Consider the following 110,198-nt stretch of genomic DNA (forward strand, 5'->3'; position numbering starts at 1 on the left):
GGGGCCCGGTATTATTTCAAGAAAAAAGAGCGGCACGCCGCTCTATAGCTCTTCCTCGAGCAAAGTATTGAACGTTTCTTCGACGATATTCCATTCTTCCTCGTCGTCGATCGTGTACAGCTTCAGATCGTCTCCATCCTCTTCATACCGAAAAGCGTAGACTTCGTCTGCCTCTTCGCTGTTCTCGTCCGTCGGCACGACCATCATGTACTTCGCGTCGGAGTCGTCCACCTCGAATGTCATGATGATCTCGAACTCTTCCTCATTCCCATGCTCATCTGGGATATAGATCAGCTCTGGGCTTTCCTCCGGCTTCTGCTGTCCATTCATATGCGCACCTCATTTCGGTTTGGTATCCAGGTAGCTTTGCAAAATGACGGCTGCCGCCATTTTGTCGACAACCTGTTTTCGTTTTTTTCGACTGATGTCCGCAGCTATGAGTGTCCGTTCCACCATCGCCGTGGAGAGCCTTTCGTCCCACAGCGTTACAGGCAGGCCGAGCGCATGCTTAAGCTCCTCGGCGAACGCCATGCATATCTCAGCACGCGGTCCAATGGAACCATTCATATTTTTGGGAAGTCCCAGCACAATTTCGGTTACCTCATGCTGCTCCACGATTTCCCGCAGCCGCTCCAGATCCTGCTCGGAAGCAGTCCGATTCAGCACTTCCACTCCTTGCGCGGTCCAGCCGAACGCATCGCTGACAGCAACGCCTATCTTACGATCACCATAATCGAGACCCAATATTCTCATTATTCGCTCCTGTTCCGTTGAAAGGCCGATGGGCAAGCCCATCGGCCTATGACGGGCCTATCGCTTCTCATGCAGATAGGAACGCACCAATTCCTCAATCAATTCATCGCGCTCATGCTTACCGATCAGGCTTCGGGCATTGTTGTGCCGCGGAATGTATGCAGGGTCCCCGGAAAGCAAATAACCTACGATCTGGTTGATCGGATTATAGCCCTTCTCTTGCAAAGCATCGTAAACCGCCAAGAGAACCTCGTTGGGCGAGGTCGTGACCTCTTCCGCTCTGCCGCTATACTTCATTGTCTTGTCCATGGAACTCATAGCCAGTACCTCCCGTCCACATTCCGAATAGGCGCTTCGATGCAGCTGTCACCTTCTTGATCTTTCCATTAAGTATAGCATGAACGCGGTGAGATTTCTAATGCTTTGCAGCTGCGGCCTGTTCTTGCACCAAAATGTCCGCCTGCTTCAGCGCTTCGGCCAATCGTGACGCATCCTTGCCGCCTGCCTGAGCCATATCGGGACGGCCGCCCCCTCCGCCTCCGCAAATGGAAGCGACAGCTTTCACCAGCTTGCCCGCATGGAAGCCTTGCTTGGTTAAGTCCTCTGTAACGGCCGCTACCAAGTTGACCTTATCGCCGCTTGCCGCGCCCAACACGATGACGACCGAGCCGAGCTTTTGCTTCATCTCGTCGGCAAGATTGCGCAAACCGTCCATATCCGCTCCATCAATGGAAGCAGCGAGCAGCTTCACGCCCGCGACTTCGCGAACATGATCGGCAAGCGATCCCGCCTCCGCTTTGCTTAGTTTGGCGCGCAGCGATTCGTTCTCGCGCTGCAGCTCGCGAATTTGCTGCTGCAGGCCTTCTACACGCTTCGGCACGTCGGAACGCTGCGCCTTCAACAGACCGGCCGTCTGTTCAAGCATTTCCAGCTGCTCCTCCATATAGCGGAAGGCATGACGGCCAGTCACCGCCTCGATTCGTCTTACGCCCGAGCCGATACCCGATTCGCTTACGATCTTGAACAGCCCGATTTGAGATGTCGCGCCAACGTGGCAGCCGCCGCACAGCTCGATGCTGTAATCTGCAATTTGCACAACCCGGACAATATCGCCGTACTTCTCGCCGAACAAAGCCATCGCGCCCATTGCTTTCGCTTCATCGATAGGTTTGTGGTCAATCTGCACCTGGACATTGTTCCAAATCTGCTCATTGACCATCCGCTCGATTTGCTGCAGCTCCTCCGGCGTCACGGACCCAAAATGCGAAAAGTCAAAGCGCAATCGCTCCGGCGCCACCAGCGAGCCGGCTTGGTTCGCATGAGTGCCCAGCACCTGCTTCAGCGCCTTGTGGAGAAGATGAGTAGCGGTATGGTTTTTGATAATATCTTCACGCATTGCCTTGTCCAACAGCGCTTCAATCCGATCACCCTTCTGCAGTGCGCCGGCAGTCACCTTGACCACATGCACGTGCTGGCCGTGAGGAGCCTTCACCATATCCTCCACTGCCGCTCGAGCCCGATCATTAGAGAAAATGCCCTTATCGCTCACCTGACCGCCGCTCTCCGCATAGAACGGAGTGCGGTCCAGAATCACCTGGCATTCCGCGCCTTCTTCCACGCGATCCACAAACTGACCGTTTTGGATGATCGCTTGCACCGTTGCCTCGATACCCCAATCATTATACCCGACAAACTCGCTTTTATCCGTATACTCGGCCAGCGGTCCGCCCTGTACGCTCATGCTGGCCGATTCCTGCCGCGCCGCTCTGGCTCGTTCGCGCTGGCGGTTCATCGCCGCTTCGAAGCCTTCGCGGTCGATCAGGAGGCCATGCTCGGCAGCATAGTCTTCAGTCAGATCGAGCGGGAAACCATACGTGTCATAAAGCTTGAAGGCGTCTTCTCCACCGATTCGGTCGCCGCCCACATTCTTCACTTGCTCCACGACTTGACCGAGAATCGCGAGTCCTTCCGACAGCGTCTCGTGGAAGCGTTCTTCCTCCGTACGGATAACCTTGACGATAAACGCACGCTGTTCCGCCAAGGTTGTATAATGCGCGCCCATGATGTCTTCCACAGTCGGAACAAGCTTATATAGGAACGGCTCTTGGATACCCAGCACAATCCCGTAACGCACAGCCCGACGCAGCAATCTGCGGATGACATAGCCGCGGCCTTCGTTGGAAGGAAGCACCCCGTCCCCAACGGAAAAAGCTACCGTTCGAATGTGATCGGCGATCACCTTGAATGCAACGTCCTGCTCGCTGTTCTCGCCATAGCGCTTCCCGGCAATTCTCCCCGTCTCCTGCATGATCGGCAGAAACAAATCGGTGTCAAAATTGGAGTCTACGCCTTGCAAAATGGAAGTGAAGCGCTCCAGTCCTGCGCCGGTATCAATATTTTTGTTCGGCAGCGGCGTGTAAGAGCCGTCCTTGTTATGATTGTATTGCGAAAATACGAGATTCCAGATTTCCAGAAACCGCTCATTCTCGCCGCCTGGCCAGCATTCCGGATCGGACAAGTCGCCATAAGCATCCCCGCGGTCATAGAAAATCTCCGTACAAGGGCCGCATGGGCCTTCTCCGATGTCCCAGAAATTTTCCTCAAGCTTGTAGATGCGTTCTGCCGGCAAGCCGATTTTTTCGTTCCATAATTGGAACGCCTCCTCATCCTCGGGATGGATGGTGACAGAGAGCTTGTCCGGATCGAAGCCGATCCATTGCTTGTCGGTCAAGAATTCCCACGCCCAGGCAATAGCCTCTTCCTTGAAATAGTCGCCGATGGAGAAGTTCCCCAGCATTTCAAAAAAGGTATGATGGCGGCGCGTCTTCCCCACATTCTCGATATCATTGGTACGAATGCACTTCTGCGCATTCGCTATTCTCGGATTATCCGGTATGACCCGGCCGTCGAAATACGGTTTTAGCGGCGCCATCCCGGCATTGATCCACAGCAGTGACGGATCGTTGTGCGGCACAAGGGATGCGCTGGGTTCAATTTTATGACCTTTGCTAGCAAAAAAATCGAGCCATTTTTGTCGAATTTCACTGGATTTCATCTTTATGCCTCCGCATGGTATATTTAAAAAATCCCACGAAAGTGAAGCAAAAGCTTCGAAGCTTATTCCTGTTACTTTCGCGGGGCCCGGATACTTCAAACCCACGAAAATGAAGCAAAAGCTTCTGACTTTCGCGGAGACCGGGGGTTTGCATCGAAGAATCTATAAATTCTATAATGTAAAAAAGTCCCTGCCTGCAGGGACGATTCTAGAATCATCGGGTGGAAAAAGTCCTAGCCAAAATTATACCTTTGGCTACCTGCGGTGTCAATAAGCGCCATGCCGCGCCTGGCTTGCAGCTTGGCCGCTTCCACCCGGATGAAGCGAAGGAGCTGAGCCGGAAGTGACCCCGATACTTATTCGTCCCTATACCCTCGAAGATTATGACAAGCTGCTTGATGTCCAGCGGGAAGCCTTCCCTCCCCCGTTCCCGGAGGAGCTGTGGTGGAGCCGTGAGCAGATCGCCGCTCATGTGGAAACCTTTCCGGAAGGGGCCATGCTTGCTGAAGCGGACGGCATTGTAGTCGGTTCCGCCACATCGTTGATCGTCCAGCACCGCCATGAGCCTCACACATGGGCCGAGGTTGCGGACAACGGATATATTCGCAACAGTCACCAGCCGAACGGTGACAGCCTCTATGGGATCGATGTTTGCGTCAGGCCGTCTTGGCGCGGGCAAGGCGTTGCGCAGAAGCTCTATGAAGCCCGCAAGGAGCTGGTTGTGAAGCTGGGGCTGAAGCGCTACTTGGCAGGCTGCCGCATTCCCGGCTACCATCAGTTTGCGCAGCAAATGGATGCCAACGAATATGTAGAGGCCGTTGCAGCCGGCAAACTGCGTGACACAGTACTGAGCTTCATGCTGAAGCAGGGACTGCACCCTGTAGCCGTCCTGGATAACTACCTCGACGATGAGGAATCGATGAACAAAGCAGTATTGGTCGAATGGACCAATCCCGCATTCGGTTAGGCAGTCCGATTCCGCGAATAATAGCTAGTCACATGCTGGATGATGACCTTCATCACGGCGAACAGCGGCACGGCCAGGATCAGTCCCGGGATTCCGGCCAGTTCGCCGCCCACGAGCACGGCAAAGATAATCAGCAGCGGATGCATATGCAGCGTCCGTCCCACCACTTGCGGAGAAACCACATTGCCTTCCAGCACTTGTACGATCAGGTTGACCGCAATGACCATCAGCACCAGCTTGAATGAAACGGTAGAGGCCATCACAATCGCGGGCGCCGCACCGAAGAAAGGGCCCAGGTACGGGATTATATTGAAAACAGCCACAATGCTGGCAAGGAGCAGCGGATAGGGGGCGTCGATAATCATATACCCCACATACGCCAAGGCTCCCACAATCACGCAAACCAGCAATTGACCACGGATATAATTGCCAAGCGCGTTATCGATATCCTTCAACAAGGTGACGATTTCCTTTCGCTTGCTCTTGGGTACGAAAGTCAGCGCAGAGCGCTCAATCAATTGAAAGTCCTTCATCATGTAGAAAGCCAGGAACGGAACGATAAACGCGAGAAACAACGTATTGATCGTACTGCCGATTCGATTGATAAACCCTGAGATGCTCTGGCTGACCGCTCTCTCCATCCCTGCCAGCGACTGCTGGATGCCATCCCGGACACTGTCGGGGAGCGCCTTGCTCTCATGTATGCCGTTCACCAAATTCTGTGCCCGCATGGTCAGCTCGGGCATATGCTCATTGAGCTCGCGCAGCTGCTCCATAAACATCGGCGTCATGTTCATGAACAGCACCGTCAGCGAAACAATAAAGCTAGCATATATAAGCAGCACCGCTACTGTTCGGGGCACCTTTCTGCTGTGCAGGACGTTCACAATCGGATTCAACACATATGAAATGATCATTGCAATCAAAAAAGGAGCCAGTACCGCTTTCGCCACTCCGTAAATCCATGACAGGATCGGGGATACATGCTGAAGCATGATTATAATCGCCAATCCGAACAGCACGTACGCCATGATCCGCAGCGTGCGGTTATGCCAAAAACGTTCCATAGGCCGGACCTCCTTGCTCCTTACCAGTATATGTCCAACCTATAGAATTTAATCGCAAAACTCGTCTCTGCCCTGCAAAGGCTCCTGAACAAAATAAAGCTGTCCGCGCCCTTAAGGCGCAAACAGCCCTCTCCTGTTATTGCGATGCATGTACTTCCTGACCAGCGATTTCATCCTCGAAGAATAAATCGTCCAGGGAACTAAGCGTACCGTCTTCCTCGACTTGATAGACGGACATCTTCTCTCCGTTTACCGTCAATTCAATAAAGCAACCCCAGCAGTAAAACTGGTGGGAACCGATTTTTCCAATGTCTTTCGAATTGCAATTCGGACATCTCACCTTCATCACCCTATCCATCAATTTATATATTATCCTTGTAACCAATCCGGCAACGACATAAACGTAGCCAGCCTATTTTTTTGTTCTACTGTTACATACGCAGACGATTGACGCACGTTGCAACGATTTCAGCTGCATTGTGAACATCCTGTGAACGTTGTGAATATCCAAAGCTGAACCGCACAGCGGAAACGAGCCGCTCCTCAGACACGTTCATCGCCTGCAGCACATGGGATGGCCGAATCGCTCCTGCTGTGCAGGCGGAGCCGCCAGATGCCGCAACGCCGGCCAAGTCCAGATTCATGAGCAGACTTTCGGTCTTGGCGCCCGGAAAGCTGACATTCAAGATGTGCGGCAGGCTATTTGCCAGCGTGCCGTTGACATAACAGTCTCCGCCTGCAAGCGCTGCCTGCAAGCTTGTCCAAAACGTCATTTTCAAATCGCGAAGATGCGTAATGTTCTCCTCCAGTCGGCGCAAGGCCAATTCCGCAGCCTTGGCAAAGCCGACAATAGCCGCCACGCTTTCCGTACCCGGCCTGAGCTTGCGCTCCTGCGAGCCCCCGAACACCAGCGGCTCGATCCGCGCGGAACGCTTGGCAACCAGAGCGCCTATCCCTTTCGGGCCGTTGATCTTGTGGGCGGATAGGGTGACGAGATCAGCCGGAAATTCGGACAGATTCAGTCTTACTTTGCCGAGAGCCTGGACGGCATCGACATGGAACGGCACACCGCGGGCGCGCAAATTCTGGCCAATCGCTTCAACAGGCTGCAGCATGCCGGTCTCATTATTGCCAAGCATGACGCTGACCAATGCCGTGTCCGCACGCACTGCACGGATGACATCCTCTGCATCGATGCGGCCATCAGCCCGAACAGGCACATAGGTTACCTCGAATCCCTCGCGCTCCAGTTGGGCGAACGCCTGCAGCACAGCGCTGTGCTCAATCTGTGTCGTGATGACATGCTTCCCCCGCTCCGACGCGCGGACGGTGCCCAAAATCGCCAAATTGTCACTTTCCGTGCCGCTGCCCGTGAAGACAAGCTCGTTCGGCTTGCAGCGAAGCAAGTCAGCCAGAAGGTCCCGGCTTTCATTGACGGCATTGCGCGCAGTTCTTCCATATGCATGCAGACTGGATGCGTTGCCGAAATGCTTCGTCCAATAGGGCAGCATCGCTTCCAAAACTTCGGGATGTACAGGCGTTGTTGCTGCGTAATCCAAGTAAATGCCTTCCATGTCAACCACCTGTCTCAAATGTAGAACATGTAATTCTCATATTTCCCTTCGTCCTGGTAATTCACCAGATGAGCCAAAGTAGTGGAATCCAGCACATCGGCAATGCTGTTGCGGATGCGCAGCCACAAATCCCGCTTGGCGGGATCGTCCTCTTCCTCGAAATCGACAGGACTGATTGGCCCTTCCAGAACGCGAATGATATCTCCCGCTGTAATCTTGTCTGCTTCCTTGGACAGGACGTACCCGCCATAAGCGCCGCGGATGCTCCTTACAAGTCCGGAATTTCGCAGCGGCGCTACCAGCTGCTCCAGGTAATGCTCAGAAAGCTGATGCTTCTCGGCTATGCTCTTTAAGGAGGTAGGCCCCTCTCCGAAATTTGCTGCCAATTCCATCATGATCGTCAGGCCATAACGGCCTTTCGTTGATATCTTCAAGGTTACACCTCATTACGCAATAGATTGTCCAACAATCGATAAAAGAATGTCCATAAATCTCCATTATCTCCATGTCGTATCTATGTTATCACATGTCCAAGAAGTGTGGATATAAAAATCCTCTTTTTTTATAAAAAAATCTGAGCTTATGGTACAATAACAGGGGAAAGGAGCGAGGAAAATGACAGGAAACAAATCCAACCGTTCACATAGAGTTGTTGTCGGCATGTCCGGCGGCGTCGATTCGTCCGTCACCGCCCTGCTGCTCAAGCAGCAAGGCTACGAGGTAATCGGCGTCTTTATGAAAAACTGGGACGACACAGACGAATTCGGCTACTGCACTGCCGAGGAGGATGCAGAGGATGTGCGCCGCGTATGCGCGCAAATCGACATTCCTTATTACACGGTCAACTTCGAGAAGGAATATTACGAAAAAGTGTTCGAGTACTTTCTCGAAGAATACCGCCGCGGCAGAACACCGAATCCGGACGTCATGTGCAACCGCGAGATCAAGTTCGGAGACTTCTTGAAGAAGGCGAAGGAGCTCGGCGCGGATTATTTGGCAACAGGCCATTATGCGAGAGTCGAGGATCAGGATGGCGGCCGAGTGCTGCTGCGCGGCGTGGACGCGGGCAAAGACCAAACGTACTTCCTGAGCGCGCTTAACCAGGAACAACTGGCTATGGCCATGTTCCCGATCGGACATTTGCCGAAAGCCGAGGTTCGGCGCATCGCCGAAGAGGCGGGACTGGCCACCGCCCGCAAGAAGGACAGCACCGGCGTCTGCTTTATTGGCGAGCGGAATTTCAAGGAGTTCCTCAGTCAGTATTTGCCCGCCAGACCCGGGGATATGGTCACGCCGGAAGGCGAGGTCAAAGGCCGCCACGACGGGCTGATGTATTATACGTTGGGACAGCGGCAAGGGCTTGGAATCGGCGGATCAGGCAACGGCAAGCCCTGGTTTGTCGCAGACAAGGATCTCGGCAACAATCGTCTCATCGTCGTGCAAGGCGATGACCATCCCGTCCTGTTCTCCTATGCGTTGGATGCCGACGGGGTAAACTGGATTGCCGGGCATGCGCCCGCGGAGCAATTTCGATGCACGGCGAAATTCCGGTATCGTCAACCAGATCAAGACGTCACCGTGCAGCTGTCAGACAACGGGAAATACCGGGTCACCTTCGCCAAGCCGCAGAAGGCCATTACTCCGGGACAGGCTGTTGTGTTCTACGACGGGGAACGGTGCCTCGGCGGCGGCACAATCGAAACGGTGCTGAAACATCAGCCTGCGCTTCATTCCTGAGAGACGAAGGAACGTTCACCAAAAACCTGTCGGTGGAAACGATTAGCAACAGACATGTACAAGGGGTCGCATGTGAATCATCGAAGCTTGTACGAAACATCACATAAAGCCTCATGATCAATGGCTTTGACATCGATATCTAAACGAAAAAGCGTATAAAATCATCGGTTTGTTGAGGAAATCGGCCAATCATGAACGAAAAAACGTATAAAATCATCGGTTTGTTGAGGAAATCGGCCAATCATGAACGAAAAAACGTATAAAAGTTGAAAATACGCACGATGTTAGACTGACTTTGAGTGATATATCGTACAAATTAGCAAGAGGACTATCACACAAAGAGCTATCCCATCAGCCTGAATTACAGGCTTCCGGGATAGCTCTATTTTGCTTGCAGCGCCAGCAGCAATGTTGCGGACATTCATTTTTTGCCTATCTTAGTGACCTGTCACTTCTATTATTGGGTCCAGCTTCTCCTTGCTCATCAAGAAGGCAGCAACCAGCGCCAGCATAGCTGGAATCAATCCTCATGCCAACCAAAATCATGTACAGCGTATTGAGAAACCGCGGTGAATCCATCGACAGTGTAGACAGAAGCGTCATGCCAGCCAAAATACGTGTGTTCGTACATTGTCGATGCAGTTTGAATCATACGGGGGCGTATAGAACCACACCTCCCTATTCCTCGTTTTATCCGCCTTCGGTGAATCCGCGAGGAAACCAGAATCCCTCATAAGATCTTGGCTCCGGAATTGTCACGCCAAGCTGTTCGGCAGCGGATCGCGGCCAGAACGGGTCTCTTAGCATTGCGCGCCCGACGGCAATCAAATCGGCGCTTCCTTCGCCCAAAATCTCCTCAGCTTGCACTCCTGTTAAAATAAGCCCAACGGCTGCAGTAAGCATTCCGCACTGGCGGCGAATTGCATCTGAGCATTGCGAGGACTTCCTCGCCTTCTGCCGGGAGATTCCCGACGTTGTCGAGGTTCATCGTATTAGCGGGGAATACAACTACCTGATTAAAGTTGTTACCGATACGATGCAAACCTTGGAAGCATTTATTAACAGCAGCGGCAAATACGGAAATTCCACAACATTGATCGTCATGTCCACACCCATTGAGAATAAAGATATTCTTCCAACAATGGATTAAAAGTAGCAGAAGCCTTCATCTCAGTTACTGAAATGAAGGCTCTTCTCGTACATGTAAGGCTTGCCTCTCTTATCTATCGTACATGGCAAATGAAGACCAATCCTCCTTTAACAAACACAATCGATTAACTCCGTGGCAAAAGTGACCTCCAGTACATGTATTAGTAAATCGCAACCTGGTTGCGGGCGTTATGATTACTTTCATTTTTATGGGAACGTTCGGCGCGCTGCCGTACTTCCTTACGATCCTTTTCCAGAACGTACATGGATACAGCGAGCAGACGTTGGTCGTTTCATTAATAGGACTTACCGTATTATTGAAATCACGTCCCGATCGGGCATTTATCCGAAATAGTATTGAGACAACGCTTTCGTTGCTTGAATAAGTTTGAAACGAGGTTTTCTTGTGAAAAACGAAAGAAGGGTCCAATATGAGGCCAATGGGCGAATTTGGGTATTATCCGTGTTCGTATTGGCTATCTGCGCCTCCTTTCTTGTGGGCTGATAGGATAGGAATTGTGAATCCATACGTCCAATTTACACGCTGCAAGGCTTTGCATCAAACAAACGACACCCCGTGCCCTTCACAAAAAGAGCTATCCCACCAGTCTGAATTACTTTTGGGATAGCTCTATTTTGCTTGCTGCGCAGGCCAGTGTCATTTCCCTTGGCCGCGGCGCCTCTCCTGGTTTTGCCGAATCTTCTCTTCCGTGCCCTGGGAGGTCGCCTCGTAAAAGTGCATCGTGCGAATCGCATCCGGCAAATACTGCTGGTCAACGTAATGGCCCGGATAATCATGCGGATACTTGTATCCTGCATGGCCCAGCTTCTCGGCTCCCTTGTAGTGCGTGTCCCGCAAATGCAGCGGAACCTCAGCCGAACGAAGCTCTTCTATGGCGGCCGTTGCCCGGCCAATCGCATTCGTGACAGCATTCGACTTCGGGCTTTCGACAGCAAATAGTATTGCCTGGGAAATGTTCAACCGTCCTTCCGGCCACCCTAACGCTTCGTACGCATGCAGCGCCGAGACAGCTTGTACCAAAGCCTGAGGGTTGGCCAGGCCGATATCCTCGCTTGCCGCGGCGATCAAACGACGAATGAACACTCTCGGGTCCATCCCCAATTTTTCGACAGCGTACAGAAACCAGAACAAAGCGGCATCGCTTGATCCTCGTATACTTTTGTGAAATGCCGAGAGCACGTCGTATTGCGTCGATTCATCCGCGCGCACTGTCGGCTTGCGTATCGATTCCTCCGCTACTGCCAGCGATACCCGAATCACTCCATCTTCCCCCGGAGCCGTCGTCGACACGGCGAGCTCAAGCGCATTGAGCGCTCTGCGAATGTCGCCGTTGGCCATATCAGCCAAGTGCTGAAGCGCCTGCTCCTCCACTTCAATCGGCAGCTCGCCCAAGCCTCGTTCCTTGTTAAGCAGAGCTCGCCGCATAGCCTCCAGAGCATGCTCGCGGCCTAGCGGCTCCAATTGAAACAACGTTGATCGGGACAACAGCGCTCCGTTCACGTAATGAAACGGATTTTCTGTCGTTGCGCCGATGAAAATAATCGTTCCCTGTTCCACAGCAGGCAGCAAAGCATCCTGCCTCGCACTGTTGAAACGATGCACCTCATCGAGGAAAAGAATCGTCTTCTTATCATAGAAGGTGCGATTTTGCTTCGCCTGCTCGATCACCTCTCGCACGTCCTTAACCGAAGCGTCCACCGCATTCAAGCGAACGAAGTCCCCTTTGGTACGCTTCGCGATAATATGCGCTAGGGTCGTCTTCCCGCAGCCCGGAGGGCCGTATAACAAGATTGAGGAAACCTGGTCTGCCTCTATGGCTCTCCGCAACAGCTTGCCCTCGCCTACGATATGCTCTTGTCCGATATAGTCTTCAATCCGTTCAGGTCGCATCCGATCTGCCAGCAGCTTCGGTGCCGACTGGCGAGCCTCGTTGTATGAAAACAAATCCACGGCCAGTTCTCCTTTGCACGCATGTTTGCTGCATCCATTATACTATACGAACATATGTTAGTCATTTCAAACCGTGTTTCTTGCCTGCTTGCGTTCTGTCCTCGCCATGCAGCGAGCGGCGAAGCCTTCTCCTAATATATGCGGAAAATGCGCAAGAAAGGCCGCCTGCGCAGTGGACGCAAGCAGCCTTTCCTGCCTTCGTTACTTCCTTGCCAGCAAATCCTTCACAACCTCGCTAACCATGATCAGCCCTGCCACCGGCGGCACGAACGAGTTGCTTGCCGGTGGCTGCTGCGCCTTGCGAATTTCCGGTGCATTCTCCGGCACGATGCGCTGGGTCACATCCACACGCGGCTTCAACGGCTCCTCATCGGAGAAGACGACCTTGACTCCTTTGTGGATTCCCGCCTTTCTGAGTCTCTGCCGGACAACCCGCGCCACCGGGTCTGTGTGGGTTTTGGAAATATCCGTCACCTGGAACCGGGTCGGGTCCATCTTGTTGGCCGCTCCCATGCTGGAGATGATCGGAATATTCCGGCTCAAACATTCCTTGATCAGATGAATCTTGTACGAAATCGTATCGGAAGCGTCGACTACGTAATCGAGCGGATAGGCAAAGATCTGCTCGTAGGTTTCCTCCGTGTAAAACATCTTGAGCGCAATGCAATCGCATGCCGGGTCAATCAGCTTGATCCGGTCGCGCATCAATTCAGCCTTCGGCTGTCCTACCGTTGTGGTCAGCGCATGTATTTGGCGATTGACGTTCGTAATGTCCACAACGTCCTTGTCGATCAATACGATGCGGCCAATGCCAGTCCGTGCCAGCGCTTCAGCCGCTATGCCGCCTACACCGCCGATTCCCAGCACCGCAACGGTGCTGGCCTTCATCTTCGCCAGCCCTTCCGGTCCGATGGCCAGCTCTGTTCTGGAATACTGGTGCAGCATCTGATACGGCCTCCTTCCTCTTGCTGCTCTATGCGAGCGAAGCCGGCTTGCCGGATTCGCATAAAACCGATCTTACGATTTCGGCTCGGCGGGCTTCTGAACCGCTACCCGCACCGACAGCTCTTCCAGCTGCTTGGCCGATACTTCGGATGGCGCATCAACCATTAAGTCGGATGCGCTTTGCGTTTTCGGGAATGCGATCGTCTCGCGCAAGTTGGTGCGTCCGGCCAGCAGCATGATCAGGCGGTCGAAGCCGAAAGCCATGCCCCCATGCGGAGGCGTGCCGTATTCGAATGCGTTCAACAGGAAGCCGAACTGCTCATGCGCCTCCTCCATCGTAAAGCCAAGCGCCTTGAACATCTTCTCCTGCACTTCCCGCTGATAGATCCGCATGGAACCGCCGCCTACCTCGTAGCCGTTCAAGACCAGATCATATGCCTGTGCCCGGATCTTGCCGGGATCGGTATCGAACAGCGCCACGTCTTCCTCGCGCGGGCGGGTGAACGGATGATGCTCGGCCACATAGCGCTTCGCTTCCTCGTCATACCCCAACAGCGGGAAGTCTACCACCCAGGCGAATTTGTAGACCGAGTCGTCAATCAATCCGAGCTCGCGCCCGATTTTCAGCCTTAAGTTGCCCAGGACATCTGCTACGACCTTCGGCTTGTCGGCAGAGAACAAGATGAGATCGCCCTCTTCGGCGCCAACGCGGTCCTTCACTGCCTGCAGCTCCTCTTCGGTGAAGAACTTCACAATCGGGCCGCGCATTTCCCCTTCCTTCACCTGAATCCAGGCAAGACCTTTCGCCCCGTAGCGGGCTGCGAACGGCAGCAGATCGTCAATTTCCTTGCGGCTCCACGTCCCGCACCCTTTGGCATTCAGCGCCTTCACCTGGCCGCCGTTTGCGATTACGTTCGCAAACACCTTTACGCCAGAGTTCGCCAGCAGATCCGACAATTCCACCAGCTCCAAGCCGAAGCGCAGATCCGGCTTATCCGATCCGTATTTGTCGATCGCGTCCTTGTAAGTGAGCTTCTGGAACGGTCTCGGTATATCCACGCCGATAGTTTCCTTGAACAAGCGCACCATCAGCTCCTCCATCAGCTCATGCAGCTGCTCCTGAGAAAGGAAGGAGGTCTCGATGTCGACCTGTGTGAACTCCGGCTGGCGATCGGCGCGCAGATCCTCGTCACGGAAGCAGCGGGCAATCTGATAGTAGCGTTCAATCCCGCCGACCATCAGCAGCTGCTTGAAAATCTGAGGAGACTGCGGCAAGGCGAAAAATTCGCCCGGATGCACCCGGCTCGGAACCAAATAATCGCGCGCGCCTTCCGGCGTGCTCTTCGTCAAGATCGGCGTCTCCACATCGATAAAGCCGTGCTCATCCAGGTAATCGCGGAAGATCTTCGCCGCTTTGGAACGCAGCATCAGCGTCTGCTGCATCTCCGGTCTGCGCAGATCCAGATAGCGATACTTCAAGCGGATGGACTCATCGATGTCAATGCCGTCCTCAATGAAGAACGGAGGCGTCTTGGCACTGCTCAGCACTTCAATGTCGGTCACACGCATTTCAATTTCGCCAGTGGGCAAATTCGGATTGTACGTGTCCGGCGAGCGTTCAATAACAGTGCCTTTGACAGCCAACACATATTCGCTCCGCACTTTGTCGGCAATTGCATGCGCTTCTCCCGAAAATTCCGGGTTAAATACAATTTGCATAATACCGCTTCGGTCCCGAAGGTCTATGAACAGGACTCCGCCCAAATCGCGTCTGCGCTGGACCCAACCGTTCAGAGTGACCGTTTCGCCCACATGGGCTTTCGTCAATGTACCGCATTCGTGTGTTCGTAACATCATTGTTCTGGCTTCCCCTTTCATTGAACCACTAATTGGATTGTTTCACGTAACTGCCAAGCTGATCAATCGGAATAGAGACTTGCTCGCCGTTCTCCAGATGCTTCACGGTAATTTCTCCCCGCTCGAGCTCATCGTCGCCGAGGATCGCGGCGTAGCGGGCGTGCAGACGATCGGCCGATTTAAGCTGAGCTTTCATCTTGCGCGACAAGTAGTCCTTCTCCGCCCGCAAGCCCTGGCCCCGCAAACGGTACAAGAGCGGCACAGCATATTTGGAAGCTTGCTCGCCCATGGCCACGACATACACATCCAGAGGCTCGCCCGCTGGAACTGAAACCCCTTGCTGCTCCATAATCAGCAGAACCCGTTCAATGCCGATGCCGAACCCGATACCCGGCTGGTCTGGTCCTCCGATTTGGCCTACGAGACCGTTATAGCGGCCGCCTCCGCCAATCGTGTCGATCGCGCCAATCCCCTCCGCCTTGAATTCGAATGCGGTATGCGTGTAATAATCCAGCCCCCGCACCAGCTTCGGATTGACCGTATAGGGAATGTCCATCGCTTCCAGATGCTCCTTTACCTCTGCGAAGTGCGACGCGCTTTCCTCATCCAGGCTGTCCAGAATCGAGGGCGCATCATCGAACCGGTGAGCATCCGTCTTGCAATCCAGAATGCGCAGCGGATTTTTGTCGAAGCGCGATTGGCAGTCCTTGCACAGCGAATCCAGCATAGGGCGCAAATATTCCTGCAGGGTGACTCTGTAGCCGGCGCGGCTCTCCGGATTGCCGACAGAATTCAACTCGACACGCACGCCCTGCAAGCCCAATTCCTGATAGAAGCGATAGCCGAGCGCCACGACCTCCGCGTCGATGGACGGTTCCTGCGAGCCGAAAGCCTCGACGCCGAATTGGTGAAACTGCCGGTAGCGCCCTGCTTGCGGCTGTTCGTACCGAAACATCGGCCCCATATAGTACAGCTTTGTCACATCCGGATCTCCATACAGCTTGTTCTCCACGAATGCACGCACTACGCCCGCTGTCCCCTCCGGCCGCAAGGTCATACTGCGTTTGCCTTTGTCCTCGAATGTATACATTTCTTTGGATACGACATCCGTAGTCTCCCCTACACCGCGTTGAAACAACTCTGTTTGCTCAAACAGGGGAGTCCGAATTTCCTTATACCCAAAACGGTCGCACAAACTGCGGGCCGTCGCTTCAAAGCGCTGCCACTTCTCCACAACCCCTGGAAGCAAATCCTGCGTGCCCTTCGGTTTTTGAAAGCTCATTGTCATTCCTCCTATCCTTGACACGGCGCAGCATCGTTGCGGCATTTCACCGGTGTAATAAAAAATCCCCCGCCCCTGTTACATGTGTAGTCAGGGACGAGAGATCGATACACGATTCACCCGCGGTGCCACCCGCAATTTGAAATCCTTGCCGCACAACCTCATGCACGGCGGAATTTCACGCTCTAGCGGTTAACGCCCGCCTACGTACGCAGCTACTACGGAATATAGAAACCGATTCGCCGCGTCTCCTCCGGGAAGTCTTTCGTTCGGCCATCATCGGGAAGCTTGCAGCCTGGGCTCTCCCTCTCTGGACATGTGGGTCCGAAGTACTCTGTCCCTTCACAGGATTGTTTCATTCCATTCTTGTATTTCGCATTAAGTCTGATTTTAACTTGGCAAAAATCGCTTGTCAAGCGATGACTGGCAGCAGCGCTGCAAAGAAAAAAGCCTGCAGCAATGTCCCTGCAGGCGTCCATATAGGTATATATTATTAAAAAAGGGGGTCAAGTGTTATTATAGCTCGCCTATATTAAAGGACGATGAATGGAGCATTACAGGTTGATGACAATTTCGTAAGCGCTTTACCTCGGGCATGTTCTGCCCCTTATCGCTGTGTTCGCATCGGCCGCGGTCTCGGCGATTCCGGCTCCCTGATGGGAATCCCTGCCCAATCTGCTCCGGCTTCTGTACTTGCTTGAAGCTCCTCCATATCCAACGATTCCCGAATGGTGTTGTGCAGCAGCTGATGCTGTGCTTTTCCTGCTGTTCGTTGTCTTCGCGATTGTCGCATGCTTAGCACCTCTGGTTTCCTTTTTCCTTGCTAGTTTGTCCAGATGCGTATCTTTTAGCCGCGACTCTCCCGCTGCATGAAGGCATAAAAAAACCGGCTAACGGCTTTCCAGCAAAAGCGTTACCGGTCCCCAATTGTTCAAGGCCACGTCCATCATCGCACCGAACCGGCCTGTCTCCACATGCAAGCCGTGATCTCGGAGCAGCCCGTTGAAAGTTTCATACAGCGGTTCAGCATGCTCCGGAGGGGCCGCCTGCATGAAATTCGGGCGACGTCCCTTGCGGCAATCTCCGTACAACGTAAACTGAGAAACAGAGAGCACCTGACCGCCCGTATCCAGCACAGATTGATTCATCTTGCCTGCGTCATCCTCGAAGATGCGCAGATGCGCTATTTTATCCGCCAAATACCGGGCATCCTCTATCGAATCGGAATGAGTGACGCCGACAAGCAGCACCAAACCGAAGGGGATTTGCCCGACTATGGATCCGTCTACACTTACTTTGGCTTCTTTTGCCCGCTGCACAACAATGCGCATATGGATCGCCTCCTTCCAGCATGGACTCCTCGCTCTTCGGCCTTGTTCGTTATTGCATGATGCGCTGGACCGAATATACATCCTTTACCCGCTTGATTCTTTCCACGACAGATTGCAGGTGATCCAGATTGCGAATCAGGATGGTCATATGAATCAGCGCCATCTTATTCTTGTCCGAGCGGCCGGAAACCGCCGACATGACAGTTTTGCTTTCGGATACCGCCTGCAGCACCTCATTGAGCAGACCGCGGCGGTCGTGCCCGGTGATTTCAATTTCTACGTTATAATTGGCTTCTGCCTGTTCGGCCCATTCTACCTCGATCAGGCGCTCGCCTTCCTCCGGCTGATCCATGCGGAGATTGTTGCAATCTGCCCGATGAACAGACACGCCTCTCCCTCTGGTAATATAACCGACGATCTCGTCACCGGGCACGGGATTGCAGCATCGCGCGAATCGAACAAGCAAGTTCTCGACGCCCTTAACCTTCACGCCGTGCGTCGGCCTGCTCTTGCGAGGCTGCGGCGGACGCATGTCCTTCACCTCCGAGGTGAGCTCCAGCGCCTCGGCCTTGGCCTCCTCGTGCTCCCGCCGGATTTTCTCCGTCAAGCGGGTGCATATTTGCGCAGCGGTAATGCCGCCGAACCCGACTGCAGACTGCATATCGTCAATATCTTGAAAGTTAAATTTGCGGGCAACCTCCAGCATATTTTCCTCAGTCATCACGGAGGACGGCTCAATGCCCAATCGCTTGATCTCCCGTTCAATCGCCTCGCGTCCCTTGATGACGTTCTCTTCCCGCTTCTCCTTCTTGAACCACTGCTTGATCTTGTTGCGCGCATGCGAGGACTGCACGATCTTCACCCAATCCTGACTGGGACCGTAGGAGTGCTTGGAAGTCAAGATTTCCACGATGTCCCCGGTCTTCAACTGGTGATCGAGCGGAACGATGCGTCCATTCACCTTGGCGCCGATCGTGCGGTTGCCGACCTCAGTATGGATCCGGTAAGCGAAATCGAGCGGCACCGATCCGGCCGGCAGCTCAATAACCTCTCCTTTCGGCGTAAAGACAAACACCAGATCAGAGAAAAAGTCCATCTTCAGCGATTCTATAAATTCTGCGGCATCGTGCGTTTCCTGCTGGAGCTCCATAATCTCGCGGAAGAAATTGATCTTCTCGCCGAGGCTATCGGCAGAAGCCTGCGAATTCTCCTTGTAGGACCAGTGTGCCGCGACCCCGTATTCTGAAGTGCGATGCATGTCCCATGTCCGGATTTGCACCTCAAGCGGCTCGCCATTCGGTCCGATAACCGTCGTATGCAATGACTGGTACATGTTGGGCTTCGGCATCGCGATGTAGTCTTTGAACCGGCCCGGCATCGGCTTCCACAGCGTATGGATGATCCCCAAGGTCGCATAGCAATCCTTGATGTTGTCGACAATAATGCGAATGGCTAGCAAATCGTAGATTTCGTTGAACTGCTTGCTCTGGGTTGTCATTTTTTTGTAAATGCTATAAATATGCTTGGGCCTTCCGGAAATATCGCCCTTGATGTTCATCTCGTTCAGCTTCTGCTCAATCGTCTCGATCGTGTCCTGGATATAGAGCTCGCGTTCCGCCCGCTTTTTCTGCATCAGGTTGACGATGCGGTAGTATTGCTGCGGGTTGAGGTAACGAAGCGCAATATCCTCCATCTCCCATTTGATCGCGGAAATTCCGAGACGATGCGCAATCGGACAGAATATTTCCAGCGTCTCGTCAGCGATGCGCTGCTGCTTCTCCTGCGACTGGAATTTCAGTGTGCGCATATTGTGAAGCCGATCTGCCAGCTTGATCAAGATAACGCGGATGTCTTGGGCCATAGCCACGAACATCTTCCGATAATTTTCGTTTTGCTGCTCTTCCTTGGATTTGAACTTGATCTTCTCCAGCTTGGTCAGTCCGTCTACGAGCATGGCGCAGGTTTCGCCAAACTCCCGGCGGACCGTATCCAAAGAAACCGTCGTATCCTCTACTACGTCATGAAGCAAGGCGGCAATGATGCTGGTGACGTCCATTTGCATATTGACGATGACCTCGGCAACGGCAAGCGGGTGCAAAATATACGGTTCCCCGGATTTGCGCACTTGACCGTGATGAGCCTGTTCCGCGAATTCATAGGCGGCTCGGATACGTTCCAGGTCCTGTGGTTTCATATATGCAGATGCTTTCTCGATCAAATGCTCGATGCCCATGTCGCAGTCCTTTCTGCTATTACGATTTACCTACCATTATGCCTGTCGAAAGCCGCCTGCGTCAACTGGTAACCTGATCAATCACAGCGCTGCTGCCAGCCAGCTGCCCAAAGCGCCAGTCAGCATTTCCCCGGTACCCGTCCCCTCCCGATTCGATGAAGCTGTTTCAAAAGTTGCCTAAGGAAGTAGTGACGTTTCCACGTGTTTCATGTTAAAATCACCTGGATGTAAGTATATACAATATTCGACAATAAGGAGGTATGATTATGCAGCGTATCATTCAGGTGGATGAGCGTCCTCCCTTGCTGCAAAGCCTGCCGCTAAGTTTCCAGCATCTGTTCGCCATGTTCGGCTCTACCGTGCTGGTTCCTGCTTTGTTCGGAGTAAATGCGGCGACTATCTTGCTAATGAACGGAATCGGCACCTTGCTCTATTTGTTCATCTGCAAAGGGCAAATTCCGGCTTACCTCGGCTCAAGCTTCGCCTTTATCTCGCCGGTGTTTGTCGTCCTGGCCGGAGATGCTGCCGCCAATTATGCCTATGCGCTCGGCGGTTTCGTCATTGTAGGCCTGATCTTCACACTGGTCGCAGTCATGATCAAATACATAGGCACAGCCTGGATCGATGTTGTCTTCCCGCCCGCAGCCATGGGCGCCATTGTTGCCATCATCGGCCTTGAGCTCGTTCCGGTTGCCGCGGAGATGGCCGGCTGGATCGCACCGGCGGATGCAGAGGCGTGGACACCCGATCCGAAGTCGCTTACTGTATCCATCGTCACCTTGCTTACCATTATCGCGGGCTCGGTAGTGTTCCGCGGGTTTCTGAAGATTATTCCGATTCTGGTCGGGTTTATCGTCGGCTACTTGCTCGCGTGGGCACTCGGCATCGTATCCTTCGAAACAGTCAAGGAAGCGGAATTTGTCGCTGTGCCTACTTTTACCACGCCCAAATTCGCGTGGACCCACATCGCCGTCATTCTTCCGGCCGCCCTTGTCGTCATTGCCGAGCATATCGGTCATCTGATCGTGACGAGCAACATTGTAGGCAAAGACCTGTCCAGGGAGCCCGGCCTCCATCGCTCTATGCTGGGCAACGGCATTTCAACCACATTGTCCGGCTTCGTCGGTTCAACGCCGAATACGACCTATGGCGAGAATATCGGCGTCTTGGCCATAACCCGCGTCTACTCTGTCTGGGTCATCGGGGGAGCAGCGGTTATTGCCATTATCCTGTCGTTCTTCGGCAAGCTGGCTGCCATTATCAATACAATCCCCGGGCCGGTCATTGGCGGAGTCTCCCTAATGCTTTTCGGTGTCATCGCCGCAGCCGGCATTCGCATGCTGGTGGAAACAAAGGTGGATTATTCGAAAGCAAGCAACCTGATCCTGACGACAGTCGTGCTCGTCATCGGCATCAGCGGCACCACTCTTAAGTGGGGCAGCTTCGAGCTGAAGGGGATGGCGCTTGCTACAATTGCTGCAATTATACTCAGCTTGTTCTTCAAGCTGCTGGAAGTCATGAAGCTAACGAACGAGGAAGCGGAAAAGTAGTGGAGAAACCTGGCAATATCGGTGCGCCTGCTCCTTCTCAACTGGTTTAAGGAACTGAACTGCACACGGCTTCCCCTATTCAACTGTTGGATTAAACTGAAATCATGCGATGAAACACGCCCTTACCCATCCTGCGATGGGTAGGGGCGTTTTTTATTTGGAAGGAGGAATGGGGATGAATGGATGGGAGCAAGCTCATGAAGCTTTTCTTCAGCAAAGAATTATATATGACGAGGTGACGAGAAGTGCTGAAACTCATCTCTCACCCGCTGCAGCAGCGTTCGGTCCTCAAGCAAATCGCAGCCCGTCCAGGCTAAGGCCTTGGCGCCCAGGATCATCGCATCCATGCCCCGCTCGCTGCCCGCCGCAGCGCGAAACTCCGGAGTATGAAGAGCAAACGGGCAATCGGCGATTTGAATGTAAGGATGTATTGCAGCTGTCCGGTAGCTGACATTGCCCAGATCGATGGAGCCGCCTGGCTGCCCTTCCTTCACGTCATCCGGCTTCACACCCAGTTGGATCAAATTGTCCGTGAATTGCTGGGACAACACTGAATTCGTGCGCATGTCATCATAGCTCAGCTCGTAGTTGGACACTTGAATGCGGCATCCGGCAGATAGAGCCGCAGCATCGGCGCAGCGCTTTACTTTGTCGACCATGTCCTGCAGTGTCCTTTTGTTTGCTGCGCGGACATAAAACTTGGCTTGCGCGAAGTCCGGGATAATATTAGGCGCTTCCCCGCCGTTGCTGATAATCCCATGTACTCGCACCCCGTCAGGCAGCTGTTGGCGCAGCGCGTTCACGCCGTTAAACAACTGGATGACTGCATCCAAGGCATTGATGCCGTCCTCCGGGTTGGCCGCAGCATGAGCCGCCTTGCCGAAGTAATCGAATTGAAGCGCCTCCATCGCCATGGAGCTTCCGCTTCTTTCATAGTGGGACAGCGGGTGAACCATCATCACGGCGTCTACCTGGTCGAACAAGCCTTGTTCGGCCATCGTAACCTTGGCGCCATTCGTCTCCTCTGCCGGCGTCCCGAACACGACCGCTTTCCCGCCATACGCATCTATAGCCTCACGCAGCGCGATAGCAGCAGCTGCACTGGCAACGCCAATCAAGTTGTGGCCGCATGCATGGCCTAGTCCCGGAAGCGCATCATACTCCGACAAATATCCGAGTACCGGACCTTCCTTGCCGGAATCGTATACAGCTGTAAATGCCGTCTCCATTCCCGCTGTCCCTTGGTTGACGGCAAAGCCAAACTTGGCAAGCAGGTCAGTCAGGAGAGAGGATGCATAAAATTCTCGATGACCAAGCTCCGGATTCTCCCATATTGCCTTGCTGACTGCCGCAAATTCACTCCGATGCTCATCCAAAAACCGGGCTGTCGCCGCTTTCAACATCGTCCGTCTCCTTCTCCTTTCAAATGCAAGCAAGGAGGCCGTGAGCCACAGCGTGTGACCAGCCTCCTTGCACCATCCTTGTCAAATCCTCGCCAATCTTCGGATCAATCACCGCAAAAGCATTAGGCATATACTGCGAAGCGGCGCTTCGCTTTTGTGGGCAATTTTAGTATTGCATTAACGTAATAATATCTACCCCCGGCATTTTGCTTCTGCCGTTCAAATAAGTCAACTCAATCATAAACGCGGCACCTACAACCTCTCCGCCCAGCTGGCCAACCAGATCCAGACATGTCGCAATCGTCCCGCCCGTTGCGAGCAAATCGTCCGCAATCAGCACGCGCTGGCCAGGAGATATCGCATCCTTGTGCATCGCCAGCTTGTCCTTGCCGTATTCCAGCTCGTAGCTCGCTTCAATCGACTCCCAAGGCAGCTTCCCGCTTTTGCGAATCGGAACGAAGGCCACACCTAGCGCATAAGCGAGCGGCGCGCCAACGACAAAGCCCCTCGCCTCAGGTCCGGCAATGACATCAATATTCAACGACTTGACCTGTTCGGCGATGGCATCGATCGATGCCCGGTAAGCCTCTCCGTTTTTCAATAAGGTCGTGATGTCCTTGAAGCGAATACCCGGCTGGGGGAAATCCTCGATAACCCGAATATGTTCTTTGAAATTCATACTGCATCCTCCGTCACTGATGGTTTATTGCTGTATGGTTCGTCTGAATGACCAACAGCATGTCCAAGCGAACCAAGCAGCCATTCACTTACTTGCTCCGAAGTCGAGCTCACCAGGCGCTCTGTCGTGCGGGCCAAAGCTTTGCGTTTGCGATAGGCGGCCGATTCGGCAAGATCTTTTTTCGCAGGCTTTTCTACCACTTGCAAACTGGATGAACCGATGCGCGCAATAAAGCCCAATTCCTCAAAAACCTCAATTGCAAACCGAACAATTTCCTGGGAAATTCCGCATTTCCTTGCCAATGTCGCTTGCCAGGATTTCTGAGCCGCCAACGGCCATTGCGATTGGCCGCGGAGCAGTGCATAAATCTGCTTGAAATGCTCGCGGTTCGGCATATGCCAGGCAGCATGATCAGGCTCGCCAAACAGCGCATACATGCGCTCCACTTGCTCGCACCTTGAAAGCAGCGCTTGCAAGTCCTCCAGGCGGTTAGGCAGGCCGACCAGCACCAGGTCAGTCCAAGCTTGCTCATGCACCGAACCAAGCTCTGCCGGGTTCGCGGATGCGGCTGCGAGTTGCCCGCCCGCTGTCAGCCAAACAGCAGACGCGCCGCGTGCCTCTGCCTGTTCGCGCCAATAGACTGTTTCCTCCTGATTTGCATGCCCGAGCAGAACAATTCCCGTGCGTGTGTGGAGCTCGCGCGCCAAGCGGCTGACACGGGGGGAATCGCAGCGATCTCCACGCCAATCGAATATTTGGACATGCGGTACCAGCATATCCTGCACCATGAGCTGCGGCTTGCGATTGCCGTTCCATTCGTTCACTGTGATTTCAGCCAGTACATCCAGCGTTGCAGTTGGTGAAATACGCCACGCCGATTCGCCGGCGCCGAAGGCGATCGCCTCCGCGCGGGCAGATGCCGAACGAAGCTTGAGCCGCAGATGACTGCCATCCTTGCCGAGTTGACGCATCTCTTCTACCGCTACCTGCCTCAGCACAAAGCGCGGAAGGGGATTGCTCATGCCGAACGGAGCGAGGCGTTCCAGCTCCGCGGCAGTCTCCAATGTAATGTCGTCCAGGACGCATTCCCCGTCAGCATGGAGCATTGGCTGCAGATTTTCCTCGCGAAGCTGCTCGGCAGCCAAGCGCTCCAAAGCCTCTGCAAAAGCCGGAACCTGCTCCGCTTGAAGCGTCATGCCAGCTGCTGCCTGGTGTCCGCCATAATGCTCCAGCAGATGGCTGCAAGCCGTAAGCGCCGCGTACAGGTCAAAGCCGTCTATCGACCGCGCAGAGCCCTTGGCTTTCCCTGTATTCCGGTCTATGCACAGCACAACCGAGGGCCGGTAATAGCAATCCGTCAATTTCGAGGAGACGATTCCGGCTACGCCAATGTTCCAGCCTTCCTTCGCAACGACTATGCTTCGCTTCTCCGATGTCTGCCCTTGGCTTTCCACTATCGCTTTCGCTTCTTCCAGCATCTCTTGAACAAGCTGCTGCCGTTCGGCGTTGCATGCGTCCAGGTCATGGGCAAGCTGTTCCGCGGCTTGCTCGGATTGCGTCGTCAGCAGCTCCACTGCCGGCAGCGCACTGTCCAGACGCCCGCCCGCATTGATCCGCGGACCCAGCGAAAAGCCGATATGCGTCGAAGTCAAGCGCTTGCCGGACAAGCCGGACACGGCGGCAAGAGCGCGAACGCCCGGCAGCGGATCAGTTTCCATCGCGGCAAGGCCGGCCTTGACAATCGTCCGATTCTCGCCGGTCAGCGGCATTAAATCCGCTACCGTCCCTATCGCCGCAACCTGCAGCCACTGCGGTCGAGTTTCCCCGGTCAGAGCCTGGGCCAGCTTCAGCGCCACCCCTACGCCTGCGAGACCCTTGAATGGATAAGGGCAATCCGGCCGCTTCGGGTTAAGAAGGGCCAGAGCTTCGGGCAGTTGGTCAGGCGGTTCGTGATGGTCCGTGACGATAACGTCCAAGCCCAGCTCGTTCGCATAGGCAATCGGCTCTACAGCGCTGATTCCATTATCGACCGTAATGAGCAGATCCGTTCGCTTCTCCTTGGCCTCGTCCAGCGCATGCACATTCAGGCCGTACCCCTCGGTTTGGCGGTGAGGTATGTAATAATCGAAGTCGGCGCCCAGTTCCTTCAGCACATACACCATAAGCGAGGTCGAGCTGACGCCGTCCGCATCGTAATCCCCGTAGACGAGAATCCGTTCCCCCCGCGCAATGGCGGAGCGGATGCGTTCAACCGCCACCTGCATGTCTCGCATGGCGAAAGGATCCTCATAGCAGTCGCCCGAATCGGCAAGAAAGGCATGAACCTCTGCGGCAGTTCGGATGCCGCGAAGCAAGAAACAACGGGCCAACAGCCGGGATATGCCTGCTTCCTCTGCCAGCCTGTCGGCTTCCGCCTGCGCGGTTGTCTGTATGTTCCATCTTGCCTTTGCATGAAGCACCGGGCATACTCCCCCTTCCAGCCATTTTCATTTTTGCATAAAGACAGGGCTGTCCCTGCCCGCCAAGCATTCGGCTCAGGGTCAACCCCTCGGTTGTTTTAGTGAATAATCGTCGGTTGATCATTTCGGTCGGTATCCACTGTGCTTTTGTACGGATACCCCGGATCATACGGATTGACGTGGACGAACACATCGCTCACATGCGAAAATCTGGACAGCAGATAGTGCTTGACCATTTTCGCGATATCATGCCCTTCCATGACAGTGATCTTCGGATTCACGCTGATCTTTGTGTCCACAATCACATAATGTCCGTGCTCGCGCGCGCGCAGCTCGTTAACCGCGATAACGCCTTTCACGCGTTCTACCGCTTCCGTCAATTCTTTGGCTTCATCCTCGTGCAGAACGTGGTCCATCGTGGAATGAATCGATTCCATAATCAGGCGATAACCCATGCGCAGAACCAATAGCGACACGATCAAGCCCGCGACCGGGTCCAAATAATACATCCAGGAATAGCCCAAGTATACGCCGAGCAAAGCCCCGCCTACCCCTACAAGCGCGGCGACCGAAGAGAACACGTCTGAGCGATGCTCCCAAGCGTTCGCGATCAATGCTTGGCTGGACAGCTTCTTGCCCAAGCGATACTTGTATTGAAACATCGCTTCCTTCGCCACGATGGAAAATACAATTACCGCGATCGCCCATCCATAATAGGCAGAAGGTTCCTCGACGCCGTAGTAAATAGCTTTCGTCGCCGATATGCCCACTTCTAACCCGACAAGCAGCAAGAGTACCGAGACAATAATCGCTGCAATCGACTCTGCTTTGCCATGTCCATATGGGTGATCCGCGTCAGGCGGCTTCTTGGCTGCCTTCAAACCGATCAACACAGCAGCAGAGCCGGCGACATCGGAAGCCGAGTGCGCCGCATCTGCGATCAGCGCTTTACTGTTCGACACAAAGCCTACCCCGCCCTTAAGCGCGGCCAGCGCAAGATTGCCGACGATTCCGATCCAAGCGGCAAACTCTGCTTTGGAGAAGCGTTGATCTGTCATGAGGTCACTCCTTGTTCAGAATGTCTGATTTGACTCCTATGCTGATTTCGGATCAGCAGAACCTGGCTTCAAAGATTTGGCCTTTATCTCCAGCCAAACCTGACTTGCGATAAAGACGGAGGAGTAAGCCCCGGCTGTCAAGCCAATGACCATCGCAAGCGAGAACATGCGCAACGATTCACTGCCAAAGATGAACAGCGCCAGAGCGGCAAACAACACCGTTGCGGCCGTATTGATCGAGCGAGTAAGCGTCTGCCACAAGCTTTCATTCACAAGCTCTGCCAAATCGTCAAACCGTCTAATATTCGCTGTCTTTAGATTTTCTCGTATGCGGTCGAACGTCACAATCGTATCGTTAATCGCATAGCCGATAATCGTTAATATGGCTGCAACAAAAGTCAGGTTCACTTCCAATCTGAAAATAGAAAAGATGCTGACCACCACAAAAGCGCCATGCAGCAGCGCAATGAGCGCGGATAGGGCAAAGCGCCATTCAAAGCGTATGCTAACGTAAAGGGCGATCCCCAGACTAGCCATAGCCACAGCGAAGATGGCCTTGCGCCCCAGTTCTTTCGCCATGCCGGCATCAACTGTATTTTCTTCATACGCGACCTGCTCGCCATACTTCGATTCAAATACGCCGATCAAGCCGGTTCGTTCATCTTCAGCCAATACCTTGTCAAAGCGAACGCTGACGCGGTCGTTATCACCGCCGATTGTCAGCTCTGGCGGGAGCTCCAAGCCAGCCTCCAGAAAGGCGGCTTCCGCCTCTTCTTTCGTAATCGTTGTTCCTACCGAAATATCCATTCGCGTGCCGGATGTGAAGTCCACGCCATAATTGAGACCGAACGCTAACAACGCAACAATCCCGGCTATTGTTATAATCGCAGAGATAAGGAAGGGCTTGCGTCGAATGCGAACAAAGTCGAACTTTACTTTATAACTCACTGATTTCCTCCTCCTTAACCCCGAAGTATGCCGGCTTGGTAACCAGGCGGCCGCGAACCAACAGATGCAGCAGCCATCTGGACAGCAGCACATTCGTCACCATGCTGACCAGAATGCTGAAGATCAGCGTCAGGGCAAAGCCCTGCACCATCCCGGTGCCGATAAAGTACAGCACGACCGCAGCAAGAATCGTGGTAATGTTCGCATCCAGAATAGTCCGCAGCGAGTTGCGAAAACCGGACCTTAAGGAGGAGAACAGCGATTTGCCGCTGCGAATTTCCTCCTTGATCCGTTCATTGGTTAGAATGTTGGCGTCTACCGCCATGCCGATGCCAAGCACGAGCGCGGCGATGCCCGGCAGCGTCAGCGTCGCCTTCATCCAATACAACACCAAAAGCAGCAGCCAGGTATATGTGATCAAAGTAATGCTCGCCACTACTCCCGGCAAGCGATAGAACACCAGCATAAAGAGAAGAATGATGACCGAACCGATCGTCGCAGCAGTCAAGGTCTGCTCCAACGACAACTGGCCAAGCGTAGCGCCAACGCTCTGGGTATACAGCTCAGTCAGCCGCACAGGCAGCGCTCCCAGGTTAATCGTCTGCGCCAGCTGCCTTGCCTCTTCAATCGTATTGCTGCCTGTAATTGTAGCATTACCGTCGCGCATTACCCCTTGCACAACAGGTGCGGATTGAAGCTGGTCATCCATGTAGATGGCCAATGGCTGATGAAGCAGTCTTTGCGTGATTTCCGCAAACTTCTGCGGGTCCTTCACTTGAATGGCTACAATTGGCTGGTTCGTGTCAGCGTGGAACTCCACCTTCGCGCCGCCTTCCACGAAATCGCTGCCGTCCATTTCGATCTTGCAATAATCCGTCGGCGATTCGCAGCCTTGGCTGCTGCGGAAGGTAAGCTCCGCAGGCTCCCTCAGAATGCGGCGAACCTCCTCTTGATTCTCCACGCCGGCCAGCTTGACGCGTATGCGGTTGTCTCCTTCCGGCGTTACCTCCGGCTCTGCCACCTTGCTCGCATTGGCGCGCGATTCAATGCTGCGCGCCGCTTGGCGAAGCACTTCCCGGGTCAGCGTCCCGTTCTCGTTAATCGGCTCCGCTTCGTATAAAATTTCAAACCCGCCCTTCAGATCAAGGCCCAGTTTGATATTGTCCATAATATGCGGACTTGTGGCTGCTATCGTTGCAAACAGAGCAACCACAATAACAAAAAATGCGGCGATTCGCTTGAAATCCATTACTATAAACGAGCTCCCTTCCCAACAATCCTTTTTTTTCAATAGCCCTATTATAAACTAGTGCAAAAATACAAGTCAAAAAACCCTGTCCGCCAGCAACAGGACAGGGAGCCCAAACAAAGCCTAGAATTCAATTCCTTTATAAGCGTTCAACGTCATCTGATTCATAAACTTGGTAATCTTCAGCGTCAAAATATCATTGACTATCCGATGCAGCCGGGGCATGCCGGTCTTGATGTACGGCTCGCTGACACACTGCCACACATCTGCACCTGTCACTTGCTCATAACCGAGCAGGCGGAATTCTTCTGCCTTGCTGATGCAGAGCTCTTCAATAACCCTGCTCATATAGGCCTCGTCCCATTCCTCATCATTCCGGGCCTGATCCTCTTCGTAATCATCCTCTTCAACAGGAATCTGTTCTTCTGCCATGCTTCCTAACCCCCGTTCAACAGCCTTGCTCCTGTGTCTTAACAGTATTCGCGATCAACGCCGAAAATCCTGCCTCGATCGTGCAAAGCCTTAGTCTAAATCTGACGTGGACTTGCATATTCATAGGGAGAGAAAGGGGCGGACAAAGTGAACAAGCTTTCCGTAACACATAAACAAACCTTTATACAGGGAACGATGATCTTATTGGGTGCTGGCGTCTTGAACCGCTTGCTGGGCTTTGTGCCGCGCATTCTGCTTCCCCGCTATATCGGCAAGGAAGCCTTGGGCCTGTATCAGATGGCGTATCCCCCATTTATTGTGCTGGTTACCCTGATTACAGGCGGCATTCCACTCGCCGTGTCCAAATTTGTCGCGGAAGCAGAAGCGCAGGGCAATGAAGACGCGGTCCGGCGCATTCTTATCACGGCTCTGTGCTTGACTGTTCCGCTCAGCATCGGCTTTGCGCTCATTTGCCTCTGGATCGCCCCTTGGCTGTCTACCAGAATCTTTACCGACAGCAGGGTGCTCTATGCGTTCTTGGTCATGAGCCCCATCATCATTCTGGTCAGCGTATCCTCTGTCTTTCGCGGCTATTTCCAAGGCCGTCACAATATGATTCCAACCGCGGCTTCGCAAATCGTGGAAACCATCGCGCGAAGTGTAGCGACATTGGCCATGTCTGTCGCCATGCTGCCATACGGAGTAGAATATGCGGCTGCTGGCGCAATGGCAGGCGTCCTTCTGGGTGAAATGCTGGGCTTGGCTGTTTTGCTTTGGCAGTATGCGCGCACACGCAAGCAAAAGCTGCCGAAAGCTCAGGCAGCTATTGGAACAGGCGGCAGCTTGAGACTCCATCTGCGGACAATGAAAAAGCTCCTGACTGTATCCATTCCCGTGACCGGGAGCAAGCTGGTCGGTTCCTTCTCCTACTTCTTCGAATCCGTAGTCATTGTTCGCAGCCTTGCAGCTGCGGGCGTCGCAGCGGCCGTCACCACAGCTCAATACGGCATGCTCTCAGGCATGGTGATCCCCATCCTGCTGCTGCCCGGCGCCTTGACCTATTCCCTGGCCGTTTCCCTCGTCCCTTCGTTGTCGGAAGCCGCCTCGCGCAAGAACATGCGGCTGATCCATATGCGGCTGCACCAGTCCCTTCGATTGGCGCTTGTGACCGGCGCTCCTTTCGCTGTATTCATGTATGTGCTGGCAGCGCCGATCTGCTACTTCCTGTATCGGGATCTGGAAGCTGGCGAAATGCTGCGCTTGATCGCACCCGCCGCCATTTTCATGTATTTCCAGGCGCCGCTGCAAGCTGCCCTGCAAGCGCTGGACAAACCAGGCGCCGCCTTGTTGAACACCTTGGCCGGCTCGATCGTCAAGCTGCTGCTCATTTATTTGCTTGCAGCCAAGACGAATCTGGGCATATCGGGCGCGGTCATCGCGATAGGCATCAACATCGTATTGGTGACGCTGCTGCATTGGCAAAGTGTAGTCCGGGCAACCGGCGTTCGTCTCCCGGCCGCAGACTTTCTGAAAGTCGCAGCAGCGGCTGTCGGCATGGGCATCATCTGTTATGTCATCATGTATAAGCCTTTGCCGTTTGTCCCTTCCCAAGATTTGGCCCGCTTTTTGTTCGCCGGCATAACGGGCATGACTCTCTATGTCGCCGCTCTCTTTCCGTTGGGGCTTGTCGACAAGCAGGATTTGACCCGCATTCCTTGGATCGGCCGCAAGCTGGCACGCTATTTCTGAGATTTGTCCATCTTGTTGACGAACAGCTTGCCCTTATGGTCAATTGTGCAGAGAAAGACATCCTTAAAATCCCGAACCTCGTAGCGCTGCAGTTCATTTTTGAGCCAAAAGCGGGTCTTCCCGATGGCTTCCAGATTATCATCGCGCACCTTGCCATCCATGATGAGCGGAACCGGAAGACCCTCGTAGCGTATTTTGCCGTTAGCCGAGCCCGTTTTCGGAAATTCGCTTTTCTGGACGACGTTCAATTTTCCTGACGTCTCCAAGATGGCGAACTCCACGTCTGCCACGTTCGTCACATTCCGTTCTCTTAGCTGCAGCATCAGATCGTCAAGGTTGTAACGCTGCTTCCTCATCTCTTGACGGTCCAGCTTGCCATTGCGGATCAAGTAGCTTGGCCGACCGTCAAAAAGAAGACGCAGCTTGCGGCTTTTGAGAGTAATCCACGATATGATAATTTGGATCGAGACCAGCGTGGCGATCGGGAGCAAGCCTTTGACCATCTCATTATTTGGATTTTCCACTACAATCGCAGCCATTTCGGCGATCGTAATCGATATGACCAGATCAAACACCGACAATTTGCCAATTTCTCTCTTGCCCATAAGCCTCAACACCAAAAACAAGACAAAGTAAATGAGCACTGTGCGAAACAGAATCGCAGACCATTCCATTGTCGTACCGTCCCCTTCCTTGCTCCTAGTGTCACCCGGTGTGCGGCTAGTTCATGCTTGGAAGTTTTGTACTAAAAAGCTGACCGGCTCCATACATATGGGATAAGCACATCACTCGTGAAAGGCGGTATGCCAAGGATGAATCCGTTGAACAAAATGCGATCCATTCGCGTGACTTCACCACTCCCGGCCGGGTTGCTTTATGCCTTCGCCACTATGATTTTGTGCACGCTGCTCGTGTCGCTGCTGCTTGTGTTTACCAGCATGCGCGAGCAAAGCCTGTCGCTGTATGTTTATCTCATACACGGCGCAGCCCTGTTGTGCGGGGGCTTGACTGCGGGCAAGCGTTCCGGCTTCAAAGGCTGGTACTTCGGCGGCGTTACCGGACTGCTCTATGCCCTGCTCATCGTCCTCGTCAGCTTTCTGGGCTTTGATGCGGGATGGAGCATACATACCGGCATATTGGCCGTTATGTCCTTCCTGATTGGTGCAGTTGGCGGCATGATTGGCGTGAATCTGAGAAAATAGTACATTTATAACTGTTTCTACTCCCCTATGCGTGATATAATACGTATCCGTTATAGTTCGCATTATAGGGGGAAAGCACCTTGACGCTGTTTCATTCCATGCCCCATGTCATGGCCTATATGATCGTCACCATGGCCGTCTTAACCGGCTTTGTTACACGCAAGCAGCCGTTAGGCGCAGCGGCCACGTTCATCAGACAGTTGTGGACATCGAGAAAGCACCTTTATCATTTCATTGCAGTACTCTGCATCCTGCTCATCAACAAGCTGGAGCTGCAGGTGGAGAACCATCTCGGAAAGCAGCCTGATTTCACCGCATCCTTCTACAAGCTGGAAGGGAATTTTGTTTATTTGGTGCAATCCATCTTCGAGCATCCATGGCTGACGGCCTATACATCGTTTTTCTATGTAGTTGTCTTCTCTGCCATCTTGATGGCGTCAATGGTCATCTATTCGTTCCAGCGAAATGACACGTTGTTTTATGCGCTTTGCTATGCGATCATGCTTAACTATATGATTGCGATCCCGTTCTACTTGTTTTTTCCTGTGAAGGAAGTCTGGGCATTTCCACCGATTGAAGTGCGCTTCTTGATGATCGATGTGTTCCCGACCTTTGAAACCACTTATCGGAACCTGTCCGGACTGGACAATTGCTTTCCGAGCCTGCACACTTCATTGTCTGTTACGCTGGCCATACTGGCGACGCGATCGGGCAGCAGAAGGTGGAAATGGTTTACCATTTGGTCGGCGATTACGGTTATTTTTTCCATCTTCTGCCTAGGCATTCACTGGTTCACCGACATGATAGGCGGCCTCTTGCTCGGTTGGTTCGCCGCTACCTTCGCCCTACGTCTGGCGGAGCGCGATGTTATCTGGAGTTTGCTTCCTGCTTCAATCCGGCTCAAGAGCAAGAAATCGCTGCCCATGCAGGAGCATATGTAAGCAGCGCCCTGAAGAAAAAAAAGCTCCGTTCGCCATCATGCTTCTGGCGAACGGAGCTTTTTGCGTCCCAATCGGAATTAGGACTCGCTGCTTTCTTCCTTGCTCTTAACAGAATTGATCGCGCTTCGATCTATCGTCAGCTTCGTTGCGTCATTCACCCGAATCACTGCCGTATCGTCGGTCAATTCCACGATGGTGGCATGGATGCCGCCAATCGTTACGATTTTGTCCCCCTTGGACAAGTTCAACAACATCATGTTGCGTTGTTTTTGCCGCTTCTGCTGCGGGCGGATGAGCAAAAAGTAGAAGATCGCAAACATCAGCACGAGCGGCCATAACAAGTTGAACAACGATGCGCCGGCACTTACTGGTTCGGCGGCTAGAAACATAGACATATGTATGCTTCCTCCTTTATATAGTGTAAAATCATGAACCCCCAACGGCCAAGTCAATCTCAGAAGCCTCTGTCGTCCTTGTCCAGACCATACGCCTGGAAGAAGCTGTCGCGGAAATCCAACAGACGGTCTTCCTGAATGGCCTGACGCACATTACGCATCAGCTCCAGCAAAAAATGCAGGTTGTGCCAGGTCGTCAAGCGAAGGCCGAGAATCTCGTCGCACTTGAAAAGATGACGAATATAAGCCCTCGAAAACGTTCGGCATGTATAACAGGAGCATGCCGGATCAAGCGGTCCAAAATCCTTCGCGTACTTCGCATTGCGCACGACCAGCCGCCCTTGGCTCGTCATGGTTGTCCCATTGCGAGCGATGCGGGTTGGCAGCACGCAGTCGAACATATCGATCCCGCGTATCGCTCCCTCTACCAGCGCATCCGGCGAACCGACCCCCATCAAGTACCTGGGCTTGCCTGCTGGCAGATGCGGCACGGTATAATCCAGCACCTCGTACATCAGATGCTTGGGTTCCCCGACACTTAATCCTCCAATAGCATACCCCGGGAAATCCATGGAAGTCAACTCCCGCGCGCTTTGCTCGCGAAGATCGCGATACATGCCTCCTTGTACGATGGCAAACAGCGCCTGATCTTCCGGACGCTTGTGATGCTGCAGGCAGCGTTCGGCCCAACGGGAAGTTCGTTCGGTTGATTGTTTGACATAATCGTATTCAGCCGGATACGGCGGGCATTCGTCGAAGGCCATCATGATATCCGATCCCAGCGCATTTTGGATATCGGTAGCGGTTTCGGGAGACAAGAATAGCTTGTCGCCATTCAGATGAGAGCGAAACTCCACGCCTTCTTCACTGATTTTGCGCATCTCGCTCAAGCTGAACACTTGAAAACCCCCGCTGTCGGTCAAGATCGGCCGGTCCCAGCTCATGAACTTGTGCAGCCCCCCGGCCTCCCGGATCAATTCATGCCCGGGACGCAGGAACAAATGATACGTGTTACTCAAAATAATATGCGCGTCCAGCTCCTTTAATTCGTCCGGACTCATAGCTTTTACAGTAGCAAGCGTGCCGACCGGCATGAAGGCCGGGGTTTCGATAACCCCATGCGGCGTATGTACCCTCCCTAACCGGGCGCCCGATTGCTTGCAAGTTTTGATCGCTTCATATCGTATGGCTGACATAGTAAGCTCCTTTTAGTAAATCAGCATGGCATCGCCAAAGCTAAAGAAGCGGTACCGCTCCTGAACCGCCTCGCGATAAGCGCGCAGGACATTCTCCCGTCCAGCCATGGCGCTGATCAGCATCAATAACGTTGATTTCGGCAGATGGAAGTTCGTTAACAGCACGTCAACGAGCCGAAAAGGATAACCGGGATAAATAAAGATGCTCGTCCATCCCGAGCACGCCTTATAATCGCCCTCAGGAAACCGGTTGGCCAATGTTTCCAAGGTACGGGCTGAAGTCGTGCCTACTGCGGCCACCCGACTTCCGCGACGCTTAGCCTCGCGAAGGACAGAAGCCGTCTGTTCCGAAATGGCGTAATATTCCGCATGCATGTCATGATCCTCTACTCGCTCGGCCGAAACGGGCCGAAACGTGCCAAGACCTACATGCAGGGTAACATAGGATAAAATTATACCCTTTTCCTCCAGCTTCCGCAAATAGTCCTTGGTGAAATGAAGACCTGCCGTTGGCGCAGCGGCCGAGCCCTCCTCTTCGGCGTATACCGTCTGATAGCGGTCCCGGTCTGCAAGACTTTCCCGAATATACGGAGGAAGTGGCATTTGGCCAAGCCGATCCAGCAGCTCATTGAAGATGCCCTGGTAAGCAAAGCGCACGATTCGCGCTCCCATCTCGCCCTCTTCATCCACGGTTGCTGTAAGAAGCGGTTCGTCGCCTTCTTCCTTCATCCCAAAGCCAATTACGGTTCCTCGCTTCAGTCTTTTGGCCGGCTTCGCCAGCGTTTCCCAACGGTCCTCGCCTAACGACTTCAGAAGCAGCAGTTCCACATGCGCGCCCGTATCCATCTTCACGCCTTGCAGACGAGCAGGAAGCACCTTGGTATTGTTCAGCACCAGCACATCGCCGGGATTCAAATAGTGAACCAGTTGCTCAAATTGCTCATGGCGGTATTCACCAGTTTGTTTGTTCAGGGCAAGCAGCCGCGAAGCAGTGCGCTCCGCAAGCGGCGTCTGCGCGATTAGCTCCTCGGGCAAATCAAAGTCAAATAAGTCCACATTCATATGCTTTTGTTCATCCTTTGGCAATGTTTACATGCTGATAATAGTATTGGAGAATGTCCCGGTAACCATACCCGTTTTCAGCCAAATCCTTGGCTCCCCATTGGGACATGCCAAGCCCGTGACCAAAGCCTGATCCGATAAATACAAAGTGAGGCTTCACCGTTGCCACACGTGCTTCGGCATCCGCATTCACGAGAAGAAAGCTTTCCTGATTAAGCGGAGCAGCCGCTGAGCCTGTACCGGTCAAAACATACATGGACCCGGCGTTTTCTGGCTTCTTCGTCACTTTGCCGGAAGACCCCAGGATAGTCAGGTCTGCGGTTTGCTCGATTTCAAAACGTGTGCTGTTCAAGCCGCCGAGCGCGTTACGGTACTGGTCGGGATAGGAGACAGCGATGGTTTGCCCATTAGCCTGAACCTCTATTGCCCGGCCTGACGGACCGCGCTTCGTCACTTCAAGCGCTGTCAACGGCCCCTGGATCGCGCTGTTGGTTCGCGTCTGGATGATTCGCAGCAGCTCGTCCGCCGCAAAGGGCCCGTGCATCCAACTATATGCCCCGGACTCCATGACCTGATCTATCCGAATCAGTCTGTCTCCCTGATTGACCTGCGCAATCGGCGCACTGCTCACATTGTCGACCTTGGGCGCAGGCCGCACATTGACACCGCTGCCTGTCACGGTCACGTAAGGAAACCCGCCTTCTGTGCTGCTCCCGCTATCCGTTGTATAATCCGTGCGAATAAAGCCGACTTGTCCGTCCGGCAAGATTACTCTGTCCCACATATGCTTCCCGGCCTGGGCGTTCTCATCTGGACTGGGCACTTGCTTGACATAAGGGACAGGGTTCAACCACACCTCGGACGGATGCGCGGTAAATCCGCCCGCATTGGAAGAGTAGAATGGCTCAATCACCTTGCCTGATTGATCCAGCAGCACTTCTCCTTGTGTGGCCTGAACAGCCTGAGAAACTATGGCCGATTCCGCGCCAACTCCTGTATACGCTTGATCGAAAGTCGTATCCGATATATGCGCGATGCCGTATTTCATCCCTACCAACAGGGCGAAGGTTCTGGCGGCAACCGCTTGCGCCTTAAGAGCTTCGAGCGGGAATCCCGCTCCCATCTCGGTGCCGACGACAGATGCCAAATACTGCTCGAACGGCACATCGTTGATCACCGCAAGCTGGTTCGCATATTGCGAAATCTCGATTGCCCCGCGATACGATCGCCCGAAGCGCTCATCCACCTGTATGGTCCCGCCCTGGGCAGCCGAAATGCGCAGCCGCTGATTGTCCGCGTTGATCGCATACGACGGGATGGCATTTCCACTTCCTGCCGTTACATCCATGCGGCGAAGCAGATAAGCAGACTGGGCATCCGCTTGCTGCAGCTGGATATTCGGCATCAACTTCGCCGCCTGCTCGCGAATGGCTGTGAGATCCGCTGCAGCGGCTGCATTCCCCACAAAGACTGTATAGACAACGCCGTTATCGCCGCGCTTCATGGCTACTTCGGCATCTATGCCTGCTTGGGCAATGACAGCTGCATGCTGCTCCGCCTCACTCAAGGCCGCGAATGATCCGGTTTGCCAATGCAGAGGACCTGCCAGCACGGGTGCGGCGCCGTTCAAGCCTCTTACATCAGCCAAAGCCTGCCTTGCTTGATCGGCATTGGAGGAAAATCCCGCCACGACACGGTACAGCGTCTTCCCCGCCCGAGCGTGCCGCCAGATCATCGCATCGGCGCGCTGGGAAAGAACCCGATTGCGCATTGCCTCCGCTGCCGCATAATCTGTTGTCTCCAACACCTGCACGTAAAATTGGTCCAGCATGACCTTGACAGGAGATTGGACCGTCATCCATGCATCCTGGGACTGACCGCCGCCATGCGAGAGAACAAGCGGCTCGGAACCTTGCAGCGTAACGGCCGGCACGGAGCCCCGCGCAGCGATGAACAATGTAACCTTAATGCGGTCCAGGCCGGGCACATTCGCCATGGCGACAGGAGCGGACCAAGCGGCATTCACAAGCAATCCCAATGCAAGCACAACGGCAACCACGGACCGGATGCGGGCAAGCGCAGAAAGGCGCTTGATTGACTGTATCATGAAATTTTCATCCTTTCTGAATATCGGTCATGTAGAAGCTTCTGACGGCGGAGTAAATCCGAGATGACGGTAGGCCAGATCGGTCGCCATCCTGCCGCGCGGCGTTCGCTGCAGAAATCCGATCTGCAGCAAATACGGCTCGTAAACATCCTCTATCGTCTGGCTTTCCTCGCCAATCATGGCTGCGATCGTATCCAAGCCGACCGGACCGCCGCGAAAGCTTTTGATAATCGCTTCCAGCAGCTTGTGGTCAATCTGGTCCAATCCAAGCGGGTCAACCTGAATCAGGCGCATGGCTTCCATCGCCAGACTTTCTGTGATTACGCCATCACCTCTGACTTGCGCAAAGTCCCTGACCCGTTTCAACAGCCGGTTCGCAATCCGCGGCGTGCCCCGAGAACGCGAGCCGATCTCGGCGGCTGCCTCTCCCATGATCTGCACTTGCAAAATATCGGCAGCCCGGCTAACGATAAAGCTCAGCTCATCAACCGTGTAATACTCCAATCGGCTGACAACGCCGAATCGGTCGCGCAGCGGTGACGAAAGCAGTCCGGCTCTCGTCGTGGCGCCAATCAGGGTGAAGGGCGGCAGGTCAAGGCGCACACTTCTCGCGCTAGGCCCCTTGCCGATGATAATATCCAATGCGAAATCTTCCATCGCCGGGTACAGCACTTCTTCCACACTTCGGTTCAATCTATGAATCTCGTCGATAAACAGCACATCATTTTCTTGCAAATTTGTTAGAATTGCTGCCAAATCCCCGGGACGTTCAATCGCAGGTCCGCTCGTTGTGCGAATATTGACACCCAGTTCATTGGCGATAATGTTCGAGAGCGTCGTCTTGCCCAATCCCGGCGGCCCGTACAGCAAGACGTGATCCAACGCTTCGTTCCGCATCTTGGCCGCTTCAATGTATACTTTCAAGTTTTCCTTCGCCTGCGATTGGCCGATATACTCCGCCAGATAGCGCGGACGCAGACTGAGCTCGACCGTATGATCTTCCATCATCAGGTTGGCTGACACCAGACGTTCCTCCATTGTCCTCCCCCTTTTCTATCCGCGGAACAGCAGCTGCAGCGCGGAGCGCATCAGCTTGTCAGATGGCGCATCCTCCGCTTCCTTCTCCAGCACATCCGGCCGTACCTGATCAATTTCCGATTCCGAATATCCGAGCGCCTTCAAGGCCTCGGCGGCTTCCAGCCATGCGTCTGAGGACGGGACGCCGCCTGGGACCCGCTTGGCGCCGGCCGCAGCCGCTTCGCCACCGCCTATCGCGCTCTCCCACTGCTTCAGCTTGTCCTTCAGGTCCAGTACAAGACGCTGAGCGGTCTTGCGACCGATTCCCGGCAGCTTAGTCAAGTAAGCGACATCCTCCCGCTGAATCGCGCCCACTACTGCTTCGGGCCGTGCCCCGGCAAGCATGCCTAGCGCCACACGAGGTCCGATACCGCTCACATCCAGCAGCTTCCGAAAGAGCGCCTGCTCCTCTCTCGTTCGAAACCCGTACAGCAAGATCGCATCCTCCCGAACATGATGGTGCGTATAAATCGTTGCTTCCCCGTCCTGCTCCATCCATTCGTAGGGGTTCGGACAAAACACCTGGTACCCTACTCCGTTGACATCCATGACTATGTAATCACTTTCGGTATGCGCAATGTGCCCCCGCAAAAAATCGATCATTAGGTTGTACGCTCCTTCTAGCGCGAAAGTTTTTCATTCAAAGTAAAGGAATGCGCATGGCAAATCGCTACGGCAAGCGCATCCGCCACATCATCCGGTTTCGGCACAGCCTGCAGGCGCAAAAACATCCGCACCATCTCCTGAACCTGGCGCTTCTCTGCTTGTCCATATCCCACAATCGCCTGCTTCACTTGCAGCGGCGTATACTCCCCAATGGTCAGCCCTTTCTGCACAGCAGCCAGCATGATGACGCCGCGAGCCTGTCCGACCGTAATGGCTGTAGTGACATTTCGGTTGAAAAACAGTTTTTCGATGCCAACGGCGTCAGGCTGATAGCGGTCAATGAGCTCCAGCAGCGTCTCGTAAATGCTCTTCAGCCGTTCGGCTGTATCCGTCCCCGCCTCTGTCTGAATAGAACCGTATTGAACCGGAACAAGCTGGTGCCCCTTTTTATCAACGATGCCAAATCCGACAATCGCAATGCCGGGATCGATTCCCATGATGCGCACTATTTCTCTCCCCATTCCTGCCAACTGCGAACATATGTTGGTTTTCATTATAACAGAATACACCCGCTTTGAATATGTGCCAATGGCATCTATTCGCAAGCGGGTGCAGGGGGGCGGAAAGCAGACGTCGCTTATTTCGCGTCCGCGCGAGATGGAGCTTCCAATCTTTTTTTCAATTCATCCTGCGTGCTGCCTTCCCACAGCGGAACGCCGGAACGATAGGCCGCGCGGCAGATCAAATGGCCGCCTACCGGCGCTGTCACGAAGACAAACACAATGCCCAAGATCAGCTTGGCGCTAATATGACCCTCGATCAGCCAGAAGTATAAGAAGGCTCCGCTTAGCACACATATCACACCGAGTGTCGCCGTTTTCGTCGCCGCATGCGAGCGCGTGTATACGTCAGGCAGGCGAATTAGACCGAACGTGCCGAACATCGCAAACAATGCGCCAGCAATAGCCAGCAATCCAACCAACCACTCACTTGCCACGTCGATTCCGGTCAATGACGACACCCCTTTCGATAAATTTGGAATAGGCAATCGTGCCGATAAAGGCCAAAATCCCGATCAGCAAGATGATGTCCATGAATGATTGGCTGCGCAAAAGCACGGACAGCATAGCCGTGATCGAAATCAGACTGATGCCCATCGAATCGAGGGCAACGACCCGGTCCGATACAGAAGGGCCCTTGATCACACGGTACATGCAGCCCAACGCAGCCAGTGACTGGATGAACAGCGCAATCAGCAGCAAAGTATCCAGCATGTTAGCGGGTCACCTCCATGATCGCCTCTTCGAACGTCTCTTTCATCTGCCTGACCACTTCCTCGGTATCCGGAATGTCCATCGAGTGTATGTAGAGCACATCCCCTTCCGGCGAAACCTCGAGCGCCAAAGTGCCGGGGGTCAGCGTAATCAGACAGGCGAAGGTTGTAATTTCCCAATCGCTCTTCAAGCGAGTCGGCACGGCAATTATGCCTGGCCGTATATTCAGCTTGGGTCGAAGCACTTCCCTGATGACAAACCAGCTGGACAGAACAAGCTCCTTGATAAAAAGCAAGATTAGCTTGACAATCGCATAGGCACGGCGAAAGTACAGCTCGTTAGGCAAAAAGCGCCGCAGGGTAAACAGCAATCCCAGGCCGACCAGGTAGCCAAGCACGAACGTGCCAAAGTCCCATGCATTATGAAAAAACATCCAGACAAACGCGATCAGCATATTCATCAACAGCTGTATGGCCATAGCCTATTCCCCCAATACCGCGGCGATATAAACAGACGGGTCCGCCATCGTTTGCGCCGCTTGTTCCACGAATCCGGCCAGTCCTTCCGCCCCAAGCCCCAGCGCAGCCGAAACAGCCAACAGCAGGCCGCAGGGAAGCAGCAGGGCGCGGACGGTTCTTGGCTCTCCTCCGGTTGGAGCGCCTTCGGGACGTATCTTCCAGAAGCCTTCCATGAACCATCGAATGATGGAATAGAGAAGCAGCAGGCTGGACAGCAATCCGATCCCGACGAGAACATACAATCCGGAGCGCAGGCCTCCCTCCAGAATGAGGAGCTTGCCGACGAATCCGCTCAGCGGCGGAACCCCGGCTACCGCAAACGCCGTGACGAAGAGCATCCAGCCAAGCAACGGGTAAGACTTGATCCATTCCCCGGTGCTCCGCAAATGTCCGGTGCCTGCCGCCAGCAGAAACGCTCCGCCAAGCAGGAAGAGCAGCGCCTTGATTACAATATCATGCATCAAGTAGTAGACAACGCCCTGCAACGATCCTTCCGTGAATGCGGCCAGACCTAGGATGATAAAGCCGACGGAAGCCACGACGTTGTAAACCAGAATGCCTTTGACGTCCTTGGCGCCAACGGCTCCAATAGTGCCGAGCACAATCGTCGCCCCTGCCATCCATGCAAGCAATTCGTGGGTAAAGCCCGGATCGTGATAAAAAATCAACGTGAATGTACGAATGAGCGCATAGATGCCGACCTTGGTCAGCAGCGCCGCGAAAATGGCTGATATGGCAGCAGGCGGCGCGCTGTACGAGCCCGGAAGCCAGAAGAACAGGAACAGGCCTGCCTTCAAGCCAAATACAAAGAGAAACATCAGCGCGATAATATTCATGAGGCCGTCCTGCCCCATCTCTGCGACACGCACAGACAAATCCGCCATGTTCAAGGTTCCGACCATGCCGTACAGCAAGCCGACGGATACGACAAAAAATACAGACGACAGCATGTTGACAAGCACGTACTTGATCGACTCGCGAAGCTGCTGCTTGGTCGCGCCAAGCACAATCAGCACATAGGACGAGATCAGCATGACCTCGAAAAAGACGAACAGATTAAAGATATCGCCTGTCAGAAACGAGCCGCAAACCCCTGCTATGAGGAATTGGTAGAACGAGTGAAAATAAAAGCGTTCCCGCTTTTCTCCGATCGTCCTGCAGGCGAACAGCAAACAAATGACCGCCGTCAAGTTGGCAGCGACAACCAGCAAACCAGCCAGCATGTCCGCTACCAGTACGATTCCGAACGGCGCTGACCAACCGCCGAGCTCCAGCACCTGAATGCCCTGGGAATGAATGCGGCTCAACAGGTAAGCGGCCACTCCCGTATTGACGATCAGGCTGACAACACCGACTGCTCTCAGCCATGCCAGTGATCGGACCAGAATGAGCGCAATCCCGGTCAACACGGGAATCAGGACGGGCAATACCACTACATTATTCATCTTCCTGTCTCCTTAGTTGTTCCATATCATCAGTCCCCAATTGTTTATAGGTCCGGTAAGCCAGCACCAGAATGAATGAAGTGACCCCAAAGCTGATCACGATTGAGGTCAAAATGAGCGCCTGCGGAAGCGGATCGGCATAAGCTGCTGCTTCCTCGCCCAGAAGCGGCGGCGCGCCGCGCTTCAAGCCGGCCGTGGTCATCAGCAGCAAATGGGCGCCATGACTGAGCAGCAGCGTACCCAATACGATGCGCAGCAAGCGTCTGGTGAGGATCAAATAGGTTCCGACCATAAACAGAACGCCGATTAAAATCGCCATCAACAATTCCATTAGGATTGATCCTCCCCGATTGCCAGAATGATGGTCATGGTTATGCCGACTACCGTCAAATAAACGCCGAGATCAAACAAGACCGCAGTCGCCAGCTCCGTCTTCTCGCCGAACAGCGGCAAGTCGAAATAGTCAAAGGTATGGGAGAGAAACGGAGCCCCGAACAAGAAGGAACCGAGACCGGTAGCCACAGCGATCAGCAGACCGACGGCCGTCATCGTAATGTAGTTGACAGGTATCGCCTTCTTCATGCTTTCCAGATCAAATGCCAGATACATCAACACGAGCGCCGATGCGGTCACCAGGCCGCCGATGAAGCCTCCGCCCGGATTGTTGTGTCCGGCGAAGAACAAATACAAGGAAAACGCCAAGATGATGAAAGTGATTACCTTCGTCGCCGTTCTCAATATGACGTCATTGATGTTCACGGTAATCCCCTCCCAATCGAAGCTTGATAAGCGCGTATATCCCGATCGCGGCGATGCCAAGCACCAATATCTCGAGCATCGTATCGAAGCCCCTGAAGTCGACCAGGATGACATTGACGACGTTGTCTCCGCCAGCCTCATCATGAGCGTTGGCAATAAAGTAATCCGAGATGCTGTCGAACGGCCGAACCCCTTGCACAGCCAAGGTCAGGATCGTTATGATGGCCCCTACGCCAATTGCTATAAGGAAGTTGACCGATTGGAAGCGAACCCGGTTCATATCGCGGCGCAGCTTCGGCAAATGATAGAAGCAAAGCAGGAACAGCGCAACCGAAACGGTTTCGACAACCAGCTGGGTAAGCGCCAGGTCCGGCGCCCGCAAAATGACGAAGTACAAGGATACCATATACCCGACTGCGCCAGCCGCCAATATGGCGGACATGCGGGAGGACACGAGCACGATTGCCGCAGCCGCACCGGCTAGAATCAGCCCGAGCAGCCACTCGTAAGCCGCAAGCGGCGCATAGCCCGAAGCCTGCAGCGTAGGCTGAATGAAAGCCAGACTTCCCCCGATAACGAGGATGAAGAACAGGAAAATGTAAATCAGATAGGTTCGCAACGAGCCGCTCATGTACGCTTCCGTACCTTTGGACGAACCGCGTTGCAGTCCTAACAGCATCCCGTCATACAGACGGTTCAGCGTCAAGCGCTGAGGCAAATGATCGTAAAGCGATACCCAGCGGCGAAGGGTCAGGACGAGAAGCAGTCCGACGGCAACCACGCCCATCGTCATGAACAACTCTGCCGTCCAGCCGTGCCAGAATGAAATATGCGTTTCAAAGTGATCACCCGGCGCCAGCAGATTCGGCAGTATCGCCGAGACAGCCGGTTCCAGCAAGGAATGGGCAATCAGGTTCGGATAAAATCCGACCAGCAGCACAAGCGAAGCAAGCACAATTGGCGGAATGAGCATGCCAATCGGCGCTTCATGCGGCTTCTTCTCCAGCTTTTCCGGCTGAAGCTTGCCAAGGAATGTGCGCATCACCAGCATCAGACTGTATACAAACGTAAAGACGCTGGCGACGACTGCAATAATCGGAAACAGGATGCCCCATGTTTCCAGAGCGAACACATCGGCCTCCAGCACTTTCAGCATGCCGGTAAAGAACATTTCCTTACTCAAAAAGCCGTTGAACGGCGGCAGCCCGGCCATGGAAAGTCCGCCGACAACCGCTATCGTAAAGGTTATCGGCATCAAGGACATCAACCCGCCAAGCTTGCGAATATCGCGCGTGCCGGTTTCATGGTCAACGATGCCGGCAACCATGAAGAGCGCGCCCTTGAAGGTGGCGTGATTGAAGAGATGGAAGACAGCAGCCAGCACAGCCGCATAGAACAGTCTCTCATCGGCTGCATCATACAGCACTGCCAACGACCCGACTCCAAGCAAGCTCATGATCAGACCGAGCTGGCTGACAGTGGAGAAGGCCAGAATCGACTTCAGATCCGTCTGTTTGACCGCCGAGAACGATCCCCACAGCAGCGTGAACAGACCGAATCCGGCTACCAGCCAGAACCATTCCGCCTGTCCTGCAAATATTGGCGTCATGCGGGCTACCAGGTACAGGCCCGCCTTGACCATTGTGGCAGAATGAAGATAAGCGCTGACCGGCGTAGGAGCTTCCATCGCATCTGGAAGCCAGATATGAAACGGGAACTGCGCCGACTTCGTAAAAGCGCCGAGCAATACAAGCACAAGGGCCGGTATAAACAGCGGGTCGCCGGCTATGTGAGGCGCTTGCTCCACAAGCCCGCGGATGCTGAACGTTCCGCCCATCACATAGAGCAGAATGAACCCGGCAAACATGGCCATGCCGCCAAATACGGTAATCAGCATGGACTTCTGCGCACCGTACCGCGACTTTTCACGCTGCGTCCAATAGGCGATCAACAAAAATGACGCAAGGCTGGTGGTCTCCCAGAACATATACAGCAGCATCAAGTTGTCGGAAAGGACTACGCCCAGCATGGCGCCCATAAAGAGCAGCAAATACACATAGAATGCCTGCAGCCGCTCTTTGTGCTTATCCAAATAATAAATCGAATACAAGACGACCAATGTGCCGATACCCGTAATCAGCAAGGCAAACAACATACTCAAGCCATCCAGATAGACGTCAAAGTAAATGCCGTAAGACGGAATCCAAGGCATTGACGCCTCCACGCTCACGTGGCTGGAAACCTTGCCGATTTGCGAGAGCAGGCTAATCAGCAGCGCGATTGGCAGCGGAAGAACCGCCCATCCAATATGCAATTTGGGAAAAGCCTTATGTATGACCGGTATGAACACCGTCGCCAAAAATGGCGCGAGAACAATCAAATGCAACCACGACACAGTCGATACCCTCCAGTTAAAGTTTGGCTGTACCTCATTATATATGATGTCGAAACCAGATGCACATACTCAAGGAAAGCTACCCCGCTCCATCGCGAAAATCGCGCCGTCGTCTTGTGGCCGTGCTTGGCCGATTTATGAAAATCTTTACTCCCATGCATAATCTCCTCCCTTCTTGCGCATGCTTAGGAACAAATATAACCCACGATCAAAAAAAAGGAGACAGCCCCACCATGCTGAAACGGTCCAAAATTGTAACCGGTCTCGGCATTTTCTTGATTCTGTGGTTGACCGCCTGGTATCTACACGGCATGCTCGCGGAGCATCACTATCCGCCTCCACACTCCGATGAAACGCGCTCGCTGCAAGTGGAGGCCGACAACGCCTCATTCGGCCCTCGCGAATATATCCGTATCCGCAAAGCTGAATGGAATCAAGAGGAGCAACTTGAGACCTTGCCCAAGCCGTAGCGAGCGTTCCCTTCGCTCATCGCTGCATAGAAAAGAGATAGCCAATCAACAGGCTATCTCTTTTCTTTACGCAACTGCTATAGGGCCGGTTTCAAAACTTTTTCCGCATCCTCCACCGCATAATCGCTGAAAGTGGAAAGCACGCTGTTGTATTCAGCAAAGTCATTGACCTTGATACCGGCATATAACTGTTTCACCGTTTCGCTGGGCAGGCTGCTTTCCAGGTATTCCACATTCAATTGGAAAAAGGTTTGAAGCACTTTGTCCTCTTCCGGCCTGCCATCAAATAAGGACAAATGCCCGCCTTGGTCCACGCCGAAATAAGCGTTCGATTTGCAATAGGGGGACAAGTCGTCGATCTGCTGCACGAAGCGAATCTCGCTGCCGGATCTTGTAAGCTGCCAGTCTGGATGCTCGGCGGCGAATTGCTCCACCTGGACTGCGCTCATCTGCCCGAGCGACTGTCGATCCTCGCCGCAAACATACTGATTTTCCAGCCAGACATCATACACAGATTCCTCCAAATTCGATGCACCGGGGTCCCACACCTGCACGGCATCCTGATTGCTCCGATTGTCGGCAATCCCCAGAATCGCAATGACGGTTACGAATAAGACGGCCAACGTCAGCCAGCTTTTTTTTCTGCGCAATCTTTTTTTGATGTGCCTCCATAGACGGGAAACATTCACTGCAATCCCCTTCTTATCCTGCTTTTTTTACAGTATGGGCAAGGGGACGGCAGAATATGCGCGACTGGTTACAAATTAATCCACGGTGTATTTTTTGATTTTGCTGCTGTTTTACCTGCGCGGCTATGCGTCCGCGCCTTCCGCTTTAATTTTTTGGCGCGTTGCTGCTTCGGAGCCGCAGCTTCCGCAGTCTGCGCTTCCCGATCCTGTTCTGTCCCTTCTTCCGCTCTATAGTCTTGGTCCTGGCTATCGCCATTGGCGAATGCTTCCTCCCCGTTGCGCGTATACGGCGCATAGGACGCAAAGGGAGAATAAGACGTATACGGTGAATAGGCAGGCGGAGAGTAGGCAGATGGCGTTTGCTCATAAGCTGTACCGTACGCATACGGCGTCATATACGTCATAGGAGGATAGTAGCTGCCAGCGGGCTGCATCCAATAAGGGGACGCTTGGTACGAATACGGCGGTGCCGCAATTGGATAAGGAACAGCCATTGTCTCTGCGTAGCTGCTTGGGGACGTACCCATGCAGGAATGGCACTGGCGGCTCTCCTCATTTTGTGCTTGCTTCTGGCCTAATCCAGGATAGTGCGGCTCCATGCCAGCCCATTCATAGGGAACGCCCCAAGGCTGTTCAGCCATGCCCGGGATTTCGGGCAATTCATGAAAGGAACCGGCTTCGTACGCCGGAACATTCCCTTGATGAAAGGGATGTTTGGCATGACCCGCATCGGCTGCGTCCTGTTGCGCGTTGTTCTTGTCATTCTGCTGTTCATTCATTGGCGCCTCCGCTTCCTCGGCCTCATCATCTTCCACTTGATCCACTGGCTGTTCCGCGTCCAGCACCTCATATTCATAATCCAGCTCCGACTTCGAATCTCTGGCCCCCGGACCATACATTTGCGAGACAGTGGCATGAGGGGGGGCAGACGGCACCTTGAGCTTCGTTCCCGGCTGCAGGCGCGCCGGATCAACAAGCTGGGGGTTTGCCGTATAAATCGTTGCTGCATCCACCCCATATTTGGCGGCCAGCCCGTTTAAGGTATCTCCTTTTTTCACGATATGGATTTTCACTTTGGAACCTCCTCCGAAAAATCTATTACAGTCTATGCGCCAATTGGGCATTTGACATCATAAATTTTCAAACGTGCAGCCTGACGACCTCCGTCCGTGCAGTTCAAAGCAGAAAAGAGAGATGCTAACGTGACGCATTCCTCATGTTCACGAAAAAAAAGCCCGGTTCATGCGCCGCACGCACAACCAGACTTTTGTGTCCAAATAAGCCCCTATTCGTTTAGTCAAAAACCTTTACGCCGTCCTGATCCACGATTCCCCGGAATTCTTGCAGCAATCGAGTCGTAACCGGACCCGCCTTGCCTTCGCCAATGATGCGGCCGTCAACCTCGCGCACCGCAATGACTTCTGCCGCTGTGCCGGTCAGGAACACCTCATCGGCAATATAGACATCATGCAGGGCAAACGGCTCTTCCTTCACTTTATAGCCGACCCTTTCGCAAATTTCCATAATCGCCGCGCGCGTAATGCCTTCCAGTGCGCCAACATAGCTTGGCGGTGTGGTAAGCACGCCATTTTTTACAATGAAGATGTTGTCGCCGGAGCCTTCTGCCACATATCCCTGCGAGTTGAGCATCAGCGCTTCCCCGACACCGGCCAGGTTCGCCTGAATCTTGACCAGAATATTGTTCAGATAGTTCAGCGATTTGATCTTCGGATTCAAGGCATCCGGCACGTTGCGTCTTGTGGAGACGGATACGATCTTCAAGCCGTTCACATACGCCTCTTCCGGGTAGATGGCAAGCTGCTCCACTATAATGATGACGTTCGCTTTGGGCGCGCGACGCGGATCCAGACCCAGATCGCCAGGGCCACGCGAAACAACCAGCCGGATCTATCCATCTCGCAGGCCGTTGCGGCGCACCGACTCTATAAGCGCATGCTGCATCTCATCGTAGGAAAGCGGAATTTTCAAGTCAATCGACTTGGCCGAGTCATACAGCCGATCCAAGTGTTCCTTGCATTTGAAAATGTTGCCGTTATAAATCCGAATGCCTTCGAAGATGCCGTCCCCATACAAAAAGCCGTGATCATATACCGAGACTTTGGCGTCTTCCTTTGCGACAAATTCCCCATTAAGGTAAATCCATTGCGCCATCTAACCTTGCACCTCCGTATTTACGCTTTCGTAAGAATAACATTGATAAGAGCCGAGAATCCTTACCTGACAGCCAATCGCCTCTACTTCCTGCAGGGCGGCAGGCAACAAGACTGAATCCATGGTCTCTTCAATATCGATATAGAAAAATAACTGCCAAGCTTCTTCTTCGTCGGCCTCGATTCGATCTTGGACAAATTGATGCGCCTCCATGCAAAAGCGGATAGCACCTGGTGGAGCGCGCCAGGATAGTCCTCAGGCAGCGTCACCAAAATTGTCGTTTTGGCTTGTCCGGCCGACGGATGATGGAACGCCCGATTGCCGACAAGGATGAACCGGGTAAAGTTGTTATGGTGGTCTGTTATATTATGCGCCAGCACCTGCAGCCCATAACGCTCTGCCGCAAGCTGAGTGCCGATCGCGGCCAGTTGTTCCGTATGCTTTTGCTGTACCGTTCGCACACCTTCAGCCGTGCTTGCAACATGCTCAAACTCCACATCGGGCAGCTCCCGCTTGAGAAATTCTCTGCACTGCGCGATGGCGACAGGAATGGACACGATTTTGCGAACATGGCCTACCCCGCTTCCATGCGGGTTGGGGAATCCGATCAAATGCTGGACAGAAGGGTACACCCATTCGGCTTGGATGGGCAATTCATTCTCATGCACGAGAAAATCAAGATGAGGATTGACGGAGCCGTCAATCGTATTCTCAATCGGAATCACGCTCAAGTCGGTATCGCCGCGCACCGTCGCAAGAAAGACATCCGCGATGGTCGGGTAGGGAGAAAATGACGCACCTTGCCCTGCAAAAATACAATTCGCCGCCTCGTGGGATACGGTGCCCTCCGGTCCAAGATACGCGATCCGCATCATGTGCTGACTTCTCCTTTAATGTTTTCGATTAATGTACACTTTCCGTCATAATGTGTCAATACTTGAGCGCCCTCCGTACAAGGCTCAAGCCAAATCGCTTCAGCCTCAATGCCATTGGCGCGGAACGTCTCCAGCATGAAGCGCTCCAGTCTGTCGTGAGCCTCTGCGGTACGATCCACCAAAGCTAGCAGGGTCGGACCAGCGCCGCTTAGGGCTGCGCCCAGTGCGCCGTACGCGGGAGCCTGCTCCAATATTTCCGGCATTCCGGGAATCAGCTGCATCCGGTACGGCTGGTGCAGCGAATCCTTCATCGCATGGCTAAGCACATCCAGGCGTCCTGTGCTCAGTGCAGCTACCAGCAGGGAGCTTCTGCTAATATTGGAGACTGCCTCTTTCATCTCTACGGCGGCCGGCAGCACGCTTCGCGCTTTGGCCGTAGACAGATGGAACTTCGGAATGACGGCCAAGCCTTTCAGCCGCGGATCCGGCTCTATGCGTATGGCCTCAGCCCGTTCCCCGTCCCAGCTGGCCACGACTATTCCGCCAAACAGAGCCGCTCCTACATTATCCGGGTGCTTTTCCAGGCGAGTCGCCATCTGGAACAGCTCATCGTCGCAGAAGGGGCGTCCTGCCAGCTCGTTGGCCGCCACCAGCGCGCCCACTATCGCAGCGGCACTGCTGCCCAGACCTCTCGTCAGCGGAATTTCGCTGTATATGCCGATGCGCAATGGCCGGCTTGGCTCGCCCGCAGCAGCAAGCAAATTTTGGGCAACCTCATACATCAGGTTGCTTTCATTAGCCGGCACACCCTCCAGATGATCGCCGTATAGTTCGACTTCTGGCGCTGCAGCCCAGGACATCTCTACCCAGGCGTACAGATTCAATGCCATGCCCAATGTGTCAAAGCCGGGTCCCAGGTTTGCGGTGCTGGCCGGAACCCGTACATACACTCGTTGTTCATTGCTCATTGCTGTCCTCCACGGTTAGGAAATAGTTCAATACGGGCTGCCGCCTCAGCCTTCCACCCGGTATACGCTCTTGATCAGCTGAACAACATCCAGCTGTTCCAGCTCCGCCAATACCCGATTCATGCCAGCACGGCTGGCATCATGCGTGATGATGATAATTTCCGCAAGCGGATTATGCTCATTCGGCTGCTGCAGAACCGATTCCAGGCTGACGTCATGCTTGGCGAACACTTGCGTAATTTGCGAAAGCACCCCAGCCCGATCAGCCACATGCAGCAGCAAAAAGTTTTTGCTGACGACCTGCTCGTCGCTCATCAGTTTTTTCTCATTGTAGGGAGCAAGACTCGTCTTGCCGCTGACGCCGAGCATGATGTTGCGGGCGATGGCGACAAGATCCGAAACGACCGAGGTTGCAGTGGGCATTTCACCCGCGCCGGGTCCGTAGAACATCGTTTCGCCAACGGCTTCTCCATACACATACACTGCGTTGAACACGCCGTTTACAGATGCAAGCGGATGCGTCTGTTTGACCATGGTCGGCTGCACGCTAAGGCTGATCGCGTCATTCTTTCGCTCTGCAATGCCAAGCAGCTTGATTTCATAGCCCAGTCTCTGCCCATATAAAATGTCTTCTTTGCTTACTTGGCTGATGCCCTTGACCGAAACATCCTCCATGGCCACATGAGTATGAAAGCCGAGCGTCCCCAGAATGGCCATTTTGTATGCCGCGTCCATCCCTTCGACATCCGAGGTAGGGTCTGCCTCCGCATAGCCAAGCTGCTGCGCTTCCCTGAGCACTTCCTCGTAAGAAGCGCCTTCCTGACTCATCTTGGACAAAATGTAGTTGGTCGTCCCATTGACGATGCCCATGATTTTGGTAATGCGATCCGAAGAGAATCCATTCACCAAGGTGCGCAGGATCGGTATCCCCCCGGCGACACTTGCCTCATAGAGCACATCGCACTGCTTCTCAGCGGCCTGAGCCAATATTTCGGCGCCGTGCTGCGCCATCAAGTCCTTGTTCGCCGTCACGACATGCTTCCCGCGCGCAATCGCCTGGAGCATCAGCTCTTTCGCCTGCGCTATGCCGCCCATAACCTCAATGACAATATCGATATCGGGATTGTCTATAATGTCGGCCGGATCCTCCGTCAACTTGGCTGTTGGCAGAGGAATGGACCTTTGCTTGCGCTTATCCTTGACCAGAATCTGTTCAATCTCAATCGGACAGCCTACCTTGCGCTGCAAATCTTCCTGATGCCCTTCAACGATCCGAACGACGCCGGTACCGACTGTGCCTAAACCGAGAAGCCCAACTTTGATCGATTTCATCGCTTCTCCTCCCATCCTTTACGTCCCGGTCTAGCCATAGACCTTATTATTGTACACCCCGGGAAATGGCAAGCGCAACGCGAAATGCGCGCTCCGGCTTGCCACCGCCTGTCCTGTCTACCCGTGTCCGATCCAATCCGCCTGCTTGACTCCGTCCAGTCGCCTGAGCTCCTCCAGCAGGCGTCCAAGCGATTCCTTCATGCCAGACGTGTCGATTGTGACGACTACATTGGCCATGCCCTGCAGCGGTATCGTCTGGTGAATGGTCAGCACATTGCCCTGCCATGCCGCAATCATCAGCAGTACGTTCGACAATACGCCCGACCGGTGATGGAGTTCCATGGATACTGTCGCCAGGCGGCTCTGCTCATGCCGGTTCAGCTCATGGACGCCATCCTTGTACTTGTAGAAGGCGCTGCGGCTCAAGCCCGCCCGCTCCACTGCCTCGTAGACGGTCTTCGCTTCGCCGGTCGCCAGCAGCTGCTTGGCGCGGACTGTCTTCAGCACGCCTTCGGGAAGCATATCCTCACGAACCAAGTAGTATGTTCCGCCAGCGGATGATTCCTGAATGGACAACGCAATCAGTCCTCTCTTGGTGGACATTTGTTCACCTATAGTGGACATTATAATCGAATCCGGATGGACTGGCAATAGGCTGATGCCAAACAGAATCGAACCGCTCCCGGGAAAATAAAAAAACATGGCCGCTCCACACTGGGAGAGCAGCCATGTCGGGCTGTTCCATACCGCTAGTTGCTGATTCATTGCCGTTCTGCCGCTATTTCCATAAGCGCGTCATCCTCCGCCTCATCATCCAATCGCTCGATCTGCACGGCACATATCTTAAATTCGGGCATGCGGCTGATCGGATCGAGCGCCGGCACAGTCAACAGATTGACCGATTGCTCATCCCCCCAGTGAAATGGAAGGAATACCGTGCTTGGATGAATGCCTTCGCTTACCTTGAACGCTACCGTCATCGTCCCTCGCCGACTTGTCAACCGCAGACGGCTGTTCAGCTTCAGCTTCAGCCGTTCCGCTACTGAAGGATGAATCTCGGCGACGGGCTGCGGCGCCTTCTTGTTCAGCGGATCGGTGCGTCTCGTTTGCGCCCCGCTCAAATAATGGTTCGCCAGACGCCCTGTCGTCAATACATAGGGATAGCGGCGATCCGCCGGCTCGGCTGGCAGCTGCGGAACAATGCCATGGAGACGAGCTTTCCCGTCAGGGTGGGCAAAGGTGTCGGTGAACATCATGGGCGTACCGCTGTGCGACTCCTCCGGACACGGCCAGAACACGCCATGATTCTCCTTCAGCTTCGCATAGGTGATGCCCTGATAATCGGCCTTGCCGCCGGCCGATGCGCGTCTTAGCTCGGTGAAGATATCCTCTGCCTTGCTGTATGGGAAGTAAGCGCCTTTGCCGAGCAGTTCCGCCAACTTGCATAGGATTTGAAAGTCTTCTGGATTCCCCCGGAGCGGCTCCATTGCACGCTCCCGGTAAAAAACCCGACCTTCCAGATTGGTCAGCGTCCCCTCTGCTTCCATGAACGACGATCCCGGGACTAGCCAGTGCGCCAGCCTCGCTGTCTCTGTCTCGAACAGATCGATCACAACCAACAGCTTCAGCTTGCGCAGCGCCCGCTTGACCAGCGTGCTGTTCGGGCTCGATACAACCGGATTGGAACCCAGAACTAGCAGCCCTTTGATTTCCCCTCTGTCTATTTTTTCAAACAATTCATAAGCCGAAACACCCGGCCCCGGAAGCGAATCTGCTTGAATTCCCCATACAGCGCTGACATGCTCTCTGGCGGCCGGATCCTGGATGCTGCGATATCCCGGCAGCTGATCCGCCTTTTGTCCATGCTCCCTGCCCCCCTGACCGTTCGCTTGTCCGGTGATGGCCCCATATCCGCAGCCGCTTCTGCCAATTTTCCCTGTAACTAGCGACAGGTTGATATAGTTCAGCGTATTGTCCACGCCATTCGTCTGCTGCTCGATTCCCCTGGCCGTCATCACGATGCCTGTTGCCGCCGCGGCGAACTTTCTCGCCACTGTACGCACCACAGCCGCCATGACGCCCGTCCACGCTTCCACACGATCCGGCGTATAATCCTGTACAGCCTCCTTCAGTTCATCGAAACCTTCCACACGCGTTTGGATAAAGGGAAGATTGACCAAGTTCTCCTCTATCATCACATGCAGGAGCCCATTAACAAATACAGAGTCAAAACCAGGCTGCAGCCGGATGTGTACATCCGCGAGCTTCGATGTCGGCGTATTCCGCGGGTCCACGGTTACGATAAATGCGCCGCGTTTCTTCGCAGCGAGCAAATAAGGCATCATCGTCGGCTGGCATTCCGCAATGTTCGTTCCGGCCAGGATGAGACAATCGGCTCGTTCGATTTCCTCCAGCGGCATCGTCATGCCTCGGTCGATTCCAAAAGCCTTATTGCCTGCCGCTGCCGCAGAAGACATGCAATAGCGGCCGTTGTAGTCAATATAGGGAGTTTGCAGCGCAACACGGGCAAACTTCCCCAGCAGGTAGCAGAGCTCATTGGTCAACGATCCGCCGCCAAATACAGCCATGCTGTCCATTCCATATTTCGCTTGCAGCTCGCCAATTTCCCCGGCAATCTGTTCTAACGAAGCATCCCATCCCGCTTCCTCCCACTTGCTGCGGCCATCGCCTGCAAGCAGTCGCCTCCTCGGAGTCAGAACCCGGGATTCATGGAATACGTGAAGCGGCGCATGAAAGCCCTTCTGGCACAGCCTCCCGGTCGATACCGGGAAGTCCTTCCTCGGTTTGGCTGTCCACTCCCCGTCTCCAACCTCAATCTCCAACCCGCACTGCATACTGCAAAAACAGCAATGACTTAACGCCATAAGTTTCCCCTCCCCACTTACTTCCCCGCTTGCTTGGCAGCGGCGCGTTCCGCCTGGCGCGGCGTCTCGGACACCGGCTGTTCCAGCGGGCTGCGGCTCTGCTCTGTCCATTTGCGAAGCAGCTTCAACGGCTCTTTTCTGCGCAGCAGCGACTTCGCCAACTGGAATCCATCCTCATAGGAACTGACGCGGTCATACCAGAAAAAACGCAGACCCGCATTGAACACGACATGATCCTCTATAAAATGCGTCTCGTCCGTGTCCTCCCCTTCCAGGAACGACCGCAACAGCCTCACCTGCTCTTCTGCCGAATATTTGCCCACGGGCTCCCCTTGAAAACCAAACATGCGCGGATCGATATAAGAGGCTTCGTCTCCATGTGCGGTCACCTTTCGAATGGCGCTTCGCCGATCGAGCGGCAAGTCCTCCGACCCCTCAATTCCTTGCACAATGTAAGCTTTGATGAAGCCTGCACGCGACAGTACGTGAATCAGATGGTCCATTGCCGTCTGGTGGTTGACGCCAATCATCATAAAATTGGAATGAACCGGATTGACGACCTTCTCGACTGTATTAATAACAGTCCGCAGTCCCATTTCTTCGCGCAGCGCGCGCACCCGCGCAATAGGCGGACAGATGCGCTCAGTCTGGACAAATCCAATATGAAGGGTGCTGAATATGGACTCCCACGTTCTCGTGTCCAGATGGATATTAACGCCAAGCTTGCCCAACACCTCCATAATGGCTGTGCCCCGCTTGGGAGGGAGCGATTTGCCTCCATGCAGGACATGCGGAATGCCAACAGATGCCAGCAGCAGGCTGACCGGAATTGTAAACGGGATTGTATATCTGCCGTCATATGGCCCAGCGCAATTGATCGAATTCGGAAACTTTCTGAAAGGAATGGCATACTCGCGAAAGACGTCAACCAGCGCCATAATTTCGTCGTCCGACTCGCCCTTCATCCGCAGCGCCATCAAAAAGGCAGCAATCTGCACATCGCTGGCATGATTGGTGGCAATTAGCCTGGCGACTTGGACGGCCTCGTCATATGCCAAATCTCTCGAGCCTCTCTTCCCCGTCCCTACCGCTTTAATCCACGGATGCATGAATGGAGGATGCTGCTCACAGGAACCTTGCTTCATCATCAACCCTCCGATCTGGATAGTGTTAGGTTTAGTAACATTATTCCAATGTGGATCGAAATATTTTAAGATTTTCTCTATTTTATGTTATATATCCTTACAACAATAATATCGGTCATTTTGTTTGTAAGCAAGCAAAAAATAAAAAGAAACTCAATTTCTTTCTGTACAGGACAAAAGATATACGGAAATTAAAAGGTGGGACGAGAAAAAACCCGAACATTGATGTGAATAAACACAATCAACATTCGGGTTTATTTTTGAACACTTATTGTAATTCAGGTTAGCTTCCTTCACACAAAACCGATGATTAGTCTTTCTCTACAAATTCAAATTCATACTCGCCAATGCGGATCGTATCTCCATCCTCTGCGCCTTGCTCGCGCAAAGCCTGCTCTACACCGGATTTCCGCAAGATACGGGAAAGGCGGACGAACGCATCATAGGACTGGAGCTGCGTTCGCTTCATTAGCCGTTCCAATGCCGCCCCTTCTACGACGTATACTTCGTTATCCCGCTTAATCACGAAATCCTCCAGCTCATCCGTCTTCTCCAGCCGGTATACTTTGCGTTCTTCCAATTCTCCCACTTCTTCCACTGCGGGTGCGACCGGAATAGTATCAAGCAGGTCTGCTGCCTTGTAAATCATGTCCTGCACCCCTTGCCGGGTCGCAGCAGAGATTGGGATAATTTCCGGCACTTCTCCATCCTGGGCCAATTCCTCTCGGAAACGCTCCAAATTCGCTTCGGCGTCCGGGATATCCATCTTGTTCGCCACGATGATTTGCGGCCTTTCGGCCAGCTTCGCATTATAGAGTTCGAGCTCGCGATTAATCTGCCTGTAATCCTGAACCGGGTCCCGGCCTTCTGTCGCCGCCATATCGATAACATGAAGAATCACGCGCGTCCGCTCTACATGACGGAGAAATTCATGTCCGAGCCCGACTCCTTCATGCGCGCCTTCTATCAGACCCGGCAAGTCTGCCATCACGAAGCTTCTGTCATCCCCAACTGATACCACTCCCAGATTCGGGGTGATGGTGGTGAAGTGATAGGCGCCGGTCTTGGGCTTTGCCGCAGATACAACCGAGAGCAGAGTGGATTTTCCCACGCTGGGGAATCCCACCAATCCGACATCTGCCATCACCTTAAGCTCCAGTTCTACGTAGCGCTCCTGACCTTCCTCGCCATTCTCGGCAATGTATGGCGCCGGGTTGCTGGGCGTTGCGAACCGAACGTTGCCGCGTCCGCCGCGTCCGCCGCGCGCTATGACAGCTTCCTGACCGTGCTGGACCAAATCCACAATGACTTCGCCCGTATCGGAGTCCGTGACCGTGGTGCCTGGCGGCACGCGCAGAATGAGATCTTCGGCATTTGCGCCGTGCTGGTTTTTGGGCTTCCCTTTTTCTCCTCGCGCTGCCTTAAAGTGTTTCTGGTATTTAAAATCCATCAGTGTCCGCAAGCCTTCATCTACTCGGAATATGATGTCCCCGCCGTTCCCGCCATCACCGCCCGCAGGACCGCCTTCCGCTACATACTTTTCCCTTCTGAAGGCGACCAGTCCGTCGCCGCCGTCGCCGCCCTTCAGATATATCTTCGCTTTATCCACAAACATTATTTTCACCTCATAGCACTGCCTGATCGATTCTATGCAGTCAATGGAACTCTCATGGTCACTGTCAGCCAGCCCTCATGCTCATCCCACTGCAGACTCGTCCCTAGCCGCTTATCGTGCTGATCGAGGAAGCCTCCCGCCAAGCGGTGCAGCGCCTCAGTCTCATATTCGCCCTCATATTCATATACCGCGAATAATTCCGCATTTTCCACGTATACCGCAACAGTCAATTGATTGGATGCATGGCCCTCGACCGCAATTTGCTCGAACATGTCCGTCAGACCCATGATGCGAGAAGCCACATAGCCACTGTCCAAAGGAAGCTTGTGCAGCTGAACGTCCTCATCCGATTCGACCGTAAGCTGCAGCTTTCGGCTCAACGCGCCAAGGGTATACATATGTATAATTAAATCCGGTATGCCCCAACGGAACATATGGCTTTCCTGCGTCGCCCTATCCTTTAGGATTTCCACAAAGTCCTTTAATTTATCATATTTCTTCAATTGCAAATAACCCATCAGCAGCTGTATGTCATTCATATAATCATGCCGCCGCATGCTTACCGCCTGTACGAAAGTTTCTTTCAACGCTTGTTCCTTGGATTGACCTTCGGATTCTTGATGATCCTGGCTCAACTTGCTTGTCTCAGGCTTCCGCTCAGGGTAAAAAGCCAGCACGAAGCATCCGATGGCTGCAGCGGACAGGACAGCGCTCAACACGATGGAATCTGCTGTCCACGACCCTATCCACATCATTGTTCCTGCGGCTCCTGTAAGCAAGCCCCGCAAAGCCTTCCGCCTCATCTCGATGCCTCACGCCCCTTCCTCGCGCCACGATTGTAAAGCCTATCAGAATTTTTTTTAATTCCAATATGTAAAAAAATCCTGGCGAGAATCAACCACCAGGATTTCTTTTGTCCCGTTCATGCAGTTTACGCTTCCACTGCTGCCTCAACAGGATATACGCTCACTTTTTTGCGATCGCGTCCCCAACGTTCGAACTTCACAGTGCCTTCAACCTTGGCGAACAATGTGTCGTCCGATCCGATGCCTACATTCGTGCCCGGATGAATCTTCGTTCCACGTTGGCGAACGAGAATGTTGCCGGCCTTCACCAGCTGACCGTCTGCACGCTTGGCGCCCAGACGCTTCGCGATGCTGTCCCGTCCGTTCTTCGTGGAACCGACACCCTTCTTCGAAGCGAATAACTGCAGATCAAGTTTAAGCATAGGGATCTCCTCCTTTATTTGGTTTATTCTAGCCCTTCACGGGATATGCGGACAAAATCACCGTAGCTGTCTGCGATGGTGAGCAGCATTTGCTCCATCGTCTCCAGAATGGTTTGAACCTTCTCTGCTGCAGCGGAATTCCGGCATGCGGCCGGCAGCTGCATTTCAAGAAAGCCCGGCTCCATCTCGGTTGCCGGTACAACACCAGTCAGCGCTTCAACAGCATTGACCGCGCCAACGGCAACGGCGGAAACCCCTGCGCAGACGATGTCTTTCCCCGGATCATCATAATAGGCATGACCGCTCACGCGAAAGCCTGTAATGACAGCATCAGCCTGGCGGAAAATGCGCACGTTGATCACGGCAATTTACCCTTTAAGCCTGAATTTTTTCAATTACCACTTTCGTGTAAGGCTGACGATGGCCTTGCTTACGACGGTAATTTTTCTTGGCTTTATACTTATACACGATGATCTTCCTGTTTTTTCCTTGCTTCTCGACTTTAGCGGAAACACTCGCTCCTGCAACAAGCGGAGTACCTGCTACCAGGCCTTCCCCCTTGGATACCGCGAGCACACGGTCAAAGGTTACCGAATCCCCTTCGGAAGCTTCCAATTTTTCGATAAACAGCACATCGCCTTCTTGCACTCTGTACTGCTTGCCGCCAGTTTCAATAATTGCGTACATGGTCTGCACCTCCTCATGTCTCAGACTCGCCCGACAAATCAGGTGAAACGCCCATCCGTTCAGACACGGCGTTCGCTTGTCAAACCCGATCGGTGCGGTTACAGCATGTGCGTGGCACACACTCAATGATTGATGATACCATATCTTTCGATTCTAGGCAACCACATGTTCATAGAGACAGCTTCAGATCCATCCGGTACCTTGACATTGCGGGCATTTCCGTTCGAGCGGCTCGGCGTGCTCGCGCACTTTTTTGCGTGTCAGCTCCAGAAGCCCGAGCTTCGTCCATCCGACAACGGTCACTTTCGTGCGGTCTTTCTTCAGATAATGCTCCAGCGCAATGCGAACCGCTTCCTTATGCGTTTCATTCAGCATATCGATAAAATCGACGATCACGATCCCGCCGATATCGCGCAGCCGCAGTACGCGCGCGATCGTTTCTGCCGCTTCCATGTTCGTCGCATAGACGGTTTCTTCCAGGTCCGTCGTCCCGGTGAATTTCCCCGTATTCACATCGATAACTGTCAATGCCTCGGTATGATCAATCATTAAGTATCCGCCATTATCCAGCCAAATCTTCGGCTTGAAGATGCGGTCCATTTCCTTTTGTGCGCCAAACCTGTCAAACAGATGGCCGCCATTGTCCAAGCGAACCCTTGCCACGCATTCCTGAGCAATATCCGCTACCTGCGTGCAGAGTTCCTGGTACAGCATTTCATTTCCGGCAATGATTTCTTCCACATCGCTTGTCAGCAGATCCCGCATCCATTTTCTCAGCACATTGCGCTCGCTGTACAGCTCGCGGGGCGCTTTGGCCTGCTTCGCATGCACGATGATCTCTCGCCAGGTACCCCTTAATCTCTGCAAATCACGAAGAAGCGCAGACTCATTCTCTCCCTCCGCGACCGTGCGAACAATGAGTCCTTCCTCCGATTCCAGCAGCTGTTCGGCCAGTTCCTTCAGCCTCAATCTTTCCGCCTCATCCTCAATCTTCCTGGACACGCCGACATAATCCGCTTCCGGCATATAGACAAGCCAGCGTCCCGGGAGCGCGATATGCGTCGTTACCCGCGCACCCTTCGTGCCAATCGCCTCTTTGGATACCTGGACTACCAATTCCTGCCCTTCCTGTACAAGCTCCTGGATAGACGGCTTCTCCTTCGGCTGTTTTTCCAAATGAGCCGGCAGCAAATCATCCCTGTATAGAAAAGCATTCCTCGAATGTCCTATGTCGACAAATGCCGCCTGCATGCCCGGCAGCACATTGACCACCCGTCCTTTATACACGCTGCCAACCCCGTACTCTTTGGCTCCGCTCTCCGTAAACACCTCTGCTAAGCGGTTCTGTTCCAGAAGCGCCAATCTGACGACATTGCCCCCGCCTTCGACCAAGATCTGTTTCATTCTCTACACCTCTTGTCCCCAGCCTTTCTTTACATTTTACATGAAAAGGCTGGAGACTGCACTTCTTCCGTTATTTCGGTTGAAATAATGGCGAATCAATGCCTGTTCACGTATGATCCGCCTTATCCCCCCATGCTCGTCAGCGATGTAAATCAAATGCTGCCTGTCCCTCATCAGCATGCGCACAATTTCCCCGACGGTTTGCTCTCTATGCACGATGATAGGCAGAGCCATTCCACTTGCCCGATCAAACTGCTCGCGCTTCATGAGAAAGCGGACAAAGTGATATGGCAGCCCGCGTTTGTGCTCCCAATTTGCATAGCACAGAAACAGCCCGATGGCGATCGCATTCAAGTGGACGTTGTGCGCGAAGGAATAACTTAATGCGCCTGTCAAAAACAAGACACTGGTCGCCAGGCTTGCCCATGCAGTCGCTTGCAGAGCTCGATAGTAGCTTAGATAACAGCTGATCAGCGCCTGCACGATTTTCCCTCCATCCAATGGCAAAATCGGCAGCAGGTTGAACATCCCGATCATCAGGTTCGCTTCAATGAAATATTGGCTCCATTCCACCGACCACCATCCGCACTCCCGCATCAGCCAGGCGAAGCCAATCAGCCACACATGCTGAAGCGGTCCGGCAGCGGCGACCGCCAATTCCTCCAGAACAGGCACTGCGCCCTTGTCCTCTACAATCGCGACCCCGCCAAATGGAAGCAGCTGCACCTCCTGCACCTGCCAGCCGAGCGCTTTGGCCATGCCGACATGCCCCATTTCATGGGCGAGCACAATGACAAACAATGTGATGATCTCTACAAATGCGCCAGTTAGCACGGAAAAGGCCAGTACAAAATGAAACAACGGGTGGATGCGAAAGCGAAACCCCAAATGCTTCTGTCCGAATCCCTTAATCAAACGCTACCACTTCCGTCGGGTCCAGAGGTTTGTTGTCCTGCTTCAATGCGAACAGAATGGCCGGTTCCCCCCCAATTGTGCCGGGGCTCCCGATAGCCTCCCCCCCCTTTCACCCAATCATGTACGGCGAGCGCAGTGTCTGCCAATCCTGCATAAAACGTCCGGTAGCCTTCCACATGCTGAATCACTACCTCGTAGCCGCTCCGCTTCTCCGCTACTGAAAGGACGCGGCCTTCAGCAAAGGCGACAACCGGTTCATGCCCGCTTCCCGCGATATGCCAAACTCCCTCGCGCGCGTCCCGCAGTTCAATCCGTCCGTGCATCGGTGCGAATACCGCCATGGATACGGGGGCGTTCACCTTCTCGACTTGTGCTTGTTCCGAACTCCGAAAGGATGGAATAAAGGAAGGGGCACCGTCAAACCAGGACTCGTACCACACGGCCACTGAATTGAAATCACTTTGCTGTGTGAGGGTTTGCCGCACCAGTTCTTGTCCCGGTTCAGCCCAATCCCGATCCACCTGAAAAAGTCCCCATACCAGCACAAATAGGGCGGCGCTAACGACTAGCTTTCCGCCCAGTTCACCGGCCAGAGGGTTGAATCCGCCTCCCGGCCGCCACGACTCCCCACTGCTGTCCGAGCTGTGAATCTCCCAGGGATTGTCACGGTATTTCCAGGCCAGCTCCGGGTCGTCAAACTGAGGAGTTTCAGCTGGACGAGCGGAAGACAAGCGATCCTGCTTCACTCCGTCCGTTCCGCTGCGAGCTGCAGGTTTGGCGTGACGGAGCGCGCGAATACGTTCTTGTCTGCGCTGGCGTACTTTATCGAATGTCTTCATAACGAGATTCCCTCCGCTATAGTAATCATACTTACTATAAACGGTATGAGAGAACCTGTCCGACTATGACTTGTCTCACACACAGACTTACTCGGTTGCCTTGAACATGGAGGCCTTCTCCCGGTTAATCCGCACGCTAATCGCCAGGCCTACAGAAAGCATGTTGATTAAGAGCGAGGTGCCGCCATAACTAATAAAGGGCAGCGTTATTCCGGTTAGCGGCATCAGCCCCAAAAACATGCCGATGTTCTCAAAGATCTGAAAAACGAACATCGATACGATGCCGATTATGATATAGGACCCGCCCCGATGGTCCGATTGAATGGCAATCAGAATCATGCGGTACAGGAGCAGGAAATAAAGGAGCAGCAGCGCCGAGGCGCCGACGAAGCCAAATTCCTCCCCGACCACAATAAAGATGGAATCGGAATACGTAAAAGGTACGAACCCTTTCTTCGACCAATCGCCAGCCAGATAGCCTGTACCGTACAATCCTCCCGAACCAATGGCGATCTGCGAATTCTCCACCTGATAGCGTTCATCATCCGATACGCTGTCCGGATCCAGGAATGTATCAATCCGGGACATCCAGTGCGCGCCGCCGTGTTCCTTCAGAAAAACAGCAATTTCATCATGATAGGTCGTATACAGATAGAGTGACCCGGCCACAACCGCCGCAAAGAGCACCGCCCCAATCAGGACAATACTGTATCGCACATTGCCAATCCACAGCATGCCGACCAGAATCACCAAGTAAATAATGGCATTGCCCAAATCCGGTTGAATCAGCACCAGCGCAAAAGGCACGACGCCGATTAACCCGATCGGCAGCAAGTCGCGTATCAGCCCCAGCGGCTCTCCCTTGCGGCGGTGGATCATATAAGCCACCATAATAATCAAGGTCAGCTTCATCAATTCAGCTGGCTGAAAGAGCAAATCTCCGAACGGGAGTTTAAACCATCCTTTGGCGCCATTAATCTCCACGCCAAAAAGATAAACAGCGATAACCAAGGCTATGCTAATGGCATACCAGATCGGCGCGCCTTTCAGCAGCAGCCGATAATCGATAAAAGCGGTGCAAAAAAGCGCGATCAGGCCAACGCCATAAAAAATGATGTTTTTCACTTCGTAACCGGCGTACCCTGGACCTGCGCTTACAATGGCGCTGTGGATCAAAGCTGTGCTAACACCTGAAAATATAAGTAAGATGGCAACGATAACCCAGTCGATCTTTTTTAATTTATCCAGCAAAATGGACTCATCCTAACCCGAATAACTTTTTCACTTTGGCCAGCATTCCTTCCTTGCCTTCCAATGGCATAAGCGGGACACTGTCCCCCAGTATGCGTCGCGCAATATTTCGATAAGCGAGCGATGCCTTGGAATTCGGGTTCACCACGGTTGGCTCCCCCTTGTTGGCAGCCTTAATGACGTATTCATCATCCGGCACGATGCCAATTAAGTCAATGGCCAACACTTGGCAGATCTCATCGATATCCAGCATATCCCCTGATTTCAGCATATTCGGGCGAATGCGGTTGATGATCAATTTCGGGGACTTGATATTTTCCCCTTCCAGCAATCCTATAATGCGATCCGCATCGCGGACAGCCGCATTCTCCGGCGTCGTCACGACTATCGCTTGATCGGCGCCGGACACTGCGTTTCGGAAGCCTTGTTCAATGCCTGCCGGACAATCGATAATGACATAATCGCTCTCGCGCTTCAGTTGGATCACGATTTCCTCTACTTGCTCGGGTGTCACGGAATGCTTGTCCTTAGTCTGCGCTGCAGGAAGCATGTACAGTTCGTTGAAGCGCTTATCTTTCACCAATGCCTGGGGCAATCGGCATCTGCCTTCCACCACATCGACCAAATCGTATATGATGCGATTTTCCAGTCCCATGACGACGTCCAGATTACGCAGTCCAATATCGGTGTCCACCATGACAACCTTTTTGCCCAGCAGCGCAAGTGCGGTGCCAATGTTCGCCGAGGTGGTCGTCTTTCCGACGCCTCCTTTGCCGGAGGTTATGACAATCGCTTCTCCCACATTCTTCACACTCCTTTGTACTCTCGGATATCCGGTCGTATCTTGTGAAGCTGATTCAGCTTGTTGATTTCCATCTTACCCTCGTTCAAATAGGCAAAGTCCATATGGGTCTCGTCAAAGCCCCATTCGTCGGGCGGGCGACTGATGACCCCCGCTATGCGCAATTGAGTAGGCCGCATATGCGAAGCCGCTATGACAGCCGACTCATCCCCCTCCGATCCGGCATGTGCCAAGCCCCGAAGGGAACCCATAATGAATATATCTCCCTTGGCAATAATGGAGCCTCCAGGATTGATATCGCCGATAAACAGAACGCTGCCGCTGCACGTGAAGGTTTGCCCCGATCGCACAATCCCCTTGTGAACCAGCAAGCGATCATGCTTGTTAGCCGCCTCCTCATCCTCTTCGTTCTCGATGCGCTGCACGATCAGATTGCCCCGGCTTTTGATCGTGGTTAACAACGCTTCCTTGTCGGATTCGGATATTTTCCGCCTGCCCAGCTTGACGAACACATGAATAATCGGACCTGTCAATATTTTCTGATGCGTCTTTTCCAGTTTATAACGAAGCTCCTGAAGCAAGGTCTCAAACGAACAGGAGTCATCCAGCAGAAAGATCAAGCCTTCCTTATTCCCTTTTATGGTCACATGATGTTTCTCGGCCGCCATTCTCCCCATTCCCTCCCAGACTTATCAATTCGCTTTCCGGCCGACGAATTCCTGCCGTGCAAGCGATACCCCGTTTATCCGCTTTCCTCCTGCTTGGACTTCGTCCCAGACCGCTCCAGTAATGTTCGGATCGGCACATAAAGCAGCAAAGCCATCAACAGGTTGAACGCCAGACTAGGGAGGATCCGGTGCAACAACAGCCACAGCCATGTCTCCTCATGGATTGCAAAAAACGTGTACATTAAATACACGACACCGTCAAAGAAAACCAAACCGCCTGCAGTTGCAGCTAATACATGAAGCACATGCCAATGACTTCGATTCGGAAACAGCCCCGCGCCGTACCCGGTCAAACCAGCGGCAAAAGCATACAAGCCCAGCATATACCCATAATAGATGATGTCATGCAGGAAGCCAAACAGCAGGCCCGCCGCCAATGCGAAATGTCTGCCAACGAAAAAACCGCAAAAAATGACGACGATTAGAACAAGATGCGGGGAAATTTGTGACTGAAGGCCGGGCGGTATCAGCCAAGGCATCAGGCCCCCCTCCAGGAGGAAGAGCAGCAGCATAATCCACCATATAGCTGTACGCTTCATTCTTCAACCTCTTCCAACCACGGCACTTCCACGACGAACACTTCGCGCAAATGCTCTAGGCTGGCCGCAGGCTTGATCCGCGCAATATGCGTCAGTCCCTCGCCGACCTCTCTGTGCTCTACTGTTCCAATCACCAGCCCGGCGGGGAAGACATGACCGAAATCCGAGGTTACAACCGTATCTCCGGCCTTAAGCGCGTCTTGGCTGCTGATTTTGGACATGATCAATTCCCCTGTTGACCGATCGAAATTTTCTATGACACCGAATGAATCCTGATTTTCCCTTACGGTTACTGCGATGCCCTTCGTATTCTGAGCCTTGTCATCGATGCTGGTATAAGGTTGAACATAGGAGAAAAATGGCGTGACCCTGGTGACTCTGCCGATAAACCCTTCCGGCGTGACAACAGCCCAATCCACCTCAATACCGTCATTGGAACCGAGATCGATCTTGATCGTTTGCGATTCGGTATCCGGACTGACCGCCACGACTTTAGCAAGTCGATACATATATTTGTCCGATTGTTTCTGTCTTTCCGTGAAGGCCAAGGCATCCTGCAGCCGGCCGTTCTCTTCCTCCAACGCGTTCAAGCGCGCTACATCCCCGGCATAGCGAGTGAGCGTGCGCTTCAACGCCTCATTCTCCGCATGAATGCGCCGCAGCTCGCCAATATCCTGAAAGAAGCCCGCTATCATGCCAGCGGGCTTGTAAATCAGACCTTGCGTCCACGAAACGGTATCGTTCAAAAATTTCTCTGGCCAGGTTACGGGCTCTCTCACACCGCGCGTCAATCCCATGATCGCGATAAAAAAGATCAGCGCGAACAACAGTATGAATAGCCGCTTGTTCCCCATAAATTTCATAAAACCCAACACCTGCTAACATTGTTGTTTGTTCAAGCTAACCTACCTGCGCACCTTGGAGGCAGGACCGGAGCTTGTTTTGAACAGATGGATATTCTCCAGCGCCCGTCCGGTGCCGATCGCCACACAGTCGAGAGGGTTGTCGGCTACCACTACCGGCATTCCGGTCTCCTCAGCCAAAAGCCGGTCCAAATTGCGAAGCAGCGCTCCGCCTCCCGTCAACACGATCCCGCGGTCCATAATATCTGCCGCCAATTCGGGCGGGCAGCGCTCCAGCGTATTCTTCACTGCCTCTACAATGCTGCCTACTGTATCCGACAGCGCGTCCGTAATCTCATGTGACGTAATCGCAATGGTCTTGGGCAAGCCGCTTACCAAATCCCGTCCCCGAATTTCTATGGATTCCATCGGGTCCAGCTTTGTCGCCGAGGCAATTTCCATTTTCATCTGTTCCGCGGTTCTTTCGCCAATCATCAGATTATAGGTGCGCTTAATGTATTGGATGATGGCGTCATCCATCTCGTCACCGGCTACGCGGACAGATTTGGCCGTAACAATGCCGCCAAGCGAAATGACCGCGACTTCTGTCGTGCCCCCGCCGATATCAACTACCATGCTGCCGGTCGGTTCCCACACGGGAAGGTCTGCGCCAATGGCGGCAGCGAATGGTTCTTCAATCGTAAATGCCTGCTTGGCTCCAGCCTGGCGGGTTGCATCTTCGACCGCCCGCTTCTCCACCGCTGTAATACCGGAAGGCACGCAAACCATAACATCCGGGTGTCTTGGAAACAGCATGCGCTGCTTTTGCGCTTTGCGGATAAAATACTTGATCATCGTAGCCGTCGTTTCAAAATCGGCGATGACGCCGTCCTTCATCGGTCTGACCGCCCGAATATTGCCCGGCGTGCGGCCGATCATCTTCTTGGCGTCTTCGCCGACAGCTTCTATCGTCTTCGTGTCAGTTCGCAATGCTACTACCGAAGGTTCCCTGACGACTATGCCTTTGCCTTTTACATACACCAGTGTGTTGGCTGTCCCTAAATCAATGCCTAAATCTTTTGTAAAACCACCGAACATGGTTAATCCCCTTCCTGTCTTTCGGCAAGCCGTCTGTATATTTCGTTGCGGTCTGTGTTCCCATTATATTATAACAAGCCTTGCTCCTTCAAACTGATAAAATCTTGATCGCCTACAATGACGTGGTCAAGCAGCTCTATTCCGACGATTTGACCCGCTTCAGCGAGGCGCCTAGTGATCTGGATATCCTCCGGACTCGGAGTCGGATCTCCGCTAGGATGATTGTGCACGCAGATGATCGAAGCGCATGCCCGCTTCATCGCCGCCCGAAACACCTCTCTCGGGTGCACAATCGACGCATTCAGACTGCCAACAGACAGCGTCTCATGTCCAATAACGCCATTCTTCGTGTTCAAATACAGGCAAATAAAGTGTTCATTGCATAAATATCGGACATCTTCCTTGATATAATCTGCCACATCCTGCGGGGAATGTATGCGGAAGGCGTTCTTCTTCGCCGTGCGCGCAAGACGCTTGCCCAGTTCAATGCCCGCCTTGATCTGCAGGGCCTTGGCTGTGCCAATTCCCTTGATGGCCGTCAGTTGCTCCACACTCATATCCACAAGATTGTGCAGTCCTTCTGCCTCTCGCAGCAGACGCTGAGCCAGCGCAATGGCTGATTCCGACTGCGTGCCTGTTCGAATCAGTATGGCCAGCAGCTCCGCATTGGCCAAAGCCTGTTCGCCGGAAGCAAGCATCCGCTCCCTCGGCCGCTCCCCGGCAGGAAGCTCTCTAAGCATCATGGCAGTTGACATGAAATCCCCTCTCTCCCAGTGTCTCTACCGACACTTATTCCAATTCGTCCAGCATATCTGCAAGCAGCGACAAAGGCAACCCTACAACATTGAAATAGCATCCTTCAATCCGGTCCACAAACAGTGCGCCTCTTCCCTGAATCGCATAGGCTCCCGCCTTGTCCATCGGTTCTCCTGTTTCAACGTAACTGCGGATTTGAGCATCAGACAAGGGCTTCATATGGACGCGGGTGCTGCGATGGCGAACGCTCCTCGTCCCCTGCTTCAAATCAATGCAGGCAATACCGGAATACACTTCATGCCATTGGCCTTGAAGACGCTGGAGCATGGCTGCGGCTTCCTGCTCATCGGTCGGTTTCCCCAATACCGTGCCTTGAATGGCGACCACCGTGTCGGAGCCGATCACGATGCCATCCTGGCCAGTGTTCCTGCACCTTGCCGCTGCCGCATCCGCCTTACGCAGGGAAAGCTGCTCGACCGTGTCTACCGGCGAGGCTCCCGGCGGCATTGTTTCATCTACGTCTGTCGGCTCTATTCGTACAGGCAAGTGGAACATTCGAATCAATTCCTGCCTGCGAGGTGATGAGGAGGCCAGGATCAGCGGCCTGTCTGCTGTAATCTTCATCGCGATTCCCCTTCGTCTATAATTTGCGATAAAACCAGAAAGCAGCGATCAAACCGAAAATGCTGATCAAATTCAGTTTAACCTGAATGTAAAGATCATATTGAATGACTTGGAAATTTGCTTTAGGCTCCCATGTGATTGCCGCGGATTTCGTTAGAAACGACAACGCCCTAACGGGCGTCAGCAATTCCGAAATAATCGTTGCAACCAGTAAGCCTATGGCCAAAAAAAAGAGCAGCGTGAATGTGTTTTTCTTCAAAGCCAAACTTCCTCCCCGGTGCTTATTGATAAAAAACGTACTGCCGGAAAAACAAAGCTGAGGACCCCAGCATGCGAATATATGTTCTTTTTTTCTATTTTACATTAGCCACTATTTCCCTGCAACTTTTTCTATCCCAACCCAGTACAATGATAGGGGAGGATGATAGACGCATGATGGGAAAATGGATGAAGGCAGCTGCTGCAGTGGGAGTTTCTGCCATGCTGTTCTGCACCCAGGTCGATGCTGCTAAGGTAATCGTCGATCCAGGCCACGGCGGCAGGGATCCCGGGGCAATCGGCGTTAATCAGCTGCGGGAGAAGGATGTAAATCTGGACATTGCCCTTAAGCTGAAGCAAGCATTGATCAACAAAGGCTACACTGTCGCAATGACCCGAGACAACGATATTTATTTGACGCTGCAGGAAAGGGTCGAACATGCGAATCGCGAGCAAGCGGATATCTTCGTATCCATTCACGCAAATGCTCACCCATCTTCAACTGTACGCGGCTCCATGGTACTCTATTACGACCGAAACTATCCTCAGGCCAACTATCCCGCCAGTCCGGAAATGAGCGCGCTCACGCCGCAAAGCAAAGCGCTCGCGTCGTATGTGCTCGATGAGATGGTCAGATCGGTCGGAACGCAAAACCGCGGCCTGGTTCCGAGCGCAGCCTACGTTGTTCGCTCTGGCAAAATGCCCAGCATTCTGGTAGAAACCGCCTTCTTGAGCAATCCGCAGGATGCGGCGCTGCTGGCCTCAGAATGGGCGAAGATCAGCTTCGCCGAAGCGATCGCCGAAGGCATTGCCCGTTTCCTGCCTATCGGTTTCGCAGACATCGCCGGCCATTGGGCAAGCGGTGCCATCGTTCGGCTTAAAGAAGAGGGGCTTGTAGCAGGGAACAATGGAAAGTTTGAGCCCAACCGAGGGATAACAAGGGCAGAATTTTTGGCCTTGGCCGATCGCATCTTCGATCTGAACAGCCTGCAGCAAGCTTCCACGGAACCTCCGGCAATGGATGGGGAGGCTGGCGATGCTCATGATTGGCAAGCCATGGAGAAGAGCGAAGAAAACGAATCCTCGACGGTCACGCCTAAGAAGCAGACACTGTTGATCGCCAGCGATCCTTCAGCCAATATGGCAGAACAAGACAGTATTGTGGATGCTACATACGACCATGAGACTGTGGCCGACGAAGAAAGTGAACAACCGATCGCCGATTCCAGTTATGATGGACAAGCCAGGACATTTACAGATCTGTCTGAATCCCACTGGGCATATGCCTTGCTTGAAACCGCTGTATCGACTGGTTTTCTGGAAGGATATCCGGATGGGACAATCCGGCCGGATCAAACGATAACCCGTGCTGAAATGAGTGTGTTGTTTGATCGGATCTGGCAAGCGCAGGAGAAACAAGCAATCGAGCAAAGCGGGGCGGGTGAGCTTGTACCTGATCTGGCATTTGCTGATGTCCCGGCGCAGACTTGGTTCGCCGATTCGGTCTATCGCATGGCGCGGGCCGCATTAATCAATGGCATCGAGCCTCATCTGTTCGGACCGGACCAAGTGATGACACGCGCCCAAATGGCCGTTGTTTTCGATCGTTACCTGCAGCAATTTTGATGGCGTAGCGAATCACCTAACACATATAGGCTGCAACCGGAGCTTCTTTTCCGGGCTGCAGCCTTTTTTGTGCCATTATACAGCGTTTTGAACGAGCTGCTGATGCTCCAGCAAAAAACGCATAATGGCCGTTTGTGCCTGCCATAAATAAGAGCGGGATGGATTGCGGTCATACGCGTTCATCGACTCTACCGCTGTATTTAACGCATTATTCATCGTCTGGAAGCGCGTCGCTTCCGCCCCTTCAAAACCGCCGGAAATTTGCGACGACATGAGCATCATCTGTTGATGCGTTCCCGCAATCGAGTCGAGTGAGGTTGATTCCAGCCCCGCCGGCTGTGCCTCTTGCAAATGCAGCATGGATATTGCGCTCACTTTGGAAACCAGCACTTGTGCTTGTTCAAAGTACGACGTGACTTTGCTTGCATCTTCTCCCTGCCACTGCAGCCGGTCAACGGACGGGATATCGATCTGCTTGACATAAATATCAAAGTCTCTCTGCTTCAACTGCTGGGCAAGCCCCAGAATATCGTCCTTGTCTTCTGATACGCCCGCATACACATACCAATTGCCATCGTGGCTCCCAAACGCCCCCGCCAAGCCCAGGTCGCTCAGTTCTTGTACTGCCGTCTGCGCACCCTCCCTCGAGCTGAATACCCCGTACTGAATCATATGATAGGAGCCGCCCGGGACAGTGACCGCGTTCCAAGCCGCATCCGAAGCTGGCGGCACAGCCTCTGCATGCTGCCCGTCATTTGTCCCGTTGCCGTCGTTCGAGCCGTCCCCGAAATTCACTTCGACTGGCGGAGTTTGCGGCGATGCTCCCGTATCCGATTCGGGCGTTTGCTCTGCGTCTGTCGGCAGCGGTTCAGAGCTGCCGCCATTCGTAAAAACAGTCAGAACGAACAGCCCGAGCACAATACCCGTAACCACAGCGCCTGTAACGGACGCAATCAGTCTTAGCCACGGCGTGCCTTTTCGAGAATGCCGATACGGCAAATGCGCGTCGTCGGTAACGATCGGCCCTTCGAATTTCGGATCGCGCATATACCCTGTCTCCCCGTTCAACCAGCCTGTATCCCAATGCTCAGCCGCAGGGCCGCCATCCTGCGATGCCTGACGATTGGCATTGGACCCGGCTTGCTGCGCCATGCTGTGTGGCTTCGCGCCTTCATCATCGCCGCGAATGATGCGCTCCAGTCGTTCGACCTCCGCATCGAACGGGCTCGTCCAGCTCCCGAAATCCTGCGTGAATTCATTTAATGAAGGCCCGGGCGACGATGCGGTTGCGGAGCTGTCATCCCTTCCTTGCTTGTCCGCTTCCGCGCGTGCAGAAGTATGCCGGTTCGCGCCGCTCTGCGGTTTCATCGCCGTCTCCGGTTCTTCGTGAATCGGCACAATGACCGCATCATCCTGATCCCGATTGCCGTGTTTGTCGAAGCGATATGTAATTCTAGCTTTGCTCATCGGATTCTCTCCTTGTCCATGTACTTGTTACTAGACTATGAGAGCTTCCGCTGCAATATGTCACTGATTTTAAGAGAGTTGACCCCCTGTTTGAGAATCGTTCTGCGCTGCACAGCAGCAATGCCTGAAGCCGCAACAAAAAAAAGAAGAGAAGCGATCCTGTCCGCTTCCCTTCCCTGTCCGCTGCCCATTAACGGGCGGCCGCTTCTTCCAGCCGCTTGGCCAGCTCATGCGACACCTTCCAGATATCCCCCGCGCCCATCGTAATGACCAGATCGCCGCTCTTCACATGGTCCAGCAGGTAGGCCAGCACTTCCTCCTTGGCCGCGATGAACTGGACATTCGAATTGCTGTTTTCGCGGATCAACGCGGTCAGCTTCTCCGAGCTGATTCCTTCAATCTGCTGCTCGCCTGCCGGCGAGTATATGTCAGTGATAATCACCTCATCCGCTTCCCCGAAGGAACGGCTGAACGAATCCAGCAGGAAAAAAGTACGGGTATAGCGCTGAGGCTGAAAGACAGCAATGATCCGTTTGCCTGTAGCTTTTGCTGCGGTTATCGTTGCCTGTATCTCTGTCGGATGATGGGCGTAATCGTCAATCACAAGCACATCATCCGATTCGCTGAGCACTTGAAACCTCCGCTTGGCGCCCCGGAATTCCTGAATGGCCTGGGCGATATCCGCAAATGGAATCCCCGCCTGCAGACAAACGATTGTCGTAGCCAGAGCGTTGTACACATTATGCATGCCAGGAACCGATAATTTCATCTCTCCCAGCTTGACGCCGCTGTGCCAGACCGAGAAGGTGACCTTGCGATCGCCCAGCTTAATGTCGGCCGCTGTATAGTCGGCATGCTGCCTGATGCCGAACGTGATCGTGTCGCTGGTGATGTTGGGCAGCATCTCCTGAATATACGGATCATCCGCGCACACGATCGCTTTGCCGTCCGAACGAATCTGGCTGAGAAATTTCACGTAAGCCTGCTTCAGATTTTCAAATTTGCCATCGTAATTTTCCAGATGGTCCGCCTCCACATTGGTGACAACAGCCAAATGAGGGCGATATTGCAAGAAAGAGCCGTCGCTTTCATCCGCTTCCGCTACGACATAGTCTCCGCTGCCGGCTTTGGCGTTGCTGCCAATATTCATGATCTCCCCGCCGATAATGTAGGTCGGGTCCTGTTCGCAGCGTTCCATAACGAGCGCAATCATGGAAGAGGTGGTCGTCTTGCCATGGGCGCCGGCCACCGCAACCCCTTTCTTGGCATTCATCAAGCGGGCCAGCATCTGGGAACGATGAATCACCGGAATTTGCAGCCTCTCCGCTTCCGCAATTTCCACATTATCTTTGGAGAGCGCAGTCGAATAGACAACGATGTCCGCGCCCTGCACATTATCCTTTTCATGGCCGATAAATACCCGCGCCCCCTTGGACGCCAGCTTATCTGTCAATTCCTGGCGCGCCACGTCAGAGCCTGAAACTTGATACCCCATTTCCAGCATCACTCTGGCGATTGCACTCATGCCGTAGCCGCCGATTCCGATAAAATGTACGTGTTCCGATGCTTTCAACTCGCTATCACCAGCCTTTTTCAGATTCGCCTCCACCGAGCACCCATGCGCGTACATCCGAGATTAAATACAGACTGCCGGTAACGACTGCCAAGTCGTCTTCTGCCGTGGAAGATGTCAAGCGAGCCAGCGCAGCTTTCCAATCGCTTTCTTTAATAACCTCAAGCGGGCGGCCCGTCCGCTGTACCCAGCTTTGCACCGATTGTTCCAGCGAGTCCGCACTTCTGGCTTTGCGGAAAGCCGGCTCTGTGATCACGATCGTATCCACTATTGGTAGTATATGTTCCAAATACTCGGAATGATTCTTCGTTTCCAGCAAACCGAGCATCAGCCTAAGCTTTCGATACGAATAAACCTGCTGCAGCGTTTCAACAAGCCGCGCCGCGCCTTCCGGATTATGCGCGCCGTCCACCAGCAGCCGCGGATGGTGCTGAAGCAGCTCCATTCTCCCCGGCCATCTCGTTTCGGCCAATCCTTCCAGCAGCACGTCGTCATCCACAACGAGCGCGTAGAACTGACGAAGCACCTCCAGCGTCATCAAGGCGACGGCGGCATTGTCGATCTGGTGCAGCCCATTCAAGCCAATCTCTACATCGGAAAGCTGGCGATAAGGTCCGGTGAATGCGAACTTCTGCTGATCCTCCTTGACCGCCGTGCCCGATACAGCGAAATCTCTATTCATCAAGTACAGCTTCGCTTTGTTCGCCTTGCTGACTTCTTCCAGGACCGCTACGGCTTCCGGCTGGCTTACGGCGCTGATGACCGGTACGCCCGGCTTAATAATGCCCGCCTTCTCTCCGGCAATCGCCGTCAAATCCTCTCCCAGCACATCCGTGTGGTCATGCCCTACATTCGTGATAACGGAAACGACCGGCATAACTACATTCGTGCAATCCAGGCGGCCGCCCATCCCGGTCTCCCATACCACATAATCCGGATAAGACACCGTAGCGTAATACACAATTGCCAGCAATGTGCAGACCTCGAACATCGTCGGCGCACCGAGATCGCTTGCAGCCAATTCGTCGTAAAGCGGCTTCAGTCGATTCGCGATGCGCACCACTTCCTCATCCGGAATATCCTGTCCGTTGTACTGAATGCGGCTTGTGAAGCGCTCCATATAAGGCGAAGTGAACATCCCCACGTCATACCCTGCCTTGCGCAGAACATTCGCCAGAAATGCACAGGTGGAGCCTTTGCCGTTCGTTCCCGCGACATGGATAAACTTCAACCGTCTCTCCGGATGGTTCAACCGATCAAGCATCCGCTCCATGCGGCCTAGTCCCGGGCGAATTCCGAAGCTGATCAACCCGGTGATCCAGTCAACGGCCTCGTCATAGCTTTGGAATCGTGCTGTCTCTGTGTCGCGATGGTTGTCCATCTCTGTTTGCTCTGTCATCTTTCCACTCAACCCTTCAGTTCTGCGATGCGCGCCAGTACTTTATCTCTTTTCTCCGCGTACATAGCCCGTTTTTCCTTCTCTTCCGCAATAACCGCTTCCGGCGCTTTCGCCATAAAGCCCTCGTTCGCCAGCTTCTTGTCCACGCGCTCCACTTCCGCAGTCAAGCTTTTCAATTCCTTCTCCAAGCGGCCGATTTCCTGTTCAATGTCGATCAGGCCGGCGAGCGGGAAGTAAAGCTCGGCTCCAGTCACAATCGCAGTCATGCACTTGTCCGGAGGGGTCAGCTGTTCGCTTGCCTCCAGACTGGACGTTCCGCAGAAGCGCTCGACAAAGGATCGATTCTTCTCAATCAAGGCAAGCACGTCAGCCTGTCCCGGCTTGATCATCAGCTCGATCTTCTTGCTCATCGGCACATTGACCTCGGCACGCACATTGCGCACCGCGCGAATCAAGTCCATCAGCAATTCCATTTCCTTCACAGCCTCCGGCGCTTCCCAGCGCGCGTCCGGCTGAGGCCAGGATGCCAGAGATACCGTTACGCCCTCGTGCGGCAAGTGCTGCCAGATTTCTTCAGTAATAAACGGCATGAATGGATGCATCAGGCGCATCGTCTGATCCAATACGTAAGCCAAGACCGATTGTGTCTTCCGTTTGGCCTCTGCTTGATCGCCGTACAGATTGAGCTTGGCAAATTCAATGTACCAGTCGCAGAGATCGTCCCAGATGAAATCGTAGAGCGCCCGGCCCGATTCCCCATACTCGTACTGGTCCATCAGCCGGGTGACCGTTCCCGCCGTTTCGTTCAATCGATGCAAGATCCAGCGATCCGCTGTCGTCAGCTCTCCGCTCAGATCGATGTCCTCGTGGCGGAAGTCCCCGAGATTCATCAGCGCAAAGCGGGACGCATTCCAAATTTTGTTGGCAAAGTTCCGGGCTTGCTCCACCCGCTCCCAGCGGAAGCGCAAGTCTTGACCCGGCGTGCTGCCGGTAGAAATCATGTACCGCATCGCATCGGCTCCGTACTTGTCGATGACTTCAAGCGGGTCGACACCGTTGCCGAGCGACTTGGACATTTTTCTGCCTTCCGCATCGCGTACAAGACCGTGGATCAAGACATCCCGGAAAGGCGCCTGTTCCGTAAATTCCAATCCGGAAAAGATCATCCGGGACACCCAGAAATAAATAATGTCATAGCCGGTGACAAGGACATTCGTCGGGTAATAGCGCTTCATGTCCGCCGTGTCGTCCGGCCACCCCAGCGTGGAGAAAGGCCACAGCGCCGAGCTGAACCACGTATCCAGCACGTCCTCGTCCTGCGCCAGCTTGGTGCTGCCGCAGCTGGAGCACTGCGCAGGATCGTCTACGGCTACAAGAGTGTGGCCGCAAGACTCGCAGTACCAGGCCGGGATGCGATGCCCCCACCACAGCTGGCGGGAAATGCACCAATCCCTCACGTTTTCGATCCATTGCAGATATACCTTCTCGAAGCGCTCCGGAACGAAACGCACGCCTTTCCCGGCTTTTTGCATCTCAATCGCCTTTTCGGCCAGCGGCTTCATCTTCACGAACCATTGGGTGGACAAATAAGGCTCGACGACCGCGCCGCTTCTTTCGCTGTGGCCGACCTGATGAACGTGTTCCTCGATCTGCACCAGCACCCCTTGCTTCTGCAGATCTGCAACAAGCTGCTTGCGGCATTCGAAACGATCCAGGCCTTGGTAAGGACCGGCATTCACGTTCATCTTGCCGCTCTCGTCCATAACCAGCACCTGCGGCAAATCATGGCGATTCCCCACCTCGAAGTCGTTCGGATCATGCGCCGGCGTAATCTTCACCGCACCGCTTCCGAACTCCTTCTCTACGTATTCGTCGCCGATAATTGGAATTTCCCTGCCTATAATCGGCAGCACCAGCATCTTCCCGATCAGATGGCGATATCGGTCATCATCCGGGTGAACAGCTACCGCGGTATCGCCAAGCATCGTTTCCGGACGGGTTGTCGCCACCGTGATGGAGCCGTTGCCGTCCTTCAGCGGATATTTCAGATGGTACAGCTTGCCCTGCACTTCCTTGTACTCTACTTCAATGTCCGACAGCGCTGTTCGCGCGGCCGGGTCCCAGTTGATAATATAGTTGCCGCGGTAGATGAGACCTTGTTCATAATAGCGCACGAACACTTCGCGCACGGCGCGGCTCAGCCCTTCATCCAGCGTAAAGCGCTCACGGGAATAATCGAGCGACAAGCCCATCTTGCTCCACTGCTCGCGAATCGTGCCGGCATAATGCTCCTTCCACTCCCAGACCTTTTCCAAGAAGGCTTCCCTGCCCAGGTCGTAACGGGTTTGTCCTTCCTCGCGCAGCTTTTGCTCGACCTTCGTCTGCGTCGCAATGCCGGCATGGTCCGTGCCAGGCAGCCACAAAGTATCGTAGCCCTGCATCCGCTTCATGCGGATCAGAATATCCTGCAGGGTGAAATCAAGCGCATGGCCAATGTGCAGCATGCCGGTAACGTTCGGGGGAGGAATGACAATCGTGTACGCCTCGGCATCGGGGCGATTGCCTGCCTGAAAGAACGCATTATCCTCCCAAAATGCCGACCACTTTCGCTCGGCATCCTTCGGATCATAAGTAGTCGGCATGGTTGTTTCCTGCTGCGCCAGCTGGTCTGACTTCGTTTCACTCATCGCTCTAGCTCCTCCTTTTTTCTTTACGCCACATGTTGCGCTATCAATAAAAAAACCCTTCCGCCGCAAAGGACGAAAGAGCTCGCTTCCGTGGTACCACCTTTATTCCGCGTCAGCCGGTGTTCACCGCTGGCACGGCACTCATCACGGATAACGGCCGCTTGCCGGCTTGCGATTTTGCGCAAGCAACTCCAGGGCGACTTCCGCAGTTCGCGTCCTGTGGAACCTTCCAGCCTCCGCGGATTCCACTCTCTGAAGGGCTCTGCTGCGTACTACTCCCTTTCGTAGTCGTTAAGAAATATCATACCTATGATGCTGCGACACGTCAATATGATAGCAGGAAAATATGCTAGTACTAGCATAACCGAAATGGACCGAATCATAAACATGGGATAGGCCAAAAAAAACAACAATCTATGCGTTGAAGGAGAGTATGCCATGTGGCGCTGGTGGCTCAAAATCCGATATACAGCGAAGGCGGTCCTGTTCCCCCTTATTTGCATACAGTTTTTTCGCACGCTCATCTTGCCGACTCCGATTGACGTCTTTATTTGTTTCGCTTTGGTTCTTGTGTATATCGGGATTTTGCTGGATGTAATCTAGACGTAAAAAAAAAAGAAGCTGCCCCCGCCTTCATGCGCGAGCGGGCAGCTTCTGTTTGCCGCATTCCCACTAAACCTCCGTCAACAGACGATGCTGCTTTCTCTTAGATGTGTAATCGCCTCTTCATTAAGGCACCATGCTAGGATCCATCAGGCCATCATCAGGAATCTGCTCCTGATTTTGCGGAGTTGGCCCATCATCTATCACCGGGTCAGCTTCTCCTCCACAGCCTGCAGCCGCCAGCACCATCACCGCAATCGCAATCGCTGCCCCTGTTCTCGCTATCATGTTTGCTTTCTTCATACGAACACTTCCTTTCGCTGAATATGCCTGCATGATTAATATAAACTTTAAATTTTAGAAGGCTGTGATCTGTTTATTAGGAAATCATTAAAAATCATGAACAGCCAATTAAATTCAACCGCCATTCCTCGGAACGAAATCCTTTTTCCCCTATCCCTTTGGCGCAAGAAGAAAAAAAGCCGTCTGCAGCGCAGAGGCTTTCATCTAATCCTTTCATAGCTCCCGGACCATTATTTCGGAATGTATATAATCTGCCCCTCATATACGCTCTGGCTTTCGGAAAGCCGATTGCAAAGCAAAATTTCCCGAGGGTTCATTTCATAACGCGCAGCGATATCGTCCAATGTTTCTTCCTTCTGCACGATGCACATGCGCATTCTCGAAAACGGGTGGTCGTCTTGATTTTTGGACAGGAACAGCTTCTTCCATTCCAACTGGTCTGTCGCCGGGACGGATTCCTGAACCGGAATGTCCTGCGGTACCTGCTGCTGCGGCTGAGGCGCTTCCTCTGCAGCGTAGACATATTCTTCTGGAGACAGGTTCGGTAGCGGCTGGCTAAACAACGCCTGTTCCTGCTCCTGTCCGGCTGTCTCTTCATCGGCAGGCTTGCTGGAAAATGCTATCTTCGGCTCGCGGAGGGCATCGGCTTCTTGCTGCGCCTTCTCTCCCTGTTCGCTCACATCTTGACCGACCGATTGTGCTGAAGCAAACAGCGAACCTGCCGACAGCGTTTCCGCTTGCTCTTCCTTTGCACCGACCTCCTCATTCTGCCCCCTGTGTCCGGCAGCGCTGATGTGTGCCTGCTCTTCCTGATCCGCCTTTGCGGCATTGTACACGAACACTTCCTCCTGCTCCGCATCCGCCCATTGCTGTTCGTTACCGCCCCTTGCTACTTCCACCCCTTTCAGCAGCAATACACCCGTTACGTTCAAACTGCGGCCCGAAGCCAGGTCTACATCAAAATGCTCGATTTCTACACCGACCTGCTCCAGGTCCGAAATACGGCCCATGGGCAGCGTAATTTCAACAGGAATGTCATGTTCAAATGTCGGACCGCTTATCGCGCCGTTGGATGCCAATTGTGCCTCCAGCCTCAAGCTCCCGTTCAGGACTGCTTGTTCTCCTTCAGAACGCACTTCAATATTCGGTATTAGCTCGAGCTGATCCAGATCTTCCAGTCCGTTCAATTCCTGATTGAGGGGAACCCGCTCATAAATATCAAATCTCAAGCCGGATGCTTGTTCCGCCACGGAAAATCCTCCCTTCGGTAGTTGCTTACTCGATATATGTATATGTACCCGCCCAACGTCCATGCCTTTTTTTTATGCTTCTGCACGAGGAATGCTGTTTTCCCCATCTTCCAAATGATATACTGGTAGCAGCGGGGAGAGCCTGCATGTCCCCATTCTACTTTTGTTAGAAAAACGAATTGTATAAGGAAGGGTGAGATTACCAATGCCACTCGTAGATATGCCGTTAGAACAGCTTTACGCATACCAGGGCATCAATCCTCGGCCTGACGATCACGATGCTTACTGGGATCGAGCCATCGCGGAAATGAAAGCGGTTGATCCGCAGATTGAGCTCGTGCCAAGCGATTTCGAAAACCCGGTCGCCGATTGCTTCGACTTGTATTTCACTGGCGTACGGGGAGCAAGAATACATGCCAAGTATGTTCGGCCGAAAAACCAGAAAGGGCCGCATCCGGCTGTACTGCAATTTCACGGTTATTCCGCGCATGCGGGGGAATGGCCGGAGAAGCTGTCCTATGCCGCACTGGGCTACTCGGTATTTGCCTTGGATTGCCGCGGTCAGGGAGGGTATTCGGAGGATACGGGCGGCGTCAAGGGCAATACGCTGCGCGGCCACATTATTCGAGGTCTTAGCGACCATCCTGACCATTTACTGTTCCGGCACATATTCCTCGATACGGCCCAGCTCGCGGGTATTGCCATGTCCATGCCTGAGGTTGATCCGGAGCGTGTAGGCGCAATGGGCGGCTCGCAAGGCGGCGCGCTCGCCTTGGTCTGTGCAGCGCTGGAGCCAAAGATCAAGCGTCTGGTATCTGTGTATCCGTTCCTGTGCGATTATCGGCGGGTCTGGGAGATGGATTTGGATGTCAATGCCTATGAGGAGCTGCGTACGTACTTCCGTCATTTCGATCCGCAGCATGAACGGGAGGATGAAATTTTCACCAAGCTGGGCTACATAGACGTGCAATTTTTGGCGCCGCGCATCAAGGGGGAGGTCATGATGGCCGTGGGCCTGATGGATGCGATCTGTCCCCCATCCACTCAATTCGCGGCGTTCAACAAAATCAATGCGCCGAAGCGGCTCGAAATCTACCCGGACTTTGGACACGAGCAGTTGAGAGGGTTCAGCAGCAAGGAAATGCAGTTTTTGATGGGTCTCTAATCCATCTGCCCGCGCAGCGCGTTCAGTGCCTGCTGCATGTCGGCAGCCATGGGAGCCTCTACTGCAATTGGCTCGCCCGTCCATGGATGGGGGAATGCCAGCTGCGCTCCATGCAGCGCCTGGCGCGCCAGGCCTGCCATAGGTTTGCCGCCATACAGGAGATCGCCGAGAATCGGATGGCCTTGAGCGCTCACATGTACGCGAATTTGATGGGTGCGTCCGGTTTCCAGCTGCAAGCGGAGCAGAGCGGCCGAACGAAACGATTCCACCACGGTAAAGTGCGTGACGGCCGGCTGACCGGCAGGGGATATCCGCCGCCGCTTGGGGTGATGGCGATCCCTGCCGATCGCAGCGTTGATCGTCCCTTTATGCTCGCGGGGGCGGCCATGAACAAGCGCGAGATACATCCGCGTTATCTGCTTCTGCCGCATCGCCTCATCCAGCCGATGCTGGGCAAGCGGATTTTTCGCATAAAGCACCGGCCCGGTCGTGTCGGCATCCAATCGATGGATGTGACGGACACGGACCGCTTGGCCGGTGCTTTCATAATGGGCGGCAACCGCATTGGCCAGCGTAATCGCTGCGTCATCTGGCGCAGTCGGGTGGACGGCCATCCCGGCAGGCTTGTTCGCAACCAGACAGAAATCATCCTCGTACAAGATGTCAATCGCTGCCCAGACCGGGGAGAAGCGCAGAGATTCGGCAGGGAACAGCCGAATATGCAGCCTCCCTGCCTGCTCCACCCATTCGCCGGCAGATTTGAGCTGCTTCTGCAATTTGTCCGGAATGGGGGCCGCGTCTGCCCGGGAAGCCGGCAGCACCGCCCATTCTCCTCTTCGCTCATAGGGAACGGCTGCTTTCTTCATGATTCGCTCCATAGGGCAGCGAGCTTCCCGGCAGCTGCTCGGCCGCTTTGAATGCAATCCGGTATGCCCACGCCGTAATAGGCGGAGCCAGCCAGCACTACACCAGGCAGCTGCTCGGCGAGCGCATGCTCGGCTTTCTTCATCTGTTCCAAATGACCTACCGGGTACTGCGGCATTGCCTTCATCCACCGATTCACATCAACAAACAGCGGAGCCAGGTCAAAGTCGAGCAGCTCGCTCAGCTCGCGGCGAACACCCGCAACAATCTCTTCATCGCTCATATGCTGCCACGCATCTTCCCCGGCTCGCCCCACATAACAGCGCAAAAGCAGTTTGCCCTGGGGCGCCGCATGCAGCCATTTGGACGATGTCCAGGTGCACGCAGTAATAAAGCGTCCTTCTTTGCGGGGGACAAGAAACCCTGAACCGTCCATTTTCAGCTTCGCTTCCGGGCGATCATACGCCAATATGACATTGGCCACCGAAACATAACGAATGCTCTGGAGCGCTTGAATCTCTGCAACCCGCTTGAGAATGCCGGCCGTTTCATAGGCTGGCATAGCCATAATGACAGCATCTGCCGTCAGGCTCTCCCCGTTGTTCAGCCCAAGCAAGTACTGCTGTCTGCCTTCCGCATCCTTCACCCGATCCAGTGACTCCACTGATGTCCCATATCGAAACTCGGCTTTGTCCTTAAGATGTTCGACAAGAGATTCAATCAAGAAGCCGAGGCCATTGCGGTAATTCAAAAACATGCTCTGCTTGGCAATCGGCGGAAGCTCCATAGACGCTTGCGTTTGCTTGCGGCTCTGGGCCATTCCGAGTATGAGACTGCGGTAGGTTCGCTCAATATGATGAAACTGCGGAAATGTCGCCTTTACACTCAATGAGCGCGTATCCCCGGCATATATGCCAGCCAGCAGCGGTTCCGCAATATGCTCATGCACCTCTTTGCCCAATCGTCTCTCCAGAAAGTCCCCGAGCGACTCATCGCCATCCCCTTGCCTCCTGGGCAGCAGCAAGTCCATTGCGGCCCGCAGCTTGCCTGACGGCGATACAAGGCCCGTCTTCAAAAAAGGGGACATCTTCGTAGGGATGCCCAGAACAAGACCAGGCGGCATGCTGTGCAGCCGCTTATGATGAAGAATATATGTTTTTTGCGCTTTCGGATTCATCGGCACCAGTTCATCTTCGATGCCAAGCGATCGGGTCAGCTCGATGATGGGCAGCTTGCGTGATAAGAATGAGTCGGGCCCGCGTTCAATGACGAAATCGTCGCGGCGCAATGTGCGTATTTTGCCTCCGGGCCTATCCGCCTTGTCCAGAATCAAAATCTCCGCATGCCGATCCTGCTTCCCAAGCGCCTCCAACAAGTAATAAGCCGCGCTTAACCCGGTGATCCCGGCCCCTGCAATCACGATTTTTTTCGACGTTGCGCGTTCCATCCTGCTCATCCCTTTGCCAGTTGCTCGGTCACAGCATCAGCCAGCACCTGCATGTACAATGGATCGGTATTGAGCGACTCCGTCCGTTCGAGATGCATGTCCAGACGCTTCGCCGTTTGCTTCGCTTCAATGTCCAGATCATACAACACTTCCAGATGGTCCGAGACGAAGCCAACCGGGCAAACGAGCACCGCGCGAACCTGTTCGGTGTGAAGCTTCTCGAGCACATCGAGTATATCCGGCCCCAGCCAAGGAACCGAAGTGCGGCCGGCGCTCTGCCATGCGAATTCCCAATTGCTCACTTGAGTCCGCTCCGCCACAGCGCGGGAAGTGGCCAGCAGCTGCTCAGGATAAGGATCGCCCATTTCCAATATGCGTTCAGGCAAACTATGAGCGGTGAACAGCACTTTCACACGATTTCTGTCCTCGGAATGGAACCGTTCAAGCGCATGCTCCACACGCTTGGCAAGCGCCTCAATGAGCAGCGGATGCAGATGGTAGCTCTGCACGCAGCTTAATTCAATTCCCGCCCGCTCTGCTTCTTCCTTAGCGCGCTTGATATAACCGCCTACGCTCATCACCGAATAATGCGGTGCGAGAACGATACCCACCGCGCGCTGAATGCCGTCCGCCGCCATCTGTTTAACACCGTCCTCGATGAACGGAGCGGCATGCTTCAAGCCTTGGTAGCACACAAAGCGCACGGAATCCGAAGCGGAGGCATTCAACGTCTCTTCAAGGGCCTGCACTTGCCTATTCGTATTTTCACGCAGCGGAAATACGCCTCCCACTATCGCTTTGTAGCGATCCGTCAGCTCCTGCAGCTGTTCCGGCGATGGCGGGCTTCCTCTGCGAATATGCGTATAGTAGGGTTCGATTTGATCCAGACTTTCCGGCGTTCCATAGGACATGACCAATACTCCGATTGTCTGTGCTGCCATTGTCATAGGCTCCCTTCTTTGGCTGTCGAACGGGCCAACGCCTCTCTGGAATATTCATGGATGAAAGCTGTCAGCTCGCGCAGCTTGTCCAACGAAGCCTCCGGGAACAGGCCATGGCCCAAGTTGAAGATAAAGCCGGGGCTTTCTATGCCTTCATCAATGATTTTCCTGGCCTGCTGCTCGATAACTGGCATAGGCGCGGTCAGAACCGTCGGATCGAGATTTCCCTGGATGGCATAGCGATGTCCAAGACGTTCGCGACCCTTCGAGAGCGGGACTCGCCAATCCAAGCCAATGACGTCTGCCTCCAGCGAACGCAGAGAGGGCAACAACTCGCCTGAACTTACACCGGGGAAATAAATCTTGGGCTGCGGCAAATCCCGCAGCTCGTGGAAAATCCGCCGGATAACAGGAAGGACGAAAGCTTCGAAATCTCTGGGCGCAAGCGCGCCTACCCAGCTGTCAAACAGCTGCACAGCATCCGCTCCAGCCGCAATATGCGCGCGCAAATAGGCAATGACCATATCGCCAAGCTTATCCATCAACGCATGCCACACGTCCGGTTCTCCATACATAAGCGCCTTCGTCCGCAAATAATTTTTGGACGGGCGTCCTTCTATGAGATAGCTCGCTATCGTGAACGGAGCGCCGGCAAACGTGATAAGCGGCACCTCAAGCTGCTTGTCCAGCAGCCTGATCGTTTCAATGACATGTCCCAGATCGCCATCCACGTCAATCGGCTTCAATCGATCCACATCGGCTTTGCTTCGGATCGGATTGTCTATCACCGGACCGACATTCTTGACAATGTCGAATTGGATGCCAAGGGACGCCACAGGATTCATAATATCCGAATACAAGATTGCCGCGTCCACGCCAAGCTTGCGCACCGGCATCATCGTCACGTCGGCGGCCAATTCGGGCTGCCTGCAAATTTCAAGCAAGCTGTACTTCTCCTTGATCTTGCGGTAGTCCGGATCGTAGCGGCCTGCCTGCCGCATGTACCACACTGGCACATGTGATGTCCGTTCCTGGCGGCACGCCTGCAAAAAAGCTTCGTTTGTACGCATATCGCTTTCCCCGTTTCTATGGTTCAAAATGTCTGTTATTGTTTATTATGACCGTTTTCATTCAGGCGCACAACCAATTACCGGGACGAGTTTCTGACAATCCTATGACAACCGATGTCAGCTGGCCGGGAACCGGAAAGGAATTGTATCCGTTCGTAGGAAAACCAACAAAAAAACAGCCCAGCGGAGTGACCGCTGGACTGCAGCTATTTTCCTGCAACTTACATTATTCCCGATTCAAAATACCGAGCACCTTGCGGACGTACCCTTGCGTTTCCACCGGCAGCTCATCTATGCGGGCAAACAGTTGCTCGTCATTCGAAATGCCAAGCCGATCTACACGACCGGGACCTGCATTATAGGCTGCCAATGCCACTGCGGTATTGCCTTCATATTTGCGCAGCAGATCCGCCAAAAATCTAGTGCCGCCGTTAATGTTCTGGACCGGGTCAAACACATTCGCAACCCCCACCTGGCGGGCAGTGTCATCCATCAGCTGCATCAGCCCCTTGGCGCCTGCATGAGAGACGGCGTGCGGATCGTATGCGGATTCCACTTGAATGACGGCATCGATCAAGCGGGAGCTGACGCCGTGCCTGGCTGCTGCTGCTTCAATATTCGCCTGAAAGCTTGAGGATGAGGCGGGGGCGAAGGACGCAGCCGCCCTCAGGGCTGCAGCCTCCCGGGCGCCTGCACTCTCGTAGCTCAAGTAAGTTGTAACCGGCACCTGACGCGCAAGCGCCTCCAGCGCAAGCTTGGCCGGGATTACGCGCAGCTGTGGCTGCACACCGGATTCCAAGCCGCCGGCTTGTCCCTCGGCATTCGCCATCTGTTCCAGCAACGCGGCAAATTCCGAATCGGTGTATGAACCTGCCTCGGATGCGATCGGATCGTGTGCGTTGTTTGCAATTGTAGACGCATTCGCTGCTTGCAGCCAATGCGAAAGCAGTTCTGGCCGGATCATGAGCCGCACCCTTCCCTTATATGTATGAGATCATTCAGTCTGTCAATCAGTTTGTCATATCTATGTACCATCATAGCAGAGAAAGGAAGTTGTCGGCAAGTGTCAAACCGTGTAGAAAAAGACGACAGCAGCAGCTTTTTGGGGCATGCTGCTGCCGCTTTCATCTTAAAGCTGTTTCAAGGCCTTGCGGTGCGCCTCAATCGTAAACGCAATATCTTCATCGCTATGCGCGGTCGATACGAACATGCCCTCGAACTGGGAAGGTGCAACCGACACGCCCAAGTCCAGCAGAGCGGCAAAATATCGGTTGAACAAGGACAAATCCGCTGTCTTGGCTGTGTCGTAATTGATAACGCGCTGCTCTGTAAAGAACGGGCAAATCATCGAACCGACACGGTTGATCGTGCTCGGAACGCCCGCTTCCTCCGCATTCGCCAGAAATCCTTGCTCCAGTGCAGCCGATTTCCGTTCCAGCTCCTCATAAACGCCCGGCTCGCCCAAGAGCTTTAATGTTTCGAGACCCGCCGCCATGGCGAGCGGATTGCCCGACAGGGTTCCTGCCTGATAAATCGGTCCGCTTGGGGCCATCTGCTCCATAATATCTCGCCTGCCGCCATACGCGCCTACCGGCAGCCCCCCGCCGATGACCTTTCCCATACAGGTCAAATCGGGGGTGACGCCGTAGAGCCCCTGCGCACTGTGCAGTCCAACACGAAAGCCAGTCATGACTTCGTCAAAGATCAACAAGCTGCCGTACTGCTCCGTAATGGCGCGCAGACCGGGCAAAAATCCGGGCTGTGGCGGAACTACGCCCATATTGCCGGCAATCGGTTCCACGATGACACCTGCAATTTCTTCCCCGAAGCGCTCGAATGCCAGCTTCACGGCTTCCAGATCATTATAGGGCAGAGTCAGCGTATGGGCAGCGATTTGCTCAGGCACGCCCGGACTGTCAGGCAGCCCCAAAGTAGCTACGCCGGAACCCGCTTTGATCAGCAGCGAATCGGCATGGCCATGGTAGCATCCCTCGAACTTCACAATCTTGTTCCGCCCGGTGAAGCCTCTGGCCAATCGCAATGCGCTCATCGTGGCCTCGGTGCCGGAATTGACCATCCGCACAATCTCAACTGAAGGCATGCGCTCGCATACCAGCTTCGCCATTTCCGTTTCGAGCAGCGTTGGCGCGCCAAAGCTCGTCCCTTGGGCAGCTGTGCGGGCGAGCGCTTCCACCACTGCCGGATGCGCATGGCCGACTATCAGCGGGCCCCATGAGCCGATATAATCCAAATAGTCATTGCCGTCGATGTCCCATACTCGCGCTCCCTCGCCGCGCTCAATAAACAGCGGATTCAGCCCTACGGACTTGAATGCGCGAACCGGGGAATTTACCCCGCCGGGTATGTATGCTTTTGCTTCTTGAAACGCTGCCTCTGAAGCCGCCGTCAGCCGCTTCCCTTGCATGTTCATGTCACAACCGCCTTTCCTGTCATATAGTGCTGTGCTACAATGAAGATTATTACATAATGGAGGCTTACGCCCTTGATTGAACTATTGCAGTCTGTCCCGTTGTTCCAGCAGCTGAAGCCGGAGCAGCTGGCGCACATCGCCGAAATCAGCACACGCGCTTCTTATAAGCCCGGCACGATCCTCTTTCATGAGAATGATCCAGGCAATGTGTTCTATATTGTAGCGAGCGGCAGCGTCAAAATTTACACGTCCAGTTCTTCAGGCGAAGAAAAAATCTTGACGACGTTCAAAGCAGGAGACAGCTTTGGCGAGCTGGCGCTCATTGACGGCAAGCCTCGTTCGGCATCCGCCCAAACTCTAGAAACCTCCACGTTGTACAGCATACAGGCCAGAGACTTCCTTGCCGTATTGCGCCAGCACTTTGAAATTTCTCTAGGCATTATGCAGGAGCTGTCCAAGCGACTGCGCGATACGAATCAGCACGTGCATGACTTGACCTTCCTCGACGCGCGCACCCGCCTTGTCAAAAACTTAATCATACTGGCAAATCGAAGCGGCATCCGCAACGGCAACACCATTCAAATCAAGATGATGCTGAATTATGATGAGCTGTCCCGGATGGCCGGCGTGCAAAAGAACGTATTGACAGAGGTCATCCGGGAATTCGAGCAAAAAGGGCTGCTGACCGTACATCCTGACAGCTTTACCTTGGACTTGAGCAAACTGAGAGGCTGATACCTGTCATTGGTTGGACGGCTCGCGAAGGAATCGCGCCACATCCTTGGCAAAGTATGTCAAGATCAAATCTGCACCCGCTCTTTTGAACGCCGTCATCGTTTCGAGGATGACGGCTTTTTCGTCGATCCATCCATTGGCTGCCGCCGCCTTCACCATCGCATATTCCGCGCTCACATTATAGACCGCTACTGGCAGGTCAAACTGGTCCTTCAGCATCCGCACAATATCAAGATAAGCCAAGCCCGGCTTCACCATCAGCATGTCAGCCCCCTCAACCACGTCGGACTCCGCTTCACGGAGGGCCTCCCTGGCATTTCCAGGGTCCATCTGATACGTTCTGCGGTCGCCAAACTGCGGGCTGGAATGTGCCGCATCGCGGAACGGACCGTAGAAGGCGGAGGCGTACTTGACCGCATACGACAAAATCGGAACCGATTCAAAACCTGCCTCGTCCAGACCGCTGCGAATCGCTTGAACAAAGCCGTCCATCATGTTGGAAGGCGCGATAATATCCGCACCCGCTTGCGCCTGGGATACTGCCGTTTTCACCAAAAGCTCAAGCGAAGCGTCGTTGTCCACGGTCGCTTCCTTATGCTCGTGCTGCTCCACAACCCCGCAATGGCCATGATCGGTAAACTGGCACAAGCACGTATCGGCAACAACAAGAAGATGAGGCGCCTTCTCTTTTATGAGTCGGATCGCCCGCTGTACGATTCCCGACTCCATATGGGCCGAAGTGCCGCACTCGTCCTTCTCCGCCGGTACACCGAACAAAAGAATTGCAGGGATGCCCAGCTTCGTCACTTCCCGAAGCTCCTCTTCCAATCGATCAAGCGACCAGTGATAAATGCCTGGCATGGACGGAATTTCTTCGCGAATGTTGCTGCCTTCCGCTACAAATATCGGATAAATCAAATCATTGACAGACAGGCTTGTCTCCCGCACCATATTGCGCAATGTGGCCGAGCTGCGCAATCTGCGGTGACGTCTAACTGGAAAACTCATGACGCAACGCCTCCTAGTTCACTCTATCCTCGATCATGGTTGCCAGCATGCTTTCCACTGTAGCTTCGGGCGCTACACAATGAACCGGGATGCCTTTGCCCGCTGCGGTTTGGGCAGTGACCGGGCCGATGCAGACAGCCTTGGCCTTGCTGAGCAGTTCAAGTGGATGGGCATGATAGGCTGATATCACATTCCATAAATTCGTCACGGTTGAGCTGCTGGTAAACGTAATGTAATCGACGCTTCCCTTCAGCAGCAAATCGATCACCACTTCCGCACCGTCCGCGCTTGTGACGGTTTCGTAGACGTCGACCTCGACAACCTCCAGCCCCAGCCTAACCAATTCCTTCGGCAGCCAGGCCCGGGCAATCGCCGACCGGGGAAGAAGCACGCGTTGTCCAGCCTGAAGCTCTGGCAGCAGACTCTCAAATAGCCCCTCCGCCTGATATTGCTCGGGCAGGCTCGTCGCCACAATGCCGCGGTTGCGCAAAGCTTCCGCTGTTTTGGGACCGACGGCTGCAATCCGGACCCGATGCAGCTTGCGCACATCCTCGCCTACTTGCACCATCCGGTCGAAGAAATGCGAGACCCCGTTAGCGCTGGTGAACATCAGCCAATCAAAGCCGTCAGCCTGGCGGATGGCATTATCCAGTCGCGAGGATGCCGCCGGATCGGCTGGCTCCCGAATTTGGATAACCGGGAATTCGATCGGTTCGCCGCCCAGTTCTGCAATGCGATCAACGAGTTCGCTCGCTTGGGCCCGTGCTCTGGTGACTAATATCCGCTTGCCAAATAAGGGCTTCTTCTCCATCCATTTCAGCTTGTCCCGCAACCGGACGACCTCACCGACAACAATGACGGCAGGCGGCTTGAAATCCGCTTGTTCCACCTGATCCGCGATTGTTGCCAGCGTTCCAGTCAGCGTCTCTTGCTCCGGACGCGTCCCCCAGCGGACAAGAGCAATCGGGGTAGCGGGTGAGCGGCCGTGCTGAATCAGCTGCTCGCTGATGTAGCGGATTTTGGCGACGCCCATCAGGAAGATCAGCGTGTCCGCCGCATTCGCCACTTTGTCCCAGTGTATGGTCGTATCCAGTTTTTCCGGCTGCTCATGACCCGTCACAACCAGGAAGGAAGAATTGAAGTCCCTATGCGTAACCGGAATGCCCGCATAAGCCGGAACCGCTACAGCCGACGTAATCCCGGGCACGATATCATATTCGATCCCGTGCTGCACGAGTAGCTCAGCTTCTTCGCCGACGCGCCCGAACACGCTCGGGTCTCCGCCCTTCAAGCGGGTAACGGTCTTCCCCTGCAGGGCCAAATCAACCAGCAGCTGGTTGATTTCCTCCTGCTTCATCGTGTGCCGATCCGGACGCTTGCCGACATAGATGAGTTCTGCGCCCGGCTTGGCTTTCATCAGCAGCGCGGCGCCGGCAAGCCGGTCATAAACTACGGCATCAGAGCGCTGCAGCGCTTCCAGCCCCTTCACCGTAATCAGTTTCGGATCTCCCGGGCCGGCGCCCACCAAATAGACTCTCCCCTTCTCCACCCGTTATCCTCCCCTAACCTCGTCCAATATAGCGGCGGCCCCCTGCGCAAGCAGCTTGTCCGCCACTTGTATGCCAAGCTTGGCCGGTTCAGTCCCGCTCTGTTTCTCTCTCAGCAAGGTCTGTCCGTCTGGAGAGCCCACCATTCCGCTCAGCTCGATCACAGGCTTGCCCTCAATCTGCCGCAGCTCCGCATAAGCGCCAAGCGGAACCTGACATCCGCCATTCAATCGGGCCAGGAAAGCCCGCTCCGCCTCGACGCATTGCGCTGTTTCCGCATGGTGCAGTCTGGAGAGCAGAGAGAGCGCCTCCCGGTCGTCCTCCCGGCATTCAATCCCGAGCGCCCCTTGCCCCACTGCGGGAATGCTGATATCTTCCGGGATATAAGCGGTTATTTGGTCCTGCCAGCCTACGCGGTGCAAGCCTGCCGCAGCCAAGATAACAGCGTCAAATCCGTCTGTTTCTAGCTTGCGCATGCGCGATTCGATATTGCCGCGAATCCATTCGACTTGAAGATCCGGCCTGTATGCTTTCAGCTGACTGGATCGCCGCAAACTGCTGGTTCCGATCTTCGCTCCCGGGGGAAGCGAGTCCAAACTGTCGGCCACACGGGAAATCAAGCAGTCTCTAGGATCCTCCCGTTCGGGAACCGCTCCCAGCACGAATCCTTCAGGCAGCTCGGAAGGGACGTCTTTCATGCTGTGAACCGCCATGTCAATCTCGCCATCCATGAGCGCCTGCTCAATTTCCTTCACGAACAGTCCTTTGCCGCCGACCTTGGAGAGGGTGACGTCAAGGATTCTGTCTCCTTTCGTAACAATCTTTTTTACTTCAAATGTATAAGGCAAGCCCTGTTCACGGCAGATGCTCTCGAGCGCCGCGATAACATGCCCGGTTTGGGTCATGGCCAGATGGCTTTGTCTTGTTCCTACCACAAAGGTGCGCATGGGTGTTCCTCCATTCTCTTGATCCATTCCTCGGTGCGCTCCGCCACCGTTCCTTCCGCAAGCCATTCGGACACCTGCTCGACTACTAGTCGGCGCATGAATTCCTTGCGAGCCTGTTCATCGTTCACTCTTGATTTTAGCATGTTTCGCATGCGTTCCAAAAACAGCGCCAGCACCTCGTACTCTTCGCTTATCGTCACTTCCAGCTTGCGCCGAACCTCAACGGCAAGATGGGGGCTCGCGCCCGATGCCGTCACTGCTATATGTAACGGGCCTCGACGAAAGCCAGTCGGAACGACAAAGCTTCCCTCCCCGGGCTCGTTAGCCACATTCGCCCATATGCCATGCTGCTCGGCCTCCTGCGCAACCTGTCTGTTCACGTCGGGGTCGTCGGAAGCCGCGAACACCAGACTGGCTTTGGACGCATCTCCCGCGCGGTACAAGCGCTGACGCCACTCCAGCACGCCTTGTTCGTGCCAGAACCGAAGCTGGCTCGTTACCGTCGGGCTAATGACGCACACGCTTCCCCTTGCGTCAAGCAGGGCTGCTGTTTTTCGTTCGGCCACCTTGCCACCGCCGACTACGATGCACCGTTTCCCTGCAATATCCGCCATCATAGCATAGTATCGTTTCACAGTCTCACCGCCAAACCCAGCTGTGGAAATTCGATAAGGACATAGAGACGACAAAATTCAAAATAATGACCGCATAGGCCCCCAAATTCAGTTGAGCCAAGCGCCAGGACGACCACTTGGCCGAAGCGCGTTGGACCAGATAAGCCGCATAGACCGCAAGCAGCAGGAGCGAGCTGAGCACCTTGGGATCAAAAGCGAGTGTCCAATCTCCCATGACAATAATCCAGCCAATGCCGAGCAGCAGCGACAGAAGCAGCAGGGACATGCCGATTACAGCCGTCACAAAGCTTGACTTTTCCACCCTGTCCAGGCTTGGAGCCCGTTGCAGCACCACCGACCACCGCTTGGACTTAAGACGTTGGTGGATGAACAGATACAATCCCGCGAAAACGGCCGACAAAGTAAAGGACGCGTAGCTGCAAATCGCTACTATAATATGAAACATCAGCAGCTTGTCGCTGAAGGGAAGGCGATTACCGCTCGGCACGGTCGCTTCATTGTTGAACAACGCCAGCACCAGCACCATGAAGCCGGCACAACTCAGAACAAATACCAAGAGATCATAGCTGAAAAGCTTGGACAGCGAGAAGACCAAAGTCAGCGTCACCAACACCCATGCGAAAAAAAACAATGTTTCGAACATCGTCAACACCGGCACGTAGTCTCCAGCGAACATGCGAGTAAAGAAAAACGCAGCCTTCAGCAGCCAAACAAAAGCAAGCAGCCCTGTGCCCGTCTGTTTCACATGCCGATCATGACGCAAAAAATCGGAAAAGAAGAACAGAAGGCTCAGGGCGTATAAATACAAGATGATGTCAAACATCCAATTGTTCGTAATCATGGAAAGCACCCCCGCCCGCTCACTAGGAGCGCGCCAACGCCTGACGAGGCCGCAGCAACGCCTGGTGATCCCGGGAACCCGCCGCAGCAAGCTTCATGCTGCCGACTGTCTGTGCATGGGCCTGCTGATCAAGCTGTTCCTCCAAAGCAAAAATCTTGGTAAACATCTCAATCGCTTCATCACCGTCTTTTTCTGCGGCCATCTCTTTAATGCGCAGAATGGGGTCGTGCATCATTTGGTTGACAATGCTTTTGGTCAACTTGCGAATCACTTTCATTTCCCGCTCCGACAAATCCGGCAGCTTCTTCATCAAGCTGTCCATGGTCTCTTCGTGCACATGGGCCGCCTTCTCCTGCAAAGCGCGAATGACGGGGCTTAGGCCCAACGTTTTGAACCATTGGTCGAAAGCATTCATTTCCCGTACAATCATCGCTTCGATCTTGACAGCCTCCTGACGGCGCTGCTCGATATTGCTCTCGACAATCCCTTCCAGATCGTCGATGTCATACAGAAACACATTCTGCACGTCCATAATAGCCGGATCCAGGTCACGGGGCACCGCAATGTCGATCATAAACAGCGGGCGCGATTTCCGCCGCTTCATCGTTTGCTCCAGCTGCGACCTGGTCAGCACGTAGCCGGATGCCCCTGTCGAACTGATCACGATATCCGCCTGCACAAGCTGCTCTTCCATTTCCTCCAGCGTGCATGCTGTGCCCTGGAACTTGGCGGCCAGCTGAGCGGCCCGCTCCATGGAGCGATTCGCTACTACGACCTTGGCGCATCCATTGGCATGCAGATGCTTCGCCGTCAGCTCACTCATCTTGCCCGCGCCCAAGATCAGCACCGATTTGCCTGCAAAGCTGCCAAAAATCCGCTTGCCGAGCTCGACTGCCGCATAGCTGACCGAAACCGCACTCTCGCCAATGGACGTTTCCGAATGCGCCCGCTTGGCCATCGTGATGGCTTGCTTGAACAGCATATTAAACAGGGTGCCGGTTGCCTTCTGCTCCTGCGCGGTCAAAAAGGCATCGCGCACCTGCCCCAGGATTTGCGTTTCGCCGACAATCATGGAGTCCAGTCCGCTCGTTACCCGGAACAAGTGTTCAATAGCTTTGTCGTCCTCGTGAATATATAAATGTGTATGGAAGTCTTGAATCGGCACGCCGAACCATTGCTCCATAAAGGAACGAATATGATAGCCGCAAACATGGTGACGATCCACAACGGCATAAATTTCAGTCCGATTGCAGGTGGCGACAATCACGCATTCCAGGATGCTCTTGGTTGCCTTCAGACGCTTCAACGCTTCCGGCATATCCGCTTCAGCAATGGCGAAGCGCTCCCGAATCGCAACAGGCGCCGTTTTGTAATTGAGGCCGACCGCTAGTATATGCATGTTCCCGCACACCTCCTCTTGTATGAAAATCACTATTGATTATAGCATACTTGTCGAATCCGGGCGGACAAAGTTTTGAATAAAGTTTGAAAATATCTTTTATCACTGTGGGCTAGTATTCCCGAAATCAGGCTACTCTAACAGTACTTCCTGCAAAAACTGACGCATCGCCTCATCAGCTTGGGCGAGTTCTTCATTCGCAGGCTTGGACACCTTGCCTTCATCCGTAATGAGCCGCCCGTAAATCGGCTGCAGCGATCCGACGAACTTGTTCATCCGCTCAAGCACCTGGGTTTCCTCCGGCCTTAAGGCACGATTGCCCGTAATTTGCAAACTCAACAAATACTGCTGGAAATCAGCGAGCGCCTCAAGACCTGCAACCTTTCCCTTTCCTGCGGCAAGCTCCAGCCGCTGATGAACGAATTGCATCGTATAGGCCGCTTGTTGGAGCGAATTCAGCGAACCGGTCGAACCGGCGCCCGCCGCTTCCGTCGTTACGCTTTGCAGCAATTGAAGCTGAAACATGGATACTTGATGAAGCAGAACGGTTGCGTTTTCCTGTTCCGGCTTGGCTACATAAACCTGATACATCTGAACAATCGGCCACCCGATCAAGATGAAGAGCAGCACATAAAACAACGCCTTCGCTTTTTGTCTGGCCATAGGCACCCTCCCTTCACATGCTTGTATATGCATATGGACAGAAGGGTGAGAAAATAACACACAGTTTCCCACGAAAGTGAAGGGAAGCTTTGAAGCCTGTTCCGATTCCTTTCGCGGGGGCTGTACAGGTTATAGGTAAACAAATAACCACGGATTGCTCCGTGGTTTTCGTTGTCATTCTTAAGTTTTACTTCACGGTCTGCAATTGCTTCATGTCCGGTGTTTCAACCTGAAGCTCGCCGATGCCGCGAATGAGTTTTTTCGCATGGACTGTTGTTGGTTCCAGGATGGATACCAAGTAGTCGATTGCTACTTGCGGGTCTACGGTTTCTCCACAGGTATAACAGTCTACTGCTGCGAATCCTTTCTCAGGATACGTGTGGATGGAGAGGTGACTTTCTGATAACAGCACCAATACTGTCGCGCCCTGAGGCTCGAATTGCTTGCCTTGTACAGACAGCACCGTTGCACCGGAGGCTTCTGCCGCTTCTACCATGTGTGCTTGCAGCCACTCCGCATTGTTTAATTTGTCAAAATCGACACCCCAAGTGTCAACAGCAACATGTCTTCCGAAAGTTGAGTATTCCATCTTCCGGTTCCCCCTTCCTAGGAATAAAATGTTTGGAAATTTCATCCGCTAGGACCTACGTCATTCACTTCTCGAGGGAAGAACTCTCTCACAACTTACGTTGTCCTGAGATCCTGAGTGAATCCTGGTTCCTAATATAAAGTTGTCAACGAAGATAAAAATAACATCTATCCGGACGAATTGCAATACTTTTTTTTCGAATATCTAGTAAAGGGAAAAGCCCAATTTGCCAATGGTCATGCTTGCGTGCTCATGCGCTGTTTATCTCCGGTTTGCTCGCCTGTTATAGAAACTGGACAACCTCCCCGCGCACAAGGCCGGGTTGCCCGCAAGCAAGAAAAAAACGCCGAGTCCGAATATCCATTCGTTCTCGGCGATCCTCACCTTTCCTCGCACTAAGCTTCCAATATAAACAAGCGCCTGGTCATCTTGCGAAGCTCGCTGTCAATGCGGCTCCGCTCAGCCTCATCAGCAGCTTGATTTCGCCGGTCCAGCAGAACATTAATATCCATGCGTATCAACATGATTTCTTCTTCGACATCCTGCTTGCGGTACAATTGCTCCAGCTTGCCGACCGTATTCTTGTACTCGAATATCAGCTTGCGCTCATGGCCGCGCACTTCCTCAATCTTGGCCACTGCGCCCTGCGTGTAGTGATAAACCATGACATAGCCATTATAAATTCGATGAACGAGAGCGTCGCCTTTGAAATCCGCTACTGCTTTGCGCATCGCATTCACCAGCGCGGGTCGAATCAAACGGAATGAACCGGTTACCAAGTAGCTTCCTCCGTGGCGTTCGAACGTCAGGGTTCCTTCCTCGCCGTCCTGATTTTCCAGAAAGGCCAATTCCTGATTGCCGTTATCAAATACCTTCATCTGCAAAGAGACCTGGTGATCTGCAAACAACTGCATGAACGTTCTCAATTCGGCTTCCGTAACTGTAAAGCAGGCTTTGACATATTGCGTCGCTAACCGCTTAGCCATAAATACCCCTCGATTCATTTTTTTCAGACAAAGAGATACTTTCTCATCAATTATTATACTATACAAGGAGTAAATATTCCTGCTTCCGGAGTGCGATTTAGCCGCAAATACAGGAAAAAACACGGTTAGCCCCGCATCCTCCCGCGTTTTCACCCAAAATTCTCTTCATGTTGCCCATTGTTCAAGCAATCGCTAGGTGATATCATCTTTCGCATCAAAAAATTCGGGCTCTCCACCATGGATCGCTTCCACCAGATAAGACCAAAGCTCCTCGCGGCCCAGCCCGCTTTCCGAAGAGAACAGCAGAGGCTGCTGCCCTTCCGGCATGCCCAACGTTTGCTGCGCCAGACGAATATGCTTCTGCCACTTGGAGCGGGGGAGCTTGTCCGCCTTCGTGGCTACGACAAGGCAGGGGATGTCATAATGCTGCATCCAGTCATACATCAAACAGTCGTCCTCGGTTGGAGCATGACGCAGATCGACAATCAGCAAGACGAGCCGCAGCGGCTCGCGTTCACGCAAATACGCCTCAATCAGCTCTCCCCATTTTTTGCGCTGCACCTTCGAAACTTTCGCATAGCCGTACCCTGGGAAATCCACAAAGTATAATTGCCCGTTGATCCGATAGTAATTCAAGGTTTGGGTTTTGCCCGGCTGCGAGCTTGTTCTAGCCAGTGATTTGCGCTGCAGCATCCGATTGATCAAGGAGCTTTTGCCCACATTGGAACGCCCCGCCAGAGCGATTTCCGGCAGGGCATCTTGCGGAAACTGATGCGGAGCGGCAGCGCTGATGACAAATTCAGCCTGAGTCACTTTCATCGTCCGTCCTCCGTCCCACTTACTTGGCATGCACCGGCGTCACTAGCGCATGCTGCAATACTTCATCCATATGTTCTACCGTTACAAACTCCATCGATTGTCTCACGCTTTCCGGCACGTCCTCCAAATCCTTCGCATTGTCCTTCGGAAGCAGCACCTTGGTAATCCCGGCGCGATGGGCGGCCAGAGACTTTTCCTTCAGTCCGCCGATCGGCAGGACACGGCCGCGCAGCGTGATTTCCCCAGTCATGGCGACCTTGCTGCTTACGGGAATATTGGTCAATGCCGATATCAGCGCGGTTGCCAGCGTAATGCCGGCTGAAGGACCGTCCTTCGGAATAGCGCCTTCCGGAATGTGAATGTGAATGTCGTTCTTCTCATGGAAGCCTTCAGGCAGGTGGAACTCCTTCGCCTTCGAGCGCGTGTAGCTGAATGCAGCCTGCGCGGACTCCTTCATCACATCACCCAGCTTGCCTGTCAAGGTAAGCTTCCCCGTTCCCGGCAAAATGCTGACCTCAATGTTCAGGGTGTCCCCGCCCACTTCCGTCCAGGCCAACCCCGTAACCGAACCAACCTGATCTTTCTCTTCCGCTTGACCGAAACGAAATTTGGCTGCTCCCAGATATTGATTCAGATTGTCATCCTTGATCACGATAGGCTTGTCGGAGGCGCTAGACACGATTTCCTTCGCTGCCTTTCTGCATACTGCCGCAATTTGCTGCTCCAGGTTGCGCACGCCCGCTTCACGCGTATACTCGCGAATGACCTTCAATATAGTGGATTCCTCCATCACCAGCTGATCCGCGTTCAGACCATGGTCTTTCTTCTGCTTGGGCAGCAAATAGCGCAGAACGATCTGCATTTTCTCCAACTCCGTATAGCCCGAAATGTACAGCACTTCCATGCGGTCCAACAGCGGCCGGGGAATATTGTGTATGGCATTCGCCGTTGTGATAAACATAACGTTGGATAAGTCAAATGGAAGTTCGATGTAGTGATCGCTGAAGGTGCTGTTCTGCTCCGGGTCCAAGACTTCCAGCAAAGCCGATGCCGGATCCCCTCTGAAATCCATCGCCATCTTGTCTATTTCATCCAACAAGAATACCGGGTTGTTCGAGCCGGCGTTCTTCATCCCCTGAATAATCCGCCCGGGCATTGCCCCCACATACGTTCTCCGGTGTCCGCGAATTTCCGCCTCGTCCCGGACGCCGCCTAAGGATATGCGCACGAACTCCCGACCCAGCGAACGGGCAATCGAACGAGCCAACGAGGTTTTGCCGACCCCCGGCGGGCCAACGAAGCAAAGAATCGGCCCCTTCAGCTTTTTGACCAGCTGCTGGACGGCCAAATATTCCAGCACCCGCTCCTTCGGCTTCTCTAACCCGTAATGATCCTCATCCAGAATGTCCTCGGCTTTGCGAATATCCAGGTCATCGACAGTCTGCTTCTTCCAAGGCAGCGTCAGCAGCCAGTCAATATAATTGCGGATGACACCGCCTTCTGCGGAAGTCGTCGGCGTCTTCTCCAACCGATCGATTTCCTTCTCCACCTTCTCCCGGACTTTATCGGGAATTTCGTTCTTCTCGAGAAGCTCCTTCAGTTCCTCGACTTCGCCGGTGCGTCCTTCCTTGTCGCCGAGCTCCTTCTGGATCGCCTTCATTTGCTCTCGCAGATAGTACTCCTTCTGCGTCTTCTCCATCTGTTTCTTGACGCGCTGGCTAATCTTGCGCTCCAGCTCCAGCACTTCCCGTTCGTTGTTCAGAATATCAAGCAGCTTCTCCAGGCGCTTGCCGACATCCACTGTCTCCAATATCTCTTGCTTGTCTTTGATTTTCAGCGAAAGATGGCTGGAGATGACATCCGCAAGCCTTCCCGGTTCGGAGATGTCCGAGACAGCCGCAAGCGTCTCCGGCGTCACTTTCTTGGAAAGATTGATATAATGCTCGAACTGGTTCAGCACGGTTCGCATCAGCGCGTCTATTTCCGAATCAGCATCCTGTTCTTCCACCAGCTCTCGTACAGACACCTCGAAATAAGGATGGTCGGAAGCATACGCGGTAATTTCCGCCCGGGCCAAGCCTTCCACCAGCACACGTATGGTCCCGTTCGGAAGCTTCAGCATTTGCCGAACCTTCGAAACAGTGCCGACGCGGTATATGTCATCCTGCTTAGGATCTTCGATATTCATTTCAGATTGTGAGCAGAGAAAAATCAAATTTTCCTCCAGCATTGCTTTTTCCAAAGCTTTGACCGACTTTTCCCGGCCCACATCCAAGTGCAGCACCATGCTGGGATAAACAAGGAGACCCCGCAAAGGCAAAAGCGGGAGCTGTCGAACTTTCCCTTTGTTGGCTGCCATATTCCGTAACCCCCAATCGGTTCGTTATCTTGCTGTAACTCTCATTGTAGCAAAACCGCTTTGAAAACACCAATAAGCGGAAATCTCGCATTGCCTGCCGGATACAAGATGTGCGGGGCTTTATTCCGAAGTGGACCGTGCTTGCATGAAGGGAAGGATAGGCTGAACAGCCGGTTCGATAGAGGGATCGATCCAATTTCCTTCGGACTCCCCCCGTTCGCTGATTGACTCGGCCCATTCTGGGAATGCATGGCAGATTACTTCCTCAACGGTATCCACCGGGATGACCTCAATGCCTTGCAAACCGGCGAACATCTCCTGCCAATTGTCCCTGGGAATGAGCACCTTTTCAACCCCTGCCTGCAGCGCGGCTTCGACCTTCGCCACAACGCCGCCAACCGGCTTCACTCGTCCGTGAATGCTAACTTCTCCCGTCATGGCCAAACGCGGATGAACCGGAACACGCCGAATCGAAGATGTAATGGCGCAAGCGATCGCAATGCCAGCAGAAGGACCGTCAATCGGCACCCCGCCGGGAAAGTTCAGATGAATGTCGTAATGAAAAGGGTTAAGGCCAATTTGGCGCAGCACCGTACAAACATTTTCCACAGAGCTGCGGGCCATGCTTTTCCGGCGAAGCGTCCTTGCGCCTCCTCCCATTTCTTCCTCGTCCACTGCACCGGTGATCGTCAGCTTGCCTGCCCCCGGCTTTTCCGCACTCATGCTTGTGACTTCAATTTCCAACAAGGTTCCTATATTCGGACCGTGTACCGCCAGGCCGTTGATGTACCCGATTTTCTGCTCCTTCGGCACCTTTTTTTGCGGGCGGGGAGAAATTTGGCTGCTGTTCACCACCCACTCGATATCCTCTGCCCGAAGGCGGTCGCGCCCTTCTGTAATGGCCAGTCCTGCTGCAAGCTGTATCATATTGACAGCCTCTCTGCCGTTGGATGCATAGTTGACCACGACGCGAACCGCTTCCGGACTTTCCGGCATGCCCAGCTTCGCTATCGCGCTTTGGGCAATCTCGGCAATTTCGTCGGGCAAGAGCGGCTTGAAGTAAATCTCCATGCAGCGCGAACGGATCGCAGGAGGAATTTCATCCGGCGTGCGCGTCGTTGCCCCCACCAGGCGAAAGTCGGCAGGAAGGCCGTTTTGAAAAATATCATGAATATATCGCGGAATATTGGTATCCTCTTCATGATAATAAGAGCTCTCCAGAAATACTTTCCGGTCCTCGAGCACCTTCAACAGTTTATTCATTTGGACCGGATGCAATTCACCGATCTCATCGATAAAAAGGACGCCTCCGTGCGCCTTCGTTACAGCGCCTTGTTTCGGCTGGGGCACCCCCGCTACTCCGAGCGCTCCCGCCCCTTGGTAGATCGGATCGTGCACGGAACCGATCAGCGGGTCGGCTATGCCGCGCTCATCAAATCGGGCAGTCGTCGCATCGATCTCCACGAATTTGGCATCCTGCAAAAACGGGGATGAAGCATGCTGCTTCGCCTGTTCCAGGACAACCCGGGCTGCGGCTGTCTTACCCACTCCCGGCGGTCCGTAAATGAGCACATGCTGGGGATTGGGTCCGCATAAAGCTGCCTTTAACGCCTTCAATCCTTCTTTCTGACCAATAATGTCCTTCATCGACTGAGGACGCGTCTTCTCGGCGAGCGGCTGCGTCAGCTGAATGGAGCGAAGCTTCCGAAGCTTCTCCATTTCCTTCTTCGATTCCCGGTCAACCGCCGTTTTATTGGACTGCTGGTTGCGCAGCAAATTCCAAAAATACAATCCGATGATCACAGCAAAGAACACCTGAACGATCATCAGTATCATCATCATATTCATATTCAAGAACTCCTTTCTGCCCTTTCATTTCCTTGTTTGCCTGGAATTCTCCGCCTCTCGCTTTCCCCGACGCGTTCCACGCGCCCCGGTTCTCATTCGTCGCCAGCCCACGTTCTTTCATACCTGCTAGTATTTCCCCTTCCCGTCCATGCTAATACCCCGCACCCAGATTGCTTTTGAGGACGGGAAGGAGGAAGGGCCGGGAATTGGGCTTCTCCATCAAAAAAAGGCCGTCAAACCGATTCCCACGGTTTGACGGCCTATCATCCGGCTAATGCTTGCGACCGGGAATGACCCCGGTCCTTTCATATTCGGCAACAATCACATCAATTTCCTTCTTCAGCTCATTGACCAGTTCGTGCTCAGGCACTTTGCGAATCATCTCTCCGTACCGGAACAGCATGCCTTCCCCTCTTGCTCCGGCAATTCCGATATCGGCTTCTCGCGCTTCGCCCGGTCCGTTGACGGCACAACCCAGCACCGAGACCTTAATGGGCACTTTCACTTTCTCTAGATAAGCTTCGACTTCGTTGGCCACTGAAAACAAATCAATATCCAATCGCCCGCATGTCGGACAGGAAACCAGCGTCGGCGCATTCGCAATTAAACCGAACGTCTTCAGCAGCTCGCGTGCAACCTTGATCTCTTCGACGGGATCTGCACTCAGGCTGATCCGAATCGTTGAGCCGATGCCCTGGTTCAACAAGACGCCAAGCCCTGCGGAGCTCTTCACGGTTCCGGCAAACAGCGTTCCCGATTCCGTAATCCCGAGATGCAATGGATACGGGATAACTTCAGCTGCTTTCGTATAGGCGGCGATGGCCATGGGCACATCGGAGGCCTTCAGGGAGACGATAATGTCGTGAAAATCGAGCTCCTCCAAAATGCCTATATGAAACAGCGCGCTTTCTACCATTGCCTCAGCTGTAGGATAGCCGTACTTCTCCAGCAAGTGATTCTCAAGCGATCCGGCGTTGACCCCGATCCGGATCGGGATGCCCCGCTCCTTGCATGCCTTGACTACAGCCTCCACCTTCTCGCGCCGTCCGATATTGCCCGGATTGATGCGCACCTTATCAATCCCGTTCTCGATCGCCGCCAGTGCCAGTCGGTAATCAAAGTGAATATCCGCTACCAGCGGAATGTGAATCTGCTTCTTAATTTCCTTGATCGCAGCGGCCGCCTCCTGGTTGTTGACCGTCACCCGAACGAGCTGGCAGCCGGCTTCTTCCAAGCGATGAATCTCTGCAACTGTAGCTTGTACATCCGCGGTTTTCGTCGTGCACATGCTTTGCATGATGACTTCATTGTTTCCGCCGATCGTTAAATTCCCCACACGGACCGGCCGGGTATCCTGACGGTGGTACATCGTTCCCTCTCCCTTACCCAATCAACTAGTTCTGTTGAACCCTAGATGCCCGCTGCTCGCCTGCACTCGTCGGAGCTCAACATCATGTCTGTCAGTTGTGAAGCTTCGCATGAACGCCGGAAAGGTTGGAGTCCCGGGAGGACATCCAACCTTCAATTGCCCAGCGTTTACGCGCTTTCTTCTTTCTTCTTCTTGCCGTCCTTGATTTTCAACTCAGGCGGCAGCTTCTCCTGCACGACCTTCTCGGTGATGATGCACTTTTCTACATCAGTTCGAGATGGAACGTCGAACATGATCTCCAGCATGATGCTTTCGATAATGGCCCGGAGTCCGCGCGCGCCCGTATTCCGCTTGATCGCTTCCCGCGCAATCGCCTCCAGAGCGCCTTGCTCGAACACCAGCTCCACATCGTCGAGCTCAAGCAGCTTCTGGTACTGCTTCACAAGCGCATTCTTCGGCTCGGACAAGATGCGCACCAGGGCCGCTTCGTCCAAAGGCTCGAGCGTCGAGATGATCGGCAGACGTCCGACAAATTCAGGAATGAGCCCGAACTTCAACAGATCCTCCGGCAATACCAGAGACAAATATTCGCCAACCTTCAGATCCTTCTGTTGGCCGTCACTGTTAAAGCCGATAACCTTCTTGCCGATTCTGCGCTTGATGATTTGCTCCAATCCATCGAATGCGCCGCCGCAAATAAACAAAATATTCGTCGTATCGATTTGGATAAACTCCTGATGAGGATGCTTGCGGCCGCCCTGCGGCGGCACGGAAGCCACAGTGCCCTCCAGTATCTTCAACAGCGCCTGCTGCACGCCTTCGCCGGAAACATCACGGGTAATGGATGGATTTTCCGATTTGCGCGCCACTTTATCAATTTCATCGATATAAATAATGCCGCGTTCGGCCTTCTCCACATCGTAGTCTGCAGCCTGAATCAGCTTGAGCAGGATATTTTCCACGTCCTCGCCGACGTACCCTGCTTCCGTCAAGGATGTAGCGTCCGCTATGGCGAACGGCACGTTCAAAATTCTGGCCATCGTCTGTGCCAGAAGCGTCTTGCCGCTGCCTGTCGGTCCGAGCAGCATGATGTTGCTCTTCTGCAGTTCAACATCCTCGATCTTGCTGGACGTATTGACACGCTTGTAGTGGTTGTAAACGGCAACCGCCAACGATTTTTTCGCTTGATCCTGGCCTATGACATATTGATCGAGAATGGAGCGGATCTCCTGAGGTTTCGGAATGTCGACAAGCTCCATTTCCTCCTCTTGTCCAAGCTCCTCTTCTACAATTTCGGTGCAGAGCTCGATGCATTCATCACAAATATATACGCCTGGACCGGCTACCAGCTTGCGAACCTGGTCCTGAGACTTTCCGCAGAACGAGCACTTCAGCTGGCCCTTGTCATCATTAAATTTAAACATTCGCGTCCCTCCTCTAGTTCAGATCGGCTCGATTGATCACCTTATCGATCAGACCATAAGCCTGAGCGTCTTCAGCGCTCATGAAGAAGTCGCGGTCCATATCCCGGTCAATCTTCTCATAAGACTGTCCCGTCCGATCCACATAGATCTGTGTGAGCTTCTGACGGGTTTTGATAATCCAATCGGCATGAATCTTAATATCGGCAGCCTGCCCGCGCACACCGCCGAGCGGCTGATGGATCATAACTTCGCTGTTCGGCAGGGCAAACCGCTTGCCCTTGGCTCCAGCAGTCAGCAGAATGGACCCCATGCTTGCCGCCAAGCCCACGCATATCGTCGATACATCGGGCTTGATGTAATCCATTGTATCAAGGATGCCAAGACCGGCTGTTACCGATCCGCCCGGAGAGTTGATATACAGGTGGATGTCCTTTTCCGGATCGTCCGCAGCCAGGAACAGGAGCTGAGCCACAATGGAATTTGCAACATCATCATCGATCGCACTGCCCAAAAAGATAATCCGGTCCTTCAGCAACCGGGAGTAAATATCATAGGAGCGTTCTCCGCGATTGGTCTGTTCCACTACGATTGGTATCAAGCTCACAGCATCTTTCAACTCCTTTTCTATAGGAAAGTGCGTTTGGGTCTGAGATCGTCCTGCCTGCTCAGTCATATTGTAGCATGTTCAGAACCATTCTCAAAGTTATGTATGCCTTGGTTAAAGAAGGAGGCACGTCAATGGTTCACGTGCCCCTCTCCTATTTATACCCTATATTCGTATGTTTTAAGCAACTTCGGTATTACTTTTGCTTTCATCCACAAGCAGCTTGACTGTCTTGCGTGTAATCAAATCCTGCTTCAAGCTTTCGATATTGCCGTTGGCGGTGAAGATATTGCGAATCTCGTCAACCGGCCGCTTGTATTGCTCGGCAAGCTTCTCCAATTCCGCTTCAACTTCCTCGTCGCTCACTTCCACATTCTCCGCCTTCGCGATAGCGTCAAGCACGAGCTGATTCAGCACACGCTTCTCCGCATCGCCCTTCATTTGCTCGCGAAGCTGTTCCTCGCTTTGACCGGTGAATTGGAAATATAGCTCCAGGTTCATTCCTTGCATGCGCAGGCGATTTTCGAAATCGCGCAGCATCTGCTCGAGCTCGTTCTCGATCATGGCTGGCGGAATGTCCACTTTCGCGTTGGCTGCCGCTTTTTCCACTACGCTGTCTTGGATATAGTGCTCTTTTTCGTGCTCTTTGCGGTGCGCCAAGTTCTTCTCGATGTCGTTCCTGTATTCCTCCAGCGTCTCGAACTCGCTGACATCCTTGGCAAATTCGTCATCCAACTCAGGCAGGTTCTTGCGCTTGATTTCGTGCACCTTCACTTTGAACACGGCTTTCTTGCCCTTCAGCTCCTCGGCATGGTAGTCTTCCGGGAACGTGACCTCGATGTCCTTCTCTTCATCCTTCTTCATGCCGACCATTTGGTCTTCGAAGCCGGGAATAAACTGCCCCGAACCGAGTTCCAGGGTGTAGTTCTCGGCCTTGCCCCCTTCAAACGCTTCTCCGTCAACGAAGCCTTCGAAGTCAAATTGCAGGGTGTCGCCCAATTGCGCAGGCTCGTCCTCAACAACAACAAGCTCGGCATGACGCTTCTGCATCGCTTCCAATTCCGCCTCTACTTCTTCAGGCTTCACTGAGAAGTCCTTCGCTTCGATTTCCAGGCCCTTGTACTCGCCCAATTCCACTTCCGGCTTCACCTGCACTTTGGCAGTGAACTTCATGGTCTCGCCCTTGCCGAACTGCTGAATATCCACTTCGGGACGATCAATCGGTTCGATTCCCGTTTCTTGCACAGCTTGCATGTATGCTTCGGGAAGCACAATATCAATGGCGTCTTGATACAGGCTTTCCACGCCGAATCTGGCTTCAAAAATCTGGCGGGGCACCTTGCCCTTGCGGAATCCTGGCACGTTCACTTTCGTCACGACTTTTCTGAATGCGCTGTCCAGCGCCTTGGCAACTTGCTGCTCATCCACTTCAACAGTCAGCACGCCTTCATTGTTCTCAAGTTTTTCCCAGCTAGCTTTCATCTCTACCTAACCTCCAACACTAAACAAAATGGTGCCGCTTCTATGCCAACGGTCTGTTCCACCCATCGCAACTTGTCCCTGATCGATAAGCCGCTCGGTATCACTTCAACTATTCTAACATAATTTTTACGCATTGCAACAACTCTACAAGGCATGAAAGGTCTCAATGATAGCCCGATAAACCTGCTCCCACTGGAAAACTTTCTGCTCATTCACATCGTAGTAGGAGCGGACTTCAACCGGTCGCGCATCTCCCGCCATAGCATTGACTGCCGCCTGATGCAGCGCCGCCGCCCAGACGCTTATGTCCTCATCTGCCGCATTGCGAAGCTGTTCATACATGCTGCCGCCGTACACAGCCGCGACAAATTGCGACCACGCCTGCTCGGCAAAATACGCCAGAGACGGGTTCATCACCTCGCAAACCTCTCTCACCCGGTTCGCCACCTCATTGACCGCTTGGGGAAATTCCTCTTGCGACAACGGCGTTTCCTGCACGGAGCAGTGCAGAACACTGTCGCCCCTTTTGATATGTACTTCGCGATCCAAGCCCCGCTGCTTTAATAGTTGAAGGGCCTTGAACTGGACCAGCGGATGCTGCGGCTGAGCCTCCAGCCAGTTGGCGACTATTTCGGACAAGTTTTCCGGTGATTTGAGATGCGTCAACTGCTCCAGCGCCAGCAGCTTCTGCTCCAGTCCGGAATCGTCATAAAGCGCACCCAGCAATTGCCTGACGAAGCGCTCGTCCCGCGCTGCCTTTTCATTCAGATACTGGCTGGTCAGCTCGGCTTCCGACACTGCCTCGTCCTCCGCCTCCACGGTCGACATCGATTCGAGATGATCGTCAAGCCATTGCAGCAGCGACTCCCACTCTCCCCGGTCCGCCTCGTCCTCCGTCTGGCAGCTCAGCAAAAAACGCAAAAGTTCCTGCGCTTGTACGTAGGCCTCTTTCTCCAGCAGCCGGGTCAGCTGCACTTGATAGTATTCTTTTGTCTTGGGGAGCAGAACCACGTTCTCCCTATTGCGAGCCGATGTGTTCCCCCGGCTATTGTCCATAAAAGAATGCCCTCATTTCCTCGAGCCGCTGTCCATCCAGCCCGATACTTTGAAGGGATTATACCATGCGGAAGAAAATCCATGCAAAAAAAGCGCCATTTCCATTCATTGCCCAGCCAAATGTGCGGTCGCAAAGGATGCGGAAAGGAAGAACGTCTCTCGACCAGGCGTTTGCTATCGGGCGACAATTCCCCTGGCAAGTGCGTTACTTCCACTTGCAAGCCGCGGTACAGCCCGAAAAATCGCCGAAAGATGCGAAAATGCAGGAATTATCCGCAAAGCTAACCAAATATAGATGAATGCCTGCAAAAGTACAGGCTTGGGAAGGCCATACCGCCTATAGCGGCGATTTCAAACAAGCATTGATGCAGATTCGCAGGAATTCCGGAAAACTCCCTCTTGTCCGATCCAAAGCCTGCACAACTGCAGGAATCACAGTGTGACTGCGTGCGATCTCATCTTTGCGGGATGTTTAAAACAGGCACGATTTGGTGTGTTACTATTCCGTGATAA

General features: G+C 53.8%; 103 protein-coding genes, 3 pseudogenes and 2 other annotated features. Of the genes and pseudogenes, 13 read left to right on the forward strand and 93 right to left on the reverse strand.

What is annotated here, in order from left to right:
* Window positions 1–42: 42 nt before the first annotated feature.
* The 4 genes from XYCOK13_RS14500 to alaS form a co-directional block, all read right to left on the reverse strand.
* Window positions 43–330: a DUF1292 domain-containing protein gene (locus XYCOK13_RS14500; protein ID WP_213412885.1), complete on the reverse strand. Its 288-nt coding sequence runs from the start codon at window positions 328–330 to the stop codon at window positions 43–45.
* A 9-nt stretch (window positions 331–339) separates the two neighbouring features.
* Window positions 340–753 (reverse strand): Holliday junction resolvase RuvX, encoded by a 414-nt coding sequence (gene ruvX, locus XYCOK13_RS14505; protein ID WP_213412886.1) that lies wholly within the window; start codon window positions 751–753, stop codon window positions 340–342.
* 57 nt (window positions 754–810) lie between these two features.
* The gene (locus XYCOK13_RS14510; RefSeq protein ID WP_213412887.1) at window positions 811–1,071 is read right to left on the reverse strand and encodes an IreB family regulatory phosphoprotein; all 261 of its coding nucleotides are present in this window, start codon (window positions 1,069–1,071) and stop codon (window positions 811–813) included.
* Window positions 1,072–1,168: 97 nt separating this feature from the next.
* Entirely contained in the window at window positions 1,169–3,808 is a 2,640-nt protein-coding gene (gene alaS / locus XYCOK13_RS14515; RefSeq protein WP_213412888.1) for an alanine--tRNA ligase, read from the reverse strand.
* Window positions 3,809–4,151: 343 nt separating this feature from the next.
* Between alaS and XYCOK13_RS14520 the strand changes: the two genes are divergently transcribed.
* The gene (locus XYCOK13_RS14520; protein WP_213412889.1) at window positions 4,152–4,775 is read left to right on the forward strand and encodes a GNAT family N-acetyltransferase; all 624 of its coding nucleotides are present in this window, start codon (window positions 4,152–4,154) and stop codon (window positions 4,773–4,775) included.
* On the opposite strand, the gene XYCOK13_RS14525 is transcribed toward XYCOK13_RS14520, so the two are convergent.
* From XYCOK13_RS14525 to cymR, 4 genes are all read right to left on the reverse strand, one after another.
* On the reverse strand, window positions 4,772–5,842 hold the full coding sequence (locus tag XYCOK13_RS14525) for an AI-2E family transporter (protein ID WP_213412890.1): 1,071 nt from the start codon (window positions 5,840–5,842) through the stop codon (window positions 4,772–4,774). The two genes, XYCOK13_RS14520 and XYCOK13_RS14525, sit on opposite strands and share 4 nt — an antisense overlap.
* Window positions 5,843–5,978: 136 nt before the next feature.
* Entirely contained in the window at window positions 5,979–6,200 is a 222-nt protein-coding gene (locus tag XYCOK13_RS14530; protein ID WP_506017130.1) for a YrzR-like zinc ribbon domain, read from the reverse strand.
* A gap of 73 nt (window positions 6,201–6,273) precedes the next feature.
* The gene (locus XYCOK13_RS14535; protein WP_213412891.1) at window positions 6,274–7,416 is read right to left on the reverse strand and encodes a cysteine desulfurase family protein; all 1,143 of its coding nucleotides are present in this window, start codon (window positions 7,414–7,416) and stop codon (window positions 6,274–6,276) included.
* Window positions 7,417–7,430: 14 nt separating this feature from the next.
* Entirely contained in the window at window positions 7,431–7,850 is a 420-nt protein-coding gene (cymR, locus tag XYCOK13_RS14540; protein WP_213412892.1) for a cysteine metabolism transcriptional regulator CymR, read from the reverse strand.
* 181 nt (window positions 7,851–8,031) lie between these two features.
* Here cymR and mnmA point away from each other — a divergent pair, with 181 nt between their 5' ends.
* A complete protein-coding gene (gene mnmA / locus XYCOK13_RS14545; protein WP_213412893.1) occupies window positions 8,032–9,153 on the forward strand; it encodes a tRNA 2-thiouridine(34) synthase MnmA in 1,122 nt (373 codons plus the stop codon).
* Between the two features lie 690 nt (window positions 9,154–9,843).
* Here the strand turns inward: mnmA and XYCOK13_RS14550 are convergent.
* The gene (locus XYCOK13_RS14550; RefSeq protein WP_213412894.1) at window positions 9,844–10,056 is read right to left on the reverse strand and encodes an oxidoreductase; all 213 of its coding nucleotides are present in this window, start codon (window positions 10,054–10,056) and stop codon (window positions 9,844–9,846) included.
* A gap of 61 nt (window positions 10,057–10,117) precedes the next feature.
* On the opposite strand from XYCOK13_RS14550, the gene XYCOK13_RS21945 reads away from it, so the two are divergent.
* Together XYCOK13_RS21945 and XYCOK13_RS21950 are read left to right on the forward strand one after the other, a co-directional pair.
* The gene (locus XYCOK13_RS21945; RefSeq protein WP_244865183.1) at window positions 10,118–10,303 is read left to right on the forward strand and encodes an Lrp/AsnC ligand binding domain-containing protein; all 186 of its coding nucleotides are present in this window, start codon (window positions 10,118–10,120) and stop codon (window positions 10,301–10,303) included.
* Window positions 10,304–10,580: 277 nt separating this feature from the next.
* Window positions 10,581–10,688, forward strand: a pseudogene (locus tag XYCOK13_RS21950) (TetR/AcrR family transcriptional regulator); the annotation flags it as partial.
* A 272-nt stretch (window positions 10,689–10,960) separates the two neighbouring features.
* Here XYCOK13_RS21950 and XYCOK13_RS14560 read toward each other — a convergent pair.
* From XYCOK13_RS14560 to XYCOK13_RS14590, 7 genes are all read right to left on the reverse strand, one after another.
* Window positions 10,961–12,274 carry a replication-associated recombination protein A gene (locus XYCOK13_RS14560; protein WP_213412895.1) on the reverse strand — a complete coding sequence of 438 codons (1,314 nt, stop codon included), beginning with the start codon at window positions 12,272–12,274 and terminating at the stop codon, window positions 10,961–10,963.
* 201 nt (window positions 12,275–12,475) lie between these two features.
* Window positions 12,476–13,219, reverse strand: coding sequence for a tRNA threonylcarbamoyladenosine dehydratase (locus XYCOK13_RS14565; protein WP_213412896.1), 744 nt, complete (start codon window positions 13,217–13,219; stop codon window positions 12,476–12,478).
* 72 nt (window positions 13,220–13,291) lie between these two features.
* On the reverse strand, window positions 13,292–15,073 hold the full coding sequence (gene aspS, locus XYCOK13_RS14570) for an aspartate--tRNA ligase (RefSeq protein ID WP_213412978.1): 1,782 nt from the start codon (window positions 15,071–15,073) through the stop codon (window positions 13,292–13,294).
* A 31-nt stretch (window positions 15,074–15,104) separates the two neighbouring features.
* Window positions 15,105–16,358 carry a histidine--tRNA ligase gene (hisS, locus tag XYCOK13_RS14575; protein WP_213412897.1) on the reverse strand — a complete coding sequence of 418 codons (1,254 nt, stop codon included), beginning with the start codon at window positions 16,356–16,358 and terminating at the stop codon, window positions 15,105–15,107.
* Between the two features lie 89 nt (window positions 16,359–16,447).
* Window positions 16,448–16,713, reverse strand: a binding site (T-box leader).
* 252 nt (window positions 16,714–16,965) lie between these two features.
* A complete protein-coding gene (locus tag XYCOK13_RS14580) occupies window positions 16,966–17,151 on the reverse strand; it encodes a hypothetical protein (protein ID WP_213412898.1) in 186 nt (61 codons plus the stop codon).
* Window positions 17,152–17,248: 97 nt separating this feature from the next.
* Window positions 17,249–17,689 carry a D-aminoacyl-tRNA deacylase gene (gene dtd / locus XYCOK13_RS14585; RefSeq protein ID WP_213412899.1) on the reverse strand — a complete coding sequence of 147 codons (441 nt, stop codon included), beginning with the start codon at window positions 17,687–17,689 and terminating at the stop codon, window positions 17,249–17,251.
* Window positions 17,690–17,738: 49 nt separating this feature from the next.
* Window positions 17,739–19,922 carry a RelA/SpoT family protein gene (locus XYCOK13_RS14590; protein WP_213412900.1) on the reverse strand — a complete coding sequence of 728 codons (2,184 nt, stop codon included), beginning with the start codon at window positions 19,920–19,922 and terminating at the stop codon, window positions 17,739–17,741.
* A gap of 266 nt (window positions 19,923–20,188) precedes the next feature.
* Between XYCOK13_RS14590 and uraA the strand changes: the two genes are divergently transcribed.
* Window positions 20,189–21,472: a uracil permease gene (gene uraA, locus XYCOK13_RS14595; protein ID WP_213412901.1), complete on the forward strand. Its 1,284-nt coding sequence runs from the start codon at window positions 20,189–20,191 to the stop codon at window positions 21,470–21,472.
* 221 nt (window positions 21,473–21,693) lie between these two features.
* Here the strand turns inward: uraA and XYCOK13_RS14600 are convergent, their stop codons facing one another.
* From XYCOK13_RS14600 to XYCOK13_RS14630, 7 genes are all read right to left on the reverse strand, one after another.
* Window positions 21,694–22,872 (reverse strand): M20 family metallopeptidase, encoded by a 1,179-nt coding sequence (locus tag XYCOK13_RS14600; protein WP_373314416.1) that lies wholly within the window; start codon window positions 22,870–22,872, stop codon window positions 21,694–21,696.
* 169 nt (window positions 22,873–23,041) lie between these two features.
* Window positions 23,042–23,554: an adenine phosphoribosyltransferase gene (locus tag XYCOK13_RS14605; protein ID WP_213412903.1), complete on the reverse strand. Its 513-nt coding sequence runs from the start codon at window positions 23,552–23,554 to the stop codon at window positions 23,042–23,044.
* A complete protein-coding gene (gene recJ / locus XYCOK13_RS14610; protein ID WP_213412904.1) occupies window positions 23,551–26,013 on the reverse strand; it encodes a single-stranded-DNA-specific exonuclease RecJ in 2,463 nt (820 codons plus the stop codon). The genes XYCOK13_RS14605 and recJ overlap by 4 nt, the downstream gene beginning before the upstream one ends.
* Before the next feature lie 98 nt (window positions 26,014–26,111).
* Window positions 26,112–27,071: a cation diffusion facilitator family transporter gene (locus XYCOK13_RS14615; protein WP_213412905.1), complete on the reverse strand. Its 960-nt coding sequence runs from the start codon at window positions 27,069–27,071 to the stop codon at window positions 26,112–26,114.
* Between the two features lie 36 nt (window positions 27,072–27,107).
* Window positions 27,108–28,019, reverse strand: a complete 912-nt coding sequence (secF, locus tag XYCOK13_RS14620; RefSeq protein ID WP_213412906.1) for a protein translocase subunit SecF — start codon at window positions 28,017–28,019, stop codon at window positions 27,108–27,110.
* Window positions 28,009–29,268: a protein translocase subunit SecD gene (gene secD, locus XYCOK13_RS14625; RefSeq protein ID WP_213412907.1), complete on the reverse strand. Its 1,260-nt coding sequence runs from the start codon at window positions 29,266–29,268 to the stop codon at window positions 28,009–28,011. Before secD ends, secF begins: the two co-directional genes overlap by 11 nt.
* Before the next feature lie 123 nt (window positions 29,269–29,391).
* Window positions 29,392–29,700: a post-transcriptional regulator gene (locus XYCOK13_RS14630; protein ID WP_213412908.1), complete on the reverse strand. Its 309-nt coding sequence runs from the start codon at window positions 29,698–29,700 to the stop codon at window positions 29,392–29,394.
* A 147-nt stretch (window positions 29,701–29,847) separates the two neighbouring features.
* Between XYCOK13_RS14630 and spoVB the strand changes: the two genes are divergently transcribed.
* The gene (spoVB, locus tag XYCOK13_RS14635; RefSeq protein ID WP_280520904.1) at window positions 29,848–31,449 is read left to right on the forward strand and encodes a stage V sporulation protein B; all 1,602 of its coding nucleotides are present in this window, start codon (window positions 29,848–29,850) and stop codon (window positions 31,447–31,449) included.
* On the opposite strand, the gene XYCOK13_RS14640 is transcribed toward spoVB, so the two are convergent.
* Window positions 31,440–32,123 (reverse strand): DUF421 domain-containing protein, encoded by a 684-nt coding sequence (locus tag XYCOK13_RS14640; RefSeq protein ID WP_213412909.1) that lies wholly within the window; start codon window positions 32,121–32,123, stop codon window positions 31,440–31,442. The two genes, spoVB and XYCOK13_RS14640, sit on opposite strands and share 10 nt — an antisense overlap.
* A gap of 156 nt (window positions 32,124–32,279) precedes the next feature.
* Here XYCOK13_RS14640 and XYCOK13_RS14645 point away from each other — a divergent pair, with 156 nt between their 5' ends.
* Window positions 32,280–32,651 carry a TIGR04086 family membrane protein gene (locus tag XYCOK13_RS14645; protein WP_244865184.1) on the forward strand — a complete coding sequence of 124 codons (372 nt, stop codon included), beginning with the start codon at window positions 32,280–32,282 and terminating at the stop codon, window positions 32,649–32,651.
* A gap of 80 nt (window positions 32,652–32,731) precedes the next feature.
* A complete protein-coding gene (locus tag XYCOK13_RS14650; RefSeq protein WP_213412911.1) occupies window positions 32,732–33,592 on the forward strand; it encodes a phosphatase PAP2 family protein in 861 nt (286 codons plus the stop codon).
* A 77-nt stretch (window positions 33,593–33,669) separates the two neighbouring features.
* On the opposite strand, the gene yajC is transcribed toward XYCOK13_RS14650, so the two are convergent.
* The 14 genes from yajC to XYCOK13_RS14720 form a co-directional block, all read right to left on the reverse strand.
* Entirely contained in the window at window positions 33,670–33,981 is a 312-nt protein-coding gene (gene yajC / locus XYCOK13_RS14655; protein WP_213412980.1) for a preprotein translocase subunit YajC, read from the reverse strand.
* 65 nt (window positions 33,982–34,046) lie between these two features.
* Window positions 34,047–35,183 (reverse strand): tRNA guanosine(34) transglycosylase Tgt, encoded by a 1,137-nt coding sequence (tgt, locus tag XYCOK13_RS14660; protein WP_213412912.1) that lies wholly within the window; start codon window positions 35,181–35,183, stop codon window positions 34,047–34,049.
* 12 nt (window positions 35,184–35,195) lie between these two features.
* Window positions 35,196–36,245 carry a tRNA preQ1(34) S-adenosylmethionine ribosyltransferase-isomerase QueA gene (queA, locus tag XYCOK13_RS14665; protein WP_213412913.1) on the reverse strand — a complete coding sequence of 350 codons (1,050 nt, stop codon included), beginning with the start codon at window positions 36,243–36,245 and terminating at the stop codon, window positions 35,196–35,198.
* A gap of 10 nt (window positions 36,246–36,255) precedes the next feature.
* Window positions 36,256–38,352 carry a SpoIID/LytB domain-containing protein gene (locus XYCOK13_RS14670; RefSeq protein WP_213412914.1) on the reverse strand — a complete coding sequence of 699 codons (2,097 nt, stop codon included), beginning with the start codon at window positions 38,350–38,352 and terminating at the stop codon, window positions 36,256–36,258.
* Window positions 38,353–38,379: 27 nt separating this feature from the next.
* The gene (gene ruvB / locus XYCOK13_RS14675; RefSeq protein WP_213412915.1) at window positions 38,380–39,390 is read right to left on the reverse strand and encodes a Holliday junction branch migration DNA helicase RuvB; all 1,011 of its coding nucleotides are present in this window, start codon (window positions 39,388–39,390) and stop codon (window positions 38,380–38,382) included.
* A gap of 15 nt (window positions 39,391–39,405) precedes the next feature.
* A complete protein-coding gene (gene ruvA / locus XYCOK13_RS14680) occupies window positions 39,406–40,032 on the reverse strand; it encodes a Holliday junction branch migration protein RuvA (RefSeq protein WP_213412916.1) in 627 nt (208 codons plus the stop codon).
* Between the two features lie 17 nt (window positions 40,033–40,049).
* Window positions 40,050–40,541, reverse strand: coding sequence for a crossover junction endodeoxyribonuclease RuvC (ruvC, locus tag XYCOK13_RS14685; RefSeq protein WP_213412917.1), 492 nt, complete (start codon window positions 40,539–40,541; stop codon window positions 40,050–40,052).
* Between the two features lie 131 nt (window positions 40,542–40,672).
* Window positions 40,673–41,038 carry a monovalent cation/H(+) antiporter subunit G gene (gene mnhG / locus XYCOK13_RS14690; protein WP_213412981.1) on the reverse strand — a complete coding sequence of 122 codons (366 nt, stop codon included), beginning with the start codon at window positions 41,036–41,038 and terminating at the stop codon, window positions 40,673–40,675.
* Entirely contained in the window at window positions 41,022–41,309 is a 288-nt protein-coding gene (locus XYCOK13_RS14695; RefSeq protein ID WP_213412918.1) for a Na(+)/H(+) antiporter subunit F1, read from the reverse strand. The genes mnhG and XYCOK13_RS14695 overlap by 17 nt, the downstream gene beginning before the upstream one ends.
* A 1-nt stretch (window position 41,310) precedes the next feature.
* Window positions 41,311–41,787, reverse strand: coding sequence for a Na+/H+ antiporter subunit E (locus XYCOK13_RS14700; protein ID WP_213412919.1), 477 nt, complete (start codon window positions 41,785–41,787; stop codon window positions 41,311–41,313).
* A gap of 3 nt (window positions 41,788–41,790) precedes the next feature.
* A complete protein-coding gene (locus tag XYCOK13_RS14705; RefSeq protein ID WP_213412920.1) occupies window positions 41,791–43,272 on the reverse strand; it encodes a Na+/H+ antiporter subunit D in 1,482 nt (493 codons plus the stop codon).
* A complete protein-coding gene (locus XYCOK13_RS14710; RefSeq protein WP_213412921.1) occupies window positions 43,265–43,603 on the reverse strand; it encodes a Na(+)/H(+) antiporter subunit C in 339 nt (112 codons plus the stop codon). The genes XYCOK13_RS14705 and XYCOK13_RS14710 overlap by 8 nt, the downstream gene beginning before the upstream one ends.
* Window positions 43,603–44,031: a Na(+)/H(+) antiporter subunit B gene (locus tag XYCOK13_RS14715; protein WP_213412922.1), complete on the reverse strand. Its 429-nt coding sequence runs from the start codon at window positions 44,029–44,031 to the stop codon at window positions 43,603–43,605. The genes XYCOK13_RS14710 and XYCOK13_RS14715 overlap by 1 nt, the downstream gene beginning before the upstream one ends.
* On the reverse strand, window positions 44,018–46,426 hold the full coding sequence (locus XYCOK13_RS14720; protein ID WP_213412923.1) for a Na+/H+ antiporter subunit A: 2,409 nt from the start codon (window positions 46,424–46,426) through the stop codon (window positions 44,018–44,020). Before XYCOK13_RS14720 ends, XYCOK13_RS14715 begins: the two co-directional genes overlap by 14 nt.
* A gap of 233 nt (window positions 46,427–46,659) precedes the next feature.
* On the opposite strand from XYCOK13_RS14720, the gene XYCOK13_RS14725 reads away from it, so the two are divergent.
* Complete coding sequence (locus XYCOK13_RS14725; RefSeq protein WP_213412924.1) at window positions 46,660–46,896, forward strand: hypothetical protein; 237 nt, start codon at window positions 46,660–46,662, stop codon at window positions 46,894–46,896.
* Window positions 46,897–46,973: 77 nt separating this feature from the next.
* On the opposite strand, the gene XYCOK13_RS21955 is transcribed toward XYCOK13_RS14725, so the two are convergent.
* From XYCOK13_RS21955 to XYCOK13_RS14855, 26 genes and pseudogenes are all read right to left on the reverse strand, one after another.
* Window positions 46,974–47,585, reverse strand: a complete 612-nt coding sequence (locus XYCOK13_RS21955) for a BofC C-terminal domain-containing protein (protein ID WP_244865177.1) — start codon at window positions 47,583–47,585, stop codon at window positions 46,974–46,976.
* A 68-nt stretch (window positions 47,586–47,653) separates the two neighbouring features.
* A complete protein-coding gene (locus XYCOK13_RS14735) occupies window positions 47,654–48,658 on the reverse strand; it encodes a LysM peptidoglycan-binding domain-containing protein (RefSeq protein WP_213412925.1) in 1,005 nt (334 codons plus the stop codon).
* Window positions 48,659–48,878: 220 nt separating this feature from the next.
* Window positions 48,879–49,757: pseudogene (gene ilvE, locus XYCOK13_RS14740) on the reverse strand (branched-chain-amino-acid transaminase).
* Window positions 49,758–50,632 (reverse strand): annotated as a pseudogene (gene pheA / locus XYCOK13_RS14745) (prephenate dehydratase).
* Window positions 50,629–51,600, reverse strand: a complete 972-nt coding sequence (gene thrB, locus XYCOK13_RS14750) for a homoserine kinase (RefSeq protein WP_213412926.1) — start codon at window positions 51,598–51,600, stop codon at window positions 50,629–50,631. The pseudogene pheA and the gene thrB overlap by 4 nt, the downstream one beginning before the upstream one ends.
* Before the next feature lie 45 nt (window positions 51,601–51,645).
* Window positions 51,646–52,932, reverse strand: coding sequence for a homoserine dehydrogenase (locus tag XYCOK13_RS14755; protein ID WP_213412927.1), 1,287 nt, complete (start codon window positions 52,930–52,932; stop codon window positions 51,646–51,648).
* Between the two features lie 117 nt (window positions 52,933–53,049).
* On the reverse strand, window positions 53,050–53,535 hold the full coding sequence (locus XYCOK13_RS14760) for an ACT domain-containing protein (RefSeq protein ID WP_213412983.1): 486 nt from the start codon (window positions 53,533–53,535) through the stop codon (window positions 53,050–53,052).
* A 158-nt stretch (window positions 53,536–53,693) separates the two neighbouring features.
* Window positions 53,694–55,817 carry a molybdopterin oxidoreductase family protein gene (locus XYCOK13_RS14765; protein WP_213412928.1) on the reverse strand — a complete coding sequence of 708 codons (2,124 nt, stop codon included), beginning with the start codon at window positions 55,815–55,817 and terminating at the stop codon, window positions 53,694–53,696.
* A gap of 17 nt (window positions 55,818–55,834) precedes the next feature.
* Window positions 55,835–56,962 carry an anthranilate phosphoribosyltransferase gene (locus XYCOK13_RS14770; protein ID WP_244865178.1) on the reverse strand — a complete coding sequence of 376 codons (1,128 nt, stop codon included), beginning with the start codon at window positions 56,960–56,962 and terminating at the stop codon, window positions 55,835–55,837.
* A gap of 310 nt (window positions 56,963–57,272) precedes the next feature.
* On the reverse strand, window positions 57,273–58,577 hold the full coding sequence (gene obgE / locus XYCOK13_RS14775; RefSeq protein ID WP_213412929.1) for a GTPase ObgE: 1,305 nt from the start codon (window positions 58,575–58,577) through the stop codon (window positions 57,273–57,275).
* 32 nt (window positions 58,578–58,609) lie between these two features.
* The gene (locus tag XYCOK13_RS14780) at window positions 58,610–59,332 is read right to left on the reverse strand and encodes a Spo0B domain-containing protein (protein WP_213412930.1); all 723 of its coding nucleotides are present in this window, start codon (window positions 59,330–59,332) and stop codon (window positions 58,610–58,612) included.
* Window positions 59,333–59,508: 176 nt separating this feature from the next.
* On the reverse strand, window positions 59,509–59,805 hold the full coding sequence (rpmA, locus tag XYCOK13_RS14785) for a 50S ribosomal protein L27 (RefSeq protein ID WP_213412931.1): 297 nt from the start codon (window positions 59,803–59,805) through the stop codon (window positions 59,509–59,511).
* 23 nt (window positions 59,806–59,828) lie between these two features.
* Window positions 59,829–60,167, reverse strand: a complete 339-nt coding sequence (locus tag XYCOK13_RS14790; protein WP_213412932.1) for a ribosomal-processing cysteine protease Prp — start codon at window positions 60,165–60,167, stop codon at window positions 59,829–59,831.
* Between the two features lie 13 nt (window positions 60,168–60,180).
* Window positions 60,181–60,492, reverse strand: coding sequence for a 50S ribosomal protein L21 (gene rplU, locus XYCOK13_RS14795; protein ID WP_213412933.1), 312 nt, complete (start codon window positions 60,490–60,492; stop codon window positions 60,181–60,183).
* A gap of 183 nt (window positions 60,493–60,675) precedes the next feature.
* Window positions 60,676–61,896 (reverse strand): Rne/Rng family ribonuclease, encoded by a 1,221-nt coding sequence (locus XYCOK13_RS14800; protein WP_213412934.1) that lies wholly within the window; start codon window positions 61,894–61,896, stop codon window positions 60,676–60,678.
* Window positions 61,897–61,932: 36 nt separating this feature from the next.
* The gene (locus XYCOK13_RS14805; RefSeq protein ID WP_213412935.1) at window positions 61,933–62,811 is read right to left on the reverse strand and encodes a M50 family metallopeptidase; all 879 of its coding nucleotides are present in this window, start codon (window positions 62,809–62,811) and stop codon (window positions 61,933–61,935) included.
* Window positions 62,808–63,650, reverse strand: a complete 843-nt coding sequence (locus XYCOK13_RS14810) for a M23 family metallopeptidase (protein WP_213412936.1) — start codon at window positions 63,648–63,650, stop codon at window positions 62,808–62,810. The genes XYCOK13_RS14805 and XYCOK13_RS14810 overlap by 4 nt, the downstream gene beginning before the upstream one ends.
* Before the next feature lie 87 nt (window positions 63,651–63,737).
* Complete coding sequence (locus XYCOK13_RS14815) at window positions 63,738–64,901, reverse strand: FtsW/RodA/SpoVE family cell cycle protein (protein ID WP_213412937.1); 1,164 nt, start codon at window positions 64,899–64,901, stop codon at window positions 63,738–63,740.
* A gap of 7 nt (window positions 64,902–64,908) precedes the next feature.
* Entirely contained in the window at window positions 64,909–65,703 is a 795-nt protein-coding gene (gene minD / locus XYCOK13_RS14820; protein WP_213412938.1) for a septum site-determining protein MinD, read from the reverse strand.
* A 5-nt stretch (window positions 65,704–65,708) separates the two neighbouring features.
* Window positions 65,709–66,371 carry a septum site-determining protein MinC gene (gene minC, locus XYCOK13_RS14825; protein WP_213412939.1) on the reverse strand — a complete coding sequence of 221 codons (663 nt, stop codon included), beginning with the start codon at window positions 66,369–66,371 and terminating at the stop codon, window positions 65,709–65,711.
* Between the two features lie 74 nt (window positions 66,372–66,445).
* Window positions 66,446–66,970 carry a rod shape-determining protein MreD gene (gene mreD, locus XYCOK13_RS14830; protein ID WP_213412940.1) on the reverse strand — a complete coding sequence of 175 codons (525 nt, stop codon included), beginning with the start codon at window positions 66,968–66,970 and terminating at the stop codon, window positions 66,446–66,448.
* Window positions 66,967–67,833, reverse strand: coding sequence for a rod shape-determining protein MreC (gene mreC, locus XYCOK13_RS14835; RefSeq protein WP_213412941.1), 867 nt, complete (start codon window positions 67,831–67,833; stop codon window positions 66,967–66,969). The genes mreD and mreC overlap by 4 nt, the downstream gene beginning before the upstream one ends.
* 42 nt (window positions 67,834–67,875) lie before the next feature.
* A complete protein-coding gene (locus tag XYCOK13_RS14840) occupies window positions 67,876–68,910 on the reverse strand; it encodes a rod shape-determining protein (protein ID WP_213412942.1) in 1,035 nt (344 codons plus the stop codon).
* Between the two features lie 68 nt (window positions 68,911–68,978).
* The gene (gene radC, locus XYCOK13_RS14845) at window positions 68,979–69,665 is read right to left on the reverse strand and encodes a RadC family protein (protein ID WP_244865179.1); all 687 of its coding nucleotides are present in this window, start codon (window positions 69,663–69,665) and stop codon (window positions 68,979–68,981) included.
* 34 nt (window positions 69,666–69,699) lie between these two features.
* Window positions 69,700–70,290, reverse strand: a complete 591-nt coding sequence (locus tag XYCOK13_RS14850; RefSeq protein WP_213412943.1) for a Maf family protein — start codon at window positions 70,288–70,290, stop codon at window positions 69,700–69,702.
* Window positions 70,291–70,306: 16 nt separating this feature from the next.
* Window positions 70,307–70,549 (reverse strand): DUF4321 domain-containing protein, encoded by a 243-nt coding sequence (locus tag XYCOK13_RS14855; protein WP_213412944.1) that lies wholly within the window; start codon window positions 70,547–70,549, stop codon window positions 70,307–70,309.
* Between the two features lie 173 nt (window positions 70,550–70,722).
* Between XYCOK13_RS14855 and XYCOK13_RS14860 the strand changes: the two genes are divergently transcribed.
* Complete coding sequence (locus XYCOK13_RS14860; RefSeq protein ID WP_213412945.1) at window positions 70,723–72,174, forward strand: N-acetylmuramoyl-L-alanine amidase; 1,452 nt, start codon at window positions 70,723–70,725, stop codon at window positions 72,172–72,174.
* Window positions 72,175–72,249: 75 nt separating this feature from the next.
* On the opposite strand, the gene XYCOK13_RS14865 is transcribed toward XYCOK13_RS14860, so the two are convergent.
* From XYCOK13_RS14865 to XYCOK13_RS14880, 4 genes are all read right to left on the reverse strand, one after another.
* On the reverse strand, window positions 72,250–73,641 hold the full coding sequence (locus tag XYCOK13_RS14865; RefSeq protein ID WP_213412946.1) for an SPOR domain-containing protein: 1,392 nt from the start codon (window positions 73,639–73,641) through the stop codon (window positions 72,250–72,252).
* A 190-nt stretch (window positions 73,642–73,831) separates the two neighbouring features.
* Entirely contained in the window at window positions 73,832–75,214 is a 1,383-nt protein-coding gene (gene murC / locus XYCOK13_RS14870) for a UDP-N-acetylmuramate--L-alanine ligase (protein WP_213412947.1), read from the reverse strand.
* A 7-nt stretch (window positions 75,215–75,221) separates the two neighbouring features.
* Window positions 75,222–76,613 (reverse strand): bifunctional folylpolyglutamate synthase/dihydrofolate synthase, encoded by a 1,392-nt coding sequence (locus tag XYCOK13_RS14875; protein WP_244865180.1) that lies wholly within the window; start codon window positions 76,611–76,613, stop codon window positions 75,222–75,224.
* Between the two features lie 8 nt (window positions 76,614–76,621).
* The gene (locus XYCOK13_RS14880; RefSeq protein WP_213412948.1) at window positions 76,622–79,300 is read right to left on the reverse strand and encodes a valine--tRNA ligase; all 2,679 of its coding nucleotides are present in this window, start codon (window positions 79,298–79,300) and stop codon (window positions 76,622–76,624) included.
* 65 nt (window positions 79,301–79,365) lie between these two features.
* Window positions 79,366–79,595, reverse strand: a binding site (T-box leader).
* A gap of 143 nt (window positions 79,596–79,738) precedes the next feature.
* Between XYCOK13_RS14880 and XYCOK13_RS14885 the strand changes: the two genes are divergently transcribed.
* A complete protein-coding gene (locus XYCOK13_RS14885) occupies window positions 79,739–79,903 on the forward strand; it encodes a YszA family small membrane protein (RefSeq protein WP_213412949.1) in 165 nt (54 codons plus the stop codon).
* Window positions 79,904–80,029: 126 nt separating this feature from the next.
* Here the strand turns inward: XYCOK13_RS14885 and XYCOK13_RS14890 are convergent, their stop codons facing one another.
* Together XYCOK13_RS14890 and XYCOK13_RS14895 are read right to left on the reverse strand one after the other, a co-directional pair.
* Complete coding sequence (locus XYCOK13_RS14890) at window positions 80,030–80,206, reverse strand: hypothetical protein (RefSeq protein ID WP_213412950.1); 177 nt, start codon at window positions 80,204–80,206, stop codon at window positions 80,030–80,032.
* 230 nt (window positions 80,207–80,436) lie between these two features.
* Window positions 80,437–81,456 (reverse strand): LysM peptidoglycan-binding domain-containing protein, encoded by a 1,020-nt coding sequence (locus XYCOK13_RS14895; protein WP_213412951.1) that lies wholly within the window; start codon window positions 81,454–81,456, stop codon window positions 80,437–80,439.
* Between the two features lie 205 nt (window positions 81,457–81,661).
* On the opposite strand from XYCOK13_RS14895, the gene XYCOK13_RS14900 reads away from it, so the two are divergent.
* On the forward strand, window positions 81,662–82,621 hold the full coding sequence (locus tag XYCOK13_RS14900) for an alpha/beta fold hydrolase (RefSeq protein WP_213412952.1): 960 nt from the start codon (window positions 81,662–81,664) through the stop codon (window positions 82,619–82,621).
* On the opposite strand, the gene XYCOK13_RS14905 is transcribed toward XYCOK13_RS14900, so the two are convergent.
* The 6 genes from XYCOK13_RS14905 to hemL form a co-directional block, all read right to left on the reverse strand.
* On the reverse strand, window positions 82,618–83,499 hold the full coding sequence (locus XYCOK13_RS14905; protein ID WP_213412953.1) for an RluA family pseudouridine synthase: 882 nt from the start codon (window positions 83,497–83,499) through the stop codon (window positions 82,618–82,620). The genes XYCOK13_RS14900 and XYCOK13_RS14905 overlap by 4 nt on opposite strands.
* Entirely contained in the window at window positions 83,484–84,932 is a 1,449-nt protein-coding gene (gene hemG, locus XYCOK13_RS14910) for a protoporphyrinogen oxidase (protein WP_213412954.1), read from the reverse strand. Before hemG ends, XYCOK13_RS14905 begins: the two co-directional genes overlap by 16 nt.
* Before the next feature lie 5 nt (window positions 84,933–84,937).
* On the reverse strand, window positions 84,938–85,873 hold the full coding sequence (hemH, locus tag XYCOK13_RS14915; RefSeq protein ID WP_213412955.1) for a ferrochelatase: 936 nt from the start codon (window positions 85,871–85,873) through the stop codon (window positions 84,938–84,940).
* A gap of 2 nt (window positions 85,874–85,875) precedes the next feature.
* Complete coding sequence (hemE, locus tag XYCOK13_RS14920) at window positions 85,876–86,943, reverse strand: uroporphyrinogen decarboxylase (protein ID WP_213412956.1); 1,068 nt, start codon at window positions 86,941–86,943, stop codon at window positions 85,876–85,878.
* A gap of 226 nt (window positions 86,944–87,169) precedes the next feature.
* Window positions 87,170–87,907: a lytic transglycosylase domain-containing protein gene (locus XYCOK13_RS14925; protein WP_213412957.1), complete on the reverse strand. Its 738-nt coding sequence runs from the start codon at window positions 87,905–87,907 to the stop codon at window positions 87,170–87,172.
* A 165-nt stretch (window positions 87,908–88,072) separates the two neighbouring features.
* Entirely contained in the window at window positions 88,073–89,374 is a 1,302-nt protein-coding gene (gene hemL / locus XYCOK13_RS14930) for a glutamate-1-semialdehyde 2,1-aminomutase (RefSeq protein WP_213412958.1), read from the reverse strand.
* A gap of 72 nt (window positions 89,375–89,446) precedes the next feature.
* Between hemL and XYCOK13_RS14935 the strand changes: the two genes are divergently transcribed.
* Complete coding sequence (locus tag XYCOK13_RS14935; protein WP_213412959.1) at window positions 89,447–90,109, forward strand: Crp/Fnr family transcriptional regulator; 663 nt, start codon at window positions 89,447–89,449, stop codon at window positions 90,107–90,109.
* 6 nt (window positions 90,110–90,115) lie between these two features.
* On the opposite strand, the gene hemB is transcribed toward XYCOK13_RS14935, so the two are convergent.
* The 17 genes from hemB to XYCOK13_RS15020 form a co-directional block, all read right to left on the reverse strand.
* The gene (gene hemB, locus XYCOK13_RS14940) at window positions 90,116–91,117 is read right to left on the reverse strand and encodes a porphobilinogen synthase (RefSeq protein WP_213412960.1); all 1,002 of its coding nucleotides are present in this window, start codon (window positions 91,115–91,117) and stop codon (window positions 90,116–90,118) included.
* Between the two features lie 13 nt (window positions 91,118–91,130).
* The gene (cobA, locus tag XYCOK13_RS14945) at window positions 91,131–92,666 is read right to left on the reverse strand and encodes a uroporphyrinogen-III C-methyltransferase (protein WP_213412961.1); all 1,536 of its coding nucleotides are present in this window, start codon (window positions 92,664–92,666) and stop codon (window positions 91,131–91,133) included.
* A gap of 3 nt (window positions 92,667–92,669) precedes the next feature.
* The gene (hemC, locus tag XYCOK13_RS14950) at window positions 92,670–93,611 is read right to left on the reverse strand and encodes a hydroxymethylbilane synthase (protein WP_213412962.1); all 942 of its coding nucleotides are present in this window, start codon (window positions 93,609–93,611) and stop codon (window positions 92,670–92,672) included.
* Window positions 93,593–94,246 carry a precorrin-2 dehydrogenase/sirohydrochlorin ferrochelatase family protein gene (locus XYCOK13_RS14955; protein ID WP_213412963.1) on the reverse strand — a complete coding sequence of 218 codons (654 nt, stop codon included), beginning with the start codon at window positions 94,244–94,246 and terminating at the stop codon, window positions 93,593–93,595. Before XYCOK13_RS14955 ends, hemC begins: the two co-directional genes overlap by 19 nt.
* A 4-nt stretch (window positions 94,247–94,250) precedes the next feature.
* Window positions 94,251–95,087: a cytochrome C assembly family protein gene (locus XYCOK13_RS14960; RefSeq protein WP_213412964.1), complete on the reverse strand. Its 837-nt coding sequence runs from the start codon at window positions 95,085–95,087 to the stop codon at window positions 94,251–94,253.
* Between the two features lie 22 nt (window positions 95,088–95,109).
* Window positions 95,110–96,486: a glutamyl-tRNA reductase gene (gene hemA, locus XYCOK13_RS14965; RefSeq protein ID WP_213412965.1), complete on the reverse strand. Its 1,377-nt coding sequence runs from the start codon at window positions 96,484–96,486 to the stop codon at window positions 95,110–95,112.
* Window positions 96,487–96,618: 132 nt separating this feature from the next.
* Window positions 96,619–97,149, reverse strand: coding sequence for a hypothetical protein (locus XYCOK13_RS14970; RefSeq protein WP_213412966.1), 531 nt, complete (start codon window positions 97,147–97,149; stop codon window positions 96,619–96,621).
* A gap of 187 nt (window positions 97,150–97,336) precedes the next feature.
* Window positions 97,337–97,738, reverse strand: a complete 402-nt coding sequence (gene speD / locus XYCOK13_RS14975; protein WP_213412967.1) for an adenosylmethionine decarboxylase — start codon at window positions 97,736–97,738, stop codon at window positions 97,337–97,339.
* Window positions 97,739–98,133: 395 nt separating this feature from the next.
* Entirely contained in the window at window positions 98,134–98,724 is a 591-nt protein-coding gene (locus tag XYCOK13_RS14980; RefSeq protein ID WP_213412968.1) for a non-ribosomal peptide synthetase module, read from the reverse strand.
* Between the two features lie 192 nt (window positions 98,725–98,916).
* The gene (yihA, locus tag XYCOK13_RS14985; RefSeq protein ID WP_213412969.1) at window positions 98,917–99,543 is read right to left on the reverse strand and encodes a ribosome biogenesis GTP-binding protein YihA/YsxC; all 627 of its coding nucleotides are present in this window, start codon (window positions 99,541–99,543) and stop codon (window positions 98,917–98,919) included.
* 19 nt (window positions 99,544–99,562) lie between these two features.
* On the reverse strand, window positions 99,563–101,902 hold the full coding sequence (lon, locus tag XYCOK13_RS14990; protein ID WP_213412970.1) for an endopeptidase La: 2,340 nt from the start codon (window positions 101,900–101,902) through the stop codon (window positions 99,563–99,565).
* A gap of 120 nt (window positions 101,903–102,022) precedes the next feature.
* Complete coding sequence (gene lonB, locus XYCOK13_RS14995; RefSeq protein WP_213412971.1) at window positions 102,023–103,750, reverse strand: ATP-dependent protease LonB; 1,728 nt, start codon at window positions 103,748–103,750, stop codon at window positions 102,023–102,025.
* Window positions 103,751–104,021: 271 nt separating this feature from the next.
* Window positions 104,022–105,119, reverse strand: a complete 1,098-nt coding sequence (gene ispG / locus XYCOK13_RS15000) for a flavodoxin-dependent (E)-4-hydroxy-3-methylbut-2-enyl-diphosphate synthase (protein ID WP_213412972.1) — start codon at window positions 105,117–105,119, stop codon at window positions 104,022–104,024.
* 167 nt (window positions 105,120–105,286) lie between these two features.
* Complete coding sequence (clpX, locus tag XYCOK13_RS15005; RefSeq protein ID WP_213412973.1) at window positions 105,287–106,543, reverse strand: ATP-dependent protease ATP-binding subunit ClpX; 1,257 nt, start codon at window positions 106,541–106,543, stop codon at window positions 105,287–105,289.
* 13 nt (window positions 106,544–106,556) lie between these two features.
* Window positions 106,557–107,147 (reverse strand): ATP-dependent Clp endopeptidase proteolytic subunit ClpP, encoded by a 591-nt coding sequence (clpP, locus tag XYCOK13_RS15010; RefSeq protein ID WP_280520905.1) that lies wholly within the window; start codon window positions 107,145–107,147, stop codon window positions 106,557–106,559.
* Window positions 107,148–107,327: 180 nt separating this feature from the next.
* Window positions 107,328–108,629 carry a trigger factor gene (gene tig / locus XYCOK13_RS15015; protein ID WP_213412974.1) on the reverse strand — a complete coding sequence of 434 codons (1,302 nt, stop codon included), beginning with the start codon at window positions 108,627–108,629 and terminating at the stop codon, window positions 107,328–107,330.
* 144 nt (window positions 108,630–108,773) lie between these two features.
* On the reverse strand, window positions 108,774–109,685 hold the full coding sequence (locus tag XYCOK13_RS15020; RefSeq protein ID WP_213412975.1) for a hypothetical protein: 912 nt from the start codon (window positions 109,683–109,685) through the stop codon (window positions 108,774–108,776).
* Between the last annotated feature and the right edge of the window lie 513 nt (window positions 109,686–110,198).

Source organism: Xylanibacillus composti, assembly GCF_018403685.1.
GTDB lineage: Bacteria > Bacillota > Bacilli > Paenibacillales > K13 > Xylanibacillus > Xylanibacillus composti.

Coding starts and splice junctions, on each gene's coding strand:
- XYCOK13_RS14500 (WP_213412885.1), bottom strand. CDS start 330: ATGAATGGACAGCAGAAGCCGGAGGAAAGCCCAGAGCTGATCTATATC.
- ruvX (WP_213412886.1), bottom strand. CDS start 753: ATGAGAATATTGGGTCTCGATTATGGTGATCGTAAGATAGGCGTTGCT.
- XYCOK13_RS14510 (WP_213412887.1), bottom strand. CDS start 1,071: ATGAGTTCCATGGACAAGACAATGAAGTATAGCGGCAGAGCGGAAGAG.
- alaS (WP_213412888.1), bottom strand. CDS start 3,808: ATGAAATCCAGTGAAATTCGACAAAAATGGCTCGATTTTTTTGCTAGC.
- XYCOK13_RS14525 (WP_213412890.1), bottom strand. CDS start 5,842: ATGGAACGTTTTTGGCATAACCGCACGCTGCGGATCATGGCGTACGTG.
- XYCOK13_RS14530 (WP_506017130.1), bottom strand. CDS start 6,200: ATGGATAGGGTGATGAAGGTGAGATGTCCGAATTGCAATTCGAAAGAC.
- XYCOK13_RS14535 (WP_213412891.1), bottom strand. CDS start 7,416: ATGGAAGGCATTTACTTGGATTACGCAGCAACAACGCCTGTACATCCC.
- mnmA (WP_213412893.1), top strand. CDS start 8,032: ATGACAGGAAACAAATCCAACCGTTCACATAGAGTTGTTGTCGGCATG.
- XYCOK13_RS14550 (WP_213412894.1), bottom strand. CDS start 10,056: ATGCTTACTGCAGCCGTTGGGCTTATTTTAACAGGAGTGCAAGCTGAG.
- XYCOK13_RS14565 (WP_213412896.1), bottom strand. CDS start 13,219: ATGCTGCACCAGTATTCCAGAACAGAGCTGGCCATCGGACCGGAAGGG.
- aspS (WP_213412978.1), bottom strand. CDS start 15,073: ATGTTACGAACACACGAATGCGGTACATTGACGAAAGCCCATGTGGGC.
- hisS (WP_213412897.1), bottom strand. CDS start 16,358: ATGAGCTTTCAAAAACCGAAGGGCACGCAGGATTTGCTTCCAGGGGTT.
- XYCOK13_RS14580 (WP_213412898.1), bottom strand. CDS start 17,151: ATGCGACAATCGCGAAGACAACGAACAGCAGGAAAAGCACAGCATCAG.
- dtd (WP_213412899.1), bottom strand. CDS start 17,689: ATGCGCATTGTTGTGCAGCGGGCAAAAGAAGCCAAAGTAAGTGTAGAC.
- XYCOK13_RS14590 (WP_213412900.1), bottom strand. CDS start 19,922: ATGGGCATCGAGCATTTGATCGAGAAAGCATCTGCATATATGAAACCA.
- uraA (WP_213412901.1), top strand. CDS start 20,189: ATGCAGCGTATCATTCAGGTGGATGAGCGTCCTCCCTTGCTGCAAAGC.
- XYCOK13_RS14605 (WP_213412903.1), bottom strand. CDS start 23,554: ATGAATTTCAAAGAACATATTCGGGTTATCGAGGATTTCCCCCAGCCG.
- XYCOK13_RS14615 (WP_213412905.1), bottom strand. CDS start 27,071: ATGACAGATCAACGCTTCTCCAAAGCAGAGTTTGCCGCTTGGATCGGA.
- secD (WP_213412907.1), bottom strand. CDS start 29,268: ATGGATTTCAAGCGAATCGCCGCATTTTTTGTTATTGTGGTTGCTCTG.
- XYCOK13_RS14630 (WP_213412908.1), bottom strand. CDS start 29,700: ATGGCAGAAGAACAGATTCCTGTTGAAGAGGATGATTACGAAGAGGAT.
- XYCOK13_RS14640 (WP_213412909.1), bottom strand. CDS start 32,123: ATGGAATGGTCTGCGATTCTGTTTCGCACAGTGCTCATTTACTTTGTC.
- XYCOK13_RS14645 (WP_244865184.1), top strand. CDS start 32,280: ATGCGATCCATTCGCGTGACTTCACCACTCCCGGCCGGGTTGCTTTAT.
- yajC (WP_213412980.1), bottom strand. CDS start 33,981: ATGTTTCTAGCCGCCGAACCAGTAAGTGCCGGCGCATCGTTGTTCAAC.
- tgt (WP_213412912.1), bottom strand. CDS start 35,183: ATGTCAGCCATACGATATGAAGCGATCAAAACTTGCAAGCAATCGGGC.
- queA (WP_213412913.1), bottom strand. CDS start 36,245: ATGAATGTGGACTTATTTGACTTTGATTTGCCCGAGGAGCTAATCGCG.
- XYCOK13_RS14670 (WP_213412914.1), bottom strand. CDS start 38,352: ATGATACAGTCAATCAAGCGCCTTTCTGCGCTTGCCCGCATCCGGTCC.
- ruvB (WP_213412915.1), bottom strand. CDS start 39,390: ATGGAGGAACGTCTGGTGTCAGCCAACCTGATGATGGAAGATCATACG.
- ruvA (WP_213412916.1), bottom strand. CDS start 40,032: ATGATCGATTTTTTGCGGGGGCACATTGCGCATACCGAAAGTGATTAC.
- XYCOK13_RS14695 (WP_213412918.1), bottom strand. CDS start 41,309: ATGCTGGATACTTTGCTGCTGATTGCGCTGTTCATCCAGTCACTGGCT.
- XYCOK13_RS14700 (WP_213412919.1), bottom strand. CDS start 41,787: ATGGCCATACAGCTGTTGATGAATATGCTGATCGCGTTTGTCTGGATG.
- XYCOK13_RS14705 (WP_213412920.1), bottom strand. CDS start 43,272: ATGAATAATGTAGTGGTATTGCCCGTCCTGATTCCCGTGTTGACCGGG.
- XYCOK13_RS14710 (WP_213412921.1), bottom strand. CDS start 43,603: ATGGAATTGTTGATGGCGATTTTAATCGGCGTTCTGTTTATGGTCGGA.
- XYCOK13_RS14725 (WP_213412924.1), top strand. CDS start 46,660: ATGCTGAAACGGTCCAAAATTGTAACCGGTCTCGGCATTTTCTTGATT.
- thrB (WP_213412926.1), bottom strand. CDS start 51,600: ATGAGCAATGAACAACGAGTGTATGTACGGGTTCCGGCCAGCACCGCA.
- XYCOK13_RS14755 (WP_213412927.1), bottom strand. CDS start 52,932: ATGAAATCGATCAAAGTTGGGCTTCTCGGTTTAGGCACAGTCGGTACC.
- XYCOK13_RS14760 (WP_213412983.1), bottom strand. CDS start 53,535: ATGTCCACCAAGAGAGGACTGATTGCGTTGTCCATTCAGGAATCATCC.
- XYCOK13_RS14765 (WP_213412928.1), bottom strand. CDS start 55,817: ATGGCGTTAAGTCATTGCTGTTTTTGCAGTATGCAGTGCGGGTTGGAG.
- XYCOK13_RS14770 (WP_244865178.1), bottom strand. CDS start 56,962: ATGAAGCAAGGTTCCTGTGAGCAGCATCCTCCATTCATGCATCCGTGG.
- obgE (WP_213412929.1), bottom strand. CDS start 58,577: ATGTTTGTGGATAAAGCGAAGATATATCTGAAGGGCGGCGACGGCGGC.
- XYCOK13_RS14780 (WP_213412930.1), bottom strand. CDS start 59,332: ATGATGTGGATAGGGTCGTGGACAGCAGATTCCATCGTGTTGAGCGCT.
- rpmA (WP_213412931.1), bottom strand. CDS start 59,805: ATGCTTAAACTTGATCTGCAGTTATTCGCTTCGAAGAAGGGTGTCGGT.
- rplU (WP_213412933.1), bottom strand. CDS start 60,492: ATGTACGCAATTATTGAAACTGGCGGCAAGCAGTACAGAGTGCAAGAA.
- XYCOK13_RS14800 (WP_213412934.1), bottom strand. CDS start 61,896: ATGAAACAGATCTTGGTCGAAGGCGGGGGCAATGTCGTCAGATTGGCG.
- XYCOK13_RS14810 (WP_213412936.1), bottom strand. CDS start 63,650: ATGAAGACATTCGATAAAGTACGCCAGCGCAGACAAGAACGTATTCGC.
- minC (WP_213412939.1), bottom strand. CDS start 66,371: ATGGCGGCCGAGAAACATCATGTGACCATAAAAGGGAATAAGGAAGGC.
- mreD (WP_213412940.1), bottom strand. CDS start 66,970: ATGAAGCGTACAGCTATATGGTGGATTATGCTGCTGCTCTTCCTCCTG.
- mreC (WP_213412941.1), bottom strand. CDS start 67,833: ATGAAATTTATGGGGAACAAGCGGCTATTCATACTGTTGTTCGCGCTG.
- XYCOK13_RS14840 (WP_213412942.1), bottom strand. CDS start 68,910: ATGTTCGGTGGTTTTACAAAAGATTTAGGCATTGATTTAGGGACAGCC.
- radC (WP_244865179.1), bottom strand. CDS start 69,665: ATGTCAACTGCCATGATGCTTAGAGAGCTTCCTGCCGGGGAGCGGCCG.
- XYCOK13_RS14850 (WP_213412943.1), bottom strand. CDS start 70,290: ATGAAGATTACAGCAGACAGGCCGCTGATCCTGGCCTCCTCATCACCT.
- XYCOK13_RS14860 (WP_213412945.1), top strand. CDS start 70,723: ATGATGGGAAAATGGATGAAGGCAGCTGCTGCAGTGGGAGTTTCTGCC.
- XYCOK13_RS14865 (WP_213412946.1), bottom strand. CDS start 73,641: ATGAGCAAAGCTAGAATTACATATCGCTTCGACAAACACGGCAATCGG.
- XYCOK13_RS14875 (WP_244865180.1), bottom strand. CDS start 76,613: ATGACAGAGCAAACAGAGATGGACAACCATCGCGACACAGAGACAGCA.
- XYCOK13_RS14880 (WP_213412948.1), bottom strand. CDS start 79,300: ATGAGTGAAACGAAGTCAGACCAGCTGGCGCAGCAGGAAACAACCATG.
- XYCOK13_RS14885 (WP_213412949.1), top strand. CDS start 79,739: ATGTGGCGCTGGTGGCTCAAAATCCGATATACAGCGAAGGCGGTCCTG.
- XYCOK13_RS14890 (WP_213412950.1), bottom strand. CDS start 80,206: ATGAAGAAAGCAAACATGATAGCGAGAACAGGGGCAGCGATTGCGATT.
- XYCOK13_RS14900 (WP_213412952.1), top strand. CDS start 81,662: ATGCCACTCGTAGATATGCCGTTAGAACAGCTTTACGCATACCAGGGC.
- XYCOK13_RS14905 (WP_213412953.1), bottom strand. CDS start 83,499: ATGGAGCGAATCATGAAGAAAGCAGCCGTTCCCTATGAGCGAAGAGGA.
- hemG (WP_213412954.1), bottom strand. CDS start 84,932: ATGGAACGCGCAACGTCGAAAAAAATCGTGATTGCAGGGGCCGGGATC.
- hemH (WP_213412955.1), bottom strand. CDS start 85,873: ATGGCAGCACAGACAATCGGAGTATTGGTCATGTCCTATGGAACGCCG.
- hemE (WP_213412956.1), bottom strand. CDS start 86,943: ATGCGTACAAACGAAGCTTTTTTGCAGGCGTGCCGCCAGGAACGGACA.
- XYCOK13_RS14925 (WP_213412957.1), bottom strand. CDS start 87,907: ATGATCCGGCCAGAACTGCTTTCGCATTGGCTGCAAGCAGCGAATGCG.
- hemL (WP_213412958.1), bottom strand. CDS start 89,374: ATGAACATGCAAGGGAAGCGGCTGACGGCGGCTTCAGAGGCAGCGTTT.
- hemB (WP_213412960.1), bottom strand. CDS start 91,117: ATGAGTTTTCCAGTTAGACGTCACCGCAGATTGCGCAGCTCGGCCACA.
- hemC (WP_213412962.1), bottom strand. CDS start 93,611: ATGCGCACCTTTGTGGTAGGAACAAGACAAAGCCATCTGGCCATGACC.
- XYCOK13_RS14960 (WP_213412964.1), bottom strand. CDS start 95,087: ATGATTACGAACAATTGGATGTTTGACATCATCTTGTATTTATACGCC.
- hemA (WP_213412965.1), bottom strand. CDS start 96,486: ATGCATATACTAGCGGTCGGCCTCAATTACAAAACGGCGCCTGTTGCG.
- XYCOK13_RS14970 (WP_213412966.1), bottom strand. CDS start 97,149: ATGGCCAGACAAAAAGCGAAGGCGTTGTTTTATGTGCTGCTCTTCATC.
- speD (WP_213412967.1), bottom strand. CDS start 97,738: ATGGAATACTCAACTTTCGGAAGACATGTTGCTGTTGACACTTGGGGT.
- XYCOK13_RS14980 (WP_213412968.1), bottom strand. CDS start 98,724: ATGGCTAAGCGGTTAGCGACGCAATATGTCAAAGCCTGCTTTACAGTT.
- yihA (WP_213412969.1), bottom strand. CDS start 99,543: ATGAAAGTGACTCAGGCTGAATTTGTCATCAGCGCTGCCGCTCCGCAT.
- lon (WP_213412970.1), bottom strand. CDS start 101,902: ATGGCAGCCAACAAAGGGAAAGTTCGACAGCTCCCGCTTTTGCCTTTG.
- lonB (WP_213412971.1), bottom strand. CDS start 103,750: ATGAATATGATGATGATACTGATGATCGTTCAGGTGTTCTTTGCTGTG.
- ispG (WP_213412972.1), bottom strand. CDS start 105,119: ATGTACCACCGTCAGGATACCCGGCCGGTCCGTGTGGGGAATTTAACG.
- clpX (WP_213412973.1), bottom strand. CDS start 106,543: ATGTTTAAATTTAATGATGACAAGGGCCAGCTGAAGTGCTCGTTCTGC.
- tig (WP_213412974.1), bottom strand. CDS start 108,629: ATGAAAGCTAGCTGGGAAAAACTTGAGAACAATGAAGGCGTGCTGACT.
- XYCOK13_RS15020 (WP_213412975.1), bottom strand. CDS start 109,685: ATGGACAATAGCCGGGGGAACACATCGGCTCGCAATAGGGAGAACGTG.